The organism is Vibrio sp. YT-19(2023) (assembly GCF_033337395.1).
The window spans coordinates 1-115343 of sequence record NZ_JAWOQN010000015.1 but is presented as its reverse complement, the minus strand read 5'-3'; the positions used below and the strand labels follow the sequence as shown (position 1 = coordinate 115343).

At 45.5% G+C, this 115343-nt stretch carries 105 protein-coding genes and 1 pseudogene (1 of these 106 running past the window's edge); 64 read left to right on the top strand and 42 right to left on the bottom strand.

Annotated elements, in window-relative coordinates:
• A protein-coding gene (locus tag R7E78_RS13210) for a carboxylate/amino acid/amine transporter (RefSeq protein ID WP_017635030.1) crosses the window boundary here: on the bottom strand, positions 1-830 show its 5' portion. The gene continues 49 nt to the left of window position 1, outside the view; the window shows 830 of its 879 coding nt (coding positions 1-830); it begins with the start codon at positions 828-830; its stop codon lies beyond the left edge, outside the window.
• A gap of 64 nt (positions 831-894) precedes the next feature.
• Positions 895-1320, bottom strand: coding sequence for a universal stress protein UspA (gene uspA / locus R7E78_RS13205; RefSeq protein ID WP_005379165.1), 426 nt, complete (start codon positions 1318-1320; stop codon positions 895-897).
• Between the two features lie 282 nt (positions 1321-1602).
• On the opposite strand from uspA, the gene ftnA reads away from it, so the two are divergent.
• The 3 genes from ftnA (at position 1603) to R7E78_RS13190 (ending at position 3919) form a co-directional block, all read left to right on the top strand.
• The gene (ftnA, locus tag R7E78_RS13200) at positions 1603-2130 is read left to right on the top strand and encodes a non-heme ferritin (protein WP_005379167.1); all 528 of its coding nucleotides are present in this window, start codon (positions 1603-1605) and stop codon (positions 2128-2130) included.
• A gap of 91 nt (positions 2131-2221) precedes the next feature.
• Positions 2222-2545: a universal stress protein UspB gene (gene uspB / locus R7E78_RS13195; RefSeq protein ID WP_005379169.1), complete on the top strand. Its 324-nt coding sequence runs from the start codon at positions 2222-2224 to the stop codon at positions 2543-2545.
• Between the two features lie 180 nt (positions 2546-2725).
• On the top strand, positions 2726-3919 hold the full coding sequence (locus tag R7E78_RS13190; RefSeq protein WP_065274997.1) for an NAD(P)/FAD-dependent oxidoreductase: 1194 nt from the start codon (positions 2726-2728) through the stop codon (positions 3917-3919).
• A gap of 93 nt (positions 3920-4012) precedes the next feature.
• Here the strand turns inward: R7E78_RS13190 and R7E78_RS13185 are convergent, their stop codons facing one another.
• The gene (locus tag R7E78_RS13185; protein WP_005382945.1) at positions 4013-5356 is read right to left on the bottom strand and encodes a sigma-54 interaction domain-containing protein; all 1344 of its coding nucleotides are present in this window, start codon (positions 5354-5356) and stop codon (positions 4013-4015) included.
• 436 nt (positions 5357-5792) lie between these two features.
• Between R7E78_RS13185 and R7E78_RS13180 the strand changes: the two genes are divergently transcribed.
• The 5 genes from R7E78_RS13180 (at position 5793) to R7E78_RS13160 (ending at position 9116) form a co-directional block, all read left to right on the top strand.
• The gene (locus tag R7E78_RS13180) at positions 5793-6344 is read left to right on the top strand and encodes a BON domain-containing protein (RefSeq protein ID WP_005379174.1); all 552 of its coding nucleotides are present in this window, start codon (positions 5793-5795) and stop codon (positions 6342-6344) included.
• 45 nt (positions 6345-6389) lie between these two features.
• Positions 6390-6566 carry a DUF1328 family protein gene (locus R7E78_RS13175; protein ID WP_005379177.1) on the top strand — a complete coding sequence of 59 codons (177 nt, stop codon included), beginning with the start codon at positions 6390-6392 and terminating at the stop codon, positions 6564-6566.
• Positions 6567-6574: 8 nt separating this feature from the next.
• The gene (locus tag R7E78_RS13170; protein WP_005379178.1) at positions 6575-6772 is read left to right on the top strand and encodes a hypothetical protein; all 198 of its coding nucleotides are present in this window, start codon (positions 6575-6577) and stop codon (positions 6770-6772) included.
• A gap of 103 nt (positions 6773-6875) precedes the next feature.
• Positions 6876-7307, top strand: a complete 432-nt coding sequence (locus R7E78_RS13165; protein ID WP_005379185.1) for a hemerythrin domain-containing protein — start codon at positions 6876-6878, stop codon at positions 7305-7307.
• 144 nt (positions 7308-7451) lie between these two features.
• Entirely contained in the window at positions 7452-9116 is a 1665-nt protein-coding gene (locus R7E78_RS13160) for a diacylglycerol kinase family protein (RefSeq protein ID WP_258474622.1), read from the top strand.
• Positions 9117-9319: 203 nt separating this feature from the next.
• On the opposite strand, the gene R7E78_RS13155 is transcribed toward R7E78_RS13160, so the two are convergent.
• Together R7E78_RS13155 and R7E78_RS13150 are read right to left on the bottom strand one after the other, a co-directional pair.
• Entirely contained in the window at positions 9320-9718 is a 399-nt protein-coding gene (locus R7E78_RS13155; RefSeq protein WP_017821105.1) for a hypothetical protein, read from the bottom strand.
• 148 nt (positions 9719-9866) lie between these two features.
• Entirely contained in the window at positions 9867-10304 is a 438-nt protein-coding gene (locus tag R7E78_RS13150) for a DUF2383 domain-containing protein (RefSeq protein ID WP_005379194.1), read from the bottom strand.
• Positions 10305-10664: 360 nt separating this feature from the next.
• Between R7E78_RS13150 and R7E78_RS13145 the strand changes: the two genes are divergently transcribed.
• From R7E78_RS13145 to R7E78_RS13130, 4 genes are read left to right on the top strand one after another with little or no spacing between them, the layout of a single operon-like run.
• Positions 10665-10913 carry a hypothetical protein gene (locus R7E78_RS13145; RefSeq protein ID WP_005379196.1) on the top strand — a complete coding sequence of 83 codons (249 nt, stop codon included), beginning with the start codon at positions 10665-10667 and terminating at the stop codon, positions 10911-10913.
• A 48-nt stretch (positions 10914-10961) separates the two neighbouring features.
• Complete coding sequence (locus tag R7E78_RS13140) at positions 10962-11474, top strand: phage holin family protein (protein ID WP_005379198.1); 513 nt, start codon at positions 10962-10964, stop codon at positions 11472-11474.
• Positions 11464-11790 carry a hypothetical protein gene (locus tag R7E78_RS13135; RefSeq protein WP_318057940.1) on the top strand — a complete coding sequence of 109 codons (327 nt, stop codon included), beginning with the start codon at positions 11464-11466 and terminating at the stop codon, positions 11788-11790. The genes R7E78_RS13140 and R7E78_RS13135 overlap by 11 nt, the downstream gene beginning before the upstream one ends.
• Positions 11791-11835: 45 nt before the next feature.
• Positions 11836-12906 (top strand): AI-2E family transporter, encoded by a 1071-nt coding sequence (locus R7E78_RS13130; RefSeq protein WP_005379202.1) that lies wholly within the window; start codon positions 11836-11838, stop codon positions 12904-12906.
• Between the two features lie 18 nt (positions 12907-12924).
• On the opposite strand, the gene R7E78_RS13125 is transcribed toward R7E78_RS13130, so the two are convergent.
• Complete coding sequence (locus tag R7E78_RS13125) at positions 12925-15372, bottom strand: EAL domain-containing protein (RefSeq protein WP_262628842.1); 2448 nt, start codon at positions 15370-15372, stop codon at positions 12925-12927.
• Positions 15373-15566: 194 nt separating this feature from the next.
• Positions 15567-16472 carry a DMT family transporter gene (locus tag R7E78_RS13120; RefSeq protein ID WP_225473502.1) on the bottom strand — a complete coding sequence of 302 codons (906 nt, stop codon included), beginning with the start codon at positions 16470-16472 and terminating at the stop codon, positions 15567-15569.
• 168 nt (positions 16473-16640) lie between these two features.
• Here R7E78_RS13120 and rmuC point away from each other — a divergent pair, with 168 nt between their 5' ends.
• From rmuC to tatC, 7 genes are all read left to right on the top strand, one after another.
• Entirely contained in the window at positions 16641-18173 is a 1533-nt protein-coding gene (rmuC, locus tag R7E78_RS13115; RefSeq protein ID WP_005379209.1) for a DNA recombination protein RmuC, read from the top strand.
• 77 nt (positions 18174-18250) lie between these two features.
• Positions 18251-19030, top strand: a complete 780-nt coding sequence (ubiE, locus tag R7E78_RS13110) for a bifunctional demethylmenaquinone methyltransferase/2-methoxy-6-polyprenyl-1,4-benzoquinol methylase UbiE (RefSeq protein ID WP_017635022.1) — start codon at positions 18251-18253, stop codon at positions 19028-19030.
• Between the two features lie 11 nt (positions 19031-19041).
• The gene (locus tag R7E78_RS13105) at positions 19042-19677 is read left to right on the top strand and encodes an SCP2 domain-containing protein (RefSeq protein WP_005379213.1); all 636 of its coding nucleotides are present in this window, start codon (positions 19042-19044) and stop codon (positions 19675-19677) included.
• Positions 19674-21308 carry a ubiquinone biosynthesis regulatory protein kinase UbiB gene (ubiB, locus tag R7E78_RS13100; RefSeq protein WP_005379226.1) on the top strand — a complete coding sequence of 545 codons (1635 nt, stop codon included), beginning with the start codon at positions 19674-19676 and terminating at the stop codon, positions 21306-21308. The genes R7E78_RS13105 and ubiB overlap by 4 nt, the downstream gene beginning before the upstream one ends.
• 52 nt (positions 21309-21360) lie before the next feature.
• Positions 21361-21606, top strand: a complete 246-nt coding sequence (gene tatA, locus R7E78_RS13095) for a Sec-independent protein translocase subunit TatA (protein ID WP_005382958.1) — start codon at positions 21361-21363, stop codon at positions 21604-21606.
• Between the two features lie 3 nt (positions 21607-21609).
• Positions 21610-22008, top strand: coding sequence for a Sec-independent protein translocase protein TatB (tatB, locus tag R7E78_RS13090; RefSeq protein WP_017635021.1), 399 nt, complete (start codon positions 21610-21612; stop codon positions 22006-22008).
• A 68-nt stretch (positions 22009-22076) separates the two neighbouring features.
• On the top strand, positions 22077-22829 hold the full coding sequence (gene tatC / locus R7E78_RS13085; RefSeq protein WP_005379234.1) for a twin-arginine translocase subunit TatC: 753 nt from the start codon (positions 22077-22079) through the stop codon (positions 22827-22829).
• 462 nt (positions 22830-23291) lie between these two features.
• Here tatC and R7E78_RS13080 read toward each other — a convergent pair whose 3' ends face one another.
• Positions 23292-24053 (bottom strand): TatD family hydrolase, encoded by a 762-nt coding sequence (locus R7E78_RS13080; RefSeq protein WP_154204922.1) that lies wholly within the window; start codon positions 24051-24053, stop codon positions 23292-23294.
• 184 nt (positions 24054-24237) lie between these two features.
• Between R7E78_RS13080 and hemB the strand changes: the two genes are divergently transcribed.
• The 3 genes from hemB (at position 24238) to polA (ending at position 29267) form a co-directional block, all read left to right on the top strand.
• On the top strand, positions 24238-25299 hold the full coding sequence (hemB, locus tag R7E78_RS13075; protein WP_225473548.1) for a porphobilinogen synthase: 1062 nt from the start codon (positions 24238-24240) through the stop codon (positions 25297-25299).
• Between the two features lie 127 nt (positions 25300-25426).
• Positions 25427-25861 (top strand): GNAT family N-acetyltransferase, encoded by a 435-nt coding sequence (locus R7E78_RS13070; protein WP_005379245.1) that lies wholly within the window; start codon positions 25427-25429, stop codon positions 25859-25861.
• 619 nt (positions 25862-26480) lie between these two features.
• Positions 26481-29267: a DNA polymerase I gene (gene polA, locus R7E78_RS13065; protein WP_213964346.1), complete on the top strand. Its 2787-nt coding sequence runs from the start codon at positions 26481-26483 to the stop codon at positions 29265-29267.
• A 747-nt stretch (positions 29268-30014) separates the two neighbouring features.
• Here the strand turns inward: polA and yihA are convergent.
• Positions 30015-30674, bottom strand: coding sequence for a ribosome biogenesis GTP-binding protein YihA/YsxC (gene yihA / locus R7E78_RS13060; protein WP_064353516.1), 660 nt, complete (start codon positions 30672-30674; stop codon positions 30015-30017).
• 159 nt (positions 30675-30833) lie between these two features.
• Here yihA and R7E78_RS13055 point away from each other — a divergent pair, with 159 nt between their 5' ends.
• The 5 genes from R7E78_RS13055 to hemN all read left to right on the top strand — a co-directional run bounded on the left by R7E78_RS13055 (position 30834) and on the right by hemN (position 35542).
• A complete protein-coding gene (locus R7E78_RS13055; protein WP_005379248.1) occupies positions 30834-31451 on the top strand; it encodes a c-type cytochrome in 618 nt (205 codons plus the stop codon).
• An 838-nt stretch (positions 31452-32289) separates the two neighbouring features.
• Complete coding sequence (locus tag R7E78_RS13050) at positions 32290-32928, top strand: class I SAM-dependent methyltransferase (RefSeq protein ID WP_225473505.1); 639 nt, start codon at positions 32290-32292, stop codon at positions 32926-32928.
• Positions 32928-33470 (top strand): Der GTPase-activating protein YihI, encoded by a 543-nt coding sequence (yihI, locus tag R7E78_RS13045; RefSeq protein WP_005379252.1) that lies wholly within the window; start codon positions 32928-32930, stop codon positions 33468-33470. The genes R7E78_RS13050 and yihI overlap by 1 nt, the downstream gene beginning before the upstream one ends.
• Before the next feature lie 7 nt (positions 33471-33477).
• Positions 33478-33966 (top strand): DUF2489 domain-containing protein, encoded by a 489-nt coding sequence (locus R7E78_RS13040; RefSeq protein ID WP_005379254.1) that lies wholly within the window; start codon positions 33478-33480, stop codon positions 33964-33966.
• A 184-nt stretch (positions 33967-34150) separates the two neighbouring features.
• A complete protein-coding gene (gene hemN / locus R7E78_RS13035; protein ID WP_225473507.1) occupies positions 34151-35542 on the top strand; it encodes an oxygen-independent coproporphyrinogen III oxidase in 1392 nt (463 codons plus the stop codon).
• Positions 35543-35611: 69 nt separating this feature from the next.
• On the opposite strand, the gene add is transcribed toward hemN, so the two are convergent.
• From add to glnA, 6 genes are all read right to left on the bottom strand, one after another.
• Positions 35612-36616 carry an adenosine deaminase gene (gene add, locus R7E78_RS13030; protein WP_005382965.1) on the bottom strand — a complete coding sequence of 335 codons (1005 nt, stop codon included), beginning with the start codon at positions 36614-36616 and terminating at the stop codon, positions 35612-35614.
• 147 nt (positions 36617-36763) lie between these two features.
• Positions 36764-39310 carry an EAL domain-containing protein gene (locus R7E78_RS13025; RefSeq protein WP_213968517.1) on the bottom strand — a complete coding sequence of 849 codons (2547 nt, stop codon included), beginning with the start codon at positions 39308-39310 and terminating at the stop codon, positions 36764-36766.
• Between the two features lie 102 nt (positions 39311-39412).
• On the bottom strand, positions 39413-40816 hold the full coding sequence (glnG, locus tag R7E78_RS13020) for a nitrogen regulation protein NR(I) (protein ID WP_005379267.1): 1404 nt from the start codon (positions 40814-40816) through the stop codon (positions 39413-39415).
• A gap of 57 nt (positions 40817-40873) precedes the next feature.
• Positions 40874-41920 carry a nitrogen regulation protein NR(II) gene (glnL, locus tag R7E78_RS13015; RefSeq protein WP_017821940.1) on the bottom strand — a complete coding sequence of 349 codons (1047 nt, stop codon included), beginning with the start codon at positions 41918-41920 and terminating at the stop codon, positions 40874-40876.
• A gap of 132 nt (positions 41921-42052) precedes the next feature.
• Positions 42053-42634, bottom strand: a complete 582-nt coding sequence (locus tag R7E78_RS13010) for a DUF4124 domain-containing protein (protein ID WP_318057939.1) — start codon at positions 42632-42634, stop codon at positions 42053-42055.
• A 195-nt stretch (positions 42635-42829) separates the two neighbouring features.
• Positions 42830-44239, bottom strand: coding sequence for a glutamate--ammonia ligase (gene glnA, locus R7E78_RS13005; protein WP_005379275.1), 1410 nt, complete (start codon positions 44237-44239; stop codon positions 42830-42832).
• A gap of 530 nt (positions 44240-44769) precedes the next feature.
• Between glnA and typA the strand changes: the two genes are divergently transcribed.
• Positions 44770-46599 carry a translational GTPase TypA gene (gene typA, locus R7E78_RS13000; RefSeq protein WP_005379276.1) on the top strand — a complete coding sequence of 610 codons (1830 nt, stop codon included), beginning with the start codon at positions 44770-44772 and terminating at the stop codon, positions 46597-46599.
• Between the two features lie 72 nt (positions 46600-46671).
• On the top strand, positions 46672-47214 hold the full coding sequence (locus R7E78_RS12995) for an AAA family ATPase (protein ID WP_318057938.1): 543 nt from the start codon (positions 46672-46674) through the stop codon (positions 47212-47214).
• 31 nt (positions 47215-47245) lie between these two features.
• Here the strand turns inward: R7E78_RS12995 and R7E78_RS12990 are convergent, their stop codons facing one another.
• Positions 47246-47887: a DUF2959 domain-containing protein gene (locus tag R7E78_RS12990; protein ID WP_005382972.1), complete on the bottom strand. Its 642-nt coding sequence runs from the start codon at positions 47885-47887 to the stop codon at positions 47246-47248.
• Between the two features lie 34 nt (positions 47888-47921).
• Here R7E78_RS12990 and R7E78_RS12985 point away from each other — a divergent pair, with 34 nt between their 5' ends.
• The 3 genes from R7E78_RS12985 to R7E78_RS12975 all read left to right on the top strand — a co-directional run bounded on the left by R7E78_RS12985 (position 47922) and on the right by R7E78_RS12975 (position 50296).
• Positions 47922-48866 carry a virulence factor BrkB family protein gene (locus tag R7E78_RS12985; RefSeq protein WP_033905908.1) on the top strand — a complete coding sequence of 315 codons (945 nt, stop codon included), beginning with the start codon at positions 47922-47924 and terminating at the stop codon, positions 48864-48866.
• Positions 48838-49272 (top strand): D-aminoacyl-tRNA deacylase, encoded by a 435-nt coding sequence (gene dtd / locus R7E78_RS12980; RefSeq protein ID WP_005379282.1) that lies wholly within the window; start codon positions 48838-48840, stop codon positions 49270-49272. Before R7E78_RS12985 ends, dtd begins: the two co-directional genes overlap by 29 nt.
• A gap of 106 nt (positions 49273-49378) precedes the next feature.
• Positions 49379-50296: a bifunctional GNAT family N-acetyltransferase/hotdog fold thioesterase gene (locus R7E78_RS12975; RefSeq protein ID WP_005379283.1), complete on the top strand. Its 918-nt coding sequence runs from the start codon at positions 49379-49381 to the stop codon at positions 50294-50296.
• Here R7E78_RS12975 and R7E78_RS12970 read toward each other — a convergent pair.
• The 4 genes from R7E78_RS12970 to hslR all read right to left on the bottom strand — a co-directional run bounded on the left by R7E78_RS12970 (position 50282) and on the right by hslR (position 55848).
• The gene (locus R7E78_RS12970; RefSeq protein ID WP_318057937.1) at positions 50282-52399 is read right to left on the bottom strand and encodes an AsmA family protein; all 2118 of its coding nucleotides are present in this window, start codon (positions 52397-52399) and stop codon (positions 50282-50284) included. The genes R7E78_RS12975 and R7E78_RS12970 overlap by 15 nt on opposite strands.
• Before the next feature lie 190 nt (positions 52400-52589).
• Positions 52590-54218 carry a phosphoenolpyruvate carboxykinase (ATP) gene (gene pckA / locus R7E78_RS12965; protein ID WP_017820689.1) on the bottom strand — a complete coding sequence of 543 codons (1629 nt, stop codon included), beginning with the start codon at positions 54216-54218 and terminating at the stop codon, positions 52590-52592.
• A 336-nt stretch (positions 54219-54554) separates the two neighbouring features.
• On the bottom strand, positions 54555-55430 hold the full coding sequence (hslO, locus tag R7E78_RS12960; RefSeq protein ID WP_031780788.1) for an Hsp33 family molecular chaperone HslO: 876 nt from the start codon (positions 55428-55430) through the stop codon (positions 54555-54557).
• A 31-nt stretch (positions 55431-55461) separates the two neighbouring features.
• Positions 55462-55848 (bottom strand): ribosome-associated heat shock protein Hsp15, encoded by a 387-nt coding sequence (hslR, locus tag R7E78_RS12955; RefSeq protein ID WP_005379292.1) that lies wholly within the window; start codon positions 55846-55848, stop codon positions 55462-55464.
• Between the two features lie 253 nt (positions 55849-56101).
• On the opposite strand from hslR, the gene gspC reads away from it, so the two are divergent.
• The 12 genes from gspC to R7E78_RS12895 are packed head-to-tail and all read left to right on the top strand — an operon-like array spanning position 56102 to position 67410.
• Positions 56102-57028: a type II secretion system protein GspC gene (gspC, locus tag R7E78_RS12950; protein WP_115385654.1), complete on the top strand. Its 927-nt coding sequence runs from the start codon at positions 56102-56104 to the stop codon at positions 57026-57028.
• Positions 57029-57064: 36 nt separating this feature from the next.
• Positions 57065-59083, top strand: coding sequence for a type II secretion system secretin GspD (gspD, locus tag R7E78_RS12945; protein ID WP_005379295.1), 2019 nt, complete (start codon positions 57065-57067; stop codon positions 59081-59083).
• A complete protein-coding gene (gene gspE, locus R7E78_RS12940; RefSeq protein WP_005394994.1) occupies positions 59083-60585 on the top strand; it encodes a type II secretion system ATPase GspE in 1503 nt (500 codons plus the stop codon). The genes gspD and gspE overlap by 1 nt, the downstream gene beginning before the upstream one ends.
• Complete coding sequence (gene gspF, locus R7E78_RS12935; RefSeq protein ID WP_222712370.1) at positions 60585-61802, top strand: type II secretion system inner membrane protein GspF; 1218 nt, start codon at positions 60585-60587, stop codon at positions 61800-61802. Before gspE ends, gspF begins: the two co-directional genes overlap by 1 nt.
• 59 nt (positions 61803-61861) lie before the next feature.
• A complete protein-coding gene (gene gspG / locus R7E78_RS12930) occupies positions 61862-62305 on the top strand; it encodes a type II secretion system major pseudopilin GspG (RefSeq protein ID WP_005379298.1) in 444 nt (147 codons plus the stop codon).
• Between the two features lie 29 nt (positions 62306-62334).
• Entirely contained in the window at positions 62335-62934 is a 600-nt protein-coding gene (locus tag R7E78_RS12925) for a prepilin-type N-terminal cleavage/methylation domain-containing protein (RefSeq protein WP_017635010.1), read from the top strand.
• Positions 62921-63310 carry a type II secretion system minor pseudopilin GspI gene (gene gspI, locus R7E78_RS12920; RefSeq protein WP_017635009.1) on the top strand — a complete coding sequence of 130 codons (390 nt, stop codon included), beginning with the start codon at positions 62921-62923 and terminating at the stop codon, positions 63308-63310. The genes R7E78_RS12925 and gspI overlap by 14 nt, the downstream gene beginning before the upstream one ends.
• On the top strand, positions 63297-63974 hold the full coding sequence (gene gspJ, locus R7E78_RS12915) for a type II secretion system minor pseudopilin GspJ (RefSeq protein WP_047103742.1): 678 nt from the start codon (positions 63297-63299) through the stop codon (positions 63972-63974). The genes gspI and gspJ overlap by 14 nt, the downstream gene beginning before the upstream one ends.
• Positions 63967-64977 (top strand): type II secretion system minor pseudopilin GspK, encoded by a 1011-nt coding sequence (gene gspK, locus R7E78_RS12910; protein ID WP_005379302.1) that lies wholly within the window; start codon positions 63967-63969, stop codon positions 64975-64977. Before gspJ ends, gspK begins: the two co-directional genes overlap by 8 nt.
• Positions 64946-66148 (top strand): type II secretion system protein GspL, encoded by a 1203-nt coding sequence (gspL, locus tag R7E78_RS12905; protein ID WP_167415599.1) that lies wholly within the window; start codon positions 64946-64948, stop codon positions 66146-66148. Before gspK ends, gspL begins: the two co-directional genes overlap by 32 nt.
• Positions 66149-66155: 7 nt before the next feature.
• Positions 66156-66647: a type II secretion system protein M gene (locus R7E78_RS12900; RefSeq protein WP_005383002.1), complete on the top strand. Its 492-nt coding sequence runs from the start codon at positions 66156-66158 to the stop codon at positions 66645-66647.
• Position 66648: 1 nt separating this feature from the next.
• A complete protein-coding gene (locus tag R7E78_RS12895; RefSeq protein WP_222712369.1) occupies positions 66649-67410 on the top strand; it encodes a type II secretion system protein N in 762 nt (253 codons plus the stop codon).
• A 302-nt stretch (positions 67411-67712) separates the two neighbouring features.
• On the opposite strand, the gene cysQ is transcribed toward R7E78_RS12895, so the two are convergent.
• From cysQ to R7E78_RS12875, 4 genes are all read right to left on the bottom strand, one after another.
• On the bottom strand, positions 67713-68540 hold the full coding sequence (cysQ, locus tag R7E78_RS12890; RefSeq protein ID WP_005379308.1) for a 3'(2'),5'-bisphosphate nucleotidase CysQ: 828 nt from the start codon (positions 68538-68540) through the stop codon (positions 67713-67715).
• 44 nt (positions 68541-68584) lie between these two features.
• Positions 68585-69154, bottom strand: a complete 570-nt coding sequence (nudE, locus tag R7E78_RS12885) for an ADP compounds hydrolase NudE (protein WP_005379309.1) — start codon at positions 69152-69154, stop codon at positions 68585-68587.
• A 176-nt stretch (positions 69155-69330) separates the two neighbouring features.
• Positions 69331-69915, bottom strand: coding sequence for a Fe-S biogenesis protein NfuA (gene nfuA / locus R7E78_RS12880; RefSeq protein ID WP_005379313.1), 585 nt, complete (start codon positions 69913-69915; stop codon positions 69331-69333).
• A 97-nt stretch (positions 69916-70012) separates the two neighbouring features.
• Positions 70013-70738: an amidophosphoribosyltransferase gene (locus tag R7E78_RS12875; protein ID WP_025998648.1), complete on the bottom strand. Its 726-nt coding sequence runs from the start codon at positions 70736-70738 to the stop codon at positions 70013-70015.
• A gap of 84 nt (positions 70739-70822) precedes the next feature.
• On the opposite strand from R7E78_RS12875, the gene bioH reads away from it, so the two are divergent.
• Both bioH and R7E78_RS12865 read left to right on the top strand, forming a co-directional pair.
• Entirely contained in the window at positions 70823-71590 is a 768-nt protein-coding gene (gene bioH / locus R7E78_RS12870) for a pimeloyl-ACP methyl ester esterase BioH (protein ID WP_213886567.1), read from the top strand.
• 124 nt (positions 71591-71714) lie between these two features.
• Positions 71715-72179 (top strand): hypothetical protein, encoded by a 465-nt coding sequence (locus tag R7E78_RS12865; RefSeq protein ID WP_005379316.1) that lies wholly within the window; start codon positions 71715-71717, stop codon positions 72177-72179.
• A 104-nt stretch (positions 72180-72283) separates the two neighbouring features.
• Here R7E78_RS12865 and R7E78_RS12860 read toward each other — a convergent pair whose 3' ends face one another.
• Positions 72284-74605 carry a Tex family protein gene (locus R7E78_RS12860; RefSeq protein WP_017820698.1) on the bottom strand — a complete coding sequence of 774 codons (2322 nt, stop codon included), beginning with the start codon at positions 74603-74605 and terminating at the stop codon, positions 72284-72286.
• Between the two features lie 229 nt (positions 74606-74834).
• Between R7E78_RS12860 and R7E78_RS12855 the strand changes: the two genes are divergently transcribed.
• The 5 genes from R7E78_RS12855 (at position 74835) to envZ (ending at position 80069) form a co-directional block, all read left to right on the top strand.
• Positions 74835-76715: an ATP-dependent zinc protease gene (locus tag R7E78_RS12855; RefSeq protein ID WP_222712368.1), complete on the top strand. Its 1881-nt coding sequence runs from the start codon at positions 74835-74837 to the stop codon at positions 76713-76715.
• Between the two features lie 117 nt (positions 76716-76832).
• Positions 76833-77324: a transcription elongation factor GreB gene (greB, locus tag R7E78_RS12850; RefSeq protein ID WP_005379321.1), complete on the top strand. Its 492-nt coding sequence runs from the start codon at positions 76833-76835 to the stop codon at positions 77322-77324.
• Between the two features lie 105 nt (positions 77325-77429).
• Positions 77430-77825 (top strand): DUF1090 domain-containing protein, encoded by a 396-nt coding sequence (locus R7E78_RS12845; RefSeq protein ID WP_151514502.1) that lies wholly within the window; start codon positions 77430-77432, stop codon positions 77823-77825.
• 129 nt (positions 77826-77954) lie between these two features.
• The gene (ompR, locus tag R7E78_RS12840; protein ID WP_005379333.1) at positions 77955-78674 is read left to right on the top strand and encodes a two-component system response regulator OmpR; all 720 of its coding nucleotides are present in this window, start codon (positions 77955-77957) and stop codon (positions 78672-78674) included.
• 102 nt (positions 78675-78776) lie between these two features.
• Positions 78777-80069 (top strand): two-component system sensor histidine kinase EnvZ, encoded by a 1293-nt coding sequence (gene envZ, locus R7E78_RS12835; protein WP_017820700.1) that lies wholly within the window; start codon positions 78777-78779, stop codon positions 80067-80069.
• 71 nt (positions 80070-80140) lie between these two features.
• On the opposite strand, the gene R7E78_RS12830 is transcribed toward envZ, so the two are convergent.
• The 13 genes from R7E78_RS12830 to R7E78_RS12770 all read right to left on the bottom strand — a co-directional run bounded on the left by R7E78_RS12830 (position 80141) and on the right by R7E78_RS12770 (position 96154).
• On the bottom strand, positions 80141-81529 hold the full coding sequence (locus R7E78_RS12830; RefSeq protein WP_318057936.1) for a uracil-xanthine permease family protein: 1389 nt from the start codon (positions 81527-81529) through the stop codon (positions 80141-80143).
• Positions 81530-81761: 232 nt separating this feature from the next.
• Positions 81762-83843: an ATP-dependent DNA helicase RecG gene (gene recG, locus R7E78_RS12825; RefSeq protein WP_033905919.1), complete on the bottom strand. Its 2082-nt coding sequence runs from the start codon at positions 83841-83843 to the stop codon at positions 81762-81764.
• A 253-nt stretch (positions 83844-84096) separates the two neighbouring features.
• The gene (gene trmH / locus R7E78_RS12820) at positions 84097-84780 is read right to left on the bottom strand and encodes a tRNA (guanosine(18)-2'-O)-methyltransferase TrmH (RefSeq protein WP_017635001.1); all 684 of its coding nucleotides are present in this window, start codon (positions 84778-84780) and stop codon (positions 84097-84099) included.
• 52 nt (positions 84781-84832) lie between these two features.
• Complete coding sequence (gene spoT / locus R7E78_RS12815; RefSeq protein WP_005379340.1) at positions 84833-86953, bottom strand: bifunctional GTP diphosphokinase/guanosine-3',5'-bis pyrophosphate 3'-pyrophosphohydrolase; 2121 nt, start codon at positions 86951-86953, stop codon at positions 84833-84835.
• 39 nt (positions 86954-86992) lie between these two features.
• Positions 86993-87265, bottom strand: a complete 273-nt coding sequence (gene rpoZ, locus R7E78_RS12810) for a DNA-directed RNA polymerase subunit omega (RefSeq protein ID WP_005379346.1) — start codon at positions 87263-87265, stop codon at positions 86993-86995.
• Positions 87266-87446: 181 nt separating this feature from the next.
• Positions 87447-88070 (bottom strand): guanylate kinase, encoded by a 624-nt coding sequence (gene gmk / locus R7E78_RS12805; RefSeq protein WP_005379347.1) that lies wholly within the window; start codon positions 88068-88070, stop codon positions 87447-87449.
• Between the two features lie 448 nt (positions 88071-88518).
• On the bottom strand, positions 88519-89742 hold the full coding sequence (locus tag R7E78_RS12800; protein WP_005384736.1) for a tetratricopeptide repeat protein: 1224 nt from the start codon (positions 89740-89742) through the stop codon (positions 88519-88521).
• Positions 89743-89751: 9 nt separating this feature from the next.
• Positions 89752-90384, bottom strand: a complete 633-nt coding sequence (locus R7E78_RS12795; protein WP_005379353.1) for an energy transducer TonB — start codon at positions 90382-90384, stop codon at positions 89752-89754.
• A 4-nt stretch (positions 90385-90388) separates the two neighbouring features.
• Positions 90389-90796, bottom strand: coding sequence for an ExbD/TolR family protein (locus tag R7E78_RS12790; protein WP_005379359.1), 408 nt, complete (start codon positions 90794-90796; stop codon positions 90389-90391).
• 25 nt (positions 90797-90821) lie between these two features.
• Positions 90822-91349, bottom strand: a complete 528-nt coding sequence (locus R7E78_RS12785) for a MotA/TolQ/ExbB proton channel family protein (protein ID WP_005379363.1) — start codon at positions 91347-91349, stop codon at positions 90822-90824.
• A gap of 9 nt (positions 91350-91358) precedes the next feature.
• Entirely contained in the window at positions 91359-92720 is a 1362-nt protein-coding gene (locus R7E78_RS12780; RefSeq protein ID WP_005384750.1) for a MotA/TolQ/ExbB proton channel family protein, read from the bottom strand.
• Positions 92721-92723: 3 nt separating this feature from the next.
• Positions 92724-93488 (bottom strand): DUF3450 domain-containing protein, encoded by a 765-nt coding sequence (locus tag R7E78_RS12775; protein WP_005379365.1) that lies wholly within the window; start codon positions 93486-93488, stop codon positions 92724-92726.
• Positions 93489-93553: 65 nt separating this feature from the next.
• The gene (locus R7E78_RS12770; protein ID WP_047103765.1) at positions 93554-96154 is read right to left on the bottom strand and encodes a TonB-dependent receptor plug domain-containing protein; all 2601 of its coding nucleotides are present in this window, start codon (positions 96152-96154) and stop codon (positions 93554-93556) included.
• A gap of 820 nt (positions 96155-96974) precedes the next feature.
• On the opposite strand from R7E78_RS12770, the gene R7E78_RS12765 reads away from it, so the two are divergent.
• The 6 genes from R7E78_RS12765 to R7E78_RS12740 all read left to right on the top strand — a co-directional run bounded on the left by R7E78_RS12765 (position 96975) and on the right by R7E78_RS12740 (position 103246).
• A complete protein-coding gene (locus tag R7E78_RS12765; RefSeq protein WP_005379368.1) occupies positions 96975-98000 on the top strand; it encodes an ABC transporter permease subunit in 1026 nt (341 codons plus the stop codon).
• Between the two features lies 1 nt (position 98001).
• Positions 98002-99045, top strand: coding sequence for an ABC transporter permease (locus R7E78_RS12760; protein ID WP_005379369.1), 1044 nt, complete (start codon positions 98002-98004; stop codon positions 99043-99045).
• 38 nt (positions 99046-99083) lie between these two features.
• Positions 99084-100910, top strand: a complete 1827-nt coding sequence (locus R7E78_RS12755) for an extracellular solute-binding protein (RefSeq protein ID WP_213867104.1) — start codon at positions 99084-99086, stop codon at positions 100908-100910.
• A gap of 9 nt (positions 100911-100919) precedes the next feature.
• Positions 100920-101777, top strand: coding sequence for an ABC transporter ATP-binding protein (locus R7E78_RS12750; protein ID WP_005379371.1), 858 nt, complete (start codon positions 100920-100922; stop codon positions 101775-101777).
• Positions 101778-101812: 35 nt separating this feature from the next.
• Complete coding sequence (locus R7E78_RS12745; protein WP_005379372.1) at positions 101813-102652, top strand: ABC transporter ATP-binding protein; 840 nt, start codon at positions 101813-101815, stop codon at positions 102650-102652.
• A gap of 168 nt (positions 102653-102820) precedes the next feature.
• Positions 102821-103246, top strand: a complete 426-nt coding sequence (locus R7E78_RS12740) for a phosphate-starvation-inducible protein PsiE (protein ID WP_158173570.1) — start codon at positions 102821-102823, stop codon at positions 103244-103246.
• Positions 103247-103301: 55 nt separating this feature from the next.
• Here the strand turns inward: R7E78_RS12740 and R7E78_RS12735 are convergent, their stop codons facing one another.
• On the bottom strand, positions 103302-104168 hold the full coding sequence (locus tag R7E78_RS12735) for a YicC/YloC family endoribonuclease (protein ID WP_262644236.1): 867 nt from the start codon (positions 104166-104168) through the stop codon (positions 103302-103304).
• Between the two features lie 184 nt (positions 104169-104352).
• Here R7E78_RS12735 and rph point away from each other — a divergent pair, with 184 nt between their 5' ends.
• The gene (gene rph / locus R7E78_RS12730; RefSeq protein WP_031780917.1) at positions 104353-105069 is read left to right on the top strand and encodes a ribonuclease PH; all 717 of its coding nucleotides are present in this window, start codon (positions 104353-104355) and stop codon (positions 105067-105069) included.
• A 104-nt stretch (positions 105070-105173) separates the two neighbouring features.
• Positions 105174-105815 (top strand): orotate phosphoribosyltransferase, encoded by a 642-nt coding sequence (gene pyrE, locus R7E78_RS12725; RefSeq protein WP_005379384.1) that lies wholly within the window; start codon positions 105174-105176, stop codon positions 105813-105815.
• An 84-nt stretch (positions 105816-105899) separates the two neighbouring features.
• Here pyrE and R7E78_RS12720 read toward each other — a convergent pair whose 3' ends face one another.
• From R7E78_RS12720 to coaBC, 3 genes are all read right to left on the bottom strand, one after another.
• Positions 105900-106850, bottom strand: coding sequence for a Kdo(2)-lipid IV(A) acyltransferase (locus R7E78_RS12720; RefSeq protein ID WP_033905948.1), 951 nt, complete (start codon positions 106848-106850; stop codon positions 105900-105902).
• A gap of 6 nt (positions 106851-106856) precedes the next feature.
• Positions 106857-107447 (bottom strand): nucleoid occlusion factor SlmA, encoded by a 591-nt coding sequence (slmA, locus tag R7E78_RS12715; protein ID WP_005379386.1) that lies wholly within the window; start codon positions 107445-107447, stop codon positions 106857-106859.
• Between the two features lie 171 nt (positions 107448-107618).
• Entirely contained in the window at positions 107619-108818 is a 1200-nt protein-coding gene (gene coaBC, locus R7E78_RS12710) for a bifunctional phosphopantothenoylcysteine decarboxylase/phosphopantothenate--cysteine ligase CoaBC (RefSeq protein WP_017820705.1), read from the bottom strand.
• Positions 108819-109011: 193 nt separating this feature from the next.
• Here coaBC and R7E78_RS12705 point away from each other — a divergent pair, with 193 nt between their 5' ends.
• From R7E78_RS12705 to R7E78_RS12685, 5 genes and pseudogenes are all read left to right on the top strand, one after another.
• The gene (locus R7E78_RS12705) at positions 109012-110685 is read left to right on the top strand and encodes a methyl-accepting chemotaxis protein (RefSeq protein WP_213869616.1); all 1674 of its coding nucleotides are present in this window, start codon (positions 109012-109014) and stop codon (positions 110683-110685) included.
• A 114-nt stretch (positions 110686-110799) separates the two neighbouring features.
• Positions 110800-111327: pseudogene (gene radC, locus R7E78_RS12700) on the top strand (RadC family protein); the annotation flags it as partial.
• A gap of 80 nt (positions 111328-111407) precedes the next feature.
• Positions 111408-113003 carry a site-specific integrase gene (locus R7E78_RS12695; RefSeq protein WP_193837233.1) on the top strand — a complete coding sequence of 532 codons (1596 nt, stop codon included), beginning with the start codon at positions 111408-111410 and terminating at the stop codon, positions 113001-113003.
• On the top strand, positions 113000-114874 hold the full coding sequence (locus R7E78_RS12690) for a hypothetical protein (protein WP_318057935.1): 1875 nt from the start codon (positions 113000-113002) through the stop codon (positions 114872-114874). Before R7E78_RS12695 ends, R7E78_RS12690 begins: the two co-directional genes overlap by 4 nt.
• A complete protein-coding gene (locus R7E78_RS12685; RefSeq protein WP_318057934.1) occupies positions 114867-115325 on the top strand; it encodes a hypothetical protein in 459 nt (152 codons plus the stop codon). Before R7E78_RS12690 ends, R7E78_RS12685 begins: the two co-directional genes overlap by 8 nt.
• The last annotated feature ends 18 nt before the right edge of the window (positions 115326-115343 follow it).

Below are 115343 nucleotides of genomic sequence, written 5' to 3'. Positions count from 1 at the left end.
TTAATCCATAGGGATAGCATGATGATCGCACCGCCAATGGCGAGTCGCATGACATCAACATCGCGGTTCCAAATCACAATGTTTACAATCAAGCCCGCCGGAACCAATGCATTGTTCATTACTGCCAGTGCACCTGCGTTCACCATAGTCGCGCCTTTGTTCCAAGCAAAGTAACCAAAACCAGAAGCAATCAACCCAAGGTATGTCAGAATGCCCCATTGTGTTGCAGTGGTAGGTAGTTTGTCGAGGTTACCCATGAGCGCGAAAGCCACGGTTGCTACACAAAGTGCACCTAAGTAGAAGTAGCCAAACACGGTGTGTTGTGGCAAATCGACGGGTTCACTCTCCATGATATATTTGTAGCCCACCTGACCGATGGCAAAGCAGAGGTTTGCCCCTTGTACGACCAAAAAGCCCAGTAGGAAATCTTCATTAATGCCTGCAAATTTAATCCAGGCGGCACCAAATACGGCTATTGCTGCGGTAACTAAGTACCAAGGTGAAAAGCGACCTTTCAAGAAGTCATAGATTAGCGTGACGTAAATGGGTGTGAATACGGTGAACAGCAATACTTCTGGCACGGAAAGGAGCAAAAAAGATTGGTAGTAGAAGCAATACATCAAACCGAGCTGGAAGCCACCGACAGTCATCAGTTTCGCGATCAGGGGTTTGCTAACGCCACGGAATTTCAAAAAGGGAATGAAAACCAAACTCGCCAGTGCCACGCGCATGAACACCGAGAACCAAGAATCAACCTGACCGGCGAGGTAAACGCCGATCAGGCTAAATGAGAATGCCCAAAGTAGGGTAACTGCGGATAGATAAGCCATGGATGAGAATCTTTATCAACAACAAATGTGCCCGCAGTCTAACCAAGTTTTATCGTTGCGCCAATCAGTCTTTTAGCGGTACGACCAGCATATCGACTGGTGAGCAGTTAATCAGCTGTCGAGTCGAAGATAGAATCTTGCTCCAGAAATCTTGGTGATGACCACAAACCACCAAATCAATGCTGTAGTCTTGAATGGTATCGCACAGCTCATTACTCAAATCGCCACTACCGACTAAAGTATGGGCAATTGGGTATTGCGCATATTCTGCGAAGTTTGCCAATTGTGTGCGCGATGCTTCCATTGCTTGATGTTGCGCTTCTGCCATATTGATATCGATAAGCCCGGTGTAGAGTTCTGCGTAGTTCACGTCGATGTGAATAAAAGAGACTTTCGCATCCAGAGGTTTAGCCAGTGATACGGCTTTCTTAATCAACACTTTACTGTCGTCTGAAAGGTCGACTGCCACAAGTATGTGTTTGTAACTCATATTGCTATCTCCTTGTAAGGTCATAGTTTTAGATTAGCACCAACCCCAAAAAAAATTTGCTGAAGTGATCTCATATCGGTGCCGTAGGTACAAAGTCTTGTCTCAGTAATCATGTTATAGTGGCGTTATACCCAAGTGACTTTGATATGCTGAAATAAGCGTAGTGTTACTGACTAGAGTTGAAGTGAAACTTCGCCGTGTCTGCCAGACCAAGCTATTCTCGCAGCGTCATTTATTTCGAGGTTACTTGGGTATATTGCATGCACAATAATAGGAGTTAACATGCTGTCTCAAACTATGGTCGAACAATTGAATGAGCAAATTAACCTAGAATTTTTCTCATCCAATCTATACTTACAAATGAGTGCTTGGTGTGAAGACAAAGGTTTTGAAGGTGCGGCTGAATTTTTACGCGCTCACGCCGTAGAAGAAATGGAGCACATGCAACGCCTATTCACTTACGTGAGTGAAACTGGCTCAATGCCAATCTTAGGCGCTATTGATGCGCCAAAGCATGACTTTGCGAGCCTAGGTGACGTTTTCCGCGAGACATTTGAACATGAACAAATGATCACGGAAAAAATCAACAAACTGGCGCACGTTGCATTTACTAGCCAAGACTACTCAACGTTTAACTTCCTACAGTGGTACGTGTCAGAACAGCACGAAGAAGAGAAGTTGTTTAAAGGGATTTTAGATAAGATCGAACTGGTAGGTGAAGACGGTAAAGCGTTGTTCTTCATTGACAAAGATCTAGCACAAATGGCGAAAGAAGGTTCATCTTCAATCATGGATGCTCCAGCTGCGTAAACGCGTTTTGGGACGTTGTAAGTAGCGGGTAAAGACGAAGTGTTGATCGTCTTTTTCTCTTGAGCATTGTTGAAGATGTAGGGAGGAAAAGATGATCAGTGGAGACACAATCTTATTTGCGCTAATGGTGGTAACTGGAGTTAATATGGTCCGGTATCTCACCGCTCTTCGTTCTCTAATTTATATCATGCGTGAAGCGCATCCGCTGTTATATCAGCAAGTTGATGGTAATGGTTTTTTTACCACTCATGGAAATGTCACCAAGCAGGTGAGGTTGTATCACTACATTAAAAGTAAAGAATATCATCATCACCACGATGAAATTTTTACTGGTAAGTGTGAAAGAGTGCGTGAATTGTTTGTTCTATCGACCGCGTTGCTCGGCGTGACGCTACTTGCGGCCTTCATTCTCTAAGAGTCGATGATCTAGATAGTTGTTCTGTCTGAGATTTTACGTACATACAGAGTGCTTAGAGTTTAAGCGCTTTTCCCTTTCGGTATTTGTCGGTAGAATGTCGCGCCTAGAAAGCAAGGATGTGCAATGTGCACATCCTTTTTTATTTTGATTCGATACCAATCAGTCTAAGAGCTACCGATGAGTAAGAAATTTGATGTTGTTGTAATTGGCGCAGGCGCAGCAGGTTTAATGTGTGCTGCAGAAGCAGGTAAGCGAGGCCGCCGTGTTTTGGTGCTCGATCATGCTAAAAAGCCAGGACGTAAAATCCTTATCTCGGGCGGTGGTCGTTGTAACTTCACTAACTACGACGTTTCAGCTAATCACTATTTGTGTCAAAACCCGCACTTTGTTAAGTCGGCGCTCTCCCAATACACTAACTGGGATTTTATCTCGATGGTGTGTAAACATGGCATTGAGTTCGAAGAGCGTGATCACGGCCAGTTGTTTTGTGTCGATGCATTTACGGCTAAAGATATCGTGAAGATGTTGTTAGCTGAGTGTGACATGCCGAACATCGAGCAGCGTTACCAATGCGATGTTCATTCGATTGAAAAAATTGATGGAGGCTTTCGTTTGCATGCTGGTACTGAGATTGTCGAATGTGAGTCTTTAGTTATCGCAACAGGTGGCTTGTCGATGCCAAAACTGGGAGCGACACCATTTGGTTATAAAGTCGCGGAACAATTTGGTCTTCGAGTTATCCCAACCACGGCAGGGCTTGTACCATTTACTCTGCATAAAGAAGACAAAGAAGACTTTGCTGAGTTATCTGGTATCGCGGTACCTGCGGAAATTACGGCTGAAGATGGCACCATGTTCAAAGAAGCCCTGTTGTTCACACATCGTGGGTTATCTGGTCCAGCAGTGTTACAGATTTCTTCATTCTGGCGGGCCGGACAAAAGGTGTTGATCAATCTTGTGCCAAACGATGATGTTGCTGAGTTATTAGAACGCAGTCGTGAGAAGCATCCAAATCAGTCACTCAAGAATACGCTTGCCAAAGTGCTGCCTAAGCGTCTGGTTGAAGTCTTAATTGAACGTAAAGAGCTAGTCGATAAACCGCTAAAACAGTTCAATCAAAAGGAGCTTGCGGCGATTGTGGAGCGCCTAGAGCATTGGGATATCGCCCCGAATGGCACTGAAGGCTACCGAACTGCGGAAGTGACACTCGGCGGTGTCGATACTGATCACTTATCCTCGAAAACCATGGAATGCAAAGACATTAAAGGGCTTTATTTTATTGGTGAGGTGATGGATGTGACTGGTTGGCTAGGGGGCTACAATTTTCAGTGGTGCTGGTCGAGCGGTTTTGTTGCGGGGCAGTGGGTTTAATCAAACACCAAACGCAGCCTAACTGCATAAAAGATAAGATACAAAAAGAGCACTGAGTTTTATTCAGTACTCTTTTTGTATTCCCATAGCGAGTTACTCGTCTTGATACTTTTCGAGTTTGTTATAGAGCGTTTTCACGCTAATGCCTAACTCCTGCGCTGATTCCGTTTTATTGCCTTGATTCTCTTCAAGGGTATTGAGAATGGCGGCTTTTTCTAGCTCTTCTAGCGAAACGCCCGCCGGAACAAGGTCTTCGATGCTGGTGCCTGTTTCCAATGGTGGTGTGTCGAAGATCAGGTGTTCATCTCGGATGGTGTCATCAGCCAAAATAAATGCACGCTCGATCGTGTGTTTGAGCTCACGGACATTACCTGGCCAGTCGTGTGCAGCGATTTTTTGGATCGCAGAGTCAAGAATCGTTTTGGTTTTTGCCTCATTGGCGTTGCGGTGCGCAATAAAGTGCTTGGCCAGACCGACGATATCACCGCCTCGTTCTCGCAGTGGCGGTATCGTTAATGGGAAATGCGATAAGCGGAAAAACAGATCTTCACGCAGGAACTGCTCCTCAATGGCGATTTTAGGATCACGGTTTGTAGCAGCAATGATGCGAGTATTAGCGATATGAACTGTATTACTGCCAACTGGGCGATACTCTCCGGTTTCTAGCACCCGCAATAGCTTCACTTGATGCTCGATAGGCATCTCGGTGATTTCATCTAAAAATAGGGTGCCGCCCTCTGCCTGCTTAAATACACCTTGGTGAGTTTTATTTGCTCCGGTAAAAGCGCCTTTCTCATGGCCAAACAGTTCACTATCAACCAATTCAGGGCTAATGGCACCACAGTTAATCGCTATAAAGGGCTGCTGTTTACGCTCACTCGCTAAGTGGATGGTCTGCGCCACCAGTTCTTTGCCTGATCCACTTTCACCGACAATAAGGACGTTGGCTTCTGTTTTAGCAACGCGCCTGATCATACGATAGAGCTGATGCATCGGAGAGGAAGAGCCGACCAAAAGACCAAATTGGTCAAGATCGCTGGTGGACACTTTACGCCCTTGATCTTGTTTGTGTTGATAGTACTGGCTGACTTCACTCAGGGTGTCCGTCAGAATGGCAATATCAACGGGCTTTCTGTAGTGAAAAATAGCACCCAAGTTCATCAGCTTATCCAAGTTCTCGTTTGGAGCGCCAGAGCTAATGATGATCAAGTCCATATCGTAGATGTCTTCGATATTAGAAAGACGTTGATAATCTGCACTAGTAAAGTGGGCGACTTCAACAATCGCAACTTCCGGTTTGAGTTGTAGGAAATCTTCAATCCATTGGTCTGCGGCATCGATGTCATGCAGACGAAATTTGTTCAGTTCCTGGCAAGAAGCGATGGCATTTTTAAGTGATGGATCTTGTATTCTTAGAAACAGGCTTGGCATCGACATAGAAATGTCCTCTTTACTATGACAGAAACAATGTACGTGGATTATTCTCACTTCACAAGACAAAATATTGTCAGCATAGATTTAAGGATTTGTTCGGTATTTTTATGTTGTTAGCCCCTTTTTGATATATATCGGTGAGAGCCATCAGTAGATATTTCCTTTTGTTCAGATTTTTATTTTTAAAATAATAAGTTTGCTATTAATTGATTCTGGGGAAATAGCCTTTCTGTTTTATCAGGTTATTTAGGCACAAGTGACGGAGGCTTTATCACCGATTAAAAATTACATTTTTTACGTGTAAATAATTCATGCTTATACTTTATTGCTCATCTCATTTTTACCTCTTTCCTTTATTAGTCAATTAAAAACAATGAGTTATAAAGTTGGCACATGGTTTGCTCCTAGGGAAGTGCAACGTCAATAAAGGAGAATTACCATGAATAACATCGCAGCTAAAATTGTACTTACGTCAGTTCTTGCTACTTCATCTACAGCAGTCTTAGCGAGTGATAAATGGGAAAAAGAATCCATGGACGCTTGGCTAGATGGTAAAGCTGAAACCACACTACTGCTAAACAGCAATCTCAACTCTTTTGATATCAATACCGATGTAGAGAATCAGGTCGTTACCCTTTCTGGTTCGGTAAACAATGATCTTGAAAAATCACTTGCCGAAGAGCTTGTTACTGGTCTTGATGGTGTGAAAAAAGTAAACAACGAATTGTCAGTAGTGAATGAAGGCAAGAAAGAAACTGATTCAGAAGCTTTAGCTACACTGACCGATTCTAAAATCACGACTATAGTTAAAACGCGCCTACTAATGGATACCAATGTGAGTGGTACGGATATTGATGTAACGACAGAACGCAAAACGGTAACGTTGGCAGGTAAAGTTAATTCAGATGCGGAGCATGATCTTGCAATTTCAATTGCAAATAACACCAATGACGTAAATAAGGTGATTGATAAGCTAGAAGTGGTTCAATAATAGCGAGCCGAGTGATTTAACCCACTTTTATTAGGAGGTAACACTATGGTTCGTTGGATGTTTATTTTTCTGGCACTGGCACTAATTTCTGCACTATTAGGCTTTACCGGTATTGCAGGAGCTGCTGCCTCTATCGCGCAAGTGATATTTTACCTATTCCTATTGTCATTAATTGTATCAATAGTGATTGTTCTGCTGGGAAGAAAAAACGTAAATAGATAGGAGATTCCATGCGACTTACGTCATTTATTTACCGTATCGCCGCAGTATTCGGTTTGGTGTTTGCGTTGGCAGCTTGTAGTGAAGAAGGGCCAATGGAACAGGCCGGCAAAAAGATAGATGAAGCCGCCGAAGAAACCCAAAATGCGATTGAAGATGAATGTGAAAACATTAAAGAAAACCTAAACGCTGAAGACCAAGATTGTTAGCCGAATCAGGTTAGGTTTTTACGCATAGCTATGTAAGAGAGGGGCGGTCAATCACCGCCCTTCCTTTTGTCCCAATTGTTTACAATCAGATAAGGAGTCAAAGATGAAAAACATATTTGATGTACTGAAAGAGAGTCATGAAAAGCAGCGCCTTTTACTCGATGCTCTGATGGAAACGTCTGGAGATTCCCCCGCTCGTGAAGAGTTTTACCACAACCTTAAAGAGGAACTCGAACAGCACGCAGCGGCAGAAGAGCGATTTTTCTACGCGCCTTTAATAGATAGCGATAAGACCATTGATCTCACTCGCCATGGCATCGCAGAGCATCATGAAATTGATAAAGTGATTGCACAGCTTGATGCAACCGATATGAGCTCGCCAGCGTGGCTCAACCTAATGAAAACCTTGCGTCACAAAGTGTTGCACCATCTTGAGGAAGAAGAGCAGCGTTTCTTCCAGTTAGCCGGTAAGGTAATGACCGATAAGCAGAAAATGAAACTAGCGGATGGTTATGTTGAAGAGATGGCAAGCTAGGTAGAGTGTTGGACCTTTTCGTGCCATTTCGGCACGGGAAGGCACTCAATCAAGGCGTTTACTCAAGTTCATGTATCCAAGCTCAATCCCCCGCGTATTCTAACTTCCACTAAAAAGTGCACTCGCTGAAGGCAAGGAGAGCGAATGTTTATCATCAAATATTATATTCTTGGCGCTCTGATCAGTTTATTGGCCGCTATCTATACGCCTCAAATTATCGTTAGTCTGCTGTTCTTGTGGATATCTCTTTCTTTAGCGTTGGTCAGCGTAGCCTACGTATTCGACATTCCCTCTATTTTTAGAAAAAACCAAGATGGCAAGATTGTCAGGTGGATTCGCTGGGCATTCATTCCATTTTTATTGGGGGCTAGAGCGTATAACGCCTGGGAAAGACGGCGTGATACTGTGCCTCCAATCCAAAAAGTCAGCGACAATTTATACCTATCTCGCCGTTTGTTTCAGAGTGACTTAGATTTTCTCGAATCCAATGAGATCTCTTGTATTGTCGATGTCACCGCAGAATTTGCAGGCCTTGAAAGTGCGATGACCGACAAGCAGTTTCATTACCTTTCGATTCCGGTACTCGACCACAAAGCCCCAACGCTAGAGCGCCTTCGCCATGCGATTAACTGGATTGATACTCAAATCTCGTGCTCGCGGGCTGTGGTTGTGCATTGTGCGTTAGGGCGTGGTCGTTCAGTGTTTGTTGTGGCGGCGTATTTACTGAGCAAAGACCCGTCACTGACGGTTGAATCTGTGATGAAAAAAATCAATGACGTACGTAGTACCGCGAGATTAAATAAATTACAGATTAGGACGTTACGAGCGATCAGTGAAAAAGGCGTACTGGGGCTGGATCAATCCACTTGGATGGTGGTTAACCCTGTTTCAGGTGGCGGCAAATGGGAGGAAAACGAACAGCACTTGATTCGTGAGCTAACCAAAAAATATCGCTTGAGTATTCATCAAACCACCACAAACCTCAGCGCCGAGCAGCTAACACAACAGGCAAAAGAAAGTGGAGCTAAGCAAATCATCGTAGCTGGTGGCGATGGCACAGTAACAGAGGTGGCTAGCCAATTGGTGGATACCGACCTAAAACTCGGTATTGTTCCGCTCGGAACTGCCAATGCGTTATGTCATGTGCTCTATGGCGTTGGCGCCAAATTCTCACCGGTCGAAAAAGCGTGTGAAGCGTTGCTTGGCGGACACTGCCAACGTATTGATACTGCGGACTGTAATCAGCGGCTTATTTTATTGGTCTTAGGCATTGGGCTAGAACAGAAAATGATCGAGCACGCTCAGCGAGAAGAGAAAAATGTTTTTGGACAACTCGCTTACCTCACCGGCTTTTTTAATGCTGTAGTGGCGGAAGAAACGCAAGCTTTAACCGTATCGTTAGACGCTCCAACTGAAGATGGAAACCACGACAAGAATACACAAACGCTTGAAGTCCATAGTTTTGTCGTTGCGAATATCGCTCCATTTAGTACGTTGCTTGCCCAAGGTGGTGATGCGCCGCAGCCTGATGATGGCAAGCTGCATATCACATATTTAGATAACACCGAGTCTTTAGGCGGACGTCTTATCGCATTGTCGGATCTGACATTAACGAGCGTAGGCGCACAGGAAGAATCGACACATTTTCAATACGCGACGGCTCAGAGCGTCACTATTTCTGCGAATAAACCGATTGAGTATGTGATTGATGGTGAACTGTATTCTGATGAGCAACTGGCAATCAAGCTGCGTCCAAAGTCATTGAACGTATTTGTTCCAAGCCAGAGACGTAAATCAGCTTCGCTTTAACACAGATAATCCGCGGATAACGCGCCATTTGCTTCGTATTCTACATGGCGCTTTTTCTGTGTTGTTTGATGATTTGGTGTGCGTCGTAAAAAGGCTATTAAGGTCGCTGCGTAGATGCAGCGGCTTTTTTTCTATCTGCACCTTTTACTAGGTTGATTGGGGATGTGGTTTAAACAAAGTGAAAGAAAGAAGGGCGAGTATAATTACTCACCCTGAGGTAAGTGCTTTTCAATTTCATCGTTTTCAACTTGTAAAGCAGCTAACCAATAAGAAACAAGTGCGGTTAAGTTGGTGTCGTCAATGGCTCTAAGCAGGGCTTTTAAATCATCTAACAGTAATTTATTCATAAAATGCATTTCTTTGTAATTGCCTAACTCGGCAACGCCGTATTCGGTGGCATTTTCTGCAATGAATTTTTCACCATCTTGATCGAAGAACAGCTTCGCCATCTTTTTGATCATCACTTTTTCTATTTTCACGAATCGATATGCCGCTCTTGCGAGTGTCATATGTGATTGCGGGTTAACGAGAGGCAAACACGTTTGGCGATGGTGTGTCATTTTTACGAGTAGCTCCCTTACTCGATTGTTATCCAATGTCATAGTGACCTCTTTATTTATGACTATTGTCGTGGGACATTTCTCGTGATGGTTATGTTAATGCGCCTGTGGGCTTGTCAGAAATGGCCAAAGCAAGTTGGCCATTTCTTTGATCAATACCGAGCTTTATTGCAAAGGCGACCACCAAGTTTTAGCTAATAAGGCTGATGCTGCTGAGTTTTTCTTTGCAGCTTTTTATATCGCTACGAACTTTCAGCAGAACCGAGTTATCCGCCTGCTCTGGGTGGGAAGTAATCAAATTCTCAATCTCTTTGAGTACCTTGCTTTCGACACCTTCAAGCTGTTCTAAATACATAGACTCTTTGTCAGAGGACACTTCCTTCATCACGTCGCTGTAGACCTCACGCGCCTTGATGGTGTAGGAAACTGGAGTGTCGTCGGCAGATTCTTCATTGTTACTTGCTAGAGAGTAGGGAGTGAGCTCAATGACTGCACGCTCACGTACTCTGAGCAGTTCTACCAACACATTATTCAAAGAAGTGTTGTCGATGTTCTCGATGGCCTTGTTGTAAATTTCATTTCCGCTTTCGATAAGCTCAATGATTGAGGCGATGTTTTCATTTTTCATATGCCACTCCTTATTTACTGGTGATAGGGGTGTTTGAGCGTATGGAATACAAACACGATGTTCATCTTCAATTGCAGGTTGTATGCCAATGAGTTTTAAGTCTTATTAATCAGTGACTTAATGTCTTGTTTTGCAATAAATTGCTAACAGTCGGTAAGGCGCTAAGAAAAAATTACAAGAATGGCGGGGAAAGCCTGGAAAGAATTACACGTACAGATACGGCTTTTTATCGAAACAAAAATAAAACCAATAAAAAACAATAACTTAAAATTCTGGCATGGATATGGCTTTGTAGGGAGTAAGTGAGGTCAAACATTGTTTCACTTGATTCACTACTCAACTCATTAATGGAGGCTAGTTATGGCTACTACAAAAGAAAGCACAGTAAAACCTCAAGAGCAGTTAGAAGAAGCATATCACTTAGCGGAGCAAGCCACGACGGAAGCTGTTGGCGCGATGAAAGACCAAGCCAAAGAGAAGCTGGATGTAGGTGCGCAGCAAGTTCAGCAGGCGACTAAGTCGGCAGAAAATGTAATCAAGGAGCGCCCATTGCTGAGCATAGGCTGTGCCTTCCTTGCTGGTTGGGCGGTTTCGAAGCTGATCAAATAATAGTGGTCACCAAGGATTAAGCCACACAACAGAAAGGCGAGGCTTCACATGAATAACTCAGGGCAAGTTACCAATCAGCAATCAGGCTCGGCGGCTTCAGACAGCGGCCGAGCCCCTGATGGGGCAGAAGAACAGGATATCCAACAAACCATTAATGGTTTGAGCAGCATTCTTGCGCAATTGGACCAACTGACGAAATCGCTAAAAGCATGGTCAGGTTCAACGTTGGATTTGTTCCTCTTGGAGATGAAAGTTAACGTGTCCGCAGTGCGTCAAATTTTGCTGTGTACCGTTGTTTTTACCCTATTGTCGGTATTGTTCGTATTCAGTTTGTGCCTTGCCTCTGGGGTGGTGGCTTATCAGTTAACTGCCAACGTATATGTTGCCGTGGGTGTATTTATCACATCATTAGGCTTGGCATTATTTGCTTTAGCCTGGTGGCAGAAGCGTTTAGTTGGATTTCTTGGATTCAAAAATACGACAGAACAATTACAGGAGGGGTGGGATGCGCTCGCTACAAAAGCTCAATCGAGCCATGCGGATCAAGCGGATGGAAGGTAAAGTATCTCTAGAGCAATGTTGTTTGTCGATGGAAATGTTCACGTTTACCACCAAGAAGTTTGTGAGAGAAAACCCTTGGACGACATTAGGCATTAGTGCTGTCGTTGCCGTTACCGCAGCAAAAGCAGATCGATTGTCTCGACTGACTTCTTCTATTTCGTCGATGGGGCTATTGGTTAGCAGCGTGTCTGATATTACCGATTCGCTCACAAAGCCGGTCGCGGCAGCTTCTCTGGATGAGTCAGGTGCGGAGCAAAATGGAAATGCAGCAACACAAGTAAGCAACGCTGCGACGACAGAGGGCGAACCACTCTAATAGCGGATTTCACCGCAAAGTTTTCTTACCGATTCTGAGCTTATTATGACAGCGAAATTGAACATTCCTGCCAACACTGCGATTGGTGCAACGCTTCTCGTCCTGTTACTCGTCCCAGGGCTGTATTTTGCCAAGCCAATATTGTTACCTATTGTGCTTAGCACCTTTATTTCTCTGCTGTGCAGCCCTTTCATTAATTATCTTGAAGACAAAGGCTTACCACGTGCTATTACCGTCGTGTTGACGCTGTCATTTCTAGTTGGCGCCTCAATTATTGGTCTTGCCGCCATGTCGGAGCCCGCCAAGCAATGGTGGTCTGAGCTGCCCAGTATCGTGAAAAATGTGTCGCAAGAAGTAAGCGAAGTTACTAAAGCTTCGGCTGATCACCTTAATACTCCATTGAATATCGCCAACGATATGAGTATGGATGAGGTCGGGAACAACACCGTATTTTCTTTGGTAAAAACGCTCGCGACCACTACGCCGACGATTTTGACACAAGCGATGATCGTGCTGTTTATGGTTTACTTTATGCTCAATCATGGACGAAGCTTATTTCGAAAGTCAGTGTCTTACTTACATGGGTTCGCCAAACAGCGCCAAGCGATTGAATTGGTCAAAGCGCTACAGAAAGACCTATCTCGATACATTGGCACCATCACTTTAGTGAATGCGGGGCTGGGGTTGAGTGTTGGGGCCGTGTTTTTTGTTCTAGGCCTTGAAGATCCATTTCTATGGGGCGCATTTGCAGGCGTGATGAATTTTGCGCCGTACCTCGGCCCTGTCATATCCATGGTGAGCTTTGGCTTTGTTGCTTATCTTCAGTTGGAGTCGGTCAGTTTTATGCTGACGGTGGTGTCTATCTATTTACTGCTCAATTTGATTGAAAGTCAGTTTGTTACACCAACACTATTGGGGAAAAGGTTTAACTTAAACCCGTTAGTGATTTTTGTTTGGCTTGTTTTTTGGGGCTGGCTTTGGGGCGGAATGGGACTATTGATCGGTGTGCCGTTGCTGGTTTGTATCAATATTTTGGTTGATCGTCTAGAGCTATGCCAATCAACCCAAAATCAAGCAAAACAAATCACCTCCGCGGACGTGGCACCGCGAGAGTGACTTGAGGAGCAAGCTGGTTCAACGAAACAGTTTTTCAGCGCTCACTGGCTGACTAAATAAATATCCCTGACCATAAATACAGCCTTTTTCGAATAAATAATCGGCTTGTTCCCGAGTTTCTATCCCTTCCGCGACGACTTTCAACGACAGCGTTTTTCCCATGGCAATAATGGCATTCACAATCGCGTTGCTGTCGCTATTACTTGGGACATCACTGACAAATGAGCGGTCAATTTTCAGTTTGTTGATTGGCAAACCTTTCAAGTAAGACAAAGACGAATAGCCAGTTCCAAAGTCATCCAGAGAAATCTCAATACCCAGTTCTCGTAATTGATTTAACGATGCAATGGCTTGTTGAGGGTCGATTAGTAAAAAGCTCTCTGTGATCTCCAAATCTAACCGTTGGGCAGGGTATCCGGTGTTATCGAGGATAGTACTTAATCGCTGAATGAAATTTGACTGCTGAAGCTGCAACGCAGAAACATTGACGGCGATTTTGCCAAACTCGATGCCTTGGTCCAGCCAAGCATTACCTTGCAAACAGGCTTGTTGTAACACCCACTCACCAATGCTTTGAATCAGCCCTGTTTTTTCTGCAATTGGAATAAAGTCTGCTGGTGGTACAAGGCCAAACTCTGGATGCTGCCAGCGTAATAAAGCTTCCACGCCGACAATCGTATTTTGTTCCAAATTGTATTGCGGTTGGAATTCTAACCGGAGTTGTTGTTTTTCTATTGCTTGATGCAAAGCGGATTGAATGCGTACATGGGATACGGATTTATCGGTCAAATCCGGTGAGTAAAACGCGTAGCCGTTGCGTCCATTTTTCTTTGCTAAGTACATCGCGGTGTCTGCGTTTTTCAGTAAGGTTTCACTGTCTTGACCGTCTCTTGGGTACAAGGCAATACCAATACTTGTCGAGACACGAAGTGAGTCGTGGTTTGCCAAGTCGAATGGTTGCTGGAATACGCTTAGAATATCGCCGACGGTTTCCAGTAAGGCAACATCACTATGGATGTCTGGCAAAATAATCACAAATTCATCGCCGCCAATGCGAGCCACATGCGCATTGAGGTGAAGCACATCTTGCAGACGAATCGCTAACTTAGACAGCAGTTGGTCACCACAGAAGTGGCCCATACTATCGTTGATGTGTTTGAAATGGTCGATATCTAAGAATAGGGTGGCAAACGTCTGCTGGTTTTTGTGTCCGGTTTCGATGTGTTGCTCGAGTAAGCTGAGTAAATGGGTGCGATTAGGTAGATTGGTTAATGGATCGTAAAAAGCCATGCGCTGCAGCTTTTCTTCGTGTGCCTTACGCACAGAGATATCTTCAAACACACAAATGTAGTTAATAAGGTGGTTTTTATCGTCCATTACGGCGCTAATGGTCGCTAATTGCGGATAAATGCTGCCATCTTTCTTTCTGTTGATGAATTCGCCTTTCCATTGGCCTTTGTTTTCGAGTTGATGCCACAACTGTTGATAGAAACCTTGATCATGATGACCTGAGCGCAGAATTCGTGGGTTTTTTCCTATCACCTCTTCAGAGCGGTAACCTGTAATTTGGGTAAAAGCCGTGTTTACATCAATGATGTTGGCATTGCGGTCTGTAATGACCATGCCTTCTTGCGAATTGTTGAAAATTTGGGACGCTAAGGAGAGCTGCGTTTCTACCATTTTTCGGCGGGTGATGTTACGTGTCATCCCCAGAATGCCGATTAAGTTTCCCGCATGATCACGGACAGGAGACTTAATGGTTTCTAGCCAAGTGGGGTTATTGTTTTCATCAATTTGACGGCATTCTTCAACAATATTTTGCGTGCCCGTGGCTACCACCAATTTATCGGCATCAATGAATTTTTCCGCACGTTCATGGCTAAACAGAGCAAAATCGTCTTTTCCAATGATTTCACTGTTGGTTTTTTGCCACGCATTTTCTACGCTTCGGTTGGTCATCGAATAAAGACCATCCATGCCTTTTATCCATACGTGGTCTTCAAGGCAGTCGATAAACTCTTGTAGTGTTGGTGTTGGCTTTATTTCCGCGCTTTGATGTCGCGTTTGTTCTTGCGGACAGTGCAAGTTGATATCAAAGCTGATCCGCCCCGCCATTGCGCTTAGCCATGCCGAAACAACTGTTGATTGATCATTAGGGTGAGTCAGTGTCAGTACGGCAAGCAATTCGCCATTTGGTAGCCAAATCGGTCCTATGCTCAAGGTTTGCTCTTCAAAGGGGGTATGGCTAACTGTAAAATCTGTCGGCGTAAAGTGATCGACAACTTGCGTTATCACATCGACGATAGCACGATGATTTTGGGTTGAGGTGGACACCTCAGTCGATAGCCACTGCTGAGTATCGCTCAGAGTATAAAGCTGTCCCTGAGCTTGAGTTACATCACAGCATTGTCGCAGAACGTGTTGCCAGTCTGCCATCAAAGGCGAAGGAATAGCGAAGCGAAACATAATTAATAACGAGTCCTAAATCGCCCAAAGGTAATTATATTAGAATCTAGCGTAAGCTATTGGGCTTTGTGAGTATCGTATCCAACGCGTAGCTAAATCCTAGCAGCGTAAAGTGCTTTCTATCATTAAAATGTTATCTATATCTCTTTTTTATCCAACTTATTGCATCGTTTTTTAGGGCTTTTGATAGGTGATTAAGAAGCGTTTACCGCTTTGGTTTTCTTGCCCCATGAGACTTGCTGAATGACTAAGCCACTGATGATCAATACCAGGCCAATCAAGGTTGAAGGATGAATTTCTTCGCCGATGATGGTAGCTAACAACATGAGTGAGATAAATGGAGAAGCAAAGATCAGATTACTGATACGCGCGGTGTTTTGCGTTGATTTGAGTGCGCTCAGCCACAAAACGAAAGTGATCCCCATTTCAAACAATCCGACATACGTCACCGCTGCCCAGCCTTTAATTGAGATTGCCTGCAAGCTCGCACCTTCATAAAGACTTAAACCAATGGCGAATGGAATAGCGACCAAAAAGCCGAGCAGAACGCCAACCACAGGGTCGGCCTTATTTTTGGTATTTAAAATCCAGTAACCGGCCCACAGCAGCGTTGATAGCAGCGCAAGACCAACACCCAACGGGCTCTCAAATTCCATGCCTAAAAGATTGCCTTGTGTGGCAATCACTATCACGCCGACATAACTAAAACCACAAGCTAGCCAGTCCTTACCACGGATCTTTTGTCCTAAGAAAACAGCAGCCATTAGCGTTAAGGTGATGGCCCAGCTGTAGTTGATCGCTTGAGCCTGAGATGCGGGCAGCAAGTCATATGCTTTGAACAGAATAACGTAATACGCCAAAGGGTTAATCAACCCAAGCAGTAGGTAATACCAAGGGTTTGAGAAAAATGTAGCGCTTAGCTGGCCCAGTTTACCTTGCACACCACAGATTACTGTTAGCGCAATCGCAGAGATGATGCTGGCAATACATAGCATTTGAATCGGCGTAAATTCTGCCAACGTGAGTTTAAATGCGGTTGCAACGGTAGACCAAAGTAATACTGCTGAGAGCCCAAATCCTAGGGCGCGACGCTCGTTCATGATGCCTCTGCGTGATGATGTGCCGCTCGGTTTGGATAATTTGAGCGGAAGAAAGAATATTATAGGAAGGCCTAGTGTATGCGAGGATTTTTCATCCAACAAACTGGACATTTATCCAGTGTCTAAATACCATTGTTATAGATACAAAACACAGGCTAACTCGCTATTATGCAATGGATTCTTGAGTACCAATCTCTCATTCTCTCTTCTCTTTGTGCTGCCACGCTTAGTGGTGTCGCTGCCGGTTGGTGGGTGAAACAGCGTTTTATCACCCAAACTCAGCTTCTCGAGCAACAACTTGTTTCAGAAAAACAGCTTCATCAACAGCAACTTGAACAGGTCAAGCAAAGCCTTGCCGATGCCCAGCAAGAGTTGGATGAATTAGATGATGAGCGCGATAAAGCCGCGTTTGAAGTGCGTCAAACGCACGGAAAGCTGATGGCAGCTATGGAAAAACTGCGTTACTTCGAGGCCGTAAAGCAAGAGCGCCAGCAATACTTCGATGAGCTTGGTCAAATGCGTGAACACAAATCACGTCTAGAAACGCAACTGCGTGAACAGCAAGCTCGCCATGAGCAAATTAACCAAGCCAATGCAGAAAAACTGCAAATTTTAGAACAAGCGGAAGCACGCTTGAAACAACAATTTGAGCACTTGGCAAATCAACTGTTTGAAGAAAAAACCGCGAAGGTCGATTTGCAAAACCGTCAGAGTTTAGAAGGCTTGTTGTCACCGCTTAGAGAACAGTTAGAAGGGTTCAAAAAGCACGTTAATGACAGCTTTAGCCAAGAAGCTAAAGAGCGCCATACCTTAGTGCATGAGCTGAAAAACCTGCAACGTTTGAACGAGCAAATGACGCGCGAAGCAGTTAATTTGACCCAAGCGTTGAAAGGGGACAACAAACAACAAGGTAACTGGGGCGAAGTGGTGCTCGCTAGGGTACTTGCCGAATCTGGCTTGCGTGAAGGGCACGAATATCAGACTCAGGTGAACTTACAAAATGAAGCAGGCAAGCGTTACCAACCTGATGTCATTGTTCATCTCCCACAGAACAAACAAGTGGTTGTAGATTCCAAAATGGCGTTGGTTGCCTATGAGCGCTACTTCAACGCCGAAACTGATGCTGAGCGCGATCAGGCTTTGAATGCGCACTTAGCTGCTCTACGTGCACATATCAAAGGGTTAAGCATGAAGGACTACCACAAACTCAAAGGTATTCAGAGTTTGGACTATGTACTGATGTTTATTCCGGTTGAGCCGGCGTTCCAAGTCGCGATTCAAGCCGATCCGAGCTTGATTAAAGACGCGATGGAGCAAAACATCATTTTGGTGAGCCCAACAACGTTGCTGGTGGCACTGCGCACCATTGATAATCTATGGCGCAATGAACGCCAAAATGAAAACGCCAAAATGATTGCGCAGCGTGCGACAAAACTCTACGACAAATTACGATTGTTTGTAGACGACATGGAGGGGCTCGGCGGTGCGCTGGATAAGGCGAATCAAAGCTATCAAGGTGCGATGAACAAGCTTGCCACAGGGCGCGGAAATGTGATTCGCCAAGCCGAAAGCTTTAAACACTTGGGAGTTGAAATTAAACGACCGATTTCTTCCGACCTCGCGCAGTTAGCGCAGAGTGATGCATTTTCAGAAAATGACCCGTTAGTAGAAAGACATCCGGCTGAGGATAAAGTAAACTAATCGCCCGCAGTGCAGTGGGCGATTTTATTTGTCAACAAACGCCCCGTAGAGGAAAGCGCTGCCTAAGAGGAATTAGAATGACGGACACAAGTTTGCAATCCAATACAGCGTTAGAGAATGAAACCACTCACTTTGGTTTCTCTACAGTGGCAAAAGACGAAAAAGTGACTAAGGTTGCCGAAGTATTCCACTCCGTGGCAACAAAATACGACATCATGAATGACCTGATGTCAGGTGGTATTCACCGCCTTTGGAAGCGCTTCACTATCGATTGTAGTGGCGCTCGCCCTGGCCAACGTATTCTTGACCTAGGTGGTGGTACGGGTGATTTGACGGCGAAATTCTCGCGCATTGTTGGCGATGAAGGCCATGTCATCCTTGCCGATATCAATAACTCAATGCTTAACGTTGGTCGCGATAAACTGCGTGACAACGGTATTGTGGGTAACGTGCATTACGTTCAAGCCAACGCAGAAGAACTGCCGTTCCCAGATGATTATTTTGATGTCATCACCATCAGTTTTTGTTTGCGTAATGTGACTGACAAAGACAAAGCGCTTCGTTCAATGTTCCGCGTACTGAAGCCAGGCGGCCGTCTATTGGTGTTGGAATTTTCAAAACCAGTGCTAGAGCCGTTATCGAAAGTATACGACGCATATTCATTCCACTTGTTGCCGAGAATCGGTGAGCTAGTTGCGAATGACTCAGAGAGTTACCGCTACCTAGCGGAGTCAATCCGTATGCATCCAGACCAAGAAACGCTGGAAGGCATGATGCAAGAAGCAGGTTTTGAAAACACCAAATACTACAACTTAACTGGTGGTATTGTGGCTTTGCATCGCGGTTATAAATTCTAAGGGTTAACGGCATGCCATTTGAACCACTTATCACCGCTGTGATTGAAACGTCACTGAATACACTGATCAAAGACGACCCTGCATTGGGCCGTCGTTTAGCGCGTCTAAAAGGTCAAGTTATTCAAGTTCACCTGAAAGAGATCAATAAAACACTGACATTCGTTTTTAGTCAGCAAATTGATGTGCTCGGTCATTACGAAGGGCAGCCTAACTGCTATCTATCGCTCAACTTGAGTGTGTTACCAGAGCTGCGCGATCAGGCCAACATCACTCGTCTTATTAAACAAGATAAACTTGAACTCGAAGGCGATATTCAATTGGCGCAGAAATTCTCTCAGTTGATGGTGGATTGCAAACCAGATGTTGAAGAGTGGTTGTCTCGCGTGACTGGCGATGTCGCCGCACATACCTTTGTGCAAGGTTCAAAAAACATCGGCAACTTTCTTGCGTCTCAAGCAGAAAAACACCAGCGTCATCTTGCGCAAGTAGTGACTGAAGAATGGAAACTGGCTCCCGCTCCGTTAGAAGTGGCCTATTTCTGCGACCAAGTTGATGAGGTTCGCAGCCAGGCTTCTCGCATTGAAGCTCGTTTAACGGCTTTGCTGAATAAGCTGGATGCAGATAAGCCTGCATTGGAGAAACCATGACGCCAGCAGAACTAAAGCGCTTATACCACATCGCCAAAGTACAACTGGAATACGGCTTAGATGAGCTGCTTCCCGATCACCAACTGACCAAAGCTCCGCTTTTACTGCGCAAAAGCTTGTTTTGGATTAAGAACAAGCACCCAGAAAAACCACTCGGTGAACGTCTGCGTTTAGCACTGCAAGAGCTGGGGCCGGTTTGGATTAAGTTCGGTCAGATGATGTCGACGCGCCGTGACTTATTTCCTCCGCATATCGCTGATCCCCTAGCTTTACTTCAAGACCAAGTCGCGCCTTTTGATGGCGAGTTGGCAAAAAAGCAGATGGAGCAAGCATTAGGTGGTCCGTTAGAAAAATGGTTTACCGAGTTTGATATTAAGCCTCTCGCGTCTGCGTCGATTGCTCAGGTACATACTGCGCGCATAAAAGACACTAACCAAGAAGTGGTATTAAAGGTTATCCGCCCAGATATTCGCCCAGTCATTGATTCAGATCTAAAACTGATGCACCGAATGGCGCGTATAGTCGCCGGAGCGATGCCTGAAGCACGTCGTTTAAAACCAGTTGAAGTCGTGCGTGAGTACGAGAAAACCCTGCTTGATGAACTCGACTTGCGACGTGAGGCGGCGAATGCCATTCAGTTGCGCCGCAACTTTGAGGGCAGCGAAGAATTGTATGTTCCTGAAGTTTTTCCCGACTTCAGTAATGAAACTGTCATGGTTTCTGAGCGAATATATGGCATTCAAGTCTCTGATATTGAAGGCTTGAAAGCAAATGGCACCAATATGAAATTGCTCGCGGAACGCGGTGTGAGTGTGTTCTTCACTCAGGTGTTCCGAGACAGCTTTTTCCATGCCGATATGCATCCGGGTAATGTGTTCGTCAAACCCGAACATCCAGAGAACCCAATGTGGATAGGGCTAGATTGCGGAATCGTTGGTACACTTAATAGCGAAGACAAGCGTTATCTGGCGGAAAACTTCCTGGCGTTTTTCAATCGTGACTACCGCCGAGTGGCGGAGTTACATGTGGATTCAGGGTGGGTGCCTGCGGATACCAATGTCGATGAGTTTGAGTTCGCGATTCGCATTGTGTGTGAGCCTATTTTTGCTAAGCCATTGTGCGAAATCTCCTTTGGTCATGTGTTGTTGAATTTGTTCAACACGGCACGTCGATTCAATATGGAGGTTCAGCCACAACTTGTACTGTTGCAAAAAACGCTGTTGTACGTGGAAGGGCTTGGTAGGCAGCTATATCCTCAACTTGATTTGTGGGAGACCGCAAAACCATTCCTGGAAGAATGGATGATGAATCAAGTTGGGCCGCAAGCTCTAGTGAATGCGATTAAAGACCGCGCACCATTTTGGGCAGAGAAATTACCTGAACTGCCAGAGCTACTTTACGATAGCCTGAAACAAGGTAAAGCGATGAATCAACGTATGGATCAGCTTTATCAAGGGTATCGCCAGAGCAAGCGCCAGCAGGCGACAGGAAAGTTTTTGTTTGGCGTTGGCGCGACTTTAGTCGTATGCTCGGCAATATTGGTGAACGATGCTTTTGAGCAGCTTTCGTTGGCCTGCGGTATCGCAGGTGTCACATTTTGGCTGCTTAGTTGGCGAGCTTATCGTCAATAGACGTTAAACTCTTGAAATATTTTTGTTTGTTTAAAGACCCGAGGTAAAGAGAATGGGTGGTATCAGTGTTTGGCAACTTCTAATCATTGCTGTAATTGTTGTATTGCTATTCGGAACAAAGAAACTACGCGGTATCGGTGGCGATCTGGGTGGTGCCGTTAAGGGCTTCAAAAAAGCGATGAGCGAAGATGAACCTGCGAAAAATGACAAAGACGCAGACTTCGAACCAAAAAGTCTAGAAGAGCAGCAGAAAAAAGAAGCTGCTCCTGAAACGAAAAAAGACAAAGAGCAGGCGTAAAACGTGTTTGATATCGGTTTTTGGGAACTGGTATTAATATCTGTTGTTGGTCTGGTCGTTCTTGGGCCGGAGCGTTTGCCTCATGCTATTCGCAGCGTGTCTCGCTTTATCGGTGCCGCTAAGAGTATGGCAAATAGCGTCAAAGACGAATTGTCACACGAGCTGAAAGTCCAAGAGCTGCAAGAAAACTTGCGCAAAGCAGAACAAATGGGGATGGATGATTTGTCCCCTGAGTTGAAATCTTCAGTTGAAGAGTTGAAGAAGGCAGCGCAATCTGTAAATCGTCCTTACGCAAAGAACACCGATTCAGAGGCTGAGCCTGTAAAAACAGAGCCAGCAGTCGAAGAGGCCGTGAAAGCGCAAGAGAGCAAGGTTACAGCGGCAGATAAGAAAGCCGAATAGTCTCATTAGGAGGAGCTACTAGTGATTGGTAGCTCCTTTTTGATCTGGTTTTTAATAAGAGGTTTGCCATGTCTACCGTCGAGCAGACACAACCTTTAATTAGTCATTTGTTGGAGCTTCGCAACCGACTACTGCGTTCAATCCTCGCAGTGTTGGTCGTGTTTGTTGGACTAATTTATTTCTCTAACCACATTTACGAGTTTGTTTCCGCACCTTTAGTAGAGCGTCTACCTGAAGGCGCGACCATGATTGCTACGGATGTAGCGTCACCTTTTTTTACGCCACTTAAGCTGACGTTAATTGCTTCGGTATTTATTGCGGTGCCGTTTATCTTGTATCAAGTGTGGGCATTTGTAGCGCCAGGTTTGTACAAGCATGAACGTCGATTGATCATGCCATTGCTGTTCTCTAGTTCGCTATTGTTCTACTGTGGAGTGGCATTTGCCTACTTCGTGGTATTTCCATTGGTGTTTGGCTTCTTTACCGCCATCTCTCTTGGTGGAGTAGAGTTTGCAACTGATATCTCGAGTTATCTCGACTTTGTGCTGGCGCTATTTATGGCGTTTGGTATCGCATTCGAGGTGCCTGTTGCGATTATTTTGTTGTGTTGGACTGGGGCCACTACACCAGAAGATTTAAGACAGAAACGTCCTTATATTATAGTGGCTGCGTTTGTCGTAGGTATGGTGTTAACGCCACCAGACATGATCTCGCAAACCTTACTCGCTATTCCGATGTGTTTATTGTTTGAAGTCGGTTTGTTCTTCGCGCGTTTTTATACTCGTCGAAGCGAAGAAGTAGAAGCGGAAACCGAAGAATAAGGCTAATCTAGATGTGAAAAGCGGCTCAATTGAGCCGCTTTTTTTTTTGCGGTTGGTTTTTTCTTGGGCTAATTACTTAACTTTCATGACGTAACCACATTTTGTGCATACGTATACTTCCTTGATGCCCAGCAGCTTTTGAAAAAAACTGCGCGGTACGCGTTGTAAGTAAGCACCATGTGTACACACTTCAACTTCCATATTCATGCTGTTTTACATTTGTGCTAATTAATGGGCGTAAATCAGTATAGAAAAATAATGTGTCGAGTTGTCGACAGTTTTGCAAAGCGGACGAAGTAAAGTGACGATATGAGAAGTAAGTAGAGTTGCTAGTTAATTATTATGTTTATCAATAATTTTGTATGGATTGTTCTACTATTTCAACGGGTTGAATCGTTCATTCAATAGTTTAGGTGATAAAAAAGCGACGTTGATTTCGTCGCTTTTTTCAATTCTCGTGAATTAAATATTAAACAGCGTTTTGGCATTCTCAGTCGTTATGGCATCGATGGTTGCGATGTCGACATCACGCAAGTCGGCAACACGTTGTGCAACGAGAGAAGTGTAGGCTGGTTCATTACGTTTACCACGGTGTGGCACCGGCGCTAAATATGGACAGTCGGTTTCTAAAATGACCCACTGCATATCCAAATGTGGAATGACTTTATCCATCCCGCCATTCTTAAAGGTTGATACGCCACCTAAGCCTAAGTGGAAGCCTAGCTCATTGATTGCTTGCGCTTCTTCTAAGCTGCCTCCAAAACAGTGGAATACACCACGCAGACGACCATCTTGCTCTTGTCGCAGCAAAGTGAGTGTTTCTTCAATCGAATCACGAGTGTGGATAACGACCGGTAAATCCATCTCTTTTGCCCAGTTAAGTTGAGCTACGAACGCCATTTCTTGCTCAGCGCGATAGGTTTTGTCCCAATACAGGTCGATACCAATTTCGCCCACCGCAATAAACTTGTGTTTCTCAAACCAGCCGCGGATGACTTCCAATGTTTGCTCAACGTTGTTATCCACATAGCAAGGATGGAGTCCCATCATTGAGTGGCACACGTCTGGATACGCCGCTTCGGTTTGTAGCATGGGCTCAATCGAGTCCAGATCGATGTTTGGCAACAGGATTTTATTAATGCCTTGCGTTAAGGCGCGTTGTACTACTTCATCGCGGTCGTTATCAAATTCGCTAGCATAGATGTGCGCGTGGGTATCGATCATCGTTACTCTCTGTGCTTCATGGTTGGTTTCGTATTCGAAGTATACTTGAGTGTGAGTGCTGGGTCATTTTCAGTTTTTTTCATTACCTTTTTCCAGATTGTCACTCGCAACATGCATCAAGAGTGATATGATTTTGTTCACCAGATGATTTGATCATCATAACCGTCCAGACAAGGAGAAAATGGTGTCTGTATCAATTCAAGGTCCATTCCCTGCACGCCGTATGCGTCGTTTACGTAAGCACGATTTTAGTCGTCGTTTGATGGCTGAGAACCAACTTTCTGTTAATGATCTGATTTACCCAATGTTCATTCTTATGGGTAAAGATCGTCGTGAGAGCGTGGAGTCCATGCCGGGTGTAGAGCGTTTGTCGATTGATTTAATGCTAGAAGAAGCACAATACCTTGCAAATCTAGGCGTTCCAGCAATCGCGCTTTTCCCTGTCGTAAACCAAGACGCTAAAAGCTTATGTGCTACTGAAGCCTACAACCCAGAAGGTTTGGTTCAGCGAGCAGTACGAGCGCTTAAAGAACACATTCCTCAAATTGGTGTAATCACAGACGTGGCACTTGACCCATTCACGACACATGGCCAAGACGGCATCATCGATGAAGATGGCTACGTAATGAATGATGAAACCACAGAAGTATTGGTTAAGCAGGCTTTGTCTCATGCAGAAGCGGGAGCTGACGTAGTCGCGCCTTCAGACATGATGGATGGCCGAATTGGTAAGATCCGCGAAGCATTAGAAAGCGCGGGCTACATTCATACTCAAATCATGGCTTACTCGGCTAAGTACGCATCGAACTACTACGGACCATTCCGTGATGCGGTTGGCTCTTCTTCAAATCTAAAAGGCGGCAACAAGAAAAACTACCAAATGGACCCAGCAAACATTGATGAAGCGATTCACGAAGTGGCGCTAGACATCAATGAAGGTGCGGACATGGTGATGGTTAAACCTGGTATGCCATACTTAGATGTAGTTCGCCGAGTAAAAACTGAACTTCAAGTACCGACATTTGCTTATCAAGTCTCTGGCGAGTACGCGATGCATAAAGCGGCGATCATGAATGGCTGGCTCAAAGAGCGTGAAATTGTGATGGAATCACTATTGTGCTTCAAACGTGCAGGTGCAGATGGCATCTTAACGTACTTTGCGAAAGACGTTGCTGAGTGGTTGGCAGAAGAGAATGCACAAACTGCTCAACACCTAAATCGTACTCCGGAAGCGACAGAAGAGTAATTATCGCTCAGTGAGAAATACCAGACCAACAAGAGTTGTTCGTCTGTATATACCCAAGTAACCTCAGGCGGATTACAACAGTAACAATCCAAGGTGCTTGGGTATTTTTATTTTGGAGAAGAGAACAATGACAATGCTGATTCGTGAAGGCACATTGGAAGAAGCACTTCAAGTTGTGGCGCGTGTTACCGAGTTTTCGAAAGGAGAAACGGTAGACTCCATGACTCAACGTTTAGAAGAGAAAAACAGTTTAATCCTCGTTGCAGAAAAAAATGGCACGATTGTCGGCTTCAAAATAGGTTACGAATTAGAGGATGGTGTTTTCTATAGCTGGTTAGGTGGTGTTGTCCCTGAAGCTCGAAATGAAGGCGTGGCACAACTGCTTTTGGAAGCTCAAGAGGATTGGGTGGCAGAACAAGGCTACAACACATTAAAAGTGAAATCTCGAAACCAGTTTCCGGCTATGCTTCGCTTGTTATTAAGAAATGGCTATATAATTGAAAAGTTTGAAGAAAAAGTAAATCTTCGAGAATCTCGAGTGCATTTCATTAAAGCAATGTGAAAATAAATGAGATTTTTTCTCATTTAACTGTTGACTACGAAATGAGAATCATTATTATTAAACCTGTCTTAGGGAATGAGGAAAGTTCACAAGGACGTTGAGTGACTTATTAACAGAAGTTAATTAACTGAAAGTTGAGAAGTGATGAAACATTTTTCCGAGAACTTGCACGAATTCTTTTTGACACGACATTGCTCACATTGCTTCCAGTGTAATTTATAGCTTCTTGGTTAAGCTGCTCTATTTACAGAATTTGCTTTACCACTTCTGCTAGGCGACCCCATTCGGGTCGCTTTTTTCTTTTCTACGATTTCTATTTGACGTCACTATTAATATCTTTTCCACATGCGATGATCATTTTAGGATCGTTGATCTTCTCGCCGTTGTGCGAATTTGTTATTATAAATCAATGGTTTGAGTCGATGTTTTCTTGTGTTTTTTGTTATTGGATAACCAGTGGATAATTTCTATAAACAGAGTTATCCACAGGGGTTGGTGTTTTCGTGAATAAAGTCGGAAAAATTTACGCGACCTAGATCGAGCGAACAAGATAGATTCGGATCAGCAGTCATGGCATCCTAGGCAGATCTCTCAAGTACTGAATTGGATACAGACAATTATGGCAAGTATTCCTGAAAATCCGTTGATCCTTATCGACGGCTCTTCTTACCTATATCGCGCTTTTCACGCCTACCCGGGCACCATGAGCAATGGTGAAATTCCAACTAATGCCGTTTACGGCGTCGTGAACATGTTACGCAGCATGATGCGTCAGTTTGCGTCTGAGCGCATCGCGGTGGTTTTCGATGCAAAGGGAAAAACCTTTCGTGATGATATGTATGCAGAATACAAAGCTAATCGTCCGCCAATGCCGGATGACCTGCGTTGTCAAATTGAACCATTACACAATGTTATTCGTGCAATGGGTTTGCCGCTGATCTGTGTTCCTGGCGTCGAGGCGGATGACGTCATCGGTACGTTAGCATACCAAGCATCACAAAAGGGCATGCCTGTATTGATCAGTACTGGTGATAAAGACATGGCGCAGCTAGTGGATGATAACATTACCTTGATCAACACCATGACGAACGTCGTAATGGATCGTGAAGGTGTGGTTGAAAAGTTTGGCATTCCACCTGAGTTGATCATCGACTACTTAGCACTGATGGGCGATAAAGTAGATAACATTCCTGGTGTACCGGGTGTCGGTGATAAAACAGCGACCGCACTACTGCAAGGTATTGGTGGTCTGACGAAGTTGTATGAAAACCTCGATGATATTGCAGGGCTTGGTTTCCGTGGTTCTAAAACCATGGCGAAAAAGCTCATCGACAACAAAGAAAATGCCATGCTTTCGTATGAGCTCGCGACCATCAAATTGGATGTTGAGCTTGAGGAAACGCCAGAATCATTGCTGAAAGCGGAACCAAATAAAGACGAATTAGTGAAGCTGTATGGCCAACTGACGTTTAAATCTTGGTTGAATGAACTACTTGAAGGCGGTTCTGGATCTGTGGAGGCCGTAGAGCTTGCAGGATCTTCACAAGCTTCTTCTTCTCAAGCCGAGATGGAAACTTCTGCGGTAACAATCGATCGCAGCCAATATGAAACAATTCTGGATAAAGAAACCTTCAATGCTTGGCTAGATAAACTTCAAACGGCTGAGCTGTTTGCATTTGATACGGAGACCGATAACCTAGATTACATGCTAGCGAATCTAGTTGGTTTGTCATTCGCTGTCGATGAAGGTATTGCGGCTTATGTGCCAGTTGCACATGACTATTTAGATGCGCCTGAACAGCTTGATCGTGATTGGGTACTAGAACAGCTGAAGCCAATTCTTGAAGATGCAGCGAAAGCAAAAGTCGGTCAAAACTTAAAGTATGATGCGTCTGTACTCGCTCGTTACGACATTGAGCTAAAAGGTATCAAGCACGACACGATGTTGGAATCGTATATCTACAACAGTGTCGGCGGTAAACACGATATGGACAGCTTGGCGCTTCGCTTCCTACAGCACAGCTGCATTTCTTTTGAGCAAATTGCAGGTAAAGGCAAAAATCAGCTTATGTTTAACCAAATCGAACTGGAACAAGCATCGCCATACGCGGCAGAAGATGCGGATGTGACCCTTCGTCTGCACAATCGCTTGTTTGCTAATATCGAGCAGGATGAAAGCCTGAAGACAGTTTACGAAGAGATTGAAATGCCGTTAGTGCCAGTTCTTTCGCGCATTGAACGCACTGGGGTCTTTATTGATGAAATGAAGCTAAGTGCGCAGTCGGTCGAGATTACCGCTCGCCTTGATGAGCTTGAAAAGAAAGCGTACGAAATTGCTGAGCAAGAGTTTAATATGAACTCTCCAAAGCAATTACAAGCCATCCTATTTGAAAAAATGGGTTTACCGGTTGTGAAGAAAACGCCATCAGGCACACCATCGACGAATGAAGAAGTTCTGCAAGAACTCGCGCTAGACTACCCGCTACCAAAACTGATTTTGGAATACCGTGGTTTGGCGAAGCTAAAATCAACTTACACCGACAAACTGCCGAAGATGATCAACCCATCGACGGGACGTGTGCATACTTCTTACCACCAAGCAGTGACTGCAACGGGTCGTCTATCTTCTACTGATCCGAACTTACAGAACATTCCAATTCGTAACGAAGCTGGCCGTCGTATTCGTCAAGCGTTTGTCGCGCCATCAGGGCATAAAATCTTAGCGGTCGACTACTCGCAAATCGAACTACGCATCATGGCGCACCTTTCTGGCGACCAAGCGTTGTTGGATGCATTCCGTGATGGCAAAGATATCCACGCGGCAACCGCAGCAGAAATCATGGGTGTTTCTATTGAAGACGTTTCAAGTGAGCAACGTCGTCGTGCGAAAGCGGTTAATTTCGGTCTTATTTACGGCATGAGTGCGTTTGGTTTGGCGAAGCAATTAGGCATTCCTCGTGGTGAGGCTCAAGCGTACATGGATACATACTTTGAACGTTACCCAGGCGTGATGCAGTACATGGAAGACACACGCAGCACGGCAGCAGATAAAGGGTATGTTGAAACGATTTTTGGTCGACGTTTGCATTTACCAGAAATCAAATCGCGCAACGGGATGCGTCGTAAAGCTGCTGAACGTGCGGCAATCAACGCACCAATGCAAGGTACGGCTGCGGACATCATTAAGAAAGCGATGCTGTTGGTTGATCAGTGGATTCAGGAAGAAGGCAATGGTCGTGTGAAGTTATTAATGCAAGTACACGATGAATTGGTCTTTGAAGTTGAAGAGTCATCATTGTCCGAAATTGAAAGTAAAGTACAGAAATTGATGGAATCTGCAGCAGAGCTAAAAGTACCGTTGGTTGCAGAAGCAGGTCATGGTGATAACTGGGATCAAGCTCATTAGTCATTTTTAGACCAAAATAACCAATTAATTATGAGCCAGCGCACAAACGCTGGCTTTTTTTTGAGATTAAAAAAGCTAGCGCAAAGTTAACTTTGATGTTGCTTAATAAAAGTTTCATGAAAAAAAACTACAAAAATTCTTTGCAATTCTGACCAATTGTTGTACATTAATACTCGTAGGGTACAGAGGTAAGATGTTCTATCTTTCAGACCTTTTGTTTCACGTTATTGGATTAGGCTGATTCAGCCGCCCCAGTCAGTTTTTGACTGGGGCGTTTTTTATTGGGCGAAAGAAAATTATTCTTTTGGATCAGTAGCTTAAAGTAAGCCTTCAAAAACCTTCTTTTTTGACCTTTCTAAGTCACTGCAAAATCTCGATTTTTCCTTCAAATTTATTGCGTTATTCATCCTGTAAATTTACGCCAGTCACACTATTATTTTTTCTTGAAGGAAACTAAGTTACATCTTTTTGAAGCTTTGCTTGGCTTAACTGTCTGAATTGTAATGCTATTGGGTGTTTTTGGAGTGAATGTTTGGTGATAAACAGGAAACAAGAGCGCTTTTTAACCTATTGAAATCGAATCTCAGTTCAGCAATGCTTCGTCACATAACAATAATTACCAATTTTTCTCTCCCGTTATCCCTGCCAGGAAGGCGGGGATTTTTATTGCCTGTTATTTAGTTCAGATAAACAAAAGCCCCACCAAATGGCAGGGCCGTGTCGAAGAAATTTAACAAATATTGTTAATTATTCTTCATCGCTCGCTGGTGTCTCTTGTTCGTCTTCTTCTATCAGGTGCGCTAGTGCTGGTGCAAACCAGGTATCCAGTTTTGCACGTAGCTGATCGACACCTAATCCTTTAAGTGAGGAGAACACATCAACAGAAACGTCACCACCGAAAGTTTCTACTTGCTTACGAACTTTCAGTAGAGTTTGTTTGCGTGCACCACTTTTTAGTTTATCTGCTTTGGTTAGCAAAACTTGCACAGGAATGTGGCTATCGATGGCCCAGAAAATCATTTGTTGGTCGAGATCTTTCATTGGATGACGAATGTCCATTAGAACCACTAAGCCTTTTAGGCACTCGCGTTTCTGTAGGTATTCACCCAAAGATTTCTGCCATTTGTTTTTCATTTCTACCGGTACTTGAGCAAAACCGTATCCAGGTAGATCGACAATGTGACAACCTTCTTCTACTTTGAAAAGGTTGATTAATTGCGTACGACCAGGTGTCTTTGATGTCTTGGCTAAGCTTTTTTGATTAGTTAGACGGTTAAGTGCACTCGATTTACCAGCGTTTGAGCGTCCTGCAAACGCAATTTCGACACCTTCGTCTTCCGGCAGGTGACGAATATCGGGTGCGCTGGTGATGAAATGCGTATTTTGGTAATGAATTTTTACGCTCACTGTTAACTCCATCTCGACTTTGTGTAGTCGATTGATTACTTTTTTGTGAAAATGTGTAAAATAACCGTGCTCGGCATAAGGTCGCCTATTGTACCATGAGTGTACGCGGTATGTTCACATTCCGTGGTACTGGAAGCTTGATAATTATAATGGAATGTCATGAAGAAATTAGCGCTAATTTTGAGTCTTTTAGCCAGTTGCTCAGTATGGGCCCAAGGTAATATTGAGGCTGGTAAAGCAAAATCACAAACCTGTGTCGCCTGTCACGGAGCAGATGGCAACAGTGCAATAACAACGTACCCGAAACTCGCAGGCCAACACGCTAAGTATCTTGAGAAGCAGTTAAAAGAACTTAAGCTAGGCATGACAAGTGGTGGTAAACAAGGTCGTTACGATCCTGTAATGAGTGGTATGGCAATGCCACTGAGCGATGAAGATATCGCAGACCTATCTGCTTACTACGCTTCGCTACCAGTTTCAGAAAACTCAACACCTGAAGATGTAGTAGCAAAAGGCAAAACGCTTTATACCGCTGGTGATGCCGAGCGTGGCCTAACCGCATGTATTGCATGTCATGGTCCTCGTGGCAATGGTACTGAGCTTTCAGGTTTCCCGAAAATTTCTGGTCAGCATGCTGACTACATCAAAGCTCAGCTAGAAAAATTCCGTGATGGCGACCGTGGTAATGATATGAATGCCATGATGCGCGACATCGCGAAGAAAATGACAGACGAAGATATCGAAGTGCTGTCTAAATACGTTGGCGGTCTGCACTAATATACCTAAATCGCTCAAGATCCTGCATCTTGAGCTGGTTGGGTAGATGTCCCTACATCGTTCGAGCAACTTGTACAAAAATGCCCTAGTGAATCCACTAGGGCATTTTTGTTCGTGACAGATATCACAGTCGAGTTTGGATGCGAAAGCGATAGTTGGCTCGGCAGTTTGTGAGACATTTGCCATACTTGATGTTGGCTTTTTCTTGTTAGTGTTTTTAAGTTTTTGATTAAATGATAATTTTGATTTTTTAGAAAAATAGGCGGATTATTTTTTCAACCCATTACTTGTGAGCATAACGGGATGGCGTAAAGTAGAAGTCGTTCACAGGGAGTGAATGTAAGGATTTAAGACCACGGTTTAGGTCTCCAAGGATGTAGCTCGGATGCTTGGTGATTTAGAAAGGGATTTAGATAGGTAGGGAGCCTATCAGATAAGGATGGTCATCTCGTCTGACGGTTAAGACAGTGAAACGGATCAGGCACAGGAAGTTGCTCAGTAGACAGGAAGTAAACGGATAGCCAAAACTCATCAGGAAGATGAAAAACAACTCTTTTTGGCAGGGAAAGCTCTAAAAACAAAGGGATCATTGGTGCACCAAATGTGTGCAACACAGTTTCGCCAATTGATGGCACTTAGAAAGCGACAGTCTGACTGTCGCTTTTTTTATATCCGTTGACTTGCTCAGTCGTAACTTGAATTGAGATTACTGCACTTATTTAGCTTTATAGGTTGTAAACAAAGTTTTTTAACAAAAATTGCTGAAAAAATACTCAACAACACTCCAATCCGAGTTCACTTTCTGGTATGTTTCGCATCCCTGTTTGAGGAAGTCAGCATGCATACCTGTCCTTTATGCCAAAATCAGCGCACTCACCATTATTTTGAAGATAAGCGTCGTGAATATCTTCAATGTGAGCAGTGCAGCTTGGTATTCGTAAATCCAGACCAACGTTTGGATGCGGAAAGCGAAAAAGCTCACTATGATTTGCATGAGAACAACCCCGATGATTTGGGTTACCGACGCTTTTTGTCGCGTATTGCTGACCCGATCACAGAGCGAATTTCTCCACAATCAAATGGTATCGACTTTGGTTGTGGTCCTGGCCCAACGCTCTCCTTGATGCTGGAAGAGGCTGGGCACAACATGGCGTTGTACGATCTCTATTACCACTCTGATACGTCGGTTTTAGAAAAAACGTACGACTTCATGACAGCAACAGAGGTGATAGAGCACCTCTACCACCCAGATTTGGTGTGGAAGCAATGGTTGAATTTAGTTAAGCCAGGGGGCTGGATAGGCCTGATGACGAAAATGGTCATCGACGTGGAGGCTTTCAAATCATGGCATTATAAGAACGATCTCACTCACGTAGTGTTCTTTAGTCGTGACACGTTCCAGTTCCTAGCAGAGCGGGATAAGCTCGAACTCGAATTTATTGGTAATGATGTAATTTTACTGAGGAAACCCCAGTAATGAGCCGTAGTAAAAAATCTAGAAAACCGGGTGCCGCTGGTGCACCTGAGTTTGTTGTAACTCGTAACCGTACAGAATCTGATGTGGAAGGCCGCTTACGCAAGCGTGCTAAAAAGCGTAAAGGTCTGAAAACGGGTAACCGTAACTCAGAAGTTAACGAGCAGAAAAAGCAAGCTGCTGCACAAAATCGCGACCCGCGCTTAGGCAGCAAAAAGAAAATACCTCTGATTGTTGAACCTGCGAAGAAAATGACGAAGCAAGAGCGTCGTTTGTCGGCAGAGCAAGAACTAGAGATGCTAGAAAATGACGCGCAATTGAACGTGTTGCTAGACCGTATTGAAGCGGGTGAAAACCTGGGCACAGGTCTACAGAAATTCGTCGATGAGAAACTCGATCGCATTGAGAAGCTAATGGACCAACTAGGCTTGTTGGAACCTGAAGAAGAGGAAGACTTCACTGCACCTGCTGAGAAAAGCACGCGCAACGATGATGACTTGCTGGCAGATTTCGACGACATTAATTTCGACGACTATAAAGGATAATTAAGCTATGAATGTAACCTTATTAGCTATTGCTGGTGTTGTGATTATCATCGCACTCGCTTCTTATGCAGGTTACCTTCTGCTTCAATTGAAAAAGCAAAAGGAATTGCAGCTGAAGCATCAAAAATTGGCGATAGACAAACGTAACGCCAACATTTTTGAGAATGTGCATACCTTGTGTCAGGCGGGCATTCAAGGCCAGTGCGATTTATCTGAAATCAGTATCCGTGTGTATAACATCATGGATTATGTACAAGGTGAAGACCGCGTTGATTTCGATAAAACGTACCCTGCGATTTCTGAGCTTTACCACATCGTGAAAGATATGGCGCGTGGCGAAGAACGCCAACAACTTGCCAAGAAAGAGCGTATGCAACAGAACTTGACGCGTCATAAAGCGGAAAGCCGCCTCACTGATGCGATTATTGAGGAGCTCAAAGTGTTGCAGAAAAACGTCCAGCCACTGAATAATCAAATCAATATTCAGATGATTTAAGCGCGACCCCCAATAGTCTCCTTATGGCTAATGGGGGTATCGTGATCACGCTAGCACTTCTTTAGTTTTATACTTAAAAAGCCAGTCGGTGTTGCCACGCTTGTCATCGTCGTATGGCAAAATAGCGGCTCTGAATATCGGGTGACGGCTTTCGTTGCCCTAGCATTTAACGGAAAGTACCACCATGTCGAATCAACACACTGAATTGAAACAGCAAATAGTCTGGGATCAAGCGGTATTGGATAAGTACAACTATTCCGGGCCTCGTTATACGTCGTACCCAACGGCGCTGGAGTTTCATGAAGCGTTCACCATTTCTGATTATGATATGGCATGCACTCAATACCCAGAACGCCCATTATCGCTGTACGTACACATTCCGTTCTGTCACAAGCTTTGTTACTACTGTGGATGTAATAAAGTCATTACGCGCCACTCGCACAAAGCGGATGAATACCTCGACGTGCTTGAACACGAAATTCGTCAACGTGCTGCATTACTTGTTGGTCGCACCGTGACGCAATTGCATTTTGGTGGTGGTACACCGACGTTTCTCTCTGAAAAGCAAATCACGCGTGTAATGAGCCTGCTACGCCAAGAGTTTACTTTTAGTAGCGATGCTGAAATCAGTATCGAGGTTGACCCGCGTGAAATCGAGCTGATCATGCTGGATCATCTGCGTAGTGAAGGCTTCAATCGCTTGAGCATCGGTGTTCAGGACTTCAACAAAGAAGTGCAAAAACTGGTGAATCGTGAGCAAGATGAAGAGTTCATCGTTGCGATGGTTGCGCGCGCAAAAGAGTTAGGCTTTCGTTCGACGAACCTAGATTTGATTTACGGTTTACCGAAGCAGACCAAAGAATCTTTTGCCAAGACTCTAGAACAAGTGCTAGAGATGCAGCCGGGCCGTCTATCCGTGTTTAACTACGCGCACATGCCACAGCTATTTGCAGCGCAGCGTAAGATTAAAGACGAAGACCTGCCAAAGGCAGAAGAGAAGATGGCGATTCTGCAAGACACCATCGCGACACTGACCGGTGCTGGCTACCAATTTATCGGTATGGACCACTTTGCTTTGCCGGACGATGAACTTGCTGTTGCCCAGCGCGAAGGTATTTTGCATCGCAATTTCCAAGGCTACACCACACAAGGTGAATGTGACTTGGTTGGCTTTGGTGTTTCTGCAATCTCGATGATCGGCGATGCGTACGCGCAAAACCAGAAAGAGCTGAAGAAATACTACGCTCAAGTCAACGAACTTCGTCACGCTCTATGGAAAGGGGTCTCGCTGGACTCTGATGATTTGCTCCGTCGCGAAGTGATTAAGCAGCTGATTTGTAACTTCAAATTAGACAAGAAAGCCATTGAGTCTGAGTTTAAAGTGAGGTTTGAACAGTACTTTAAAGAAGATTTGCAGCTACTTCAGACCTTTATTAACGATGAGCTGGTGGAAGTGGATGATAATGAAATTCGTGTGACGCTGCGAGGTCGTTTGTTGATCCGTAATATTTGTATGAGCTTCGATAAATACCTACGAGCAAAGGCACGTCAGCAACAGTTCTCTCGTGTGATTTAATCAGAGATACAGATTCAAGATATAAAAAATGCCAGCAGATGCTGGCATTTTTTTATGTTTTCGCTGGATTTAAGCGCGATCTTTTACTTTTTCTCTCAGTTCCGATTTTTCTGCTTCTGAAAGGAACGCAATCTCAAGGCCATTGATTTGCGCTTGGCGAATCTGGTCTTGGCTCAGGCCAGCGGCTGGTGCCGCTACTTCGTATTCGTATGGCAGTTCGATGCCTTCAACCGCTGGATCGTCAGTGTTCAGACACGCAAGAACGCCATGCTCTAGGAACTGCTTGAGAGGGTGGTTTTCTAGCGTTTCTACCGTACTTGTTTGGTAGTTTGACGTCAGGCAAGATTCAATACCAATGCGGTTTTCTGCTAGGTAATCCATCAGTTTTGGATCGTGAATCGCTTTTACACCGTGACCGATACGAGTTGCGCCCAGCTCATTAATTGCTTGCCACATGCTCTCTGCACCTGCTGCTTCACCAGCATGGACCGTTACCCCAAGGCCAGCATCGCGTACTTGCTTGAAGTGAGACACAAAGCGATCACCCGGTTGGCCTAGCTCGTCACCCGCAAGGTCGACGGCAACGATGTGATCTTTCTGGCTCAGAATGCCGTCCAGTTCTTGTTGACATGCGTCAGTACCAAATGTACGACTCATGATACCGATCAGGTTGGCTTTCACGCCAAAATCGCGCATACCCGCTTGCACACCGTCCACGACGGCTTCAACAACCCCCGCTACTGGTAGTTTGTGTTTCATCGCCATGTAGTAAGGAGAGAAACGCAGCTCTGCGTAATCGATTTGTGCGTTTAGCGCGTCTTCTACGTTTTCGTACGCGACACGACGACACGCATCTAGATCGCCCAGTACAGCAACACCCCAGTCGAGCTTAGAAAGGAAAGCAACAAGAGAGGGTTCCGCTTCGACAATTTGAACGTGAGGAGTGAGAGACTCAATATCGTACGCTGGTAGGGCAATGCCAAACTTTTGGCCTAGCTCAAGAATCGTTTTAGTACGAATGTTACCGTCGAGGTGACGGTGCAAATCAGTAAGAGGAAGGTTCTTCGTTATCATTTTGTCGATCCGGATAGTTATGAACTGGAACAGGGCCCAAACATCATCTGTGACAATACATGGGTAAGATTTGCAGTTAAGTATAAATAACAGTTGGGTAGATTGTCAGTAGAGGATGACTAGGAAATCAACGATTCTCGCTCTTTTCTACTTCATGTTCACCAAATGTGTTGGCCATTCTTCTAGTGGCATAGGGCGGCTGTAGTAGAAGCCTTGCACCTGATTACAGCCTAAAGAGCGCAGTAATTGTGCTTGATTGCTATCCTCGACACCTTCCGCGACGACATTAGTTTTGAGACCTGCTGTGATATTGATGACGGCAGCGACGACTGAACTGTTTAAGTTTTCTTGTGTGAGTTGATTGATGAAGGTGCGATCAATCTTCAAGCAGGTAAACGGCAGAGAGTGGAGGTAACCCAGTGATGAGTAGCCGGTGCCAAAGTCATCTATCGCGATACCAATACCCATTTCACGCAGTTTAGTCATATTTTCTAGTGTGGTCGGTGCGCTATCAATGATACGTGATTCTGTGATCTCTAGTGTGAGGTTACTTGCTGGTAATTTCGTGATATCCAATACGCTTGTCACCGTATCAACAAAACTTGGGCAGGATAGTTGATTAACGGAGATATTCACATGCAGTTGGAAGTCCGACGGCCACTGTTTGCTTTCGATCGCTTGGTAAGTGTCGCGACAAGCTTGTAACAGAATCTGTTGGCCGATGGCTTTGATCATGCCGCTTTCTTCCGCGATTGGGATAAAATCTAATGGTGACACCATACCTGAGTCGCTATGCCAACGCGCAAGTGCTTCGGCGCCACACACTGTGCCACTGACGAGATCCACAATCGGTTGGTAATGAGGAATAAACTCTCGGTTTTCAATGCCAGTTTGGATCTTGGTCAGCATTTGTGTACGAAACTTTGAAGCGCTCGCTAGTTCTGGGCTGTAGTGACAAACACCAGTCAGTGAGTCTTGTTTAGCGTAACTTAATGCGATGCTGGCGTTGCGTAACCATAAAGGCATGGTTTCGTTTGGCTGGGTTTGTACAATACCAAGTGAAATCTTCATCACTACATTTTCGCCTTCCACCATAAATGGGGTGGAAAAGAGTTGCTGTAATCGACGCTCGGTTTGTTTAATTTTGGTTTCCGTGTCGACATTTGAGAGAAACACCGCGAATTCGTCACCACCAATCCGAGCCAATAATGCGTTGTCACGAAACTGCTGTTTTAACCTTTCAGCGATGCTGACCAACAGCTGGTCGCCGTTGTGATGACCCACACTGTCGTTGATATCTCTAAATTTGTTGATACCAAGTAAAAATAAACTGCCGTGACAAAGATCAGACTGATTTTCACAGATTTCGACCAAACCCTGACGGCTATATAAGCGTGTTAGAGAGTCATAAACCAACTGTTCACGCAATGCTTTGAATGAAGCTCTTAGATTGTTCGCCATTTCATTAAAAGCATGAACCAGTACGGTTGTCTCATACACATAACCAGGCTTTGGCATGCCGCTATCCCAATCCCCATTTGCCAGGTGCTGAGCGGCGGCGGCCGTCGCGTTAATTGGTCTAGTAACTCGGTTGAAAATGATCCAACTGATGGCGATCCCAAATAGGCTTACAATAATGCCAACGAGCCAACTCTCTTGCTGGCTTTTCGGTAACAGGCCGAGAAGCTCGGACTCCGAAATGGAGGTGCCAATAAACCATGTTAAGCCATCTTGGTCTCGATACGGGGTTAGCCGACTGAAAATACGTTGGCCATCATGTTCAAATGAAAAAGTATAAGGTTGCTTGGTGTTGTTGAGCTCGAAAGACCGGACGCGGCTCGCACTGATTTTGATGATCGGGTCTGCGTTTTCAGCGGCAAGCAAACGCTGCCCTTTATCCGAAAATTTTGTGCCCCATGAGATGACGCTTCCCGGGCCTGAGTGAGCGATTAAACGATGATCTGGGTCCATGATGTAGACCGACGCTTTAGTGTTGTATTTTAACTCGCGCAGGAACTCGTTGAATGTATTGATACGAATGTCTGTCACCAAAACACCAGCAAATTGGTCGTGTTTGTACACCGGCGTCATGGCTGATAGCGTAATATCCTGGCGTTCATCAGCGTTGGTATAAATTTCAGACCAAGTGGCGTCTTGGCTATCTGCAACGGGCTTATACCATGGGCGAGTGCGAGGATCGTATTGGGAGATAACCGTTCGAATGTTGTTACTCACATGGTTGGTTCCATAAATAACCAGATCACCATCGGTGTGGCGATCTTGCACCATTAAGGTGTAATCGTCGGAAAGCTCGCGGCGAAAGCCTGCAAAGTCGCCGTTTTCTGAACCAAATGCGATTACATCCAACTGCGGTATCGATTGGTAAAGATTTTTGAATGCACTCAGCAGGTAGTTTTGAATGTCTGAGGTATCGTGAGGGCGATAAAGGTTGTGATAGCTGACGTTGTGCGCGAGAGCCATAACCGCAGTAAAAGGCTTACGTAGATAGCTATTGAGGTGGTCGTGGACGCTTTCGGTTAACACGGAAAGTTGCTTGTCACTGATATCCGTGACCACTTCTTCGTAACTTTGTTTTTGGACGTAGACAATGACACCGATCGCCAGTAAGAAGATCATGACAAATGGAATCAGAACAGCAGTACGCAGTGTAATTTGAGTCGTAGCAGTAGACATCGCCTAATCACATAGATGGTGGTGCGCCACAATTGTACTGATGTTTTTATTAATATCGAGTGACAAACGACGCTCGTTGTTAACGCACCACGTAAGTGATTGTCAGTACAATTCTTTTAATTTTCTGGTGAGTGTATTTCGCCCCCAGCCTAATACTTTAGCGGCATCTTGCTTATGACCTTTAGTGTGCTCTAAGGCTGCTTCTAATAAAATGCGTTCAAATTCTGGTAAAGCGTAAGAAAGTAGTTCTTTATCTCCTGCTGCGAGTGAATGCCGTGCCCAATCCGCCAATTGTTCTTGCCAACTACCATGTGCAGAGTCTGAAATGGATTTTTTCTCTTCTAGTAGTTCGCTTGGCAAGTCATTTGGTAACACCTCGCTACCACTGGCCATAACGGTTAACCAACGGCAAATATTCTCTAATTGACGCACGTTGCCAGGCCAATCAAGGCGGTTAAGAATCTCTACAGTCGACGGGTGGAGAGTTTTTGTTTCCACACCAAGCTCATCAGCCGCACGGATAAGAAAATGCTGTGTAAGCTTTTCAATGTCTTGCTTACGCTCACGCAGTGCCGGGATCTGAACGCGAATCACGTTTAAGCGATGAAATAGGTCCTCACGAAAGTCACCTTCGTGCACCAGCTTTTCTAAGTTCTGGTGTGTTGCCGCGACAATTCGTACATCGACACTGATCGGAGAGTGACCGCCCACTCGATAAAACTGCCCGTCAGCTAGAACGCGTAGTAAACGAGTTTGAATGTCCAATGGCATGTCGCCGATTTCGTCTAAAAATAGAGTGCCGCCATTGGCTTGTTCGAATCGTCCTTGACGAACATTGTTTGCCCCCGTAAACGCGCCTTTTTCGTGGCCAAACAGTTCTGATTCAATCAAGTCTTTGGGAATCGCCGCCATATTGAGCGCAATGAAAGGTTTGTTAGCACGTGGACTGTGACGGTGCAGTGCATGAGCAACGAGTTCTTTACCCGTGCCCGATTCACCGTTAATTAAGACTGAAATAGAGGAGCGAGAAAGACGACCAATGGCGCGAAACACCTCTTGCATCGCTGGTGCTTCACCGATAATTTCAGGCGTTTCTGCTGGAATGTCTTCTGGAGAGAGCTGCTCGCGTTTGTTTTCGTGGCTGTGTGCAATGGCTCGTTCAACCAGAGTTAAAGTTTCATCAATATCAAAAGGTTTTGGTAAATATTCAAAAGCACCTTTTTGGTACGCATTCACTGCCGCATCTAAATCTGAATGCGCGGTCATGATAATCACGGGAAGGTCTGGGTAATCGCGCTGTACTTGCTTTAGTAGCTCCAACCCATCAATACCTGGCATGCGAATGTCTGATACTAGAACATCCGGCACTTCGCGTTCGAGCGCCATTAACACGCTTTCTCCATCGGCATAGGTTTCACATTTGATGTTGGCAGAGGAGAGCGTTTTCTCCATTACCCAGCGAATTGAACTGTCGTCATCAACGACCCAAACATATCCTTTACTCATGTAGTAATCCTTGCAGCAAACCGAAAAACTGACGCGACTTGAAGTCCATTAGCGCACTCAGATCGGCAGATAAATAGTAAATGTTGTGTGACCAGGCCAGCTTTCTACGTCTATTTTTCCATTGTGCTGGTCGATCAAATTTTGCGAAATAGATAGCCCTAATCCAGTTCCTCCCTCGCGGCCACTGACCATGGGATAGAACAGCGTGTCTTGTAGTTCCGGTGGAATACCTGGGCCGTTGTCTGTGATTTCGACACGAGCAGCGAGTTTACAGCGTTTGCCGTGAATATTGGCTTGATGCACCGTTCTGGTGCGAATGGTTATTTTCCCGTGTTCTTGATGGCTAAGAATTTGTGCGGCGTTGCTGACGATATTAAGCATTGCCTGTTCGATTTGGTCTGTATCCATCAAAATCTCTGGCAAGCTTGGGTCATAATCTCGTTCAATGATGATTGAGCGTTGTGACTCTAATTCAACCAGTTGGCGAACCTTTTCAAGAATTTGGTGCAGATTCTCTTGTGTCTTCTTACCTGGCTTTTGCGGTCCTAGTAATCGATCCACGAGCGCCCTTAAACGGTCTGCTTGCTCAATGATGATGTGTGTATATTCGGTGAGAGAGGGCTCTGGCAGCATTTTTTCTAGCAATTGCGCCGCACCGCGTAAGCCGCCAAGCGGATTTTTAATCTCATGTGCAAGCCCTCGGACTAACAGCTTCGCTGCTTGTTGTTGGGCGTGTTGGTTCAGTTCTTGAGAGAGTCGGCGCTGCTGATCAATTTTGCGCATCTCGACCAGAAGCATCAACTGTTTTTGCCAAGTGATAGGGCTAACCGTCACCTCTAGCATTAAAGGGCGGCCATCAACAACGAAAGTGACGTCACTGTCGGTGATGCTTTGACCACTTTGCAACGGTTGAGTGAGCAGCGCGAGATCCAGCGACGCATGCTGAATCAATTGAGAAAGTGATTGTTCAATAATTCGTTTGGCGCTTTGAGAAAACAGCAATTCGGCAGCCGGATTGGCATAACGGATGGCCAATCCATCATCAAGAATCAGCGTTGCTGTCACCATATTGTTGAGAATGGCACTAGGAAGACTGGTATCCACATTACGTCCTTGTTTTGCTTTAAGATTGTGCGATGCACAATAATGGTGCAATTGAACGTTAAGTATGGCGAATAAATCTTAGAAGAAAAAGTGAAAAGCATCGCTGTGATGTGATTTTTTTCACCAGATATTCTATTTTGCCCCTTTTACGGTCGGCTTAACACTTGCTCTATGTAAATGCACCGTTATAGGGCTAGTAGATGCAATAAGCTTGCCGCTTCTTTTCGCATGCACAGCAAGTGTGTGAGTGCCTCGGTCAATATTGTTTAACTGCCACACTATATGGTTTTGTGGTGCACCATAAGGTTTTCCATCGAGTAACAATTGCAATTGCTCACCGATACCAAGCTTGCGATTGGTTTCTAATTGAATATTGATGATGCCTCGATTACTGTGGATGGTCTCGTTGTGCTTGGGAGTCAGCATCGAGAGTTGTAATGGGAGAGGCTTCTCGGTTGTTTTCTCTGGCTTGTTTTGTGATGCAGTAGATGGCGTAGTCTGAGGTGCGAGCGATTCAGTACTTTCTACCTCAGGAGCTGGTGCGCTGGCTTCAAGGTTTGGCAGGGCGATCGCTTTTGCTCCTTTGTTTGGCGTATAACTAAAGTGAACCACGCCATTTTCATCTACCCACGTATACGCGACCTGCGCGAAGGCGATAGAGGCGATTAACAATCCGCTGAGTGCACACAGTGATGGAATAAGCTGAACTTTCATTGCTCACCTTCTCTTGTTCGATGATTTCACGTTTCAATGGCTTAGCTCTTTGACATGTAAGGAAAAATTCTAAGCGTGTTTTTATTATCCCCTCATGTTAAACGTCGAAGCTTGACTGGCGAATACAAAAAAGGCCCGCCTGCGAGGCGAGCCTAATATTTTATTGCTGTGTTTACATTTTACACAGTGTCGACCTTACACAGAGTAGTAAAGTTCGAACTCAACAGGGTGAGTTGTCATGTTCACACGCTCTACGTCCTGAGACTTAAGGTCGATGTATGAATCGATGAAGTCGTCAGAGAATACGCCGCCCGCTGTTAAGAACTCACGATCAGCATCTAGCTCTGCTAGCGCGTCTTTTAGTGAGTATGCAACAGTTGGGATTTCTGCTGCTTCTTCAGCTGGAAGATCGTAAAGGTCTTTATCCATCGCTTCGCCCGGGTGGATCTTATTCTTGATACCGTCAAGACCAGCCATAAGCATTGCTGCGAAACATAGGTATGGGTTCGCCGCTGGGTCACCGAAACGAACTTCGATACGACGTGCTTTCGGGCTTGGTACCACTGGGATACGGATTGAAGCAGAGCGGTTACGCGCTGAGTAAGCTAGCATTACTGGTGCTTCGAAGCCTGGTACAAGGCGTTTGTACGAGTTTGTTGATGGGTTAGCGAATGCGTTGATTGCACGAGCGTGTTTGATGATACCACCGATGTAGTAAAGCGCCATTTCAGATAGACCGCCGTACTTGTCACCAGCAAATAGGTTTACGCCATCTTTTGCTAGAGACTGGTGAACGTGCATACCGCTGCCGTTGTCGCCAACAAGTGGTTTAGGCATAAACGTCGCTGTTTTACCAAACGCGTGAGCAACGTTGTGTACAACGTACTTGTAGATTTGGATTTCGTCAGCTTTGGTTGTTAGCGTGTTGAAACGAGTTGCGATTTCGTTTTGACCCGCCGTTGCCACTTCGTGGTGGTGCGCTTCAACAACAAGACCCATTTCTTCCATTACTAGACACATAGCAGAACGGATGTCTTGAGATGAATCTACTGGAGCTACTGGGAAGTAACCACCTTTAACGCCTGGACGGTGACCTTTGTTACCTTCTTCGTAGTCAGAACCTGTGTTCCATGCCGCTTCTACGTCGTCGATTTTGAAGAAAGAGCCTGACATGTCTGTCGAGAACTTCACGTCATCAAATAGGAAGAATTCTGGCTCAGGACCGATAAGTACAGTATCTGCAACACCTGTAGAACGCATGAAGTCTTCAGCGCGTTTTGCGATAGAGCGTGGGTCACGGTCGTAGCCTTGCATTGTTGCAGGCTCTAAGATGTCACAACGGATATTTAGTGTTGCGTCTTCCGTGAATGGGTCAAGCACAGCAGAAGATGCGTCAGGCATCATTACCATGTCTGATTCGTTGATACCTTTCCAGCCAGCAACTGATGAACCATCGAACATTTTACCTTCTTCGAAGAAGTCTGCGTCGATTTGGTGAGCAGGGATCGAAATGTGCTGCTCTTTACCTTTTGTATCAGTGAAGCGTAGGTCAACAAACTTAACTTCGTTTTCTTGGATCAGCGATAGAACGTTTTCTACTGACATCTTGGATAACCTCCAGTGTTAATAAGCGGTAAAAGCTCGATTTATGAATTATTCATGAAACCTGGCATTGATTAATCAATTTGACTTTTCATTAATCGATGCTGTTTTAACTAAAGCCAAAACCGTGCCAAAAAAAATATTCCATTAATTTCAAGCAATTGTGTTTTTGAATGCTAGTTTGGTGCACTTGCTTGCACCAAAATGATCTTTGCTTGCACTATTATGGTGCCAAAAATCATTGTTGCACCATAATGTGACAGGTACATTGCGTATTCAGCCCAGTTTTTGAGCAAGAGTCAATTTGAATTATGCATCGATTAGAATAAAGTTGCGTTTAATCAATTCGTTCTGAGGAAGAAAATGGGCATTAAGCGTAAAAATCGCAGAAATGCTCGGGAGTAGATCACATATTTCTAGGCTTTTTGCTAAAATCTGGTACATTATGGCCGTTTTTTTAATCAGCAAATGTCGCCAGAGAGCACCCGTTCTCAGCGTGGGGGCATTTCATCTATCTAAGTGAATCAATATCCATGGCTACTCCACAGATTGATAAATTAAGAAATATCGCGATCATCGCGCACGTTGACCACGGTAAAACCACGTTGGTTGACAAGCTGCTACAACAATCAGGCACGCTTGAGTCTCGCGGTGAAGCTGAAGAGCGAGTCATGGACTCGAACGACATCGAGAAAGAGCGCGGTATTACCATTCTTGCTAAAAACACAGCAATCGACTGGAACGATTACCGTATCAACATCGTAGATACTCCGGGACACGCGGACTTCGGTGGTGAAGTTGAGCGTATCATGTCGATGGTAGACTCTGTACTACTTATCGTTGACGCTGTTGATGGTCCAATGCCTCAAACGCGTTTCGTAACACAAAAAGCGTTTGCTCACGGTCTAAAACCAATCGTTGTAATCAACAAGATTGACCGCCCTGGCGCACGTCCTGATTGGGTTATGGACCAAGTGTTCGACCTGTTCGACAACCTAGGTGCAACTGATGACCAGCTAGACTTTAAAGTAGTTTACGCATCAGCACTTAACGGTTGGGCTTCTCTAGAAGAAGGCGAAACTGGCGAGAACATGGAACCACTATTCCAAACTATCGTTGATGTTGTTGACGCGCCAAATGTTGACCTTGATGGTCCACTACAGATGCAAGTTTCTCAGCTAGACTACAGCTCTTACGTTGGTGTTATCGGCGTGGCTCGCGTAACTCGTGGTAGCGTTAAACCAAACCAGCAGGTAACCATTATTGGTGCTGACGGTAAAACTCGCAACGGTAAAGTGGGTACAGTAATGGGCTACCTTGGCCTAGAGCGTCACGAAGTGGAACAAGCTAACGCGGGTGATATCATCGCAATCACTGGTCTTGGCGAGCTGAAAATTTCTGACACTATCTGTGCACAAAACGCAGTAGAAGCATTACCACCATTGTCTGTTGATGAACCAACAGTAACGATGACATTCCAAGTAAACACGTCTCCATTCGCGGGTAAAGAAGGTAAGTTCGTAACGTCACGTAACATCCTTGAGCGTCTTGAGAAGGAACTGGTACACAACGTTGCACTACGCGTTGAGCAAACAGACGATCCAGATAAATTCCGCGTATCAGGTCGTGGTGAACTTCACCTTTCTATCCTGATCGAAAACATGCGTCGTGAAGGCTTCGAGCTAGCAGTATCTCGTCCAGAAGTAATCATCAAAGAAGAAGATGGTCAGTTGATGGAACCGTTCGAAACGGTAACTATCGACGTAATGGAAGAGCACCAAGGCGGCATCATGGAGAACATCGGCCTACGTAAAGGTGAGCTGAAAGACATGTCTCCAGACGGTAAAGGTCGTGTGCGTATGGACTTCGTTATGCCATCACGTGGTCTGATCGGTTTCCAAACGGAATTCATGACACTGACTTCAGGTTCAGGTCTTCTTTACCATACGTTTGATCACTACGGCCCTCACAAAGGCGGTAACATCGGTCAACGTGTAAACGGTGTACTAATCGCGAACGCGATGGGTAAAGCGCTAACTAACGCACTGTTCAACCTTCAAGAGCGTGGTCGTCTATTTATCGGTCACGGTGTTGAAGTTTACGAAGGTATGGTTATCGGTATTCACAGCCGTGACAACGACCTAACGGTAAACGCACTGAAAGGTAAGCAGCTAACCAACGTTCGTGCATCTGGTACCGATGACGCACAGGTTCTTACTCCGCCAATCAAGATGACTCTTGAGCAAGCACTAGAATTCATCGATGACGACGAGCTAGTAGAAGTAACGCCTGAAAGCATCCGTATCCGTAAGAAGTTCCTAACGGAAAGCGACCGTAAGCGTGCTTCTCGTGGCGCGAAATAATTTTCGTTAAGTGATTCAATTAAGAAGAAGCCTCGAGTTATGCTCGGGGCTTTTTGTTTTCTGGAGTTGAATATGAACCCGATTATTATCACCGGTGGGCCTGGTGCGGGAAAAACAACACTGCTGAATGCGCTAGACGCGTATGGTTACGCCACGTTTCCTGAAGGGTCTCGCGACTTGATTGAGCAGCAAAGCCAGTTAGAAAATGGTATTTTGCCGTGGACGAATTTACCTGAGTTTGCCAAGTTATGCCTTGGGTTGATGGACAAGCAAAAGAGTGATGCGCGTTGTCATGATGTTGCGTTTGTTGATCGCGCCATCCCCGACATCATTGCATACCTACAAGTGGGAGGCTGTAAGGTTGACCAAGCTTTCTTAACCGAGAGCGCTGGGTACCATAGTCAGGTGTTTACTTGTCGACCTGAAGCATCCATTTACGTACAAGATGAAGTGCGTCCGCACAGCTTTGAAGAAGCATTGGAGATTCATCAGTCGTTAGTGAGTGTCTATACTGAGTTGGGGTATGAAGTGGTAGAAGTACCATGGGGAACTGTGCCAGAGAGAGTAGACTTTGTTCGAAGAGTCATCGGTTTACTCGGTAAGGTCGCCGACTAAAACCTCCTCACTAGGAGGAGGTCTAAATCATTTACTTTTGATTGAGCTTTTGTAGGAATTTATCGGACTCTGCAATCGCTTCGTTCATTTGTTTGATCGCAAACTGAATGTCTTTCTCTAAGCTAGAGAACTCACCTTGCAAAGAACCAATCGCACTGGCGTTAAGGTTGTGTTTTAAGTACAACGTGTTGTCACGCAGCGTATCCAGTACCGGTGTCATCTTTTTCTCTGCACGCTTCATAGCGCTAAGCATGGTTTTGTACGAGGCTTTGGTTTCACGTAGCTTTTGCTCGCTTGAACGACGCAGTTTCGCACTCGAGTACAGCTCTAGCTCATCTTGCCACTCATCAAACAGTGCGCCGGATACGTCTTCAATCGCAGCAATACGGTCACGTACGTCTTGAGCCGCTTTTTCGCTATCTTCGTATTTGTCATTGATGTTGTTGTAGACATTTTCTAGCTCACCACCATCAAAGTTGGTGATCGCAGATAAGGCTTCAAGTGCACTGGTGAATTCTTCTTGTGCATCTTGTTGAGATTCTTTGGCATCTTCGACGCGGTCGACCATAATATCTCGTTTATGATACCCAACCTGCTCCATTGCTGAGTAATAAGCAGATTGACACCCTGTTAAAGTGAAAATTGATAGTACAATTGCTAATAAATAAGGCATTCTTATGTCCTCGGCGCTAATTATGGGATGAACTATGAACCAGTTATCAGAGAGTTACAAGGCGAGATTAATCAATCTACTGCCAAGTTGCGTCGCGTTTTTTACGTACCTTCTTAAGCGATTAACGCATGACCGTGTGAATGTGAACGCGGGCTATCTTGCCTACATTACCTTGTTGTCTATTGTGCCAATGCTGACGGTATTGTTATCAATATTGTCGAAATTTCCCGTTTTTGCGAACGTTGGTGAGGTGCTGCAAGGCTACATTATTGAGAATTTTGTGCCGGCTTCTGGAGAAGCTGTACATACGGCATTACAGGAATTTGTGGCGAATACGGGCAAAATGAGCGCGGTTGGCGGTGGGTTTTTATTCATTGCCGCAGTCATGCTGATTTCCAACATTGATAAGAACTTAAACTACATTTGGCGAGTTAAAGACAAGCGCCGTTTAGTCTTTTCATTCTCTATGTATTGGATGGTACTCACGTTAGGGCCGATCATGGTCGGTGCGAGTATTGCGGCGACGTCGTACGTGACTTCGCTGCAAATTTTAGAGAACGAGACATTATCTGGTGCGTTTAATTTATTTCTGCGTTGGCTACCGTTGTTGCTGTCCTTTTTTGCTTTTCTTGGCTTGTATATTCTAGTGCCGAATAAAAAAGTACACCTCGCTCATGGTGCCATGGGGGCAGCAGTCGCCGCGATACTGTTCGAGTTGAGTAAAAAAGGCTTTGCACTCTACATCACTCAGTTTCCGTCTTATCAGCTCATCTACGGCGCGTTAGCGGCGATTCCTATCTTATTTGTTTGGGTGTATTTATGCTGGATGATCGTGTTATTGGGGGCGGAAGTTACGGCTGCGCTTGGTGAGCGAGAGCACTGGAGTGAAGATTTAGACATGATACACTCGACCGCTGAATCTCAGTTAACAGATGAAGGAAGCGAGAGTAGTGATAGCGCTAATTCAACGAGTCAGTGAAGCAGCCGTCCGTGTGGATGGTGAAGTCGTAGGAGAAATTGATCGTGGTCTGCTGGTCTTATTGGGCGTAGAGAAGGACGACGATGAAGCTAAAGCAAAGCGTTTAATGGAGCGTGTTACAACCTACCGTGTGTTCGAAGATGACGAAGGCAAGATGAACCTAAACGTTAAACAGGTGGAAGGTAAAGTGCTGGTGGTTTCTCAATTTACGCTGCCTGCGGATACAAAAAAAGGCACGCGAGCTGGCTTTTCTCGCGGTGCGCATCCTGTTGATGCAGAGCGCTTGTATGATTACTTTTCTGACTTGTGTGAAGAAGTCTTACCCACACAGCGTGGCCGCTTCGCTGCCGATATGAAAGTGTCTTTGGTGAATGACGGTCCAGTGACGTTTTGGTTGCAGGTCTAATCTGGTAACACAGGCGCCATAGTCTAAGCTTTAACTCCAAGCTCATGGAATTGGCTTGGAGTAATTTTTCCGACACTGATTAGTGTTGTGCTTTCAAAGGATTGATATGTTCAAACTCATTACTCCCAAAACCGATAATCAGATAAACAAGTATTATCAGTTTCGCTGGCAACTGCTTCGTGAGCCATGGCGTATGCCGATCGGCTCAGAGCGCGATGAATACGACGAAATGAGTCATCACCGCATGATTGTTGATGGTCGAGGTCGTCCTATGGCGATTGGCCGTTTATACATTACGCCGGACAATGATGGCCAGATCCGCTATATGGCGGTTAAAAATAATCGCCGTAGCAAAGGGATGGGTTCGCTGGTTTTGGTTGCACTAGAGTCGTTAGCACGCCAAGAAGGAGCGAAACGCTTGGTGTGTAATGCCCGTGAAGATGCCATCGCCTTTTATGAAAAAAATGGCTTTGAGCGTCGAGGTGAGCTGACCGATGAGCGTGGCCCTGTGCGCCATCAGCAAATGGTGAAGCAACTGGATCCGATGGCCAATGTGTTACGTCGCCCTGAATGGTGTACTGAGCTTCAACAGCGCTGGGAGCAACAAATCCCAATTAGCGACAAAATGGGGATCAAAATTAACCAGTACACGGGTTACCAGTTTGAATGCTGTGCGCAGCTTAATCCTAACCTTAATCCGCATAACACCATGTTCGCCGGGTCAGCTTTTACCTTAGCAACCCTGACAGGGTGGGGGATGACGTGGCTGCTGCTTAAAGAGCGTGGGCTGCACGGTGATATTGTGTTGGCCGACAGCTCGATTCGCTATCGTCAACCAGTCGAACAAAACCCCGTGGCGAGTACTTCGTTGGATGGGATCAGTGGTGACCTAGACCGATTGGAGTCGGGACGCAAAGCACGCATCGTTATTCACGTAGTGATTTATAGTGGTGACACGCCAGCTGTTGATTTTGTCGGTACCTATATGCTGATACCGAACTACTCGCAGTTACTCAGTTGCTGATGGGGTAAGCGCCGACTGATCTGCTGGGCGCTTATCTGTTTCACCTTCTTGCTCTGTCGGTGAGAGGGTTTGTTCTGCTGCGGAATTCGTGTCGGGTACTTCATCTTCTTCGATAACTTCTTCGTAAAGCTCTTCCTCTTGAGTCTCCAAATTGATGTTATCAATTACGATTGGCTGCTCGATGGAAGGTTCATTTTTCTGTGGAGTCTCAATATCAGTAGGCTCGGCCAGTTTTGATGCGTTCACGCACTCATTACGGTGGGTTTCACCACTTAGTAGATCGCCTTCAATGTTTCCGCACGACTCTTCCAATTGATAAGTAATGCCACTTAGCGGGTTGTTGGCCATATCAAATGTTCCCCAAACCTTACCACTTATGGCTTTTCCTGAAATTGTGACCGGCTTTATGGCAACTTCCCCTCGTTGCGCGCTTAAACGCAGTGGACTTAAGGTAATGGCTTTGAGCGAATGATCCGCTTGGGAATTCAAGCGGGTATCTCGGAGATTGGCTTCCACTTCACCCGATAAGCTGTAGGCCAGCATGTTGCGATCACCTGATAACCCTTGTAGATCGAGGCTAAGATCGGAAAAACCATCAATAGCCAGTGTGTCGGGTAAAAAATAATCGTGGAAGAGCGATAAGGGAATACCATCAGCATTGACGTTGAGCGCCCAAGGTTGGCTCGGGGTACTCAAATCTATTTGTCCGATGCCTTCTACGTAGCCTTGCTCGAGTGGCGCAAAAAGGCGAGTCAATTGCCAAAAGCCATCTTTGCTTTGCATGGCAAGTGCTGCGTGAGACGTGAGTATTTGGTCATAGCTAGCGTTGACAACGCTGACTTCCAATTCGCCTTGCCAAAGGCCCCAACGTTGAGCCGACTGTTTAATATCAAGCTGTTGCCCTTCGATATTTAAACCGGAAAGTTGCCAATAAGGTTCGTGAGATAGCTGGATAATTTGGCTGCGCTCAATGTCGAGTCGTTCGATTGCAACATGCTCTAACTCGCTGGTGGCGGCGTGCCACCAATTTAGGTTGTCTTCTGGCAGTGTTGCCCACTTGAGGCCTTGAATAGAGGCTTCTTTGAGCTTCCATTGTGTTGGCGTGAACAATCCAGAAACTTGCACTCGACCTTGCTGCCAATCTAAGCTGAGCTCGTTGAGCTGGATTACTCCTGGCTCGATAGCGGCACTCAAACGTGGCTCTATTGCGGTTTGCTGCTGGAATCGAACGCTATCCGCCTGCAATGACACTTGAGCTTTTGTCTTCCAGAGAGACAGTGGTAGTGTGGCGTTTTCCACAGAAAGATCCAAGTTCTGCCAGTGCCAGTCGCCCCATTCAATATCGGCGTTAAGCAAATCTAAGCTATTAATATGATTAATGCTAAATGGTAGATCGTGCCAAGGTTTTGCAAGCAGTGATTGGCGCTGCGTATTACTCAGTTTCAGCTTGTTGATGGTCACATTTACTAAAGACCAGCCTTGAGGATACTGCTCCCCTTGCCCAGATATTTGACTGTTACGCCAGTTAAAAGAGGTGCCATAAAGCGTACTGTCTTGCGGCTTGTAGTCTATATCGACTAAGACTTGATTAAAGGCTTCGCCATTCCAATAGAGTTGGTCAGCCGCAAGTTGAACTTCGCCATATGGTATTAATTGATCATTCCATTGTGGTGATTGAATTTGAAGGTCAATGCCATTGGCAGAGAACTGCTCGTCGGCGTAATCAATATTTTTGAGCGCGATTTGATGGAATAAAACGTTGTCTAAAGTTGGGAGCTTTGGTGCGCCATACTGCAAGCTCATACCATCAATCAATAAACTATCAACGATCCATTTACCATCGCGATAAACATCGGGATTCATCCATAAATCGACTTGCTCGATGTAAGACGCATCGTCTCCGCTGGTGTTCACGCGTTGTAAAGTTAGGTGATAGGGAAAGTCATAACGCACGCTTTCGGCCCGGAAGGGAAGATAAAAGGTGTTTGACAGCAAGCGCCAGGTTGCGTCCGCGTAAGATGTTGTTAGCAGCGCAATCGTAGCGGTCGGAATGGCAACTAAGATAACCAGTAACAGAAGTAGAACTCGACGCGCTGTTTTCATCTTTGCTAGAACCTACGTGTGTTATTAAATAAAACTAGATAGGCTTTAGCTTGTATCAATATTCTGTGGTATTCAATAAAAAGCCCCTCAAAGGAGGGGCTTGAAGCAATTTTTGTAACTTGGCCTACGTAAAGGTGATAAGTTAATGCCAACTTTTCACTGAGTTTACGCGACGTCGCTGTTACTCGATTTAATCAATCTGAGGACCAGCCGCAACCAGAGATTTACCTTCAGCGTTGTCTGTGTACTTATCAAAGTTATTGATAAAGCGCGCTGCTAAATCTTTCGCTTTGCTTTCCCACTGAAGTGGGTCAACGTACGTGTCGCGAGGGTCTAGAATGCTTGGATCCACACCTGGTAGTGACGTTGGTACTTCAAGATTGAAGATAGGAATGTGCTTAGTTGGTGCATCTTCAATCGAACCATCAAGAATTGCATCAATAATTCCGCGTGTATCTTGAATAGAGATACGTTTGCCAGTGCCGTTCCAACCAGTATTCACTAGGTAAGCCTCAGCGCCCGCTGCTTCCATGCGTTTTACCAGTACTTCCGCGTATTTTGTTGGGTGGAGCGTTAGGAACGCCGCGCCGAAACAAGCAGAGAAAGTTGGTGTTGGCTCAGTAATACCGCGCTCTGTTCCCGCTAGTTTGGCGGTAAAGCCAGACAGGAAGTGGTACTTAGTTTGCTCAGGTGTCAATTTAGATACTGGAGGCAGTACGCCAAATGCATCGGCTGATAGGAAGATCACTTTATTCGCGTGACCGCCTTTTGATACTGGCTTAACGATATTATCGATATGGTAGATAGGGTAAGAAACACGTGTGTTTTCTGTTTTCGAACCATCATCAAAGTCGATAGAGCCATCGCCACGTACTGTTACGTTTTCTAGCAGTGCATCACGACGAATTGCGTTGTAGATGTCCGGCTCCGCTTCTTTCGAAAGTTTGATGGTTTTTGCGTAACAACCACCTTCGAAGTTGAAGACACCGTCATCATCCCAGCCGTGCTCATCATCACCAATTAGCGCACGTTTAGGATCAGTCGACAGGGTCGTTTTACCCGTACCAGATAGACCGAAGAATACCGCTACATCGCCATCTTTGCCCATGTTAGCGCTACAGTGCATTGATGCGATGTCTTTTAGTGGAAGGAAGTAGTTCATCATGGCGAACATACCTTTCTTCATTTCACCGCCGTACCAAGTACCACCGATAAGTTGCATGCGCTCAGTTAGGTTAAATACGGTGAAGTTTTCTGAGTTCAGGCCTTGCTCTTCCCATTTTGGATTAGTGCATTTTGCGCCATTCATTACTACGAAGTCTGGTTCAAATGTCGCTAACTCTTCTTCTGTCGGGCGAATAAACATGTTTTTAACGAAGTGCGCTTGCCATGCGACTTCTGTGATAACACGAATGCTCAAACGTGTATCTGGGTTTGCACCACAGTAACCGTCAACAACAAACAAGCGTTTGTTAGAAAGCTGGTTTGTGACCAGTTCTTTTAGCTCGTCCCACACTTCAGGAGTGATTGGCTTGTTATCATTTTTCACTTGATCAGACGTCCACCACATATGTTCTTCTGTCGTAGCGTCTTTGACGATGTATTTATCTTTTGGTGAGCGACCAGTAAAGATGCCAGTGTCAACGGCAACCGCACCTAGTTCAGTAACCACGCCGCGCTCATAACCGGTTAGGTCTTCACGCGTTTCTTCCTCAAACAACATTTCGTAGCTTGGGTTGCGAATAACCTCTTTTACGTTATGCAGTCCGTGCTTGGTTAGATCAAGTGTTGCAGCCTTAGTATGTTCCATAACGGTCATAGGTGCTCCTTATAAGGATTTTGTAGGGATTTTGTAAGAATGTTTTAATTTTAATCTGCTCACCATGCTAGCAACGGGGCGGGGAGAAAACAGGGAGATAGCTCAAAATTTACCCATGATTTCAATAAGGTTTTAGGTGGCCCGTCACATATTGGTGGGAATAGTCTATCGTGCGCGCAATCCTTTGCGCTAGGGCAAAATCATTATTAATTGTTTAAAATTAAGCAGTTGTTTTATTACGCTTGAGGCTAGTTATTACGAGGGGTTGATCACAAAAAGGCCAGCATTAAGCTGGCCTTTTGTAGGGTAAATTACGTGCTTGATAAGCTATGTAAATTAATGCAGGGTTTTCTTGTCCGTAGAAGCTTGTGCATACAGTTCAGTGACTTCAGATTCGTCGAACGTATAAGTTGTGCCACAGTAATCACAATGTAAAGAAACTGATCCAACTTCTGCCAAAATGTCATAAATTTCAGCTTTCTCAACGGTGATGATTGCGGCACCGCTACGCTCACGAGAACAGCCACAATGGAACTCGACAGGTTGCGGCTCGTACAGACGTACTTTGTCTTGGTTATATAGTCGATACAATAACTCGTTAGCTTCTAAACCAAACAATTCTTCATCTTTTACTGTATCAGTGAGCTGCTCTAGATGCTCGAAATCATCTGGAGAGCCAGTGCCGTCGGGGATCACTTGAATCAACATACCTGCTGCGTGTGCTTTGCCCTCATGCTCACCAGTGCGGATCCATAGGCGCGTTTTTAACTGCTCTGAGTTTGCAAAGTAGCCTTCTAGCACTTCTGCTAAAGTGTCACCTTCTAATCCAACGACACCTTGGTAACGCTCGCCGTTTTTCGGTTCGATAGTGATCACAAGGTAGCCCTTACCCATTAGATCGTGAATGTTTGCGTCATCGGCAATATCGCCTTCCCAGCGAGCTACGCCACGGACACGTTGGTTATGGTCACCGTTGATAACGGCAAGAGACACAGGACCATCGCCTTGTAGCTGGATGGTGATCGAACCTTCGAACTTAAGAGTGGCAGTTAAAAGAGTAGTTGAAACGAGTAGCTCACCCAGCAGTTTCTCTATTGCTGCCGGATATTCCTTGCTGGAGATAACACGTTGGTACGCTTCATCCAATTGTACCAACTCGCCACGTACTGAAAGATCTTCGAATAGGTAGCGGTTTAAAACATTATTTGCCATGGAGTGCTTTCCTCGTTGGTAATTCCGGCTTTTATTGGTGTTTGAACTTAATGATGTCTCGGCGCTGCTTTTTATCTGGGCGGCGTTCCGGACTTGGGTTGTGGGCATTAAGCTTACGTTGAGTCGCGTGTTCCTCACGTTTCGCTATACTTTCATTAGTTTCGCGATATAAGGTTTGTGCGATGGGAGCGCCTCGGCGTTGATCTGAGATTTGTTCGATGATCACGATTTTTTCTTCGTTGCCTTGACGAAGTCTTACTTCAGCGCCCACTTCAACGATTTTACTCGGCTTGCTTCGTTGGCCATTATAGTGGACTTTACCGCCATCGACCATGTTACGCGCGATGGAGCGGGTTTTGTAAAATCTTGCGGCCCATAGCCATTTATCTAGCCTAACGGCTTCATTTAGGGAACTCATAGAACACTACGCTATCTAATCACTGCCCGAATAAGGCAATGAGTGATGGATTATTCACCTACAGATGGAGTCAAGGCGTATTTTTTTCAAGGGAGTTGGCAAAAACTGCATAAGAAAAAGGTATGAAAGACAACTTGTGATATAGTTCACTGCTCTTTGTTGAGTAATAATTTTATTGCAAATTTAGCAATTTAAAGTCGATAGCTATCGTTATAGCTTAAATGACGGACGTTAGAATAAAGGAATCCATTCAGTGAAACGTTTAGAGCTAAGTGCAGGATTATCAAGCAGACCGCTACTGGCTCAGATCAAGTCCAATCATTATACCATTCAAGCCAAACTTAGCTTGTTGCTTACCTGTCTGTTTATTGCGATAACCGGATGGATACTTGGCAAAATTGTGTGGTTAGCCATACCTCAATCGTCGGAAGTGCCGCAATGGCGTCCATCGGCGAGTAGCGTTACTGCGAGTAATAAAGGCGACGCGATAGATTTTAATGCCCTTCAGAATGCCAACCTATTCGGTAAATTCACTGAGCAAAAAGCGGCAGTTGTAGAACAGCCTATTGTTAAAGACGCCCCTAAGACGCGCCTTAACCTCACCCTAGTCGGTGCGGTTGCCAGCAGTGATGCCAATACCAGCCTTGCTGTTATTGCTAACCGAGGTAAGCAAGCTACGTACGGTTTGGGTGAAGAAATCGAAGGGACACGTGCGACGCTAAAAGCGGTATTGGTGGATCGCGTCATCATTGATAACCAAGGTCGAGACGAGACCTTAATGATGCAAGGTATAGAATATAAGAAGCTATCTGAATCGCCGCAGGTAGCTAGGGCGCAAGCTCAGCGAGCAGAAGCAGCGACGTCTGACGTTGGAGAGAAATTAGAGCAAATCCGCGAGGAAATTGCGAAAGATCCACAAAGCGTTTTTAAATACATCACCATTTCACCCGTCAAAAAAGACGGAGACATTGTTGGTTATCGAGTATCACCTGGTCGTGATGCCGCATTATTTAATGATGTAGGGCTACAACCTGGTGATATTGCGGTTCAACTGAACGGGATCGATTTAAGTGATCCGTCTTCTTCAGTACAACTGATGCAAGTGATGAGCGATCCGCAAGAATTAAATTTAACTGTTGAGCGAGACGGCCAACAGTACGATATCTATATCCAATTGTAAGACTTAGGCAACCGGCGTAAGTTCAGGGAGACATACGTGAAACATTGGTTCAGCAAAAGTGCTTGGCTACTAGCAGGAAGTTTACTCTGCGTACCAGGTGCAATGGCAAACGAATTTAGTGCGAGCTTTAAAGGCACTGATATTCAAGAATTCATCAACATAGTGGGTCGTAACCTCGAAAAGACCATCATTGTTGATCCTTCAGTACGCGGTAAGATCGATGTCCGCAGCTATGACGTACTTAACGAAGAGCAATATTACAGCTTTTTCCTTAATGTCCTTGAAGTATACGGTTACGCAGTCGTAGAGATGGACAATGGGGTACTTAAGGTTATCAAAGCAAAAGACTCAAAAACCTCAGCAATCCCTGTGTTAGGTGATGGTAGCGCGCAAGGCGATAGTGTTATCACTCGAGTTGTCGCGGTGCGTAATGTGTCGGTCCGTGAGTTGTCTCCTCTACTTCGTCAGCTGATTGATAACGCCGGTGCCGGTAACGTGGTTCATTATGATCCAGCGAATATTATCTTGATTACTGGTCGTGCGGCAGTAGTGAATCGCTTAGCAGAGATCATCAAGCGTGTTGACCAAGCCGGCGATAAAGAAATTGAATTGGTGGAGCTGCGTAATGCATCTGCTGCTGAAATGGTACGCATTGTCGAAGCACTGAATAAAAGTGCGAATCAGAAAAGCACGCCAGAGTTCCTTGAACCTAAAATTGTGGCCGATGAACGTACTAACGCGATTTTAATTTCTGGTGATCCAAAAGTAAGAGCCCGCTTGAAACGTTTGATTCGTCAACTTGATGTTGAAATGGCGACAAAAGGTAACAACCGAGTTGTGTACCTGAAAAATGCGAAAGCTGAAGACTTGGTGGATGTATTGAAAGGTGTTTCCGATAACCTGCAAGCTGAAAAGCAAGCTGGTCAGAAAACATCAGGTGCATCGCGTGGTGAGGTCGTCATTGCTGCTCACGCTGCAACTAACTCGTTAGTTTTAACAGCGCCACCAGATATTATGATGGCATTACAAGACGTCATTTCTCAACTCGATATTCGTCGTGCTCAGGTTCTTATTGAAGCGTTAATTGTCGAAATGTCTGAAGGTGATGGTATTAACCTAGGTGTTCAGTGGGGTTCATTAGAAACGGGTGCTGTAATTCAGTACGGTAACTCAGGAGCCCCGATTGGTCAGGTGATGGTTGGTCTAGAAGAAGCAAAAGATCAAACCCGCACTGAATACTATACCAACTCTAATGGCGAACGAACGCCATATGATGTTACTGAATCAGGTGACTACTCTACGCTAGCGTCAGCACTTAGCGGAGTAAATGGTGCGGCAATGAGTATTGTCATGGGTGACTGGACAGCGCTAATTAGTGCTGTTGCTTCTGACTCCAACTCAAACATTCTATCTTCTCCGAGTATTACCGTAATGGATAATGGCGAAGCATCATTTATTGTGGGTGAAGAGGTTCCGGTTATTACGGGCTCTACGGCTGGCTCAAACAACGACAACCCATTCCAAACGGTTGACCGTAAAGAAGTCGGTATCAAACTCAAAGTAGTGCCACAAATTAACGAAGGTGACTCTGTACAGTTAAACATTGAACAAGAAGTTTCCAACGTATTAGGCGCAAACGGTGCGGTTGACGTTCGCTTTGCTAAACGACAGTTAAACACCTCTGTCATGATCCAAGATGGTCAGATGTTGGTTCTTGGTGGTTTGGTCGATGAACGGGCACTTGAAAGTGAGTCTAAAGTGCCGCTATTGGGTGACATTCCGGTACTTGGCCATCTGTTCAAGTCAACTAGCACGCAAACAGAAAAACGTAACTTGATGGTGTTCATCAAGCCGACGATTATTCGCGATGGTGTGACGGCTGACGGTATTACGCAGCGTAAATACAACTTTATTCGCGCAGAACAGCTTTATAAAGCGGATCAAGGGTTGAAGTTGATGGCAGACGAGAAGATCCCGGTTATGCCAGCCTTTGGCCAGGAGCGTCAGCACCCAACAGAGATTCAAGCGTTTATTGATCAAATGGAAAACAACTAATGGTTGATATGTTAGACACAGCGCCAAGTATGCGTCGTCTGCCATTCAGTTTTGCCAACCGCTTTAAACTGGTGCTGGAGACAGAGCATCCTGAGCGTCCACCTATTCTTTACTATGTCGAGCCGCTTAACCCTGCGGCTCTGGTTGAAGTCCGTCGTGTATTAAAGAAAAGCTTCGTACCGCAACCTATCGATAAAGAAGCCTTTGATAAAAAGCTGACCGAAGCATATCAACGCGACTCGTCTGAAGCGCGTCAGTTGATGGAAGATATTGGTGCTGATAGCGATGATTTCTTCTCTTTGGCTGAAGAACTGCCGCACGATGAAGACTTATTAGAATCGGAAGACGATGCGCCAATCATCAAATTGATCAACGCCATGTTGGGCGAAGCGATCAAAGAAGGTGCGTCGGATATTCATATTGAGACGTTCGAGAAAACCCTTTCGATTCGTTTCCGTGTCGATGGCGTATTGCGTGAAGTCCTGACTCCAAGCCGTAAGCTAGCGCCTTTGCTAGTTTCTCGTGTGAAGGTTATGGCTAAACTAGATATCGCAGAAAAGCGTGTGCCTCAAGATGGCCGTATTTCGTTGCGTATCGGTGGTCGTGCGGTGGACGTGCGTGTATCTACGATGCCGTCCTCACATGGTGAGCGCGTGGTAATGCGTTTGTTGGATAAAAACGCGACTCGTCTCGATTTGCATAGCTTAGGTATGACGCCTTCCGTGCACGACAATTTCCGTCATCTTATTCAGCGTCCTCACGGTATCATCTTGGTGACGGGCCCGACAGGTTCTGGTAAATCAACCACCTTGTATGCTGGCTTGCAAGAGATCAATAGCAACGAGCGCAACATTCTAACGGTTGAAGACCCGATCGAATTTGATATTGATGGCATCGGTCAAACTCAGGTGAACCCAAAGGTTGATATGACGTTTGCGCGCGGCTTGCGTGCCATTCTGCGTCAGGACCCGGATGTGGTGATGGTCGGTGAGATCCGTGACTTAGAAACCGCACAAATTGCAGTGCAAGCGTCCTTAACGGGTCACTTGGTAATGTCGACTCTCCACACCAACACCGCAGTGGGTGCGATTACGCGTCTACGTGATATGGGTATTGAGCCATTCCTTATTTCTTCTTCGTTATTAGGGGTGCTAGCGCAGCGCTTAGTTCGAACGCTTTGTCCAAGCTGTAAAGAGCCGTATGAAGCCGATGCGGAACAGAAAAAACTGTTTGGTATGGAAGCGCATGAACCGTTAGAACTGCACCGAGCAAAAGGCTGTGAAGCGTGCAACCAAAAAGGCTACCGAGGTCGAACAGGTATCCACGAGCTCATTATGGTTGATGAGCAAGTGCAAGAGTTGATTCATCGAGAGTCTGGTGAACAAGAAATTGAGAGAGCCGTTCGCGCCCATACGCCAAGTATTCGCAGTGATGGTTTAAGCAAAGTACGTCGTGGTATTACGTCACTTGAAGAAGTGATGCGAGTGACGAAGGAAACCTAATGGCGGCATTTGAGTACAAAGCGCTAGATGCAAAAGGCAAGCATAAAAAAGGCACGATAGAAGGGGACAACGCCCGACAAGTGCGCCAGCGACTCAAAGAGCAAGGGATGATCCCGATTGAAGTGGTCGAGACGAAAGCTAAATCGGCTAAGTCTTCAGGTTCAGTCAGCTTTAAGCGCGGTATCTCAACATCTGAGCTGGCACTCATCACACGGCAATTGTCTACGCTAGTCCAATCAGGAATGCCTTTGGAAGAGTGTTTGCGTGCGGTCTCTGAGCAGGCTGAAAAGCCGAGGATTCGTTCTATGTTGGCTGCGGTTCGCTCGAAAGTAACAGAGGGTTATCCGCTTGCCGACAGTTTTGCCGATTACCCACACGTGTTTGATGAACTGTACCGCTCCATGGTTGCGGCGGGTGAAAAATCAGGTCACCTCGATACCGTATTAGAGCGTTTGGCAGACTATGTCGAAAACCGCCAAAAGATGCGATCTAAATTGCTTCAAGCCATGATTTATCCTGTAGTTTTGGTGGTATTCGCGGTTGTCATCGTTTCGTTCTTATTGGCGACAGTGGTTCCTAAAATCATTGAACCCATCATTCAGATGGGCCAAAAGTTACCTCAATCGACGCAATTTTTACTGGCAGCCAGTGAGTTTGTGCAAGATTGGGGGCTGATTATTTTCGTTGTGCTGGTGGTGCTTTTCTATGGCCTCAAACTGGCGTTGCAAAAGCCAGACTTTCGCTTAGCTTGGGACAGAAAAATCTTGAGCTTACCGCTAATAGGTAAGATCTCTCGAGGTTTGAATACCGCACGATTCGCACGAACGCTTTCGATCTGTACTTCCAGTGCGATTCCAATTCTCGAGGGTATGCGCGTTGCGGTAGATGTTATGTCTAACCGTTATGTGAAGCAGCAAGTGTTGCTTGCAGCGGATAACGTTCGAGAGGGCGCTAGTCTGCGTAAGGCGTTGGACCAAACCCGCTTGTTTCCACCAATGATGCTACACATGATCGCCAGTGGTGAGCAAAGTGGTGAATTAGAGAGCATGTTGACGCGGGCAGCCGATAACCAAGATCAAAACTTTGAATCAACAGTCAATATTGCTCTGGGTGTGTTTACTCCTGCGCTGATTGCATTAATGGCTGGATTAGTGTTGTTCATTGTGATGGCGACCTTGATGCCAATGTTAGAAATGAATAACTTGATGAGCGGATAATTTCGAATTAAGACGTGTCTACTAACGGCATGGCTTTAATCTAACTTTCGGAGAAAAAAATGAAGTTTAAGCGTAGTAAACAACAGGGTTTTACACTTTTAGAAGTGATGGTTGTTGTGGTTATCCTAGGTATTTTGGCAAGTTTTGTTGTTCCAAACCTATTGGGTAACAAAGAGAAGGCTGACCAACAAAAAGCGATTACGGACATTGTCGCGTTGGAAAATGCCTTAGATATGTACAAGTTGGATAACAGCGTTTACCCAACAACGGACCAAGGTCTAGAAGCATTGGTTAGTAAGCCATCTAACCCAGAGCCACGCAACTACCGTGATGGTGGTTACATCAAACGTCTTCCTAATGACCCTTGGGGCAACCAGTACCAATACTTAAGCCCAGGTGATAACGGTACAATCGATATCTTCACTCTAGGCGCAGATGGCCAAGAGGGTGGAGAAGGTCCAGCTGCAGATATTGGCAACTGGAACATGCAAGACTTCCAATAATTGAGCCTAAGCCAGCACTAATGAAACAAATGCGAAAACATAACGGTTTTACATTGATAGAAATTCTATTGGTGCTGGTTTTGCTATCTCTTACGGCTGTGGCCGTGATCTCGACGTTACCGACTAGCCAAAAAGATCTTTCCAAACAGTATGCTCAAAGCTTTTTTCAGCGTTTACAGCTGCTCAATGAAGAAGCGGTGCTGAGCGGTAAAGATTTTGGCGTTCGAGTGGATGATGCCAAATCGACCTACGCTCTACTGAGTTTAACCTCAGAAGGTTGGCAGCCTCTGAAATTAAAGCAGATTCCGAGCAAAACCAAGCTAGAAGAAGATATTACGCTACAACTCGAGCTCGGAGGTGGTGCTTGGGATAATGATGAGCGCTTATTCAAACCAGGTTCTCTTTTTGATGAAGACATGTTCGCAGAAGAAGAGGACGAAAAGAAAATTGAGCCACCGCAAGTGTTTATCTTTTCCAGCGCCGAAGTCACGCCATTTACCCTGTCTTTTTTTCCGCAAAATGGTGATGCCTTTAATGACGGTTGGCGAGTCATTGGCAAAGAAAGTGGACAAATTTTGTTATTAGCTCCGGGCGAAGAAGTGAAAGAGGATGAGAATGCGCAATTTTAAGCAAGCTCGCCCAAATTTGAGTCATCGCCGGACGAGAGGCATGACCTTACTGGAAGTATTGGTCGCACTGGCAATTTTCGCTACCGCTGCCATCAGTGTCATTCGCTCTGTGAGCCAGCATATTAATACAATCAGTTATCTAGAAGAAAAAATGTTTGCAGCCATGGTTGTGGATAATCAGATGGCAAATGTGATGTTGAATACCGGAGAACTCAAAGCGAAAAACGGCACAGAAGAGCTGGCAGGACGCACTTGGTTCTGGAAAGTCACGCCAGTCGCCACGACGCAGCCATTGCTGAAAGCATTTGATGTGAGCGTCTCGGTAGAGAAAAGCGCGAGCCCTGTAGTAACGGTACGAAGCTATGTGGCGCAATAATAATCCCCGCGCAAATACGCGCCAAAGGGTAAAAGGTTTTACACTTATTGAAGTGTTGGTATCGATTGCCATCTTTGCCAGTTTAAGTGTCGCTGCGTACCAAGTGGTATCGCAAGTACAGCGTAGCAATGCGCTATCACAAGAACGAACCCAACGCTTAAACGAAATTCAGCGTGCCATGGTGATGATGGATAACGATTTTCGTCAAATGGCGATGCGTCAAACACGTACTAATGGTGAAGAGCCTGCTAGCCGGCTAATTTTTTGGTCCGATTACCTGTTGGACTCCGATACCAAAGGACTGATGTTTGCCCGTTTAGGTTGGCACAACCCTCAGCAGCAGTTCCCTCGTGGAGAAGTAACCAAGGTTGGCTATCGCTTAAAAGAAGAAACACTGCAGCGAGTATGGTGGCGCTATCCTGATACGCCGGTTGGGCAACAAGGTACTGTTACTCCATTGCTAACGCAGGTCGAGTCATTTGATATGCGTTTCTATGATGGTAAGCAATGGAAAAAAGAGTGGGCTGAAGAAAAAGCGCTGCCGAAAGCGGTTTCTGTTGTTCTCACTCTCAAAGACTATGGAGAAATTGCCCGCACTTATCTCACTCCTGATGGCACATTGAGTCAGAAAGAGGAAAGTTCAGGAGACAGCAATAATGGTTAACCGTCAGCGCGGTGTTGCTTTGATTATAGTGTTGATGTTGCTGGCGATTATGGCAACGGTTGCTGCCAGTATGTCGGAACGTTTGTTCTTGCAGTTTCAGCGAGGCGCTAATCAAATCAATTACCAGCAAGCGTATTGGTACAGCCTTGGCGTCGAGGCGCTAGCAAAAGTGGGTATCGAGCAAAGTTATAAAGACACCGACACGATTAATATGAGTCAACCGTGGGCGATAAAAGAGCAAGTCTATCCGTTAGATTATGGTCAAGCGGCGGGACGAATTAGAGACAAGCAAGCGTGCTTTAATCTAAATGTATTGAGTCGTGTGCAACCAACGGGTCAGCAAATTACAAGACCATATTTAGTGAATGTATTGCAGCGCTTATTAGAAGAGTTGGATGTCGAGCCATATCAAGCAGAAATCATTGCAGACTCTACTTGGGAATACATTGATGCTGACGACTCTGTCCGTTCGACTACTGGGGTTGAAGACAGCACATATGAAGCGATGAAGCCTTCCTATTTAGCATCAAATGGTTGGATGGCAGATGCTTCCGAGTTACGGGCTGTCTATCAGGTGAGTGGTGAAATTTTCCAAAAATTGGAGCCGCTGGTCTGTGCATTACCAAGTGATGACTGGCGTTTAAACGTGAATACGATTGATGTTGAGCAAGCTCCGATTTTGGTGGCAATGTTCTCACCAAACTTAAGCAGTAGTGATGCGATTCAGCTAATTGAAAAACGCCCATTTGATGGGTGGGATAGCATTGATGAATTTTTAGCAGAGTCAGAAATGGCTGGCTTAAGTGAAGATGTAAAGAAAAACGCCAAAGGCTATTTGGGTGTGGATAGCGCCTTTTTTGAATTGGATGCACAAGTGTTGGTGGATGAATCACGTGTACGTATCCGAAGCCTTTTGCAAAGTACAAATAGAGAAACGGTGACCGTAGTTCGCCGTCGTTTTGGAGGGATCAGTGAGCGAGTTTCTGACCGTTCGGCTGAGTAGCGAACAACAAAGTACCATTCCTTGGGTGGTGTGGTCGACAGATCAACAGGAAGTGATTGCTAGCGGTGAAATCGCCGGGTGGGAACACTTAGATGAGTTGGTCTCATATGCTGGTCAGCGCCAAGTTGTGGCGCTGTTGGCGAGTAATGATGTGGTCCTGACGCAAGTGGATATACCACCTGGTGCAACACGCCAATTCGAGGCGATGTTACCGTACTTAGTGGAAGACGAAGTTGCTCAGGACGTTGATGGCCTGCACTTTAGCGTGTTGGGTAAACAAGCGGACAAAGCGCAGATTTGCGCAGTTGAACGTGCTTGGATTCAGACTGTACTGCAACGTTTTTCAAGCCAAGGTATCGCCATTAAACGCATTTTACCCGATGTGCTTGCATTACCGGTTCGTGGAGAGCACAGCAGTGCTGCAATGATTGGCGAGCAATGGCTAATTCGTCACTCTGCGACAGAGGGCGCGGTTGTCGACGCTTCTTGGTTAGACCTTTACCTCTCTTCTTATCTACAAAATCATGAAGGTTGGAAGCTCGATTGCTATAGCTCGGTCCCGGAATCTGCGTTACCTGAAATATGGGAGCCGCAACCAGAAGAAATGACGATGGCTTTACTGGCGAAGGGGGTGACAGAAAGCAAAGTCAATTTGCTGACTGGGATCTTCAAGCCGAAATCTTCTTGGGGTAAATACTGGAAGCTCTGGCAAAAAGCCACCATTGCTGCGGGGGTGCTTATCGTTGTCATGGTTGCGCAGCAGTTGCTCGTGGTCCACAAGTACGAAGCACAAGCTCAAGCGTATCGTGAGGAGAGTGAGCGTATTTTCCGCCAAGTGTTCCCAAATAAACGACGCATTCCTACCGTTAGTTACCTCAAACGACAAATGGATGATGAAGAGCGCCGCTTATCTGGTGGAAGTGGTCAGCAGGCAATGTTGTCATGGTTGGCGGCATTACCCGCGACGCTTGGTCAGGTCAGCGACTTGGAGATCACTAGCTTTAAATACGACGGACAACGTGGCGAAGTACGTATTCAGGCTCGTAGTTCAGACTTCCAACCTTTTGAGCAGGCTCGTGTGAAATTGGCAGAGAAGTTTAATGTTGAGCAAGGTCAGTTGAACCGTAGCGATAACGTTGTGGTTGGCAGCTTTGTTTTGAAGCGTTTGTGAGGTGATGATGAAAAATTTAATTTCTCAAGCTCAGGTTTGGTGGAGCAGCATCTCGCAGCGTGAGCAGCGTTTGGTCATGGGATGTGGCGCTATTGCCGTTATCGGTATTATTTATTGGGGTTTATTACAGCCAATGAGTCAACGTGCGGAGCTAGCTCAGTCACGTATTCAAAGTGAAAAGCAGTTGCTAGCTTGGGTACAAGATAAAGCGGATGGCATCACTGCACTGCGAAAAAGCAGCGGTGTGAGCTACTCTAGTCAACCGTTGAATCAGTTGGTTTCTTCTTCAGCTCGTCGTTATAAAGTTGAGTTGATTCGAGTACAACCTCGTAATGAGAGCGTTCAAGTGTGGATCAAACCACTCGCGTTTAATCAACTAGTGGATTGGTTACGTTACTTGAAAGAGCAACAGGGTATTGAAGTCGAATTTTTAGATATCGACCGAACAGAGCAAGCGGGCATGATCGATGTAAACCGCCTTCAGTTTAAGCGAGGTTAAGGTGAAGCGAGCAGTACTTTACGTTGTTATCTTTATCGTCTTTTTTTCAGTCAGTCTTTTAATGGGATTACCAGTCTCTTGGGTGTTACAACAAGCACCAACAGTGAGAGGCCTGGACATTCAAGGAGCCAACGGTTCGGTATGGCAAGGTCAAGCTGCTAGTATTCGTTGGCAGCACCAGAACCTTGGAGAAGTTAATTGGGATTTCCAATGGTCGAGTCTACTGACAGGTAAAGCTGAGTTTGCTGTGCGCTTTGGTCGTGGTAGTGAAATGGACGTTCGTGGGCGCGGTTTTGTCGGCTATAGCTTAAGTGATGGCCCTTATGCCAAAAACTTAGTTGCCTCGATTCCGGCGGTAAAAGTTGTTGAGCAAGCGCGCCTCCCTGTGCCTGTTGGTGTTGATGGGCAGCTTGAGCTGAATATTCGTCATGCGACTTATGCTGCGCCTTGGTGTAAGAACGGTGAAGGCACTTTAGTATGGAATGCCAGTGGTATTCAAAGCCCCGTTGGCAGCTTAGATCTCGGTCCTGTGATTGCCGATATAAACTGTCAGGATAGTGTATTGACGGCAACTGGTGAGCAGAGCAGCGAACAAGTCTCTGCGGCGTTCTCAGCAGAGCTGATGCCTAATCAACGATACTCAACCAAAGCGTGGTTCAAACCTGGTGCAGAGTTCCCATCCAGCATGGGGGAGCAACTGAAATGGTTGGGTAAGCCGAATGCTCAAGGTCAATATGAGTTTAATTACCAAGGGCGCTTCTAACCTATCGTGACAAAATCCAATATCTTAAAAGAGCTGCTATTGTGCAGCTCTTTTTGCTTTTGGATCATCGTAAGCTAAAACCTCTATTCGCTGTACATTCGATCTTGATTGGGAATGAGTGAAAGTTTAAAGCCATGATTTTTAATCGATTTGTTTCTTTTGTTCAGCTTTGCAAGTAATTGGAACATAGTAGGCCAAATACTCCAAGTGCTGTACAGAAGGTCAAAAAGAAAAGGCCACGAAGATATTCGTGGCCTTTCTATTGCTAGAATTTTGTGCTCTAAATTTTACCGATAGGGCGCTTAATCTTTGCGTTGTAAAATCTCATTCCAAGGTAAATCCGCATCACCAAGAACAATAAAGTTCGGGTTTTCTAGTGTTTCCCGCTCGTTATATGACAGCGGTTCTAATTGCGTGCTGAGAATACGTCCGCCAGCTTCTTCAACAATGCATTGTGTTGCAGCGGTGTCCCACTCGCCAGTTGGCCCCAGACGTAAGTAACAATCCACAGCCCCTTCCGCGACGAGGCATGCTTTCAATGCCGCAGAACCGAGCGGTATTAAGTCGTAATTCCAGGCGCTGCTCATACGGTTAGTAATACGATTGATGTCTTGGCGACGACTAATAGCAATTGCGATGCTTTGCTCTGGCTGTTCGTGTTTGTGTGTATGGATTTTGACGCTGTCCGACATGTCGGGAATTTTCCAGGCGCCTTTGCCATTATAAGCGTAGTAAGTCACGCCAGATACAGGGCCGTAAACGACGCCCATGGTTGGTCGATTGTTGTCGACCAACGCAATAATAGTGGCAAAGTCACCACTGCGAGCGATGAATTCTTGAGTACCATCAAGAGGGTCGACTAACCAATAACGTTCCCACTGAGCGCGTTGCTCTAAGCTTATGTCTGCGTCTTCTTCTGACAACACGGGAATGTCAGGCGTCAGATCACTCAAGCGTTCAGTGATGAACTTGTGAGCTGCAATATCTGCACTTGTTACGGGAGTTTCGTCACTTTTGGTGTAGGCCTCGTATTGCTTCTTTTCATATATTTCGAGGATCATTTGCCCAGCACTGCGGGCAATCTCGATGACTTGAGGAAGTAGGTGAGATAGATCTTTTGTCATTGGCATAAGTGATAGTCCTTACTCACAGTGTTATTCGGTTCTAATGACCGTTATTGGTTATGCTTGTGAGTGGTGTTTGGTAAGTGTTTCAGTGCCAACATTAGCGCTGTGATGCTTCGTGCTTCACAGAAATCCATGTGAGTTAATAACTCTTCGGCTTGCGCAAGTGGCCAACGCACAATTTCCAGTGGTTCAGGCTCATCGCCTTCTTGCTTCTCTGGATAAAGCGCCTGTCCTAAAAATAGAGTCATTTTGCTCGAAAAGTAAGATGGCGCGAGGATAACTTGTTTCAACGGGGTTAACTGATTACAGCCAAAGCCGATTTCTTCTTTTAACTCACGATCCGCAGCTTGGTGTGGTGTTTCTCCTGGGTCAATCAGCCCTTTTGGGAAACCTAGCTCGTAACGTTCAGTTCCAGCGGCGTATTCACGCACCAGTAATAAATCGCCTTGTTCTGTTACAGGAACCACCATTACAGCATCTCGTCCACTTGGCTTCATACGCTCATAAGTACGATGCTCACCATTGGAAAAACGAAGGTCGAGCGCTTCCACAGCAAACAGTTTGGATTTTGCAACCGTCTGGCATGAGAGTATCTCTGGTGGGGTTCGTTTCGGCATGACGCTGGCTCCTTGGTGTCGTTGGCGTTTACGAGATGCGTAAGATTCTTAATATATGAGAACTCCGCCTGAGTTTCTAGCGGATTTTACGAGTCGAGCTAAGCATCTCAGCATCACCTCAGCATCGATACAAAAATGGGAGACCGAAGCCTCCCATTTTCTGACAGTGTTTACTCTTAGTAGTAAGAGTGATCACCACGGTCATGTTCTGTTGCATCACGAACTGCGGTTAGTTCACCAATGAACTGGTTTAGCAGTTCTTTCTCGATGCCTTCTTTAAGTGTTACGTCAACCATAGAACAGCCATTACAACCGCCACCAAATGCAACAATCGCAACACCGTCTTCAGTGATCTCAACCAAGTTTACGTGACCACCGTGGCCAGCAAGTTGTGGGTTCACTTGAGTTTGGATAACGTACTCAACGCGCTCAACCAGTGGTGCGTCGTCCGCAACTTTACGCATTTTAGCGTTAGGTGCTTTTAGCGTTAGCTGAGAGCCCATTTTATCGGTAACAAAATCGATTTCAGCGTCTTCAAGGAATGGCAGGCTTAGCTCATCCACGTAAGCTGAAAAACCGCTGTAAGAGAGTTCAGTGTCGGTCGATTCTACTGCTTCTGGTGGGCAGTAAGACACGCCACACTCAGCGTTTTGTGTACCTGGGTTCACAACGAAAATACGAATGTTAGTGCCTTCAGGTTGTTGACCTAAAAGGTTAGCGAAATGCGTTTGCGCAGTTTCTGTAATAGTAATATTTGACACGACGAATACCCGAGTAAATTTGTAGGTTACTGCTGCTATTCTACTCTTGTTGACGTATGGGTCTAGTCTTTTTGATGCTAAGGCATGGCGAAGCGATCTAGAGAGAACGAGGAGCAGGTGTTCTGCAGATGCAGTAAATATCGATGCTTTCTACGCCAACTTCAAGTAGTAAATGACATAATTGTCGGACGGTACTGCCTGTGGTGACTACATCATCGACGATGGCAACATGGGAAGAGTGAGGTTGCTTATTGAGAATAAACGCGCCTTTTAAGTTTTGTTCACGGCTTGTTTTGGTATTACCACGCTGTGATTGGGCGAGCTTTACTCGACGAAAGACCTTCGCATCAAAATTAGTCTGCAATTGCTTGGCGAGGTGTCGGGCTAAAACATCACTTTGATTAAAACCCCGGCGCAGGTAACGCTGCCAGTGCAATGGCACACTGGTAATGATTGGAGCTGGCGTGGTGATGCGCTGTGCCAGTTGCTCGGTTAATGCTTTTACATGCCAAGACTCTCCGTGATCTTTAAAGCGTTGTACTTCCCGTGAAAGGGGAAAGTCGTAATCGCCTAACGTGTATAGCCTTTGCCATGGCGGTGGCTCTGAAAGACATTCACCACAAATACTATCCGTACTCATTTCTTCTTTCTGTAATGATAAACCGCAGCGTTGACATCGTTTTACCGGAGTTAGGTATTTTAAACAGTGCTCGCACCAGCGCAGAGTATTTGTGTGGCTTGGTGTTTGAATAGGGAACCGACACAGGCCGCATTGACTGCTCAATACACGATGCATGATGTTTTGCCAGTGATGAGATAACATAGCGTTTATTCATGGTGATATTTTACTCAGCCTAACGTTTGGCTGAAGCCGTAGGGAATAAAATAAGTGGGAGAGATTGAGAGCATGAGCACGAAATTACACTGGCAGTCATTTGGTCAGGGACCAGATTTGGTGTTACTTCATGGTTGGGGCATGAATGGTGCGGTATGGCAGCAGACAGTCGAGTCTCTTCAACCTTATTTCCGAGTTCATGTGGTTGACCTTCCGGGGTACGGACATAGCGCCGAATCTCATGCTGAAGATTTAGACCATATTGCTAACTTGGTGGTGCAAGGTGCGCCAAAGAACGCGATTTGGCTTGGTTGGTCCCTCGGAGGTTTAGTGGCGACGCATGTGGCATTAAATATGCCCGAGCGCGTGGCTAAGTTGATTACGGTTGCCAGCTCACCTAAATTTGCCGCAGAAAAACCGTGGCGTGGCATTCAACCGAATGTACTGAGTGCGTTCACCTCTCAGTTGCTAGAAGATTTCTCACTGACCATTGAGCGCTTTATGGCGTTGCAAGCGATGGGCAGCCCATCAGCGCGTAAAGACGTTAAACAGCTCAAGCAAGCGGTACTATCGCGCCCTCAGCCAAACCCTGAATCGCTGTTGGTTGGGCTAAACATCCTTGCTGATGTGGATCTGCGCGATGCGTTGACGTCTCTTTCTGTTCCAATGTTGCGTCTTTATGGCCGTTTAGATGGGTTGGTGCCAATTAAAGTAGCTAACGATTTAAGTGAACAGTTGCCTCATACCCAGCAGTTTGTTTTTAATCAGTCCTCTCATGCGCCTTTTATCACCGAACATGACGAATTTTGTGTTCAAATCCGAGAGTTTGCTCACGATTGAGCAAGTACGAGCGGAAATACCTCAAGTTGTTTAAAAAGTGGTCGATATAAAGGGTGGTGAGGTTTTATTAGCCAATAAAGCTAAGCCATATTGACGAGTTGGGCGACTCTGAGGAGGGTTCGCAATGATTGTGTCACCGACCAACGTAAGTGTGCCACTGATCGCCCCATCCGTGAATGTGCAGACGGAACAAGCAGCTCGCGACAATAAAGTCCGAGAGCCTGTAACGCCAACGGTCGCATTGGCCAAAACCAATGCAGAGCGAAAAGTAAAAGGTGACGACAAGCGCCGACGTCAGTCTTCTTGGGATCCTTCAGAGCATCCTGATTATGATATGGAAACGGAAGTCGACACGCGTTATCAAGAAGAGCCGGAAGATACACTAGAACGGCTTTTTAGTTTGCTTGCACTCAAATCGTATAGTGAAGACCAGGGGAAAGGCTACGCGATCCGCTTTCGCTTACCAAAGCGCATTTTGGATGCTGCGATCAATGAAGGATTAATGGAAAAGCGCAGGAAGGTGATCAAGTTTCATTATGGTCATGCAGTCGCTCCCCATACCCCGTCAGAAGTGATAGCAGTATTATGACGACTCAATATCCTACTCAAACAAAAACGCTCCAAGCAGGTTGACTGATTGGAGCGTTTTCTTTTTAGTTATGAAAGCTCGTTAGCGGTGAAGCCTAGGTAAGATTACTTTTTCGCTTTAGCAAACGCTGCAGCAAATGCACCGCCCATCGCGCTGTTCGATGACGAATCATCACGGCGAGGCTGACGACGCTGCGGTTGGTCATTACGACGCGGCGCTGCTGATGAGCGTTGGCTACGGTTGTCTTGACCCGGCTCGTCGTTCATACGCATCGATAGACCAATACGTTTACGCTGCACGTCAACTTCCATCACTTTCACTTTGACGATGTCGCCCGCTTTCACCACTTCACGTGGGTCAGACACATAACGATCTGTCAGTGCAGAGATGTGTACGAGACCATCTTGGTGAACGCCGATATCAACGAAGGCACCGAAGTTGGCTACGTTCGATACCACACCTTCTAGAATCATGCCCGGTTCCAAGTCAGATACCGAGTTTACACCTTCTGCAAACGTCGCCGTTTTGAATTCTGGACGTGGGTCACGACCTGGCTTATCTAGCTCTTTGATGATGTCTGTAATGGTTGGGACACCGAAGTTATCGTCGGTGTAGTCGACTGCATGCAGACCTTTTAGGAAGCTTGAATCACCAATCAGTGCTTTGATGTCTTTGTTGTTCTTTTCAGAAATCGCTTTTACCACTGGGTAGGCTTCTGGGTGAACGGCAGATGCATCAAGAGGGTTCTTACCATCCATAATACGTAGGAAGCCCGCACACTGTTCAAACGCCTTAGGACCTAAACGAGGCACTTTCTTCAAGGTTGTACGTGCTTCGAAACGACCGTTTTCATCACGGAAGTCGACAATGTTCTGCGCGATGGTGCTTGATAAGCCTGCTACGCGCGTCAGTAGCGCCGCAGAAGCAGTGTTCACATCAACACCAACCGCGTTTACACAGTCTTCCACAATCGCATCTAGGCGTTTTGCCAACATAGATTGGCTTACATCGTGCTGGTATTGACCCACACCAATAGATTTCGGATCAATTTTCACGAGTTCAGCCAATGGATCTTGCAAACGACGTGCAATCGACACTGCACCACGCAGTGATACGTCCATATTCGGGAACTCTTTTGCTGCAAGCTCAGACGCTGAGTAAACCGAAGCCCCCGCTTCACTTACGATGATCTTCTGAACTTTCAGGTTGCCACGTTTGATGACGTCTGCGACAAAGCTGTCGGTTTCACGTGAAGCCGTACCGTTACCAATCGCAATCAAATCCACATTGTACTTACGCACCAACTGATCAACGATTTGTGCTGACTTGTCGTATTGTTTTTGTGGTGGGTGAGGGTAGATGGTTTCGGTTGCAAGCACTTTACCTGTTGAGTCGACAACCGCGATTTTTGAACCTGTACGCAGACCCGGATCGAGGCCAAGTGTTGCACGAGGGCCAGCCGGTGCTGCCATCAACAAGTCTTTTAGGTTAGTGGCGAATACTTCAATCGCTTCGATTTCAGCGCGCTCTTTCATTGCGCCCATTAGCTCGGTTTCCATGTGCATCGATACTTTGATGCGCCATGCCCAGCTGATCACTTGCTTACGCCAGGTATCCGCCGGTGCGCTGCTTAGCGTCACGCCATAATGGTCGGCGATAATCGTTTCGCAGTAAGACTGACGAGCGCCTTCTTCCTGTTCTGGATCGGCATTCATTGCCAATGTCAGGAAGCCTTCGTTACGGCCACGCAACATCGCCAGTGCGCGGTGCGATGGCACTTTGCTTAGGGGCTCGTTGTGGTTGAAGTAATCTTTAAACTTCTCGCCTTCTTGCTCTTTGCCTTCAACGACTCGTGAGACCAGTTCCGCATTGCGATTTAAGTGGTTGCGAATTTTTTCCAGTAAGTTTGCGTCTTCTGCGATGCGCTCCATGATGATCGCGCGAGCGCCATCCAATGCAGCTTTGGTGTCTGCGATGCCTTTGTCTGCATCAAGGTATTTGCTTGCTTCGCTTTCTGGCTCGGTTTGTGGATGATTCCAAAGCTGATCTGCGAGTGGTTCAAGACCAGCTTCAATCGCGATCTGACCTTTCGTACGACGCTTTGGTTTGTAAGGTAGGTATAAGTCTTCAAGACGAGTTTTGCTGTCTGCCTGCGCGATCTCTTGTTCTAGCTCTGGCGTCAGTTTGCCTTGCTCTTGGATTGATTTGAGGATGGTTTGACGGCGATCATCCATTTCACGAAGGTAAGACAGACGGCTGTCCAAAGTACGCAGCTGGGTATCATCAAGGCCCCCCGTCACCTCTTTGCGGTAACGTGCAATAAAAGGGACAGTGTTGCCATCATCAATTAGGGTGACAGCGGCGTTGACTTGCTCTGGGCGAACATTCAGTTCTTGAGCAATCATGCGACAGATAGCTTGGCTCATCCGTGTTTTCTCTTTTAATTCGGTTTTGGTTGTATAGAACATTGGGGTCATTCGAAGAATTTGCAATGTTTTAAATTAACGAGGCAAAAATTTACCGGGCGCTGGTGGACATCAGTCAGATTTATGTCAAAACTGTAATTAAATTGAGAACTTATATCCGCAGTTATCGACTAACCTAATTCCACGGTTGTTGATATCACTAAATGTACCTCGGCTTATACGGATAATCATGATGAAAAAAATGTCTTTGGCGTTAGTGCTTACGAGTGCCTTACTTGCCGCCCCGCTTAGTTGGGCGCAGTCTATCTCAGGAACCACACAAGCTCCCGTTTATCAGCTCGATAACAAATTGGTACTAGGGCGTGTGGAGAGCGTCTACTACAGTGACATTCCGGAACTAAAAGCGGTGCCATTTATTGGCAAGATTGATACTGGTGCAGATACGACATCGATGCATGCGGAGAATATCCATGTCAGTAGCTCACACCCAGATTACCAAGATTTGAAAGATAACGAGTTACTTTGGGCGATTGTCGATGACTTAGGTGGTACGAAGGCAAAGTGGGACGCCGACAGCTTTAAGCCATATCAAGTAAAGGTTAGCTTTACGGTTCCTCACCCTTATACAGGGAAGGAAATACAGATTACCGATGATCTGGAAAGAGTGAGCGCGATTCGCAGTCGAACAAGCAAAAAGCCCATCCTACGCCCGACAATAAAAATGCCGATGACAATCGCTGGTCACACCGTTGATACGGAAGTGAACCTGACCAAGCGTACGCAATTCTCTTCTCCTATCTTGATTGGTAAAACCTATCTCGATGATAACGCATGGGTCTTCGCTGGTTACGATTACCTTCAAGAACAGCCACGCGCAAAAATGATTGGCAAAAAAGAGACGGTTGAAGTCGAAGGTGTGCCATATAAGATCAGCATCTCAACTTCTAGCCGTTATACCAACGTCCATGCACTGGACATCAAGGTAGACAAAAAGCATAACGAAGTCTCTTTTATGTTAGAGGGCGAGAATGGCAAGCGTCATCCAATGACATTACCCTTGGTACGAATGCTGAAAACGACCAAAAGCGAGCGCCCTTTAGTCTATTTACCCGTCAAAGTCGGCGAAAATGAAACTCAACGTTGGTTGGTGTATCTGCGTGATCGCAGTAAGTTCAGTTCGCAAATTCGCTTAGGTCGGGACGTCGCGAGTCAGCACTTTGTTATTGATACGGACAGAGAAAATCTACTGGGTGGCGTAGAAAAAACGTTCAAAAGCGCACTCAAATCAAAACCTCTTGTCGTTTCACCAGAAGAACAGGTCACCATTGATGGTTATACCGTCCCTGCTTACCCCACTTTTACTGTGAAAACGCCATTACTGCGTGTAAATGGGTTTGAAGTAACAGAAAAAGGTAAGGATGAATCCGTCACGTTTTATTTAATGAACGATGAGGGGAAAGAAGAAAAAATCACCAAACCAGTGTTGAAAAAGCTCAAGGTTGGCAGCGCGGTTCGCCCTGTTGTCGAAGGAGACTTTCTTCTCGGTAGAAAAGACACATCAATGAAGTTTGCGCTCGATGTGCTTGATGAGGGTGACACTCAACCCTTTTTCGTCTTTGGTCATGACATAGCCAAGGGTGGTGTGTTGCTGAACACTCGCGCAGACCATCTACTAGATGCAAGGCCACTTTTCAAAGCTGGCCATATCGAAGTGGCTGAAGTTGAGGGGATGTCTTTCCCTGTGAAGTTAGACACGGGTGCAGATGTAAGCTCAATCAATGCTAAGAACATCAAGCAGTTTAAGAAAGACGGCAAAGACATGGTGAGCTTTACCTATGAGAACGATCTTGGCATGAAACAGGCGTTTACCAAGCCTGTTGTTGATGTCATGCGTATTAAAGCTAAGAAAGGCGAGAAAGCGAACGTACGCCCTGTGGTTGAAATGCATGTTAAGCTTGGCGAATTAGAGAAGAAGATCCGAGTCAACTTACAGGACCGAGGTCGCTTCCATTACAGCATGATTTTAGGTAAAAACTTCCTAAAACATGGCGCGGTTGTTTCGAGTGATACGAATTACATCGTGACGCAAAAACCGGATTACGAAAAGTAACACTCTGGCCGCCTTATCACCTTGATACCCAAAGCCTGAAAAACATTGGATCTTTGGGTATATCATCTCCTTAATGCTGCCAAAGAGCAGCATTTTTTAGTTGAGATAGGAGTTAATTTGAAAACTAAGCTGATTACACGAGAAGGTTACAACAAACTCAAACAAGAGCATGATTACCTTTGGAATGAAAAGCGCCCGGAAATCACCAAGATCGTCACTTGGGCGGCGAGCCTGGGCGATCGCTCAGAAAATGCGGATTACACCTTCAATAAACGTTTACTCCGTCAGATCGACCGTCGTGTCCGCTTCCTTCGTAAATTCCTGCCAGAAGTCACGATCGTTGACTATTCTCCGCAACAAGAAGGCAAAGTCTTTTTTGGTGCATGGGTGGAAATAGAAAATGAGGCAGGAGAAGTGAAAAAGTTTCGTATTGTCGGGCCTGAAGAGATTTATGGCGATGCGAAAGACTACATCTCTATCGATTCACCTATGGCGCGAGCGATGTTGAAAAAACAAGTGGATGAAGAGTTCACGGTACGCACCCCAGAAGGTGAAAAAGAGTGGTTCATCAACTCAATTGAATATACTCAACCGGCCTCGGAAGACTGAGGCTTTATCACCGATTCAAGTCTCATGAAGTTCACTAGGAGTGACTTGGGTCTCAATGTCAGAATATTTGGTATAAAGGCATGGTGCCTTTCTCGGAGAAGTAAAATGAACAAAGCAGTCATGTGTAGTGCTGCACTAACAATAGGTTTCTCACTTTCAGTTTTTGCTCAAGATGAAGTGAAAGGCTGTGACGCTAAAGAGTTAGCGGTAGAGCAGCAGCTTGAGTATGCAAAAGCGCAAGGTAATGAGCATCGCATTAAAGGCTTGGAGCAAGCACTTTCCGCTATCCAGAATGAATGCTCGGAAGGTGAGCTGCGGCAAGAGCTGCAAGCAGAAGTGGAAGAAAAGACTAAAGAAGTTGATGAGCGAGAGGAAGAATTAGTTGAAGCTCAGCATTCAGGGAAAGCAGACAAAATTGAGAAAAAACGTCACAAGCTGGCTGAGGCACAGCAAGAGCTGCTTGAGGCCAAACGTGAACTGGAATGGAATTATGGTCAATAGTAGGTGCTGAAAATACCTGCTAGAGAGAGAATAAAGCGCTTAAGATAAAAAGAGTAACAATTTGCTTGAGCACGTTAGGAAAAACAGTGATACATTTTCGACAATAGACGCTTCTGAAAGGATGTTTCAATGCAAGAAAATCATAAAATTTTAGTGGTTGATGACGATGCTCGTTTACGTGCTCTATTGGAGCGTTACCTTTCTGAGCAAGGTTTTCAGGTACGAAGTGTCGCCAATGGCGAACAGATGGATCGCCTACTAACGCGCGAAAACTTTCACTTAATGGTGCTGGACCTAATGTTGCCAGGTGAAGACGGTTTGTCAATTTGTCGTCGTCTACGCCACGCGAACAATATGTTGCCAATCTTAATGCTCACCGCGAAAGGTGATGAAGTGGACCGCATCGTAGGTCTTGAGGTAGGGGCGGATGATTATTTGCCAAAACCGTTTAACCCACGCGAATTATTGGCTCGCATCAAGGCCGTATTACGACGCCAAACCGTAGAGTTGCCGGGTGCACCAAGCACGGAAGAAAAAGTGGTGGAGTTCGGGGAATTCCGACTCAATCTAGGCACTCGCGAGATGTTCCGCGGTGATGAGGCAATGCCACTCACCTCTGGAGAGTTTGCTGTTCTAAAGGCGCTCGTGATGAATGCACGTGAGCCAATGTCACGAGACAAATTGATGAACATGGCGCGTGGCCGTGAATATTCTGCAATGGAACGTTCTATTGACGTACAAATCTCACGTTTACGTCGCATGTTAGAAGACGATCCGAGCAAGCCGCGCTACATTCAAACCGTATGGGGCCTAGGTTATGTTTTCGTCCCAGACGGCAAAGAGGTGTAACCTCTTCACTCCATAGCCAGCACTTGGCTATAGCAACTTCAGCCTTCATTACCTTCCCTTTGAAGGCTGAAATTTCGCGATTAGGACCACTAGGAACGTTCCATGCGCATCCGAAGTTCACTGACACAATCTATTCTGCTGTTCATCTCTTTGCTTCTCGCGAGCCAAGTTTTCTCTTACTACGCCGTTTTTAACTACGCGTTGATGCCGAGTTTGCAGCAGTTCAATAAAATTCTCGCGCATGAGCTCAATTTGGTGCTTGATGATGAAGGACCTTTAAAGTCTGATGCACCGTTAAGGCGTCAATTATTAGAAAGATTAGGGGTGACGGTTCACAGCCTTGACAGCGATAAGGCGATTGAATTTCATCACGCAATGTCGATTGATTTGATGTCTGAAGAAATGAGCCAAGAGCTGGGTTCGCCTACAGAAGTACGCTTATTGCTTGGCGATGAAAGTTACATTTTGTGGATGCACATCGAAAAGTTGCCGAACTCCATCATTCGTATTCCGTTATCTGAGCTGCAAGAAGAAGATTTTGCACCGCTGTTTCGTAACAGTTTGATTATGGCGCTGCTGATCATTGCTGGTGGTTGGTTGTTTATTCGTTTGCAAAACCGTCCACTTTTGGCTTTAGAGAGAGCCGCGAAAGACGTCGGTCGAGGTGAGATCCCGCCCCCCTTAGCAGAGAAAGGCGCATCGGAGATTCGCTCTGTAACTCGAGCCTTTAATCAAATGTCGAAAGGTATTCAAGAGCTAGAAGAAGACCGAGCCTTATTAATGGCGGGGATTAGCCATGACTTACGAACGCCTCTGACGCGTATTCGCCTAGCGACAGAAATGATGTCTCCTGAGGACAGCTATCTTGCGGAGGGGATCATTAGCGATACGGAAGAATGTAATGAGATCATCAGTCAGTTTATGGATTACCTCAAACCGGTGAACCAAGAATCGTTTGAAGCGGTTGATATCAGTACGATTGCCAGTGACGTCGCCAGTTCTGAAGGTGGTTATGAGGTTGAAATTGAAACAGATCTTAATCTTAACTTGCCGCCAGCCAAAGGAAGCGCGATTGCGATTAAGCGGGCGATCAGTAACTTAGTTGTGAATGCGCTACGTTATGGCAATGGCTGGGTCAAAATCAGCACTGGTGTGACAGCAGATAAGCAGCTAGTGTGGATTTCAGTAGAGGACAACGGACCGGGTATCGAGCATTCCCAAATCGCGAGGTTATTTGAACCCTTTACGCGTGGTGACACCGCTCGCGGTAGTGAAGGCACTGGGCTAGGGTTGGCGATTGTGAAGCGTATAATCAGCCAACATTCAGGCTCTGTGGTGATGCGTAATCGCAGTGAAGGCGGTTTAATCGCTCAAATCAGCTTTCCTACCAAGTAAGTCGATGGCCTGCACCCTTTAAACAAAAAGCCCAACCTAAATAGGTTGGGCTTTTCTTATTCTCAATAATCTTAAGACTCTTTCACTTCCTGAGGAAGTTCATCTTCGTCTTCCAGTTTCTCTGGCAGAAGTAAATTTAAAATGATCGCAGTGATGCCACCTGCTGCAACACCAGTTGAGAAAATACTCTTAATAAATTCTGGCATAAATTGCAGGATCTCTGGTTTTTGTGCGATACCAAGTCCCATTGAGAAGGATAAGGCCATGATCAGAATTGCGCGGCGATCGAGCTCAACACGAGAGATAATACGCACACCAGCGGCAGCAATCGTACCAAACATGACAATCGTTGCGCCGCCAAGTACTGGCTCAGGAATCAGCTGAACAAAGCTAGCGACGCCAGGAAACAAGCCAAGAATCACTAACATGCCTGAAATAAAGTAACCCACGTAGCGGCTCGCGACTCCTGTTAGCATGATGATGCCGTTATTCTGGCTAAACGTTGAGTTCGGGAAGCTGTTGAAAACGGCTGCGATTGCAGAGTTTAAGCCGTCTGCTAACACACCGCCCTTAATGCGTTTCATGTACACTGGGCCTTTTACTGGCTCACCAGACACTTCAGATGTTGCGGTAATATCACCGATGGCCTCTAGTGCGGTAATAAAGAAAATCAGTACCAGCGGAATGAACAGAGACCAGTCAAACGATAAGCCATATTGCATTGGTACGGGCAGTGCTACGATCTCGGTTGCGCCTAGCTGAGAAGTATCTACCATCCCCATAAAATACGCCATGATGTAACCCACTAGCATCGCAATCACGATTGAAGCCACACGGATGTATGGGTTTTTCGAGCGGTTTAAAATCACAATTAATCCAAGTACCGTCCCAGCCAGAGCAAGTTTGTCTAAGCTGCCGAAGGTTCCTTCATTTAATGCTGCGTAGCCACCGCCCATTGATACTAAGCCGACTTGAATCAGTGTGAGACCGATAAGAGTGACGACGATGCCTGAAACGAGCGGAGTGATGATTCGGCGGGCATGCTCCAATACGCGAGATAGGAAAATTTCTGCAAATGATGCGACTAAAATCGTACCAAAAATGGCAGCCATCATGGTGCTGATGTCTGCTCCACCGGCTTTCAGCGATAGGCCTGCTCCAATAATAGGACCTAAAAAGTTAAAGCTGGTGCCTTGAACAGAGAGCAAACCAGAGCCAATTGGGCCAACGGTGCGAATTTGAAAAAACGAAGACACGCCTGACGCAAATAAAGACATGCTGATGATGGTGTTCGTTTGGTCTGCAGGTACACCCAAAGACTGACAGATGATCAGTGACGGAGTGATAACCGCGACGAACATCGCCAATAAGTGCTGAAGTGCGGCAAAAATGGTTTGAGGCAAAGGTGGTCGATCGTTGAGTTGATAGACCAGTTCCGAAGATCGGTTTGAAGTTGTCATTGTTTGTCTCGCTAGTCGCAATATTTCCCTAGTTCTCGCTGAATGGGAGAGCAGGGTGGAGTTGACGTCGTTACCTGTGATTGCTGTTAATCAGAGTCAACTCAGGTTGGTGGAGTGTGATCTAACACACTTAAAAATTTGTGCGCGATTATAGAGAGATTTACTCAAAAAGCAAACGTTTGCTTTGTTTTTGGCGTATTAAAAAACGAGCCATTTGGCTCGCTTTCAATCATTACGCTTTGGAGTAAATATCCCGCTCACCCAACCAGCGATCGATAATTGCTGTTGCGTTAGTCGGGTAATTGTCATGAATATGACGCGCAATACGCTGAACTTCGGGAATCAGGCGTTGATCTCGAACTAAGTCTGCGATTTTGAAATCAGCAAGACCTGTCTGCTTTGTACCCAATAGTTCTCCAGGGCCACGAATTTCTAGGTCTTTCTGCGCAATGACGAAGCCATCGTTACTTTCACGTAGTACTCCGAGACGTTTTTGCGCGGTTTTTGACAGCGGAGAGTGGTACAGCAGCACACAATGGCTAGCAACGGAACCTCGGCCCACGCGACCTCTTAACTGGTGTAATTGTGCCAAACCAAGACGTTCAGGGTTTTCTATGATCATCAAGCTAGAGTTTGGCACATCCACACCAACTTCAATCACTGTCGTTGCGACCAGCAAATGCAGTTTATTGTCTTTGAAATCTTGCATCACCGCTTGTTTCTCTGCCGGCTTCATTCGTCCGTGTACTAGACCAATTTTTACGTCCGGTAGCTTACGTTGAAGCTCTTCTGCGGTATCTGCCGCGGCTTGCGCTTCTAATACTTCCGACTCATCAATCAGGGTACACACCCAATATGCCTGCTTGCCTTCGTTTAAGCAGGCATTTCGGACACGTTCGACGATATCATTGCGTTTGGTGTCTGGAATCGCGACAGTCTGGATTGGTGTTCGACCTGGCGGTAACTCGTCAATCACCGACGTTTCTAAGTCAGCATAAGCAGTCATGGCTAACGTTCGCGGAATCGGCGTTGCTGTCATGATGAGCTGATGTGGATAAGCGCCTTGTTTTGCACCTTTTTCACGCAATTCTAATCGCTGATGGACACCGAAGCGGTGCTGTTCATCAATGATGACCAAAGCAAGGTGATGAAATTCAACGTGCTCTTGGAATAGCGCGTGAGTACCCACTACCATTTGCGCTTCACCACTGGCAATACGAGCCAGCTCGGCTTCCTTTGCCTTACCTTTGAGTTTGCCCGCTAACCAACCGACTTGAATGCCCATTCTCTCAAACCAGTTTGCGAAGTTGATAGCGTGTTGCTCGGCCAATAGTTCGGTTGGCGCCATGAGTGCCACCTGATGGCCATGCTCAATGGCTCTAACAGCGGCCAAGGCGGCAACCAATGTTTTCCCCGAACCAACATCGCCTTGCACTAATCGCATCATTGGGTGCGGTTTTTCTAGATCGGCTTCAATCTCTTGTACGACTCGGGTTTGAGCGTTTGTAGGAGAGAAAGGCAGTTGGGCTAAAAGCTGCGTTTTTAGTTTATTACAAGGACCGAGAGGTAGCGCTGAATCCTTCTGACCTTTGCTACGCACCGCCAGCATCGATAAGTTTTGTGCGAGCAATTCTTCCATGATCAAGCGGATTTGGGCAGGATGTTTGCCTTCGTCAAACTCATCTAAATTAATGGTTGGTGGTGGGCGATGAATGGTGTGCAGTGCTTGCGACATCGTGATTTGATGGTCATACAACCCCGCTGGAAGTAATTCCTGCACTGCGGTTTTATCAAGCAGGGCTAAAGCTTGTTCGGTAAGGTTGCGCAATGTGATTTGACGCAATCCATCGGTGGTGGGATAAACAGGGGTTAAGCTCTGTTCTACATCGGGCTTTTGCTCGCTGACGTAAAACTTGTAGTCAGGATGAACAATTTCCAAACCCATGCCACCGCGCTTAATTTCACCGTAAGCATGTACTAACTTACCTTGCGTGAAATTGTTCTTCATGGCTGCGGTAAAGTTGAAAAAGCGCAGCGTGATAGTGCCATTACCGTCGCTGATTTTTACCGTTAGCATTTTGCGCTTACCGAAGATGGTGTCGACTGCCATGACCTTACCTTGCACGGCCGCCCAAAGGCCAGCATGCAGTTTGGCAATAGGGTAAATACGAGTACGATCTTCGTAGCGTAATGGAAGGTGAAACAGCAAATCTTGAACGCTATGTAAGCCAACTTTGGCGAGTTTTTCTGCGACTTTCGCGCCAACTCCAGAAAGGGAGGTTAATGGGACGCCAGATAACATTTGGGCGGACATAGAGGGCTCAAGAAAATGGTTAACATAGCAGTATGTTAACCATGGAGCTGTGTTTTTGTACAGGAAAAAATAGTCATGCTTTAGTTAGTGTCATGATTTGACTGATAACCTATCATTCCGAGGAGCTTTAGCGACATCACGATTCTATTTCCAACAAGTATGTCGCTGAAGTTAACACTATCAGCATCTGTATATTTGAGAATTAGATCCTGAACCACGCTCCTTCGCCGCCGTTCAGGATGACGAAAGTCTGTTACTTGCTTTGCATCTCTTGCCACCACGCGTCATCGGCGATGATTTGACCTTCTTCATCGAGTGGTGGGTAAACGAGCCCTTTTCGTTTCGCGACCTTTGCCAGCACTGGGTGACCACGTTCAAAGAGAATACGGTTGATTGTCTCTTTAGGCAGAGCGCTTTCTTCTCGGTCGTACATGCCTGCGGCTTCACGTTGACGTTGCGCTTCATACAAAATTACGGCACTGGCAACCGATACGTTTAGTGACTGCACCATGCCCACCATTGGGATAATAATGTCTTGATCGGCAAGCTGTTTGGCTTGCTCCGAAGCGCCAACTTTTTCACTGCCTAAAATGATTGCCGTTGGTCTGGTGTAGTCGATCTCGCGAAAATCGACGGCGGTGTCCGAAAGATTGGTCACCAAAACCTGCATACCTTGCGCTTTGAGTTCGGTAATCGCAGTTTCAATCGAATCGTGAGTATCCACTTCAACCCAGTTACGCGCGCCAGCTGAGGTATGGCTCAGCGTACGCATTTTGTCTGGCCAAATTGCGTGAACTTTGTGTAAGCCTGTCGCGTCAGCGGTGCGGATCACAGCAGAGACGTTGTTTGGCTTATGTACTTCTTCGAGACAAAGTGTCAGATCAGTTTGGCGAGTTTTTAGGACTTGGTGAATACGGTTGTAACGTTCTAGGTTCATATTTATTGAGGTATAAAAAATCGCCACCTAACAGAGTAGGTGGCGATAGAGGTTAGTTCTTTCTGCGTCTGACTCGGGTTGCTTGAGGCATTGCCTTAATCTTACGCATGATACCAGCAAGGTGGACACGATCTTTCGTCGTCAACAGCACAGTCACAGTGTATAGACGACCATCACGTTCTTCCGTTGAAAGGCCATGAATGTTTGATCCTGTTTTCGAGATCACGTTGGTAAGTTCTGCAAGAGCACCTTGGTTGTTAAGCATGTCGACTTTAAGTTCAGCAATGAACTCTTTATCGTAGTCTTCAGACCAAGCGACAGCCATATAACGGTCTGGCTCTTTCTGATAACCACGAACGTTCGGACATGTTTCTCGGTGAACAACCAAACCACGACCAGGCGATACGTGAGCAATAATGTGATCATCTGGGATAGGATGACAACAATTTGCAAACGTCAGCAATAAGCCTTCTGCGCCACGAATCGGAAGCTTCTTCTTCGAGTCCGTTGGGATTGAACTTGTTGTCGTGAGCTCTTCGGTGTCACCAAGGAGACGACGTGCGATCACAATGCTCATCAACTCACCCAATCCAATAGCAGCCAATAAATCATCGATGCTTTCTAGGCGAAGATCATTCAAGACTTCTTGGATATTTTCTGGATAAATTGAATCAATCGAGTGACGGCCAAGTGCGTGATTAAGTAGGCGACGACCTAAAGTAATCGACTCTTCACGACGCATCGTTTTCAGTACTTGTCGAATCTTAGTGCGGGCACGAGAAGTCACGACATAGTTCAGCCATGCCGCATTCGGACGCGCACCAGGGGCACTGATAATTTCCACTGTCTGACCGTTTTTCAATGCCTTACTCAATGGGTAAGGGTTACGATCAACACGAGCACCAACACAAGAGTTGCCTACATCGGTATGTACGGCATAGGCAAAGTCGACAGCCGTTGCGCCTAAAGGTAGTTCAACGATACGACCTTTTGGTGTGAAGACGTAAATCTCATCTGGGAAAAGATCGGATTTTACGTTTTCAATGAATTCGAATGAGTTACCCGCGCTTTGTTGTAGCTCTAACAGGCTTTGCATCCAACGCTGAGCTTTCACTTGCGCAGTGGTACCAGACTTGTCGCCTTTGTCTTTGTAAGACCAGTGTGCCGCGACACCTTTGTCCGCCATTTGATCCATATCTTCAGTGCGGATCTGAACTTCAACAGGTACGCCGTGTGGGCCAACCATGGAAGTGTGTAGCGATTGATAGCCGTTCGCCTTTGGTACCGCGATGTAATCTTTCATGCGACCAGGACGTGGCTTATACAAGCTGTGTACTTGGCCTAAAACGCGATAACAAGTATCAGCGGTATCAACAACGACTCGGAACGCATAGATATCCATGATGGTGTGAAAGCGCTGTTCTTTGGTTTTCATCTTGTTGTAGATAGAGAACAGGTTTTTCTCACGACCAACGACGCGAGCATTCAAGCCAAAATCTTGCAGACGGCCTTCTATTTCGCTGTGAATGCGTTGGATCATCTCTTTACGATTACCACGTGCGGCTTTAACCACTTCTTTTAGTACGCGGTAGCGGTTGGGATATAGCGCCTCAAAGCCCAACTCTTCGAGTTCGGTTTTGATATTGTGAATACCAAGACGATGAGCGAGGGGCGCGTAAATTTCTAACGTTTCACGAGCAATACGACGCTTTTTATCTGGTCGAAGCGCGCCAAGCGTACGCATGTTGTGCGTGCGGTCAGCCAGTTTGATCAGAATGACGCGGATATCTTGCACCATGGCCAGAACCATCTTACGAAAGTTTTCAGCCTGAGCCTCTTTCCTATCGCGGAATTTGAGTTTGTCCAGTTTAGATACACCATCAACCAATTCTGCGACAGTGTTGCCGAATTTCTCTTCGAGATCTTCTTTAGTTACATCACAGTCTTCAATGACGTCATGCAGCAAAGCAGCTTGGAGGGTTTCGATATCAAGGCGCATTTCGGCCAAGATACGAGCCACAGCGACAGGGTGGATGATGTATGGTTCACCGCTAGAGCGGGTTTGCCCTTCATGGGCATCTCTCGCTACCACATAAGATTGACGCAGAGCCTCAATCTGAGGCTCTGTTAGGTATTCTTGGGCAACGTCTTTGAGGCTATCGAATAGATACAAATTATAGGCCCGGGAGGTTGTTGAATTCTAAAGTCAGAATTAACGGTTGTGAGCGATGCTGCTTACTGCCGCTAGCTCTGCCGCTTCTTGCTCTTGCTGTTCTTGACGTTCACGAGCGTCTAGAACTTCTTTAGTAATTAAACCTTCTTCGATTTCGCGTAGAGCGATAACCGTTGGCTTATCGTTCTCTTCTGGCACTAGTGCATCTTTACCGCCAGTTTGCATTTGACGAGCGCGGCGAGCCGCAATCAGTACTAGGTCGAAACGGTTGCCAACTTTTTCAACAGCGTCTTGAACAGTTACGCGTGCCATGAGGACTCCAAATAGTTAACTAAAATTTTAGAATGACGAGAAAGTATACAACCTAACTACTTTATTTACTAGCAATTAGACAAGCCACCGTTTGTGGACTTTCTCAGGTAGTTTATTGTGTCTTTCGCACTGGGCAAAAAACGGGAAATTCTTTATGTTTTACAGCGTGACTTTTTTGAAGTTACTCTGCTAACAACGCGTCAAGCATACCTTTATATTTAGCAGCTTGCTTTTCTTCCTTCAATCTTTCAGCACGCAAGATAGCTTTAAAATCCATCAAAGCGGTATCAAAATCGTCGTTTACGATCACGTAGTCGTACTCGTTGTAATGAGAGATTTCCGACTTGGCTTCAGCCATACGCTTTGCGATCACTTCATCGCTATCTTGACCACGAGTGTTCAAGCGACGCTCTAACTCACCGTTTGATGGTGGCAGGATGAAGATGCTTTTGGCTTCTGGCATTTGTTCACGGATTTGGCGTGCGCCTTGCCAGTCGATATCTAGAAAAACGTCGATACCTTTATTTAGTGTTTCTTCAATCCATACACGAGATGTGCCGTAATAATTACCAAACACTTCTGCGTATTCTAGGAAGTCACCTTTAGCGATCAGGGCTTCAAACTCATCTTTCGCTACAAAATGGTAGTGGACACCATTTTCTTCACCAGGTCGCATGTTGCGCGTGGTGTGAGACACAGACACTTTCATTGCGTAGGTTGGGTTGCGTTCCAACATCGCTGAGATCAAGCTAGATTTACCTGCGCCGCTAGGTGCAGATACGATATAGAGAGTACCTTTGCCCATTGTACTGTTCCACTTTTGATTGGATTGATTGAGTGCCGAAGGAAAGTTCGACATTCTTATAACGATAGCACTGGCATTGAGAAATCAACCACCAAAGGGGTGGATATTGGTGATAATCCCGCCAGAAAAATGGAGGCGAAGAGTATCATGATCTCTATTTTGTTACCAGTTGATCTTTCTGTCTGTGATCGTCCCAGATGAAATAGTTACTTACGGCAGAGTGTTCCTAAACAGCGAAGAAGGAGCGTGGTACAGGACTTACCATCCGCGCACTCTGTTATTAAAACCATTTCTACAACCGTTTAGTGTGCTGATTTTAGGTTTAGAGTCCCGATTTGGCTTGCGTGAGTGACTCTGGTTAAAAATAGGGGGTAATTAAGATAAGACGGAAAAAAGGGGAAGCTTTCACTTCCCCAGGCGTGCGACTGACTCACACTTAATCTTCGAATTATCCTTGAGACTCTAGGAAATTTATCCAAGGGCTAACGGTTGACCTGAATTTTGGCGATTGAGCAGCGCCTTTCATCGCCTGCAAGGCCTTTTGTGGCTGCTTAAGCTCGAAATAGGCCATCCCGCGAATGTATTCAAGTTCTGCCTTTTGCTCTTTAGAGGCACTGGATGCTGCGCTTTCTACAAAAAGAGTTGCTTCAGAATACTGCTTGTCTTGTATCATTAAGCGAGCAATCTGAATTTGCGTTTTAGCAGAAGGAGCGAGGTTATATGACTTTTTATAAGCGAGAATTGATTTATCTAGCTCTTTAGCTTGCTGCCAGAAACTGGCTAGGCGGTCATAGTTTTCCTTCGTCTTTTCAATGTTTCCAGCTGCCATTTCCTTTTCAAGAGTTTTGGCTGCTTTATATGGAATACCTTGATAAGCCAAGAAGTTTACAAAGCGTAAATATTCCTTCTCTCCTTCTAGTTTCCCCATTTTGTAAACCATTTCTAGGGTGGCTAGAGAGTTGCGCTCTTGGCCTAGCTCCATGTAGACACCAGAAAGTTGCATCCAGTAACGCTTTTTCTGAGGGTACTTTGAAGTCAGAGTTTTGAGTACACTGGCAACGCTTTTCAGCTGGCCTAACTCGTAGTGTGAGGCAACGAGAATTAAGTACCAAGACTCACTTGGGCTCTTGCTCATCGCGATGGCTTTTTGGGTTGGTGGGATTGCATTTCTGTAATCTTCCAACTGAACATAAGCGCTCGCTAACGTGATATAAGCATGAGCTTGAGGCTTCTCTTTGGTTGTTTCTGCAACCTTGAACCATTCCTTCATCGTTTTTACAGACAACGTATACTTTTCTTCAGCTAGGTAAAGCTGAGCCAAGCTGTAGCGAACTTGTTGAGCAACAGGAACGGGAAGTGCGTCGAGCTGTAATGCTTCGGCAAAGTATTTTGCTGCTTGCACATAATTGTCTTGTAGCGAATACAAAAAGCCAGTCTGCTGAAGTAAAACTGCTCGGTCGTATTTTTTCGAACTTGTACTTTCTAAAGCGCTTGCTAGTTTTTCTTTCGCTGCTGAATATTTTTCAGTTGCGATCAACTCTTGCACTTTGTTAACGGTTCGAAATGTCCGATCTGATAACTGAGGAGCTTCTTTTGCCATCGTAGGAGCGGTCATTGCCACTCCTGCGAAGAGAATTAAAGAAGCCACTTTGCTTTTCCATAAACTTTTCATCGTGACTCCTTAATTGGTTGAGAACTCTATTTCTTGCGATAGGCGCGAGCTAACAGGTTTCCCGTCAACCAATTTTGGTTTAAATGTCCATTTAGAGACTGTTTTTCTTGCCGCTCGACCGAGGCCTAAGCGTCGTGGTTGCTCTTTAAGAACTTTGATGTCCTCTACGGCACCACGTGCGTTTACAGTAAACTCTAATAAGACGACCCCTTTTTCTATTCCTGCTTTCGCAGCCTTCCTAGGCATTTGAGGTTGGAATGTCGCTAGAGGTGTTGGACCTCCGCTACCCGCGAGTTGCGCACCTCCACCCTGGCTATAATGTCCAAGCACCGAACCACCTGTAACATTTACGGGTAGGTCAAGCTTTGGCATATCCATTGGGGTCTGCTCCATCACCGGTTTTACTGTCGCTGTCACTTTCATTTCTGGCGGCGGCGGCGGACGCTTAGGCGGTGGTGGCTTTGGAAGTTCGCGTTTTTTCTCCTGTATTTTTTCGTCTGGTTTAATGCGAATAAACTCGACCATACGCAGGTCATCATTCGACACTAACTCGTGGCGCTCTTTGTTTACTAGCTTGTCCATCCCCCAGAACAACCCGAGGGAGACAATGAGCGCCAGTGCAATTGAGGCCAGATACCGCATAAGCTTAATCCTTATTGGTTGCGGCAATGGAGATGCTTTCTACACCTGCCATTTTGATCTGGTCCATAACCTTCACGACTACGCCAGCATTTGCTTCAGTGTCGGCTTGGATAACAACTGCGCCATCAGGGCTTTCTGCACGAAGACGTTCAATATTCGCGCGAACCGCGTCCACTTCGATGCGGCGTTTATCAACCCAAACATCACCCGCCGCACCAACTGCGACCATGATGTTACCTTTTTTCACGGTTTGCGCAGAGCTTGCCGTCGGGCGGTTTACTTCTAGACCAGCTTCTTTTACGAACGATGTTGTTACGATAAAGAAGATCAACATGATGAATACGATGTCGAGCATCGGTGTCATATCGATAGCGGTTTCATCACTGCTATCACTGCTATAGCGTCTTTTCATGACCTATACCTCTAATTCCATTTACTCAGGCAATATGCTTTAGCTTATCTTCCAGCTTTTGCGTTGTGACTTTGGCTAAATGATCAAGACGTGAACTAAAGAACAGTCCTGATAGAGAAGCCACCATCCCGGCTAAAGTTGGGATTGTTGCCTTTGAGATCCCCGAGGCCATTGCTCGAGGGCTTCCTGTTCCTGTTACCGCTAAGATGTCGAATACTTGGATCATGCCAACAACGGTGCCGAGCAAACCCAGTAAGGGACAAAGCGCAATCAATACTTTGACGATTGGTAGGCCCTTTTTATTCTCAATGTCCTGACGAGAAACAATTTCTTGTCGGATCATCTTAGCGTTCCAGCTCTGGTGCTCTGATCGCCCCTGCCATGAGCCAACGGCTTTTTTCATGGCTTTTGGAGCGACGGCAGCAAAATAGAACCAACGTTCTAACAATACTGCCCAAAGCATAAAGCTGAGGATGAAGATGGCGACGAGTACATCGCCACCCATTCCCAAGAAGCGCCTAATTGATTCAAGTTCTCCAACTAACCACCACATAACGCCTCCTTAGCTTTCGGCTTTATGTAGTTTTTCCTGATAGCGAGCGATGAAGCCTGCACTCTGTTCTTCAAGAGTTTGAACCAAACGACGACCTTTACTGTGTACGATGGTGTACAGGAACAGTAGAGGAATTGCGACAACCAGACCAAGCATCGTAGTAACAAGTGCTTCAGAGATACCGCCAGCCATTAGCTTAGGATCACCTGTACCAAATAGTGTGATTGCTTGGAACGTACCGATCATACCCATAACCGTACCCAGTAGACCTAGAAGTGGTGCTACAGAAGCGAACAGTTTGATTGAGCTGATAAAGCGTTCAATGCTCGGTGCGTTACGTAGGATGATTTCGTCCAGTTTCGCTTCAAGATCTTCAAGGTTGTCACCTTTGTGTTCTTGGTAAGCTTGGATAACTTCACCCAGAGGGTTACCAGGAATCACGGTTTCTGATTTCGCTTGCTTACGCATTTTACCGCCAATCACTTGAAGGCGTAGGAAGCAAACTAGAGCAATGATAGCGCCAACTGCACCCATACCAAGGATGACGTAACCTACAATGCCACCTTGATCAATACGTTCTTGAACGGTAGGGCTTTGTACAAGTAGAGACAGAATTACACCACGGGATGGGTCAATAAACAGTGGCTCATAGCTGTTTGACGCTGACTCAAAGCCTGCAACATGACGTGTAATATTGGTGCGAGGCTGTCGAGAGAGTTCTTCGAACTTACCTGTTTGAGGTACATAAGTAACGTACTTACCATCGGCAATCGCGTTAAATTCACCGACAAGAGTAACATCGCGAACCGCTTCTTTACCTTCGCCATAAACAACCGTTGCTTGGGTTGTTGCTGTCTCGCCTGAGGCAACCACTTGTTGAAGAATGGTATGCCAGAATGCTTCTAGCTCTTGTGTTGATGGCAGTTCTTTGCTTTCAGCCAGTTTCGTTAGTAGAGCGTCACGCTCTGGGAACTGAACAGCGTTTTGAGAGGCAGCAAATAAGCCCTTAAACTCGCCCGCATATTGGCGGACCACACCAAACATTTCGCCCAAAGTACCAGAGCGAACACGTAAGGTTTCTGTTAGTTCAGTCAGCTGCTTATCGTTTTCATCAAATGTCGCTTTAAGTTGATCGCCCAGTGCTTGCTGTGAAGCTAGCTCTTCACGAGCCTGTTGCAATAATGCCGCTTGCTTATCTCGGTTGTTCTTGAACTCAGCTTCACGGGCTTTGTTCTCTTTTGACTCAACGATGCTTTCTGATTTTACGTTTTTGAGTAGTTCAGATAGGTTTTTAGGCGTTTCTGCTTGTACGCCTGAAACCATAAATAAGCTCGCTAGTAGACCAGCGGCTAGAGTTTTGAATCCTTTCATCTCTTATTCCTCCCCAGCATATACAGGCAATTTGATTAGCGCTGGTGGCGCTTGCTTCTTCGCGATACGAAGGCCTTGCTGTACCGCTATGCGGTAGCTTTCCGGTAATGTTTCCCATTGACGTGTTTGTTGGTTCCACATACCTGTCTCACCACCGTCTGGAGATTGGAATAAAAGCGCCGTGCGACCAATACGTAGGAAGTCGTAAGTCACGGTTTCCCCATTTCTATCTAGGCTAGCTTTGTAAGATTCAATTGAGCGAGAGAAGCCTTCTTCAATTTGGTAGGCTTCCATCACTTTACGGAATTTCTCAGAAGTCGTTACGTCGGCGCGATCCATGAGACGACGCAGTTCTTGGACACGTTTATTACGTTCTTTTTTCTGGAAAGGCAGATCGAGAGTCACAAACTCATCGAGTGCATCGATCATTTTAAGTGTTAGTGGCACTACTTCTGTTGCCGTTTGATCGATCTGAGCTATTTGGTTATTTAATGAGTCCAATTCACCTTGCTGTGATTGAACCATACGATTAATTTGCTCGTTGTAGACTTTCATGCTGTCGATTTGACGTAGTAAGCCTTTGTATTCTGCCAACATGCCTTCAGTACTTTCGGCATAATTGTCGATTTTTTGTTGCGAAGCTTCTGAAGATTGATTTGCTTTTGCTTGTGTGGAAACGACAGCACCAGAGTTGGCCGCTATAGAGCTACTACTGATAGTAAGCAATGCTGCAGCTATGGCACTGAGACCAAATTCCTTGAATTTCATGGTTGCATCCTTGTCAGTGTTTTAGTCAGTCGAAAAGGGCGCGGAAAACCCGCGCCAAATATTTTTTAGAAGTCGTATGATGCCTCGACGTATAGCTGACGTCCGATTGGATCGTCATACCCAGTTGCATAGAATGGAGAGGTATCGCTTAGAGGATCTGCAGGCGGTACTTTGTCAAACATGTTGATAGCACCAAGAGTTACACGACCACTCTCGTTGAATTGGTAAGAAGCCGTTAGGTTCCACGTTGTCATACTAGCGATTTCTGCTTTGTAACCCGCTTTTTTAGCAGAATCACAGTCATCAAAGTAGTAACGGTTTGCGTAGCTTGAACACATACGGTCGCGGTATTTACCAAATAGGTTGATAGCGACATCTTCATATGCCCAGCCAAGATTTAACGTTGCGGTGTATTCAGGCATGAAATCTCTTTCATCCGTTACAGGCTCGCTGTCGTTTTCTTGATATTCAGCAATCAAGATCTTCGTTACAGCAACACGCGTGTTAAATGAACCGAACTCATTAGTGTCGTATGCGTATTTGATCGCTAGGTCAATACCAGAACGCTCTTCATACGACTGGTTCACTGGACCATAGGATACCGACTTGATGGTGCCATCTGGGTTACGAACGACTTCAGTACCTGGGTATTTACCTGGATCGTTAATTACGTCTTGGTAAGTTGGTGCTGTTACGACGTCTTCCATCTTGATGTGGTACCAGTCAACAGTTACACCAAGATCATCCACAGGCTCCCACGCTAGGCCCAAGTTAATGTTTGTACTTGTTTCTTCTTTCAGCTCAGAGTTAGGGCCATTAAGCGTATCGAAGTACTGAGTATCACACTCTGGGTACTTATCTTTATCTTGTGGGCCGCTACCACCAGCGTTGGCACAAAGCACAGGGTCAAAACCAGAACCAAAGCCTCGAGTTTGATCACCAAATAGTCGCTTCAAGTCTGGAGCTCGGAAGCCTAGACCGTAGCTACCACGTAGCAATAGGGTGTCAGTAGGACGGTATGCTAGGGCTACTTTAGGAGTGAATGCGCCGCCAGTTGCCGAGTCGTCGAAGTAGTGGTCGTAACGACCAGCGACAGTCATTTCTAAATCTTCAATGATAGGAATAAGAGCTTCAACACCAAGACCAATCTGATCGCGGTCACCGCCGCCTGATGTTCCACCTAGACCAGAGAAACCACCCGCTGCTGTTGTAGCATCAATCGTCTCATTGTAGTCAGTACGGTTCCATTCACCATAAACAGCAAAGCCAGACATACCTGCAGGAAGTTCAACCAAATCACCAGCCAGTGAGCCGTTAACAGAGTAAAGCTTTGAGTAAGCTTCTTTGCTTGAAGTGCCGCTGTATTTGTCTACAACGTCTTGAGAGATAGGCCCTAGAAGATCGACATCACCATTTTGTACAGCTTGGTCGAGAGTTAGGAAGATTGCTGGGTTGCTTGTTTCAACGCTTTGCTCAGAGTAACCAGCTGATAGGTCCCAATCATACGTATCAGCAAGCAGGCCGTTCAAGCCTAAGGTTAAGCCAAAAGAATCGGCTTCAGTGTTACTTTCGCGTGGTCCAAATTCGACCATACGGCGAGTGTATTCGCCTTCGCCGCGGAAGTGAGTGGCATCAACTTCTACGCTGTAAGGGTTAGGTTCGAATTCAGATTCTGTAGACTTGTAGCCAAAACGGGCTTCTGCCATGGCAGTGACATTGTCGTTAATGTCCATTTCACCACGTAAAAGTAGGTCTACTTGTTTGTTTTCTGGTTTTAATGTTCGGTACGCAGAGCGGTTAACACCACACTTTCCATCCGCTCGTTCAATCGCGGCATCACCAACGACTTCTTTACATGAAGAACCTGCATCAGCTGGTGTTAGAAGTGTTCCGTTGGCGCCTTCAAAGTTTGCACCGTAGCTAGAGTAGCCACTTAGCTGAGAACGGCTAGAACCGTCATCGCCAGCCCAATCATCTCGGTCAGATTGCTTTAGCATTTCGTTGCCCGCAAATTGGCCAACGAAGAGAATACGTTTGTCGTCAAAGTTTTTGCCAGCTACAACGTCTAAACGACCATTTTGGTAACCACCATCCGTCGCGTCACCCGCGCGTACTTTTACAGAAACGCCATCAAAGTCTTTCTTTAAAATGAAGTTTACGACACCACCGATTGCGTCGGAGCCGTAGATAGCAGAACCTGAGTCGGTCATTACTTCAACACGCTCAATGGCGGCGACAGGGATTTGGCCGATATCTTGGAAGTTAGATGTACCATTTTGTGCTAGCGGGTATTGAGGAAGACGACGGCCATCAATAAGAATCAATGTGCGTGACGCGCCAAGGCCACGTAAGTTGACTGACTGCGCTGCTGGTGTAAACGAGAAAGAGTCTGTTTGAGCCATTACACCACCTGTGTTTTGGGTCAAACTGTTCAATACGTCTTGCGCGCTGTTAAAGCCTTTAGACTCAATGTCTTTACTATTAATAACAGTAACTGGTGAAGGACCTTCCATATCCGTCGTGGAGATACGCGAACCAGTAACTTTCATCTTTTGAAGTTTTTCAACTTGCTGCTCTTCTGCCAGTGCTGTTGCTGGGGCTGCAACTGCTGCCGTCCCCAAAGCAAGGCTTATCGCAACAGATAAAGCGGTTGTGTTTTTATACATCCTTGTTGCTCCGATTATTATTATTTCCTATGTCTGGCCGCATAGCGGCCAAATGTGACGTTAATATTTCGTTAACGTTCGGCCAATGTATAACCGAGATGAAAAAAGGAAGTCAAACCAGTGGTAAACGGGGATGCTTAAATGTAAAAAAGATGTAAATAACCAGGCTTTATTTAAAAGGCGGAATAAAAAACCGAATAATGTTTATGAATCGATATTAAATTTCAATAAAACACCGTATTTTGTGTTTCTTATAAACTTTAATGACTTATCTTGCCTATGGTTTTTTAGTGGGTAATTGAATCTGGAAAAAGATATTTTTCCAGTGAATTGTTCTGAGATGAGTTTTATATCGAATCCATACTTTGTTAGCTCGAACTTATTAGGTGGTATCAAAATATGATACCCATTGCGGTTAAAGGGCTCACTCGTATTTTTAGGTCAAATATAACCTTGGATTATGTGTCTATTTATGTGTGTAGGGTGCATTTTTATGTAGGGTTTTGGCTCTAAACAGCCTAGATTGATATTCTGTATGAATTATTTTTGTGGTTTTTTATAATTTTTTACAAAAACATTTCTGTTTTTCGACATCGAAGGAAGTTTGTCATGTTTTGGTTTCAAACACTTGAAGCTGATGTGGATTCAAGATAAATATGACGCTGAAATTATTGCAGTAGTAGAAAAGTCTAGCTCTTGAGGCGCAGGGAGTGTGCTTCAACAGTTTTAGTTACTACGAGATAAATATGCACCATTTTGGGCGGAAAATATCCTCTTTCACTCCGTTTGAACTGGACAGTAGACAAGGAGCAAGTTGTATATGCTGTCGTACTTTTTACGCCGTTTGGCGTTGGTTATCCCAACGTTTCTCGGGATAACTATTCTCATCTTTGCTATCACTCGTTTCGTGCCTGGCGGACCTGTTGAACGCATGTTGTCACAAATGCAGTCCCAGGGGGACGGCGCCGCATCAATGACGTCTGCGGGTGGTAACACGGCCCTTTCTGACGATCAAATCGCGGAGCTGAATGCGTTTTATGGCCTGGATAAACCTGTAACGGAAGCGTACGTCGAGTGGTTAAGTCGTTTGGTAATGCTAGATCTTGGCGAGTCGACGCGTTACTACGAGCCTGTCTCGGACATGATCGCAGAGCGTTTGCCAGTGTCGTTGTTTTATGGCGGCATGACCTTCTTTATTAGTTATTTTATCTCGATTCCTCTTGGTTACTATAAGGCGCTCAAGCACGGTTCTGTGTTTGATTCCGCTTCTTCAGTACTCATTTTCGTAGGCTACGCGCTACCAGGTTATGTGGTGGGTGTATTGCTGATCACGTTATTTAGTTATCACTTGGAATGGTTTCCGATGGGAGGCTTTGTCGGCGATGACTTCGACGATTACGAAACCTTCTTTGAACGCACTAAAGACATTATGTGGCATGCGGTGTTGCCTTTGATCTGTTACCTCATCGGTGATTTTGCCACGCTGACGATGACAATGAAAAATAACCTGATGGAAAACCTTTCCTCAGATTACATCCGCACCGCAATTGCGAAAGGATTACCTTTCAAAAAAGCAGTTCGTAAGCACGCGTTGCGTAACAGCTTAATTCCAATCGCAAGTCACTTTGGTAACTCTTTGTTGTTCTTCATGACCGGTGCCTTCCTGATTGAAGTTATCTTCAATATTGATGGCATTGGCTTATTGGGTTACGAATCAATCATGGAGCGTGATTACCCTGTTGTTATGGGTATTGTCGCCATTAATGCGCTGTTGCTGCTCATTGGTAACATTATTTCAGATATTTGTGTTGCTTTAGTCGACCCACGTGTGAAGTTTGGAGCGTAACATGATTAAAGTTAGTCCATTAACTCAAAAGAAAATTCGTCACTTTAAAGAGATCAAACGAGGCTATTGGTCGTTTGTTGCTCTTTCTATCATGTTGATCCTTTCTCTATTCGCCGAACTTTTGATTAACAGTAAAGCGCTAGTCGTCAAGTACGATGGTAGCTACTATTTTCCTGTTGTCAGTGACGTACGTTTAGGTAGCGAATTCGGCCAAGAGTCATCCAGCGAAGCGGATTATCGCGTACTGCAAAAAGCGTTTGAGGCCGAAGGGGGCGACAACTTTGTTATTTTGCCGCTTGTGCCATGGAACCCATATGAACAAGATTTTAGTGGTGATTTCCCGCCAACAGCACCTAGCGCCGAAAATAAGCATTATTTAGGTACAGATGTGATAGGTCGCGATATTTTGGCGCGACTTGTCTACGGATTCAGAACGGCGATGGGATTTGCGTTGCTTACGATGGCCATTTCCTACGCGATCGGTACTGCAGTCGGTTGTGCTATGGGTTTTTGGGGCGGTAAATTTGACTTGTTTGTACAGCGACTTATCGAAATCTGGTCAATGGTCCCGTTTTTGTACGTCATTATGATTCTTGTCTCAATCGTTCAACCGACGTTTGCTCTCTTTGTCGCTATTAACGTGCTTTTCACTTGGATGGGGATGACATGGTACATGCGGACCATGACCTATAAAGAAGCGGCACGAGAATACGTAATGGCGGCACGTGCTTTAGGGGCATCGACTGGACGTATCTTGTTTAATCACATCTTGCCAAATACGATGGTGATGATTGTAACCCTAGCACCTTTCACTATTGCAGCTAACATCACAGCATTGACTGCTCTCGATTACCTAGGCTTAGGCTTGATGCCACCAACACCAAGTTGGGGGGAATTACTGCAACAAGGTAAGTCAAACTTAGATTCGCCATGGATTGTTGCGTCAGTAGTGACTTCTATTGTTCTGGTTCTGGTAATGGTGACCTTTATTGGTGAAGCCATTCGAGCGGCTTTCGACCCGAAAAAATTCACACGCTATGTTTGAGCGAGCATTGTGAGCAAAACATAAAAAAGGGAAGTTTTATGAAGAAATTATTTTTAGCGTCCACGCTGAGCGCCCTGAGTTTTGGTGCAATGTCAGCAACGCTTCCGACTGACTTAAACTGGCAAACAAACTGGGATGAGCCTCAATATGGTTCGCCAGAAGCGAAACGTGGAGGGACTTATCGCACCTTTATGTCAAGTTTCCCGCAGACGTTACGTAGTGTTGGCCCAGATGCTAATGCAGGGCTACGTTCTTTTATCTTAGATGAAACACCAGGCTTGGTGGTCCGCCACCCAGATACTTTAGAGTTCATACCTGAGCTTGCTAACGAGTGGGCGTTAGCAGGTGACAACAAAACGGTCTATTTTAAACTCAACCCTGAAGCCAAATGGTCGGACGGCAAACCTGTGACTGCCGACGATTTCGTGTTCATGCTGAAGTTTTATCGTTCCAAAGACATCTTGGAACCTTGGTACAACGATTACTACAACAAAACGATTGCGGATGTTATCAAGTACGACACTCACACGTTTGCTGTTAAGGCGGCGAAAGAGTTCAATCCGGAAGAATTGCTGTTACGAATGGGGGCTCTGCGCCCACGTCCCGCACATTTTTATGCTAACCCTTCAAAAGATGAAAATGGTGACGGTATACATGACAACTTTGTCCGCTACTACAATTTTAAAAGTGAACCAACGACCAGTGCATACTACCTAGATGACATTAAAAAAGGTAAAAGTGTTACCTTCAAGCATGTCGGTGAAGACTGGTGGGGTTACAGCAATAAGTATTATAAACATCGCTATAATGTCGACAAAATCCGCATCACAGTGATTCGCGACAGTGATATCGCGATGAAGCACTTTGAGAAAGGGAAGCTGGACGCATTTGGTCTTGTTTTACCAAGCTTATGGCATGATAAATCGAATACGGAACCTTACCAAAAGGGATACATTCAAAAGTTCTGGGGTTACAACCAATTCCCAGTTGGGGCTGGTGGTGTATGGATGAACACCGCGATGCCTTTGCTGGATGATTTAAACATTCGCAAGGGCATTACTTACGCGATTGACTTTGATGGCATGATAGAGAATGTCATGCGTGGCGACTACTCCCGTAAACCGAACCCGACCGGTTATGGTCATGGTAAATACACCCTACCAGATGCTAAGGCACCGAAGTTTGATCCCGCAAAAGCGGCCGAGGCATTCGAAGCCGCAGGCTTTAACAAAATTGGTTCTGATGGTATTCGTGTCAATGATAAAGGTGAGCGCTTAAGCTTCGAGCTGACCTACGGAACACCTGTTCATACTCCTCGTATTGCCTTTTTGCGTGAGCAAGCCAAGCTAGCAGGGCTGGATATTGAGCTCAAGTTAGTTGATGGCTCATCCATGTTCAAATACGTACGTGAGAAAAAGCACGATTTGGCTTTCTTAGATATGGGTACGTCTGAGATCCCAACGTATTGGGAGTATTTCCATTCAGTCAATGCGAACAAGCCGCAAACTAACTCTTTCACAAACTACAGCACGCCTGAACTGGATGAAAAGATCATCGAGTATCGTTTTGGCATGGATATGGATAAAAAGATCCAGCTAGGTCATGAGATTCAGCGTGACATCATTGATGCTCACGTTATCGTCCCAGGCTACATGGTTCCTTATGTCCGCTATGGTCACTGGCGCTGGTTAAAGTTTCCAGATAAGCCAATGAATCGCATGACAGAGGCGCTGTTCAGTGGTTCAATCATAGGCGATGGCACTTACTGGATTGATAGTGATATCAAAAAAGAAACGAAACAAGCGATGAAATCAGGCAAAGCTTTTGAACCTGTTGTTGTCGTAGATGACACTTATAAGCTGTAAGGATTGGTTATGGAAAACGATGTAATCCTAAGTGTTAAAGATCTCGAAGTTGAATTTACCACCGATGATGGGCCAGTGAAGGTTCTGCATGGTGTGAACTTTGATGTGAGAGCTGGGCGTACACTCGGTCTGGTGGGAGAGTCAGGTAGTGGTAAGAGCGTAACCTCAATGTCGATCATGGGGCTATTACCTAAGCCATATGGCAACATCATTAAAGGTGAAGTGAATTATCGCGGCACCAACCTAGTTGATTTGCCTGCGGAAGAGATGTACGCCATGCGTGGCGATCGCATTTCGATCATCTTCCAAGACCCAATGACGGCGCTTAACCCAGTGCATACCATTGGTCGTCAAATATGTGAAGTGCTTGAGCTCCATCGACCTGAGCTCGACAAAAAGGAGCGGGAGGCGTACTCGATTGAGATGCTGGCAAAAGTAAAAATTCCAATGCCAGAGAAGCGATTGAATGAGTATCCCCATAACCTATCTGGTGGTATGCGCCAGCGTGTCATGATCGCGATGGCATTGGCCTGTAAGCCGGATATTCTGATTTGTGATGAACCGACTACAGCGTTGGATGTTACGGTTCAGGCGTCTATCCTTGAACTGATGAACGAGCTTCAGGAAGAAACAGGCATGGCAATGATCTTCATCACTCACGATCTCGGGGTTGTGGCAGAAGTGTGTGATGATGTTGCCGTGATGTATGGTGGGCGTATTGTTGAAAAAGCAGAAATTTTTGAGTTGTTTGATAACCCGCAGCACCCATACACAGAGCGTTTGATGGGGTTGATGCCGAGCTTAGATAATGAGCCAAAGCAGATGATCGATATCAAGCCTATTGATGCCAGTATGTTTGCCAGTTAACTGAGCAAAGTGAACCAGTCATAAAAGAGGATGTTATGGCAAAAGAAGTATTAAGAATTGAAAATCTTAAGCAGCACTTTGTTTCTGGTAAAGGGCTGTTCAAGAAAGGCTACACCATCAAAGCGGTAGACGGGGTTTCACTGTCTGTTTCTGAAGGTGAAACACTGGGGCTAGTTGGTGAGTCAGGTTGTGGTAAAAGCACCCTTGGTCGCACGATCTTAAAGTTATACGAGCCAACGGAAGGTAAGATTTTCTTTGAAGGTAAAGACATCACTAAATTGTCTGTTAAAGAGATGCGCTCGCTGCGTAAAGACATGCAAATCGTCTTTCAAGACCCAATGGAGTCACTCAATCAGCGTCATACCATCGGTATGATTCTGGAAGAACCGTTTGTTATTCATAAAATTGGCACGCCAACAGAGCGTAAACAATGGGTAAAAGAGCTTTTAATCAAAGTGGGATTACCAGAAACGGCAGTAAACCGTTATCCACATGAATTTTCAGGCGGACAACGGCAGCGTATCGGTATTGCTCGCGCGATTGCATTGAAGCCTAAACTACTGATTTGTGATGAATCGGTATCTGCGTTAGATGTGTCGGTACAGGCGCAAATCTTGAACCTATTGCTACAACTGCAACAAGAAATGAATTTGGCGATCATATTTATCTCTCACGATCTCTCGGTGGTGAAACATGTCTCTGACAAAGTTGCCGTGATGTATTTTGGTAAAGTGGTAGAAGCAGGCAGCGCTAAAGAAATTTATGCAAACCCGCAAAACGAATACACCAAAAAACTCCTATCTGCGATTCCGATCACTCACCCTAAATATCGGAAGAAAAAGCGCGTAGCTGAAAAAAAGCAGCAAGTGGCGTAAGTGATGCCACAGGTCCTATAACACCAAAGCGCTCCGCCAAATAAGCGGAGCGTTTTTATAAGCAAATGCCAGGACTTGGAGTCGATTTGCACTGATGTTTATTCTGATTGATTGAAGATCGTTGCATGCTAAACTCAAGGCCTATTTTCTTTGTTTGGATAATGGACCATGCCGTCGAATTTACCAAAATCCTTTAGTCGACCTTTCCTGAAAATCTTCCATATTTTGGAGGCGGTGTTATTAGTCTCTATTACCTTGGCGACGTTGTACGCCATGATGCAAGAGTTTGTGCACGTATTTGTAGAGAAGCGTGTCTTACTCACAGATATTCTTTTGATGTTTATCTATCTGGAAGTGCTCGCCATGGTGCAGCAGTTCGTGATGAACGGTAAAATTCCGGTACGCTATCCTATCTATATCGCGATGATGGCAATCGCCCGCTATATCACACTCGGAATGAAAGAGCTGGATGCAGTTTTGGTTGTGTGGTTATCTCTGGCTGCGTTTATTTTGGCTGCGGCTACTTTGCTGATCAGAATTGGGCACCATTATTGGCCCTACGTTGATAACAGAACTTCGGAAAAAGACGAATAAAAGAAAGCCCCGTATTAGCGGGGCTTTTTTGTTTCAATACTCGATGACTTTTAGATCATTCAATGTTTTGGATCTGCTCACGCATCTGTTCAATTAGAACTTTCAGTTCAACGCCCGATGCGGTGATGTCGGTGCTGATGGATTTCGACGCTAGCGTGTTCGATTCACGGTTGAACTCTTGCATCATGAAATCTAGACGACGACCGACTGCGCCACCTTTCTTCAGGATGTTTGTTGTTTCTTTTACGTGAGAGTCAAGACGGTCTAGCTCTTCTGCTACGTCTGATTTCTGTGCCAGAAGGATAAGCTCTTGCTCGATACGAGATGGATCCAGTTCCACTTTAGCGTCTTCGAACTTCGAGAATAGTCGTTCACGTTGCCATTCTAAAATTTCTGGCATGCGCGCACGCACTTTTACGACTTCTGCAGAAATGGCGTTCAAACGCTGTTCAATCAGCACCTTCATGTTCTCGCCTTCACGAGCGCGCGCTTCAATAAATTCATCCATTGCGCCATCAAATGCTTCTAGTAGCACTTTATTTACCGCATCCATGTCTTGCTCTGGCGTTTCCATTACCCCCGGCCATTGCATGACTTGAAATGGATTGATTCGGCTCAGTTCACCAGTCATGTGCATGACTTGTTCAGCGGCTTTAATTACCTGGCTAGCAAGCGCTTCATTGATGCTAAGCTCACCTTTTGCGGCAGGGTTTGATTCAAAACGCAGATTACATTCTACTTTGCCTCGCGCTAAGCGCTTACGAAAGCGCTCACGTAAAACGGGCTCTAACCCGCGAAATTGTTCTGGCATGCGGAAGTATGTTTCTAAATAACGCTGGTTCACGCTGCGGATTTCCCATACCGCAGAGCCCCAATCGCCTTTTACTTCTTTGCGTGCATACGCTGTCATACTGTAAATCATCGAATTTTCCTGTCTTCATTTTTTGAAAATTACTTCAAGAGTGTATCATGCTGCGTCGATAGGTGCGCGGGATGTATGGATTGTTTATGTTGTGCCAGCGGCGTAACCTATGAATCCGGAATCGATTCCGTTATAATCTTCGCCCAACCAAATCGTCTTCTCCTCATATTTAAGGTAGATGCCCATGCGTCCAAACGATCGCAAGGCGGATCAAGTTCGCCCTATCAAAATTACTCGTAACTACACAGCTTACGCTGAAGGGTCAGTGCTAGTTGAGTTCGGTAACACCAAAGTGTTGTGTAATGCGACCGTCGAAGAATCTGTGCCACGTTGGCTAAAAGGTCAAGGTAAAGGCTGGGTTACAGCTGAATACGGCATGCTACCTCGAGCAACACATTCTCGTACTCGTCGTGAAGCGGCAAGTGGCAAACAAGGCGGCCGTACGATGGAAATTCAGCGTCTTATCGCGCGAAGCCTACGTGCTGTTGTCGATCTAAAAGCCATGGGTGAGTTCATGATCACCGTTGACTGTGACGTTATCCAAGCAGACGGCGGCACTCGCACTGCATCTATCAGCGGCGCAAGTGTTGCAATGGCCGATGCGTTCCAACACCTAGTAGATAGCGGCAAGCTAAAAGCAAACCCAATGAAAGGCCACGTAGCGGCAGTTTCTGTCGGCTTACTAGGCGACGAAGTATTGTGTGATCTTGAATACGTTGAAGATTCAGCGGCAGACACAGACATGAACGTAGTAATGACCGAAGAAGGCAAGATGATTGAAATTCAGGGCACCGCAGAAGGTGAACCGTTCAGTCACGAACAGCTGATGGCATTGCTCGAGTCGGCGAAAGTCGGCATTACGGAAATTGTCGCAGCGCAGAAGGCGGCGTTAGCCAATTGATTTAGATAGCTCCCATTATGGGGGCTATTTTTTTATCTCGACAATAGAGAAATGAATGATTGTCGAGAAGAGACACAAGAAACCAAGGACATAGAGAGAAAATAATGAAAGCATACCAGCGTGAATTTATTGAGTTTGCACTTGAGAAAGAAGTTCTTAAGTTTGGTGAGTTTACTTTGAAATCTGGCCGTAAAAGCCCGTACTTCTTTAACGCTGGTCTTTTCAATACTGGTCGTGACCTAGCGCGTCTTGGTCGTTTTTACGCAGCCGCGCTCGCTGATTCTGGCATTGAGTTTGATGTACTGTTTGGCCCGGCGTACAAAGGTATCCCAATCGCGACGACAACAGCAGTCGCGCTGGCGGATCACCACGATATCGACACGCCTTACTGCTTCAACCGTAAAGAAGCGAAAGATCACGGCGAAGGCGGTAACCTTGTAGGCTCTGCGCTTGAAGGTCGAATCATGCTAGTGGATGACGTAATCACAGCAGGTACTGCGATTCGTGAATCGATGGAAATCATTCAAGCAAATGGCGCAGACCTTGCTGGTGTGTTGGTTGCGATTGACCGCCAAGAAAAAGGCAAAGGTGAGTTGTCTGCGATCCAAGAAGTGGAGCGTGATTTTGGTTGTGCAATCATCTCGATCGTTAGCCTGACTGACCTTGTGACTTTCCTTGAAGAGAAAGGCACAGACAAAGAGCATCTAGAAGCAGTCAAAGCGTACCGCGCAGAATACGGCATTTAATTCGTTACTTTTTCTGAAAAAGTAAAAAGGGCAGATGGATATTCATCTGTCCTTTTTTGTTTTTGGATTTATCGCCTTGACCACTTACTTATAGCGAATGCCTTTCTCGACATGCTCATCTTGCATGGTTTTATAGCGTTTATGGAGCCACATCCATTGCTCTGGAGCGCGTAGAATGACTTCTTCCACATACTTGTTCATATAAGCGGCAGCGGCGACTTCGTCTTTTTGTGGATAATCGGCTTCAATGCACTTATCGGCGATGATGTCGTATTTTCCTTCGTCATTGCGAAATCCTGAGCCTGGGATGATCGCACATTTTGAGGTATACGCCAGAATGCTCGTGCCTGTTGTCGTACACGCATCGTCTACGGCAAAGAAGGGCACAAATACTGATTTTTTGCGACCGTAATCGTGATCCGGTAAATAGAACAGACGCTCACCGCTGCGTAAAACACGAATCATCTTTTTTACATCTTTACGATCAATCAGTTTATTGCCGTTATGTGTCCGTCCCCAATACTGGATAAAGTTATAAGCAGGATTATTATGCGGACGAAACGCGCCGTACCCGGCCACGCCTAACACGGCGAAAGCACGCGCAGTGATCTCTAGATTTAGAGCATGGACACAACAAAGTAGGACGCCTTTACCTTCTTTGGCTTTTTCACGCAGTGCGCCGAGATCTTTCTCGACGATCAGGTTTTTAAAGCGCCAAGTCGGCCAGAACCAAGTGATTCCGGTTTCTATCAGTGCCATACCGGTATTTTTGAAGTTCTCTTCAACAATATGTTGAATCTCTTCAGGTGTTTTGTCTGGAAAGGCCAATTCTAAGTTACGCTGAGCAACGTGGACACGCTTTTTACCGTAGCGCATGCCAAGTTTACCGAGTGAACGACCTAATGAAAGCAGCAGCCGATAAGGAAGAATATTGACGAGGATGGCCAACAGACCAAAACCAAGCCATACGCCCCAGTTACGAGGGTGAAGAAGTGAAAGAGAAAACTCGGGCTGCGTGTATTTGTCTTTACTCATAGTCTTTTACTTTATTTGTGCACTCAAAAGCGCCCAGTACTCGTCAAAGTTTGCAGTCGGCTGGTATTTAAAGTCGCTACGCACAAAGCGGTTTAGGCTCCCCTCAACTTGTCCCAGAATTTGCGCGGCTAGGATGCGCTCTTCGACAGGGAAAGACTTCCCTTCACGAATCTTACGTTCACGCAGGATTTGGCGCAATTGTGTTTCTATACGCTCAAAGAGTTGATTGATGCGTTCACGTAGACGTTCATTTTCAAACATTAGAGCATGACCCGACAAAATGCGTGTCAGACCTGGGTTACGTTCAGAGAACGCCAAAATAAGGTGCATCACCATACGAATACGCTCTAGTGTATCTTTTTCGTCGTCTAGAATACGGTTGATACGTGTCATCAAGGCTTCTTCAATGAACTCAATCAACCCTTCGAACATGCGCGCTTTACTTGGGAAATGACGATACAGCGCGGCTTCTGAAACGCCGACTTGCTTGGCCAGTTTTGCCGTAGTAATGCGTGAAGCGCCATCTGTTGATTCAAGCATTTCTGCCAATGCTTGTAAGATTTCTTCACGACGGTTGGATTTTTTACTGCCGGCCATTAGTTACTTCCTTTCAAAATACAAAGTTGAGCGGAGGGGATTATAAGACGCTATTTCGCCTCAAACTAGACCACTAAGGGTGGAATGGGAGATTTAACACCCTTAGTTGTCATTTTTGTACCAAATTTATGCCAGCTTTTGTAAAAAATTGGCAGGGTTTTCAAACGTTAGTTACATCAATTGATGCATTTTTTCGAGAATTTTAAAGCTCAATGCTTCTTTTGATTCTAAAGCGAGCGCAAGTTCACCTTCAGGCCAGTAAAGGGTAATTGCGTTGTCGTTGCTGTTAAATCCTTGCCCTGCAACCGAAACGTCGTTTGCACAGATCATATCGAGGTTTTTCTTTGTTAACTTGCCTCGAGCATAGGTCTCTACATCATTGGTTTCAGCCGCAAAACCGACGGTAAACGGACGCTTCTCCGTCATTGCTGCCACAGATGCAACAATATCAGGATTTTTAACCATATTAATGACCATTTCGTCGTTGTCTTCTGTCTTTTTCAACTTTTGAGACGCGATCGTTTGTGGGCGGTAGTCGGCAACGGCAGCGCAGCTAATAAAGGCATCATGCTGGTTTGCATGTGTCATAACGGCTTCGTGCATCTCTTGTGCACTGGAAACATTTATGCGTTCAACACCTACGGGCGTATTTAAACTGACAGGACCGCTCACGAGGGTGACTTTTGCTCCCATCTGCGCTGCGGCGCTCGCCAATGCATAGCCCATTTTCCCGGAGCTATGGTTCGTAATGTAACGCACTGGATCAATCGCTTCGCGAGTTGGTCCGGCGGTAATGAGTATCGACTTACCTTCTAGCAATTTTGGTTGAAAGAACTGTTCACATAGATGTACTAGCTGCATTGGTTCCAGCATTCGACCTGGTCCTACATCACCACAGGCTTGCTCTCCTGCCGCAGGGCCCCAGATGTGCATACCACGACGCGCTAACGTAGCGATGTTCTCTTGGGTTGCGATATTGCGATACATCTGTTGATTCATCGCAGGAGAAACGGCAACAGGGGAATCCGTCGCGAGCACGAGCGTAGTAAGTAAATCGTTCCCCATGCCTGCGGACATGCGCGCGATTAAGTCCGCGGTCGCGGGCGCTAATAGCACTAAATCTGCCCATTTGGCCAATTCAATATGGCCCATAGAGGCTTCCGCTGCTGGGTCTAGTAAACTGTCCGAGACAGGACGGCCCGAAACGGCTTGCATGGTTAAAGGGGTAATGAACTCTTTTGCGGCTTTCGTCATTACAACTTGAACTTGCGCTCCTCTCTCTATGAGGCGACGGGTTAGCTCCGCACATTTATACGCGGCAATACCGCCACTGATGCCGAGTAGAATTTTCTTTCCTGCTAGTGTTTGCATGTGAGATCTCCAATTTGATGACCGGATTTTAACACAATTCAAAGTCTGACCGCCCGAGCATATATAACGAGAAGATAATTCACATCAAACTCCAGAGTATTAATCTGACCGAGGAAGGGAAAATTCTCGCCTACCTCACAGACAAGTTGCGCGGAGTTTGCAAGTCTGAAAAGAAAAAGAGGTAGTGGAAACCATGGTGTTGAAAAGTCGAAACAAATTGCTGCTGATAACCCTAATTCCGCTGTTGTTGATCACCACGTTGATCTCAGTGGTGTATTACATCAACAGCAGTAAAAGTTTGGAAGCGGAGCTAGCAAGAGATAGGCAAGAGCTCATCGAAACGAAAAAGAAAGAGTTACAAGCCTATATGATGATGGGCGTGACGGCGATAAAACCGTTATACGACACGGATGTAAATGGAAGTAATAAAGAGGCAGCAAAAGAAATTCTGAAAGCCATGCGCTTTGAAAGCGATGGTTACTTTTTTGCCTACGACTCTCAAGGTGTGAATACGTTGCATGCCATCAAACCTGCATTAGAGGGTAAAAACCTTTACGACTTAAAAGATGAAAATGGGGTCGCAGTTATTGCGGGCTTGATTGACGCTTCTCAAAAAGGGGATGGGTTTCTCTATTTCTCGTGGCACAAACCGACCATTGACGCACAAGCGCCTAAGTTGGGCTATGCAGAATATCTATCGAAATGGGACTGGGTTTTAGGTACTGGCGTTTATATTGATGACATCGACCAGCAAGTTGCGATGCACAGAGAGTTAAAGACTCAAGAGCTAAAAGAGCATACATTATCTGCCGTGTTGATTTCCGTTATTGGATTGATCATTACCAGTGTTCTCACCAGTATCGTGGTGTCTAAAGGTATTCAGCCATTACAACATGTCGCGGCTTCATTAAAAGATGTTGCCGCAGGCGGCGGTGACTTAACGGCTCGTTTAAAAGTCGAAAGTCAGGATGAAGTCGGTGAAGTGGCGGCGGCGTTTAATGAGTTTATGGATAAGCTGCACCCACTGATGCAGGACATTCATCGCTCTGCGACGACAGTACAGACCGTTTCCCAAAGCCTGAACACTCAGACCAGCCAAGCGAGCGGTCAAATGCAGGATCACTGTTTAGAGACGGACAAAGTCGTGACGGCAGTGACGCAAATGAGCATGACTGCCAAAGAAGTAGCCAGCAATACTAATGCGACCGCGCAGGCAATTGACGATGCCAACAGTCAAGTCACCGCCGCTCAGCATGAGGTCGAGCAAGCAATAGAAGGCATTACCGAACTCGTGACGGAGATAGACAGCACGTCAGATGCAATTTCTGAGTTGAGTTTACAGACCGAAAAAATAACCAAAGTGCTGGATGTGATTGGCGAGATAGCCGAGCAAACGAATTTGTTGGCCCTAAATGCGGCGATTGAAGCGGCTAGAGCCGGTGAGCAAGGTCGAGGGTTTGCCGTCGTTGCGGATGAAGTGCGCTCGTTAGCCAGTCGTACGCAAAATAGTACTCATGAAATTGGCGACATGCTCAAGCAGCTACAAAATGGTGTATCAAGAGCGGTCAGTACGATGTCGGTGAGCCAAAAACGAGGTGTCAAAACGGCGGAAGAATCTGCGCTCATTCAGCAATCTCTTTCTGGTGTTCATCATTCTATCGGAACAATTCGAGATATGGGTATTCAAACCGCGTCTGCCGCAGAAGAACAAAGTGCGGTTGCAGAAGACATCAACCAAAACTTAGTGGCTATTCAACAGATCGTGAACAACATTAATGAGACGTTGCAGCATGCCGAGTCAATCAGCACGCAGCTATCACAGTCTGGAACAGAAATTCACGGCTTGGTTGGCAACTTTAAACTCTGATGAACTGTTAAGTTGCATGGAAAGCACTGATGGTACGAAGAAAGCGAAAGTCATACTCGACTTTCGCTTTTTGTTTTGTGGAATAGGGACACTTTCCATATAAAGGGACATCAGATGATACTGAAAGCTTTGCCAAATGAGTCCATGCCCAGAGAGAAGCTACTGCAACGAGGGCCGCAAGCTTTGACCGATGCCGAACTGCTGGCCATCTTCTTGCGCACAGGCACCCGCGGAATGAACGTGATTGAGCTTGCAGACTTCCTTATTCAAGACTTTGGTTCGCTCAGACAACTATTTTCAGCATCAGAAGAAGAGTTTTGTCGTCACAAAGGATTAGGGCAAGCCAAGTATGTTCAGTTGCAAGCGGTACTAGAAATGACACAACGTTACTTGGCGGAGACGCTAAAGCGTGGTGATGCCTTAACCAGCCCCGACCAAACTAAGTTATATCTGTCTTCTATTTTAAGGGATCGGCAAAGAGAGGTTTTTTATATTCTTTTTCTCGATAACCAGCACCGAGTGATAAAAGATGAAATTTTATTTGAAGGAACGTTGGATGCAGCGTCGGTGTATCCGAGAGAAGTCGTCAAGCGTGCTCTGCATCATAACGCGGCGGCTTTGATTCTAGCGCAAAAAATACCTGATAAACTAAATCTTCATAATTAACTTTTAAAGTTGAGATTGCTGTATATTTTGTTCGTATGTACAGTGTGGGATTTAGTATGTCTAGTAACGATAAAAATCAAAAAAAGCTCATACGAAAAGAGATAGAAATTTCAACTATACCTAACTTCGTTTACGAGAAACCACTGGTATCCATTGATGATAATGGAGAACCTCAAGTTACATACCGTGCCAATGGCAATAAGACCCCCGTAAAGAAACTCCCTTTACTCCATATCACTGGGTATGGCGATAAAGACAAACTAGTCAGTTACCAACCATTAGACATGGTTAATGAGTTCTTATTGTCAAAAGCAATTGATGATGGCGTGCTTGAGCTTAGTACCGATGCACAGGGGCTTGCCCATTACTTCAGTTTTGTATTAGACAAACAGGCAGAGTGGGATGCTAAATACGATAAAGAGGACTTTGACCCTCTCTATGATGATCCCCGTCCAGAATGGAATACCTTTCCTCGTAATAAACAGGAACGATTAACCTACCAATATCGAGATGGAATCAAACAACTCGCTATTGAGGGTGTATTGGCTAAAACAACGGCTAGGCAATACATGAGCAGTGTCGTTGGTTTTTATAAACACAGCCTTCGTCAGGGCGTCCGCTTTAACAACCCTCCTTTCCAATTTGAGACAGTGAATATCCATTTTGAGGCGTCTGCATCCAGTATGAAAGCATATCAACGTAAGCAGGTGCATACGACGGATATGCGGATTAAGTTTACTAAATCATCGCGTAGTGGTGGCACAAACCTCAGTAATCTACGCCGTGACTTAAAACCGTTTACCAATAATGAATGGAACATTCTGCAAACCATTTTAATGAAATCTCGCAGGGTGGTTCGTCATGGTGACAACAATAAACTGCATTCATTGCCGATTGAGTTCTGTCTGCACCCCATGATTTGCCGTAATACTGGATTGCGGAGAGAAGAAGCAGCGAGCCTTCACTTAGGACAGGTAGTTAACCCCGAAACTATGATTCAGGACGGCAAAGAGGTGTTTAAAAAGCCTGTGATGGATTTGGGTGTTGGTGATAAGTATCAATCACTCACAAAGACGGCTGAGGGCTTCGCAGAGAAGAATAAAAGCCGGGTTACCATTATCCCCGCCACATTGATGAAGATGCTTTACGATTACTCTCAGTCTGACAGGTATCAAAAGCGTCTGGAGAAATTCAAAGCATGGTGCAAGGAGCAGAAAGAAGAAGGAAATTCGCATTTCTTTGACGGAGATGATGCGATTAACCCTAAGCTGGAATACTTGTTTATTACCCAATCAGGGAAACCGATGTTTACGCGGCTACAAGACTTTACCGGGCGCTGGGTGGAGATACGTAACACTGCAAACCTAACCCGAGGTCTTGACCATCCTATAGTCGGCTCCCTACATAATTTACGCTCAACGTTTGCCGTGAATATCTTCCGTCACCTTTTAAATAAAAAAGATGACTATGGCAACCCGCTAATCACACCCGATGAGGCATTGGATAGGGTATCAACCTTAATTGGTCACGAAGATAGGTCGACGACGATAGAATACCTGAAAATAGCACAAGATATGCCTTCCGCCGATGAAATCTACGAGGACGTACTGGACTATATTGGCGCTTTTGATGATCTAGAGGGGTCATTATGATTCAAGGACGAAAGCGAACCAAAATTGCGATAGAGAAGACCCGATCACCAATGATCCCACTTCATTTTGAAGATATGGTTTTAGACAATAGTAATGGCATAAAATCTCACATTTATCGCCTGCGCTATCGTAACGTCCCGACAGTAAAGCAAATTAGCTCAGGGAATGAGGTGTTAGCAAATCGGGATGATATTGTCAGGGAAATTTACCAAAGGCTAAGCTTTTTACCTCACAAAATAACGAAGCAGCACTACTTTTCTGGGCTTGTTAGTTACTTCCGGTATCTTGACGGAATTGGTTATAACGGTGACCTTTTCAGTAATGCAGTCATGACTGATAGCATTAAACACTTCAATAAATTACGCGAAAAAGGTTTGCAGATATCGGAAGCAATGCGGATTAAAGACGGCTTGTCAGTATTATTAAAACAGTGGAACCGAGAAGCCGACGTTAAGGTGCTACCGAACGTTGCAAATAGATCTTCTGCTACGAATAAAGCGTTCCATATAGAAACAGAGCTGAAACCATTATCCAAGATATTGGTTAAGGGAGCGCTGGCCTTTCAGGAAGCAATTGAGAAAAATGGTCTGCTAGATATTCATCCGTTTTTTGATGAAGAGCTTTTTTCTGAGCAAGCGAAGCTCAAAGGATGGACACCACCGCTAACTGCAAATAAGAAATATGGTTTCAAGAAGTGCATGATCCCCGTGCCTGGAACAATAAAGGACAGCTCACTTTCACTTGAGCGACTTCATCGACAGGTTTTTTATAACCAGGCATCACGCAATTGGTTTTTCGTGCTCTCAATGCTGACAGGCATGAACAAATCAGTGCTTGCCAACGTGCAGCATAAGGATGTTTCATTCAAAAATATTGGTAGTGGACGGTTTGTTTTTAACGGTGAAAAATTCAGGGCTGGTTATAAGGATTTGGATAATAGCGCAGGCTTTAGCCTGAGAACCAAAGAACTGCTCATCCGATGGCTAGAAACGTCTAAATTGATGTTCCAAACACTGGAGATTCCGATTGCAAGTGAACTGCCGCTTTGCCCTTTCTTTAGCGCTAGTGGTGAGATTTGGACATTCGGCACGCATGGTACAAATCTTAGCTATATCAATACACAACTTGAGAAAATAACGGGGTTAACGGTTACTGCAAGCCGATTCAGGGCCACAAAATCTGATGTACTGATGCGAGTCACTGAAGATATATTCCTTGTGTCACAGGGGATGAATAATACCGTGAATGTTGTCGCTAAACGGTACTCTAGTGGTGTCCAAGCAGACCATGATAATAACCTCAACGCCACGTTTAGTGCGTTAAGCGCTGTTGCCAAAGGAGAGGAGATTGGTAAAGCCATCGAGGATGCCAAGGCGATGCGCAGCGATATTTTATCAGATTATGATTATAAGAAATTGAGTACCCGCGAAAGCAAAGAACAGCCATTCATGACAACGCCCAGTGGTATCAAATGCGCGGGGGCAACACCAGAGAAGCTTGTTGCTGAGGCGAGGCGCATGAAGCAGTTGGGCATTGATTTTTCCAAAGATACGGGCCGTTGCTCGGATTTTCTTGCTTGCTTTGATTGTGACAGCCATAAATTGGTGGCGTCAGAAAATGATATCTGGTTGATGTTATCTTTTTTGGAGCAAATTGAAGACCTCAAAGAGATAGTGGCGAGTAATTCCGCACCTAAGGGTGAGTATTTCGTTGTGGAAGGTATGTTGAAAAAAGTTCTTCTCAGACTGAAACAAAAAGCACCTAAAAACTACGCTCAAGCAAAACAAAAAGTGGATGATGGCGATTACCACCCGCTTTACCAAGACAGAGCCAGCGCAAGCCAATTTTTTAAGGGATCATTTTATGTCTGAACAGCCTATACAGCTTCGCCCAGAACTAGCCGGAAATCCGTATGTAACGTTTGATTCTTACGGGAACGGAGTGTCACGTGTCTTTGATCTAGAGTGGGACTTTTACGCACTAAAACAGAACAAAAAAATAATCTCTTTTGGCAATATTGATGAGAAGTACCGCCAAGATATTCAGTCTTACCTCTATGCATTGATGCAGTGGCAGAAGAAGGAATCAAGCTCTGATTCGCATGCAACGGTTGGTTCGTTAATAAATATTAGGGCTCGTTTGAACACCCTCGCAACACGCTGGGGAAAAAGTGAATTCAGCTTACTTTCGATCGAACGAGAATGGAAAAAATTCACACAAACATTACATGGGGTTGGGCGTAAAACAACGTGCAGTCATCTTGCGGCTTTGTTGCTTAATTCGATGAGAAGACATGGTAGCCCCATGTTGTTCAGTTCTTAAACAACATACTGAGTTTCA

What these genes read in the sequence shown, in the direction of transcription:
- tatA (WP_005382958.1), top strand. Translation starts at nt 21,361, where the DNA reads ATGGGTGGTATCAGTGTTTGGCAACTTCTAATCATTGCTGTAATTGTT.
- R7E78_RS12995 (WP_318057938.1), top strand. Translation starts at nt 46,672, where the DNA reads ATGAACCCGATTATTATCACCGGTGGGCCTGGTGCGGGAAAAACAACA.
- ompR (WP_005379333.1), top strand. Translation starts at nt 77,955, where the DNA reads ATGCAAGAAAATCATAAAATTTTAGTGGTTGATGACGATGCTCGTTTA.
- R7E78_RS12750 (WP_005379371.1), top strand. Translation starts at nt 100,920, where the DNA reads ATGGAAAACGATGTAATCCTAAGTGTTAAAGATCTCGAAGTTGAATTT.
- ftnA (WP_005379167.1), top strand. Translation starts at nt 1,603, where the DNA reads ATGCTGTCTCAAACTATGGTCGAACAATTGAATGAGCAAATTAACCTA.
- R7E78_RS13040 (WP_005379254.1), top strand. Translation starts at nt 33,478, where the DNA reads ATGAATGTAACCTTATTAGCTATTGCTGGTGTTGTGATTATCATCGCA.
- R7E78_RS13185 (WP_005382945.1), bottom strand. Translation starts at nt 5,356, where the DNA reads ATGTCGATGCCAAGCCTGTTTCTAAGAATACAAGATCCATCACTTAAA.
- R7E78_RS12760 (WP_005379369.1), top strand. Translation starts at nt 98,002, where the DNA reads ATGATTAAAGTTAGTCCATTAACTCAAAAGAAAATTCGTCACTTTAAA.
- bioH (WP_213886567.1), top strand. Translation starts at nt 70,823, where the DNA reads ATGAGCACGAAATTACACTGGCAGTCATTTGGTCAGGGACCAGATTTG.
- ubiE (WP_017635022.1), top strand. Translation starts at nt 18,251, where the DNA reads ATGACGGACACAAGTTTGCAATCCAATACAGCGTTAGAGAATGAAACC.
- nudE (WP_005379309.1), bottom strand. Translation starts at nt 69,154, where the DNA reads ATGCCGAAACGAACCCCACCAGAGATACTCTCATGCCAGACGGTTGCA.
- R7E78_RS12745 (WP_005379372.1), top strand. Translation starts at nt 101,813, where the DNA reads ATGGCAAAAGAAGTATTAAGAATTGAAAATCTTAAGCAGCACTTTGTT.
- gspJ (WP_047103742.1), top strand. Translation starts at nt 63,297, where the DNA reads ATGTGGCGCAATAATAATCCCCGCGCAAATACGCGCCAAAGGGTAAAA.
- R7E78_RS12975 (WP_005379283.1), top strand. Translation starts at nt 49,379, where the DNA reads ATGTTCAAACTCATTACTCCCAAAACCGATAATCAGATAAACAAGTAT.
- rpoZ (WP_005379346.1), bottom strand. Translation starts at nt 87,265, where the DNA reads ATGGCACGCGTAACTGTTCAAGACGCTGTTGAAAAAGTTGGCAACCGT.
- R7E78_RS12780 (WP_005384750.1), bottom strand. Translation starts at nt 92,720, where the DNA reads ATGAAAGGATTCAAAACTCTAGCCGCTGGTCTACTAGCGAGCTTATTT.
- hslO (WP_031780788.1), bottom strand. Translation starts at nt 55,430, where the DNA reads ATGGCAAATAATGTTTTAAACCGCTACCTATTCGAAGATCTTTCAGTA.
- R7E78_RS13055 (WP_005379248.1), top strand. Translation starts at nt 30,834, where the DNA reads ATGAAGAAATTAGCGCTAATTTTGAGTCTTTTAGCCAGTTGCTCAGTA.
- slmA (WP_005379386.1), bottom strand. Translation starts at nt 107,447, where the DNA reads ATGGCCGGCAGTAAAAAATCCAACCGTCGTGAAGAAATCTTACAAGCA.
- R7E78_RS13170 (WP_005379178.1), top strand. Translation starts at nt 6,575, where the DNA reads ATGCGACTTACGTCATTTATTTACCGTATCGCCGCAGTATTCGGTTTG.
- R7E78_RS12925 (WP_017635010.1), top strand. Translation starts at nt 62,335, where the DNA reads ATGCGAAAACATAACGGTTTTACATTGATAGAAATTCTATTGGTGCTG.
- recG (WP_033905919.1), bottom strand. Translation starts at nt 83,843, where the DNA reads ATGTCCGCCCAAATGTTATCTGGCGTCCCATTAACCTCCCTTTCTGGA.
- rmuC (WP_005379209.1), top strand. Translation starts at nt 16,641, where the DNA reads ATGCAATGGATTCTTGAGTACCAATCTCTCATTCTCTCTTCTCTTTGT.
- R7E78_RS13180 (WP_005379174.1), top strand. Translation starts at nt 5,793, where the DNA reads ATGAATAACATCGCAGCTAAAATTGTACTTACGTCAGTTCTTGCTACT.
- R7E78_RS13175 (WP_005379177.1), top strand. Translation starts at nt 6,390, where the DNA reads ATGGTTCGTTGGATGTTTATTTTTCTGGCACTGGCACTAATTTCTGCA.
- gspI (WP_017635009.1), top strand. Translation starts at nt 62,921, where the DNA reads ATGCGCAATTTTAAGCAAGCTCGCCCAAATTTGAGTCATCGCCGGACG.
- R7E78_RS12875 (WP_025998648.1), bottom strand. Translation starts at nt 70,738, where the DNA reads ATGTTATCTCATCACTGGCAAAACATCATGCATCGTGTATTGAGCAGT.
- R7E78_RS12695 (WP_193837233.1), top strand. Translation starts at nt 111,408, where the DNA reads ATGTCTAGTAACGATAAAAATCAAAAAAAGCTCATACGAAAAGAGATA.
- R7E78_RS12755 (WP_213867104.1), top strand. Translation starts at nt 99,084, where the DNA reads ATGAAGAAATTATTTTTAGCGTCCACGCTGAGCGCCCTGAGTTTTGGT.
- polA (WP_213964346.1), top strand. Translation starts at nt 26,481, where the DNA reads ATGGCAAGTATTCCTGAAAATCCGTTGATCCTTATCGACGGCTCTTCT.
- R7E78_RS13165 (WP_005379185.1), top strand. Translation starts at nt 6,876, where the DNA reads ATGAAAAACATATTTGATGTACTGAAAGAGAGTCATGAAAAGCAGCGC.
- R7E78_RS12860 (WP_017820698.1), bottom strand. Translation starts at nt 74,605, where the DNA reads ATGAGCCAAGCTATCTGTCGCATGATTGCTCAAGAACTGAATGTTCGC.
- R7E78_RS13155 (WP_017821105.1), bottom strand. Translation starts at nt 9,718, where the DNA reads ATGACATTGGATAACAATCGAGTAAGGGAGCTACTCGTAAAAATGACA.
- coaBC (WP_017820705.1), bottom strand. Translation starts at nt 108,818, where the DNA reads ATGCAAACACTAGCAGGAAAGAAAATTCTACTCGGCATCAGTGGCGGT.
- R7E78_RS12790 (WP_005379359.1), bottom strand. Translation starts at nt 90,796, where the DNA reads ATGAAAAGACGCTATAGCAGTGATAGCAGTGATGAAACCGCTATCGAT.
- glnA (WP_005379275.1), bottom strand. Translation starts at nt 44,239, where the DNA reads ATGTCAGTAGAAAACGTTCTATCGCTGATCCAAGAAAACGAAGTTAAG.
- R7E78_RS13105 (WP_005379213.1), top strand. Translation starts at nt 19,042, where the DNA reads ATGCCATTTGAACCACTTATCACCGCTGTGATTGAAACGTCACTGAAT.
- envZ (WP_017820700.1), top strand. Translation starts at nt 78,777, where the DNA reads ATGCGCATCCGAAGTTCACTGACACAATCTATTCTGCTGTTCATCTCT.
- R7E78_RS12865 (WP_005379316.1), top strand. Translation starts at nt 71,715, where the DNA reads ATGATTGTGTCACCGACCAACGTAAGTGTGCCACTGATCGCCCCATCC.
- hemN (WP_225473507.1), top strand. Translation starts at nt 34,151, where the DNA reads ATGTCGAATCAACACACTGAATTGAAACAGCAAATAGTCTGGGATCAA.
- R7E78_RS13070 (WP_005379245.1), top strand. Translation starts at nt 25,427, where the DNA reads ATGACAATGCTGATTCGTGAAGGCACATTGGAAGAAGCACTTCAAGTT.
- rph (WP_031780917.1), top strand. Translation starts at nt 104,353, where the DNA reads ATGCGTCCAAACGATCGCAAGGCGGATCAAGTTCGCCCTATCAAAATT.
- R7E78_RS12785 (WP_005379363.1), bottom strand. Translation starts at nt 91,349, where the DNA reads ATGTGGTGGTTAGTTGGAGAACTTGAATCAATTAGGCGCTTCTTGGGA.
- R7E78_RS12845 (WP_151514502.1), top strand. Translation starts at nt 77,430, where the DNA reads ATGAACAAAGCAGTCATGTGTAGTGCTGCACTAACAATAGGTTTCTCA.
- R7E78_RS12685 (WP_318057934.1), top strand. Translation starts at nt 114,867, where the DNA reads ATGTCTGAACAGCCTATACAGCTTCGCCCAGAACTAGCCGGAAATCCG.
- R7E78_RS12735 (WP_262644236.1), bottom strand. Translation starts at nt 104,168, where the DNA reads ATGATTTACAGTATGACAGCGTATGCACGCAAAGAAGTAAAAGGCGAT.
- gspG (WP_005379298.1), top strand. Translation starts at nt 61,862, where the DNA reads ATGAAGTTTAAGCGTAGTAAACAACAGGGTTTTACACTTTTAGAAGTG.
- R7E78_RS13080 (WP_154204922.1), bottom strand. Translation starts at nt 24,053, where the DNA reads ATGATCGATACCCACGCGCACATCTATGCTAGCGAATTTGATAACGAC.
- hslR (WP_005379292.1), bottom strand. Translation starts at nt 55,848, where the DNA reads ATGAGTTCCCTAAATGAAGCCGTTAGGCTAGATAAATGGCTATGGGCC.
- R7E78_RS12720 (WP_033905948.1), bottom strand. Translation starts at nt 106,850, where the DNA reads ATGAGTAAAGACAAATACACGCAGCCCGAGTTTTCTCTTTCACTTCTT.
- R7E78_RS13025 (WP_213968517.1), bottom strand. Translation starts at nt 39,310, where the DNA reads ATGTCTACTGCTACGACTCAAATTACACTGCGTACTGCTGTTCTGATT.
- R7E78_RS13190 (WP_065274997.1), top strand. Translation starts at nt 2,726, where the DNA reads ATGAGTAAGAAATTTGATGTTGTTGTAATTGGCGCAGGCGCAGCAGGT.
- tatC (WP_005379234.1), top strand. Translation starts at nt 22,077, where the DNA reads ATGTCTACCGTCGAGCAGACACAACCTTTAATTAGTCATTTGTTGGAG.
- R7E78_RS12990 (WP_005382972.1), bottom strand. Translation starts at nt 47,887, where the DNA reads ATGCCTTATTTATTAGCAATTGTACTATCAATTTTCACTTTAACAGGG.
- R7E78_RS12900 (WP_005383002.1), top strand. Translation starts at nt 66,156, where the DNA reads ATGAAAAATTTAATTTCTCAAGCTCAGGTTTGGTGGAGCAGCATCTCG.
- ubiB (WP_005379226.1), top strand. Translation starts at nt 19,674, where the DNA reads ATGACGCCAGCAGAACTAAAGCGCTTATACCACATCGCCAAAGTACAA.
- pckA (WP_017820689.1), bottom strand. Translation starts at nt 54,218, where the DNA reads ATGACCGTTATGGAACATACTAAGGCTGCAACACTTGATCTAACCAAG.
- R7E78_RS13140 (WP_005379198.1), top strand. Translation starts at nt 10,962, where the DNA reads ATGAATAACTCAGGGCAAGTTACCAATCAGCAATCAGGCTCGGCGGCT.
- gspE (WP_005394994.1), top strand. Translation starts at nt 59,083, where the DNA reads ATGGTTGATATGTTAGACACAGCGCCAAGTATGCGTCGTCTGCCATTC.
- R7E78_RS13160 (WP_258474622.1), top strand. Translation starts at nt 7,452, where the DNA reads ATGTTTATCATCAAATATTATATTCTTGGCGCTCTGATCAGTTTATTG.
- trmH (WP_017635001.1), bottom strand. Translation starts at nt 84,780, where the DNA reads ATGAACCTAGAACGTTACAACCGTATTCACCAAGTCCTAAAAACTCGC.
- R7E78_RS12770 (WP_047103765.1), bottom strand. Translation starts at nt 96,154, where the DNA reads ATGTATAAAAACACAACCGCTTTATCTGTTGCGATAAGCCTTGCTTTG.
- R7E78_RS12775 (WP_005379365.1), bottom strand. Translation starts at nt 93,488, where the DNA reads ATGAAATTCAAGGAATTTGGTCTCAGTGCCATAGCTGCAGCATTGCTT.
- add (WP_005382965.1), bottom strand. Translation starts at nt 36,616, where the DNA reads ATGATAACGAAGAACCTTCCTCTTACTGATTTGCACCGTCACCTCGAC.
- R7E78_RS12800 (WP_005384736.1), bottom strand. Translation starts at nt 89,742, where the DNA reads ATGAAAAGTTTATGGAAAAGCAAAGTGGCTTCTTTAATTCTCTTCGCA.
- R7E78_RS12705 (WP_213869616.1), top strand. Translation starts at nt 109,012, where the DNA reads ATGGTGTTGAAAAGTCGAAACAAATTGCTGCTGATAACCCTAATTCCG.
- yihI (WP_005379252.1), top strand. Translation starts at nt 32,928, where the DNA reads ATGAGCCGTAGTAAAAAATCTAGAAAACCGGGTGCCGCTGGTGCACCT.
- R7E78_RS13010 (WP_318057939.1), bottom strand. Translation starts at nt 42,634, where the DNA reads ATGAAAGTTCAGCTTATTCCATCACTGTGTGCACTCAGCGGATTGTTA.
- cysQ (WP_005379308.1), bottom strand. Translation starts at nt 68,540, where the DNA reads ATGCCAATGACAAAAGATCTATCTCACCTACTTCCTCAAGTCATCGAG.
- R7E78_RS12830 (WP_318057936.1), bottom strand. Translation starts at nt 81,529, where the DNA reads ATGACAACTTCAAACCGATCTTCGGAACTGGTCTATCAACTCAACGAT.
- uspA (WP_005379165.1), bottom strand. Translation starts at nt 1,320, where the DNA reads ATGAGTTACAAACACATACTTGTGGCAGTCGACCTTTCAGACGACAGT.
- R7E78_RS13120 (WP_225473502.1), bottom strand. Translation starts at nt 16,472, where the DNA reads ATGAACGAGCGTCGCGCCCTAGGATTTGGGCTCTCAGCAGTATTACTT.
- R7E78_RS12690 (WP_318057935.1), top strand. Translation starts at nt 113,000, where the DNA reads ATGATTCAAGGACGAAAGCGAACCAAAATTGCGATAGAGAAGACCCGA.
- R7E78_RS12985 (WP_033905908.1), top strand. Translation starts at nt 47,922, where the DNA reads ATGAACCAGTTATCAGAGAGTTACAAGGCGAGATTAATCAATCTACTG.
- R7E78_RS12765 (WP_005379368.1), top strand. Translation starts at nt 96,975, where the DNA reads ATGCTGTCGTACTTTTTACGCCGTTTGGCGTTGGTTATCCCAACGTTT.
- R7E78_RS13150 (WP_005379194.1), bottom strand. Translation starts at nt 10,304, where the DNA reads ATGAAAAATGAAAACATCGCCTCAATCATTGAGCTTATCGAAAGCGGA.
- glnG (WP_005379267.1), bottom strand. Translation starts at nt 40,816, where the DNA reads ATGAGTAAAGGATATGTTTGGGTCGTTGATGACGACAGTTCAATTCGC.
- gspF (WP_222712370.1), top strand. Translation starts at nt 60,585, where the DNA reads ATGGCGGCATTTGAGTACAAAGCGCTAGATGCAAAAGGCAAGCATAAA.
- R7E78_RS13050 (WP_225473505.1), top strand. Translation starts at nt 32,290, where the DNA reads ATGCATACCTGTCCTTTATGCCAAAATCAGCGCACTCACCATTATTTT.
- R7E78_RS12795 (WP_005379353.1), bottom strand. Translation starts at nt 90,384, where the DNA reads ATGCGGTATCTGGCCTCAATTGCACTGGCGCTCATTGTCTCCCTCGGG.
- pyrE (WP_005379384.1), top strand. Translation starts at nt 105,174, where the DNA reads ATGAAAGCATACCAGCGTGAATTTATTGAGTTTGCACTTGAGAAAGAA.
- R7E78_RS13145 (WP_005379196.1), top strand. Translation starts at nt 10,665, where the DNA reads ATGGCTACTACAAAAGAAAGCACAGTAAAACCTCAAGAGCAGTTAGAA.
- R7E78_RS13130 (WP_005379202.1), top strand. Translation starts at nt 11,836, where the DNA reads ATGACAGCGAAATTGAACATTCCTGCCAACACTGCGATTGGTGCAACG.
- R7E78_RS12970 (WP_318057937.1), bottom strand. Translation starts at nt 52,399, where the DNA reads ATGAAAACAGCGCGTCGAGTTCTACTTCTGTTACTGGTTATCTTAGTT.
- uspB (WP_005379169.1), top strand. Translation starts at nt 2,222, where the DNA reads ATGATCAGTGGAGACACAATCTTATTTGCGCTAATGGTGGTAACTGGA.
- R7E78_RS12855 (WP_222712368.1), top strand. Translation starts at nt 74,835, where the DNA reads ATGATGAAAAAAATGTCTTTGGCGTTAGTGCTTACGAGTGCCTTACTT.
- R7E78_RS13135 (WP_318057940.1), top strand. Translation starts at nt 11,464, where the DNA reads ATGGAAGGTAAAGTATCTCTAGAGCAATGTTGTTTGTCGATGGAAATG.
- gspK (WP_005379302.1), top strand. Translation starts at nt 63,967, where the DNA reads ATGGTTAACCGTCAGCGCGGTGTTGCTTTGATTATAGTGTTGATGTTG.
- R7E78_RS13125 (WP_262628842.1), bottom strand. Translation starts at nt 15,372, where the DNA reads ATGTTTCGCTTCGCTATTCCTTCGCCTTTGATGGCAGACTGGCAACAC.
- R7E78_RS12740 (WP_158173570.1), top strand. Translation starts at nt 102,821, where the DNA reads ATGCCGTCGAATTTACCAAAATCCTTTAGTCGACCTTTCCTGAAAATC.
- gmk (WP_005379347.1), bottom strand. Translation starts at nt 88,070, where the DNA reads ATGGGCAAAGGTACTCTCTATATCGTATCTGCACCTAGCGGCGCAGGT.
- typA (WP_005379276.1), top strand. Translation starts at nt 44,770, where the DNA reads ATGGCTACTCCACAGATTGATAAATTAAGAAATATCGCGATCATCGCG.